This window comes from Streptomyces flavusporus, assembly GCF_046267975.1.
Lineage (GTDB): Bacteria > Actinomycetota > Actinomycetes > Streptomycetales > Streptomycetaceae > Streptomyces > Streptomyces flavusporus.
The window spans coordinates 449,482-558,247 of record NZ_CP176503.1 but is presented as its reverse complement, the minus strand read 5'-3'; the positions used below and the strand labels follow the sequence as shown (position 1 = coordinate 558,247).

The 108,766-nt window shown below is 71.1% G+C and carries 108 protein-coding genes and 11 pseudogenes (2 of these 119 running past the window's edge); 50 read left to right on the top strand and 69 right to left on the bottom strand.

Annotated elements, in window-relative coordinates; all coding sequences use genetic code 11:
* Together ACKTSN_RS02900 and ACKTSN_RS02895 are read left to right on the top strand one after the other, a co-directional pair.
* On the top strand, positions 1-1,656 hold the 3' portion of the coding sequence (locus ACKTSN_RS02900) for an MBL fold metallo-hydrolase (protein ID WP_409467625.1). The gene continues 18 nt to the left of window position 1, outside the view; only the last 1,656 of its 1,674 coding nucleotides appear in the window; its start codon lies off the left edge, out of view; its stop codon occupies positions 1,654-1,656.
* Positions 1,653-2,398, top strand: a pseudogene (locus ACKTSN_RS02895) (sulfite exporter TauE/SafE family protein). The gene ACKTSN_RS02900 and the pseudogene ACKTSN_RS02895 overlap by 4 nt, the downstream one beginning before the upstream one ends.
* A gap of 15 nt (positions 2,399-2,413) precedes the next feature.
* On the opposite strand, the gene ACKTSN_RS02890 reads toward ACKTSN_RS02895, so the two are convergent.
* Positions 2,414-2,701: a metal-sensitive transcriptional regulator gene (locus ACKTSN_RS02890; RefSeq protein WP_129803368.1), complete on the bottom strand. Its 288-nt coding sequence runs from the start codon at positions 2,699-2,701 to the stop codon at positions 2,414-2,416.
* A 93-nt stretch (positions 2,702-2,794) separates the two neighbouring features.
* Between ACKTSN_RS02890 and ACKTSN_RS02885 the strand changes: the two genes are divergently transcribed.
* The 4 genes and pseudogenes from ACKTSN_RS02885 (at position 2,795) to ACKTSN_RS02870 (ending at position 5,544) form a co-directional block, all read left to right on the top strand.
* Positions 2,795-3,361: a rhodanese-like domain-containing protein gene (locus ACKTSN_RS02885; protein WP_409467624.1), complete on the top strand. Its 567-nt coding sequence runs from the start codon at positions 2,795-2,797 to the stop codon at positions 3,359-3,361.
* Between the two features lie 62 nt (positions 3,362-3,423).
* Positions 3,424-3,720: pseudogene (locus ACKTSN_RS02880) on the top strand (DUF4180 domain-containing protein); the annotation flags it as partial.
* Between the two features lie 84 nt (positions 3,721-3,804).
* Positions 3,805-4,719: an SDR family oxidoreductase gene (locus tag ACKTSN_RS02875; RefSeq protein WP_409467623.1), complete on the top strand. Its 915-nt coding sequence runs from the start codon at positions 3,805-3,807 to the stop codon at positions 4,717-4,719.
* 129 nt (positions 4,720-4,848) lie between these two features.
* Positions 4,849-5,544, top strand: coding sequence for a L,D-transpeptidase family protein (locus ACKTSN_RS02870; RefSeq protein WP_409467622.1), 696 nt, complete (start codon positions 4,849-4,851; stop codon positions 5,542-5,544).
* Positions 5,545-5,569: 25 nt separating this feature from the next.
* Here ACKTSN_RS02870 and ACKTSN_RS02865 read toward each other — a convergent pair whose 3' ends face one another.
* The 4 genes from ACKTSN_RS02865 to ACKTSN_RS02850 are packed head-to-tail and all read right to left on the bottom strand — an operon-like array spanning position 5,570 to position 10,006.
* Positions 5,570-6,772 (bottom strand): Gfo/Idh/MocA family protein, encoded by a 1,203-nt coding sequence (locus tag ACKTSN_RS02865; protein WP_409474719.1) that lies wholly within the window; start codon positions 6,770-6,772, stop codon positions 5,570-5,572.
* Between the two features lie 14 nt (positions 6,773-6,786).
* Positions 6,787-8,130 (bottom strand): ABC transporter substrate-binding protein, encoded by a 1,344-nt coding sequence (locus tag ACKTSN_RS02860; RefSeq protein WP_409467621.1) that lies wholly within the window; start codon positions 8,128-8,130, stop codon positions 6,787-6,789.
* Positions 8,131-8,140: 10 nt separating this feature from the next.
* Entirely contained in the window at positions 8,141-9,091 is a 951-nt protein-coding gene (locus ACKTSN_RS02855) for a carbohydrate ABC transporter permease (RefSeq protein WP_409467620.1), read from the bottom strand.
* 18 nt (positions 9,092-9,109) lie between these two features.
* Positions 9,110-10,006 (bottom strand): carbohydrate ABC transporter permease, encoded by an 897-nt coding sequence (locus ACKTSN_RS02850; RefSeq protein WP_224736263.1) that lies wholly within the window; start codon positions 10,004-10,006, stop codon positions 9,110-9,112.
* Positions 10,007-10,171: 165 nt separating this feature from the next.
* Here ACKTSN_RS02850 and ACKTSN_RS02845 point away from each other — a divergent pair, with 165 nt between their 5' ends.
* Positions 10,172-11,332 carry an ROK family protein gene (locus ACKTSN_RS02845; RefSeq protein WP_409467619.1) on the top strand — a complete coding sequence of 387 codons (1,161 nt, stop codon included), beginning with the start codon at positions 10,172-10,174 and terminating at the stop codon, positions 11,330-11,332.
* Positions 11,333-11,431: 99 nt separating this feature from the next.
* Complete coding sequence (locus ACKTSN_RS02840; protein ID WP_409467618.1) at positions 11,432-11,617, top strand: hypothetical protein; 186 nt, start codon at positions 11,432-11,434, stop codon at positions 11,615-11,617.
* An 81-nt stretch (positions 11,618-11,698) separates the two neighbouring features.
* Here ACKTSN_RS02840 and ACKTSN_RS02835 read toward each other — a convergent pair whose 3' ends face one another.
* The gene (locus tag ACKTSN_RS02835; RefSeq protein ID WP_409467617.1) at positions 11,699-13,063 is read right to left on the bottom strand and encodes a S1 family peptidase; all 1,365 of its coding nucleotides are present in this window, start codon (positions 13,061-13,063) and stop codon (positions 11,699-11,701) included.
* 206 nt (positions 13,064-13,269) lie between these two features.
* Here ACKTSN_RS02835 and ACKTSN_RS02830 point away from each other — a divergent pair, with 206 nt between their 5' ends.
* The gene (locus ACKTSN_RS02830; RefSeq protein WP_409467616.1) at positions 13,270-14,448 is read left to right on the top strand and encodes a MalY/PatB family protein; all 1,179 of its coding nucleotides are present in this window, start codon (positions 13,270-13,272) and stop codon (positions 14,446-14,448) included.
* Between the two features lie 25 nt (positions 14,449-14,473).
* On the top strand, positions 14,474-14,860 hold the full coding sequence (locus tag ACKTSN_RS02825) for a PPOX class F420-dependent oxidoreductase (protein ID WP_409467615.1): 387 nt from the start codon (positions 14,474-14,476) through the stop codon (positions 14,858-14,860).
* An 11-nt stretch (positions 14,861-14,871) separates the two neighbouring features.
* Here the strand turns inward: ACKTSN_RS02825 and ACKTSN_RS02820 are convergent, their stop codons facing one another.
* The 3 genes from ACKTSN_RS02820 to ACKTSN_RS02810 form a co-directional block, all read right to left on the bottom strand.
* Positions 14,872-15,285: a Zn-ribbon domain-containing OB-fold protein gene (locus ACKTSN_RS02820; RefSeq protein ID WP_224736269.1), complete on the bottom strand. Its 414-nt coding sequence runs from the start codon at positions 15,283-15,285 to the stop codon at positions 14,872-14,874.
* Between the two features lie 162 nt (positions 15,286-15,447).
* Entirely contained in the window at positions 15,448-16,182 is a 735-nt protein-coding gene (locus ACKTSN_RS02815) for a TetR family transcriptional regulator (RefSeq protein WP_409467614.1), read from the bottom strand.
* 86 nt (positions 16,183-16,268) lie between these two features.
* Positions 16,269-16,991 carry an ANTAR domain-containing protein gene (locus ACKTSN_RS02810; RefSeq protein WP_409467613.1) on the bottom strand — a complete coding sequence of 241 codons (723 nt, stop codon included), beginning with the start codon at positions 16,989-16,991 and terminating at the stop codon, positions 16,269-16,271.
* A 131-nt stretch (positions 16,992-17,122) separates the two neighbouring features.
* Between ACKTSN_RS02810 and ACKTSN_RS02805 the strand changes: the two genes are divergently transcribed.
* Entirely contained in the window at positions 17,123-17,473 is a 351-nt protein-coding gene (locus ACKTSN_RS02805) for a MarR family transcriptional regulator (protein ID WP_409467612.1), read from the top strand.
* 59 nt (positions 17,474-17,532) lie between these two features.
* Here ACKTSN_RS02805 and ACKTSN_RS02800 read toward each other — a convergent pair whose 3' ends face one another.
* The 3 genes from ACKTSN_RS02800 to ACKTSN_RS02790 form a co-directional block, all read right to left on the bottom strand.
* Positions 17,533-17,913 (bottom strand): hypothetical protein, encoded by a 381-nt coding sequence (locus ACKTSN_RS02800; RefSeq protein ID WP_224736273.1) that lies wholly within the window; start codon positions 17,911-17,913, stop codon positions 17,533-17,535.
* A 209-nt stretch (positions 17,914-18,122) separates the two neighbouring features.
* Positions 18,123-19,046 carry a MurR/RpiR family transcriptional regulator gene (locus ACKTSN_RS02795; protein WP_409467611.1) on the bottom strand — a complete coding sequence of 308 codons (924 nt, stop codon included), beginning with the start codon at positions 19,044-19,046 and terminating at the stop codon, positions 18,123-18,125.
* 91 nt (positions 19,047-19,137) lie between these two features.
* On the bottom strand, positions 19,138-20,742 hold the full coding sequence (locus ACKTSN_RS02790) for a glycosyltransferase family 39 protein (RefSeq protein ID WP_409474718.1): 1,605 nt from the start codon (positions 20,740-20,742) through the stop codon (positions 19,138-19,140).
* A gap of 165 nt (positions 20,743-20,907) precedes the next feature.
* Here ACKTSN_RS02790 and ACKTSN_RS02785 point away from each other — a divergent pair.
* Positions 20,908-21,657, top strand: a pseudogene (locus tag ACKTSN_RS02785) (hypothetical protein); the annotation flags it as partial.
* Between the two features lie 73 nt (positions 21,658-21,730).
* Here ACKTSN_RS02785 and ACKTSN_RS02780 read toward each other — a convergent pair.
* Complete coding sequence (locus ACKTSN_RS02780) at positions 21,731-22,366, bottom strand: nucleoside/nucleotide kinase family protein (RefSeq protein ID WP_409467610.1); 636 nt, start codon at positions 22,364-22,366, stop codon at positions 21,731-21,733.
* Between the two features lie 89 nt (positions 22,367-22,455).
* Here ACKTSN_RS02780 and ACKTSN_RS02775 point away from each other — a divergent pair, with 89 nt between their 5' ends.
* The 6 genes and pseudogenes from ACKTSN_RS02775 to ACKTSN_RS02750 all read left to right on the top strand — a co-directional run.
* Entirely contained in the window at positions 22,456-22,851 is a 396-nt protein-coding gene (locus tag ACKTSN_RS02775) for a YybH family protein (RefSeq protein ID WP_409467609.1), read from the top strand.
* 28 nt (positions 22,852-22,879) lie between these two features.
* Positions 22,880-23,629: an HAD family hydrolase gene (locus ACKTSN_RS02770; protein ID WP_409467608.1), complete on the top strand. Its 750-nt coding sequence runs from the start codon at positions 22,880-22,882 to the stop codon at positions 23,627-23,629.
* 141 nt (positions 23,630-23,770) lie between these two features.
* The gene (locus ACKTSN_RS02765; RefSeq protein WP_409467607.1) at positions 23,771-23,977 is read left to right on the top strand and encodes a hypothetical protein; all 207 of its coding nucleotides are present in this window, start codon (positions 23,771-23,773) and stop codon (positions 23,975-23,977) included.
* The gene (locus ACKTSN_RS02760; protein WP_409467606.1) at positions 23,974-24,915 is read left to right on the top strand and encodes a lysylphosphatidylglycerol synthase domain-containing protein; all 942 of its coding nucleotides are present in this window, start codon (positions 23,974-23,976) and stop codon (positions 24,913-24,915) included. The genes ACKTSN_RS02765 and ACKTSN_RS02760 overlap by 4 nt, the downstream gene beginning before the upstream one ends.
* 74 nt (positions 24,916-24,989) lie before the next feature.
* Entirely contained in the window at positions 24,990-25,844 is an 855-nt protein-coding gene (gene prcB / locus ACKTSN_RS02755) for a proteasome subunit beta (RefSeq protein WP_409467605.1), read from the top strand.
* A gap of 139 nt (positions 25,845-25,983) precedes the next feature.
* Positions 25,984-26,100: pseudogene (locus ACKTSN_RS02750) on the top strand (DUF5709 domain-containing protein); the annotation flags it as partial.
* A gap of 11 nt (positions 26,101-26,111) precedes the next feature.
* On the opposite strand, the gene sthA reads toward ACKTSN_RS02750, so the two are convergent.
* From sthA to ACKTSN_RS02730, 4 genes are all read right to left on the bottom strand, one after another.
* Positions 26,112-27,515: a Si-specific NAD(P)(+) transhydrogenase gene (gene sthA, locus ACKTSN_RS02745; RefSeq protein WP_409467604.1), complete on the bottom strand. Its 1,404-nt coding sequence runs from the start codon at positions 27,513-27,515 to the stop codon at positions 26,112-26,114.
* A 142-nt stretch (positions 27,516-27,657) separates the two neighbouring features.
* Complete coding sequence (locus tag ACKTSN_RS02740) at positions 27,658-27,864, bottom strand: hypothetical protein (RefSeq protein ID WP_409467603.1); 207 nt, start codon at positions 27,862-27,864, stop codon at positions 27,658-27,660.
* Between the two features lie 113 nt (positions 27,865-27,977).
* Complete coding sequence (locus tag ACKTSN_RS02735; protein WP_409467602.1) at positions 27,978-29,087, bottom strand: PP2C family protein-serine/threonine phosphatase; 1,110 nt, start codon at positions 29,085-29,087, stop codon at positions 27,978-27,980.
* A gap of 61 nt (positions 29,088-29,148) precedes the next feature.
* Positions 29,149-30,030, bottom strand: coding sequence for a Gfo/Idh/MocA family protein (locus ACKTSN_RS02730; RefSeq protein ID WP_409467601.1), 882 nt, complete (start codon positions 30,028-30,030; stop codon positions 29,149-29,151).
* 311 nt (positions 30,031-30,341) lie between these two features.
* Between ACKTSN_RS02730 and ACKTSN_RS02725 the strand changes: the two genes are divergently transcribed.
* Positions 30,342-31,199 (top strand): aldo/keto reductase, encoded by an 858-nt coding sequence (locus ACKTSN_RS02725; RefSeq protein ID WP_409467600.1) that lies wholly within the window; start codon positions 30,342-30,344, stop codon positions 31,197-31,199.
* A 169-nt stretch (positions 31,200-31,368) separates the two neighbouring features.
* On the top strand, positions 31,369-32,187 hold the full coding sequence (locus tag ACKTSN_RS02720) for an SAM-dependent methyltransferase (RefSeq protein WP_409467599.1): 819 nt from the start codon (positions 31,369-31,371) through the stop codon (positions 32,185-32,187).
* 22 nt (positions 32,188-32,209) lie between these two features.
* Here ACKTSN_RS02720 and ACKTSN_RS02715 read toward each other — a convergent pair whose 3' ends face one another.
* Both ACKTSN_RS02715 and ACKTSN_RS02710 read right to left on the bottom strand, forming a co-directional pair.
* Entirely contained in the window at positions 32,210-33,130 is a 921-nt protein-coding gene (locus ACKTSN_RS02715; RefSeq protein WP_409467598.1) for a helix-turn-helix domain-containing protein, read from the bottom strand.
* A gap of 74 nt (positions 33,131-33,204) precedes the next feature.
* Positions 33,205-33,426 (bottom strand): DUF397 domain-containing protein, encoded by a 222-nt coding sequence (locus ACKTSN_RS02710; protein WP_409467597.1) that lies wholly within the window; start codon positions 33,424-33,426, stop codon positions 33,205-33,207.
* A gap of 218 nt (positions 33,427-33,644) precedes the next feature.
* Here ACKTSN_RS02710 and ACKTSN_RS02705 point away from each other — a divergent pair, with 218 nt between their 5' ends.
* The 3 genes from ACKTSN_RS02705 (at position 33,645) to ACKTSN_RS02695 (ending at position 36,490) form a co-directional block, all read left to right on the top strand.
* On the top strand, positions 33,645-34,190 hold the full coding sequence (locus ACKTSN_RS02705; RefSeq protein ID WP_409474717.1) for a hypothetical protein: 546 nt from the start codon (positions 33,645-33,647) through the stop codon (positions 34,188-34,190).
* 152 nt (positions 34,191-34,342) lie between these two features.
* The gene (locus ACKTSN_RS02700; RefSeq protein ID WP_409467596.1) at positions 34,343-36,112 is read left to right on the top strand and encodes an ABC transporter ATP-binding protein; all 1,770 of its coding nucleotides are present in this window, start codon (positions 34,343-34,345) and stop codon (positions 36,110-36,112) included.
* 135 nt (positions 36,113-36,247) lie between these two features.
* A complete protein-coding gene (locus tag ACKTSN_RS02695) occupies positions 36,248-36,490 on the top strand; it encodes a DUF5133 domain-containing protein (protein WP_409467595.1) in 243 nt (80 codons plus the stop codon).
* 27 nt (positions 36,491-36,517) lie between these two features.
* On the opposite strand, the gene tgmB is transcribed toward ACKTSN_RS02695, so the two are convergent.
* From tgmB to ACKTSN_RS02675, 4 genes are all read right to left on the bottom strand, one after another.
* A complete protein-coding gene (gene tgmB, locus ACKTSN_RS02690) occupies positions 36,518-37,501 on the bottom strand; it encodes an ATP-grasp ribosomal peptide maturase (RefSeq protein ID WP_409467594.1) in 984 nt (327 codons plus the stop codon).
* A gap of 16 nt (positions 37,502-37,517) precedes the next feature.
* Positions 37,518-37,709 carry a putative ATP-grasp-modified RiPP gene (gene tgmA, locus ACKTSN_RS02685; RefSeq protein WP_409467593.1) on the bottom strand — a complete coding sequence of 64 codons (192 nt, stop codon included), beginning with the start codon at positions 37,707-37,709 and terminating at the stop codon, positions 37,518-37,520.
* A 323-nt stretch (positions 37,710-38,032) separates the two neighbouring features.
* A complete protein-coding gene (locus ACKTSN_RS02680) occupies positions 38,033-38,344 on the bottom strand; it encodes a hypothetical protein (protein WP_409467592.1) in 312 nt (103 codons plus the stop codon).
* Between the two features lie 152 nt (positions 38,345-38,496).
* Positions 38,497-39,627: a hypothetical protein gene (locus ACKTSN_RS02675; RefSeq protein ID WP_409467591.1), complete on the bottom strand. Its 1,131-nt coding sequence runs from the start codon at positions 39,625-39,627 to the stop codon at positions 38,497-38,499.
* Between the two features lie 187 nt (positions 39,628-39,814).
* On the opposite strand from ACKTSN_RS02675, the gene ACKTSN_RS02670 reads away from it, so the two are divergent.
* Positions 39,815-40,609 (top strand): SDR family NAD(P)-dependent oxidoreductase, encoded by a 795-nt coding sequence (locus tag ACKTSN_RS02670; RefSeq protein WP_409474716.1) that lies wholly within the window; start codon positions 39,815-39,817, stop codon positions 40,607-40,609.
* A 15-nt stretch (positions 40,610-40,624) separates the two neighbouring features.
* On the opposite strand, the gene ACKTSN_RS02665 is transcribed toward ACKTSN_RS02670, so the two are convergent.
* On the bottom strand, positions 40,625-41,986 hold the full coding sequence (locus ACKTSN_RS02665; protein ID WP_409467590.1) for a hypothetical protein: 1,362 nt from the start codon (positions 41,984-41,986) through the stop codon (positions 40,625-40,627).
* A 113-nt stretch (positions 41,987-42,099) separates the two neighbouring features.
* Here ACKTSN_RS02665 and ACKTSN_RS02660 point away from each other — a divergent pair, with 113 nt between their 5' ends.
* On the top strand, positions 42,100-43,326 hold the full coding sequence (locus ACKTSN_RS02660) for a molybdopterin-dependent oxidoreductase (protein WP_409467589.1): 1,227 nt from the start codon (positions 42,100-42,102) through the stop codon (positions 43,324-43,326).
* A gap of 331 nt (positions 43,327-43,657) precedes the next feature.
* Here ACKTSN_RS02660 and ACKTSN_RS02655 read toward each other — a convergent pair whose 3' ends face one another.
* The 5 genes from ACKTSN_RS02655 to ACKTSN_RS02635 form a co-directional block, all read right to left on the bottom strand.
* Positions 43,658-44,440 carry a class I SAM-dependent methyltransferase gene (locus tag ACKTSN_RS02655; RefSeq protein WP_409467588.1) on the bottom strand — a complete coding sequence of 261 codons (783 nt, stop codon included), beginning with the start codon at positions 44,438-44,440 and terminating at the stop codon, positions 43,658-43,660.
* Positions 44,437-45,054, bottom strand: coding sequence for a TIGR04282 family arsenosugar biosynthesis glycosyltransferase (locus ACKTSN_RS02650; RefSeq protein ID WP_409467587.1), 618 nt, complete (start codon positions 45,052-45,054; stop codon positions 44,437-44,439). The genes ACKTSN_RS02655 and ACKTSN_RS02650 overlap by 4 nt, the downstream gene beginning before the upstream one ends.
* On the bottom strand, positions 45,051-45,785 hold the full coding sequence (locus tag ACKTSN_RS02645) for a glycosyltransferase family 2 protein (RefSeq protein ID WP_409467586.1): 735 nt from the start codon (positions 45,783-45,785) through the stop codon (positions 45,051-45,053). Before ACKTSN_RS02645 ends, ACKTSN_RS02650 begins: the two co-directional genes overlap by 4 nt.
* Before the next feature lie 81 nt (positions 45,786-45,866).
* Positions 45,867-46,868, bottom strand: coding sequence for an NAD-dependent epimerase/dehydratase family protein (locus ACKTSN_RS02640; RefSeq protein ID WP_409467585.1), 1,002 nt, complete (start codon positions 46,866-46,868; stop codon positions 45,867-45,869).
* 139 nt (positions 46,869-47,007) lie between these two features.
* Positions 47,008-48,372, bottom strand: coding sequence for an FAD-dependent oxidoreductase (locus ACKTSN_RS02635; protein ID WP_409467584.1), 1,365 nt, complete (start codon positions 48,370-48,372; stop codon positions 47,008-47,010).
* Positions 48,373-48,595: 223 nt separating this feature from the next.
* Here ACKTSN_RS02635 and ACKTSN_RS02630 point away from each other — a divergent pair, with 223 nt between their 5' ends.
* Entirely contained in the window at positions 48,596-49,501 is a 906-nt protein-coding gene (locus tag ACKTSN_RS02630) for a LysR family transcriptional regulator (protein WP_409467583.1), read from the top strand.
* 3 nt (positions 49,502-49,504) lie between these two features.
* On the opposite strand, the gene ACKTSN_RS02625 is transcribed toward ACKTSN_RS02630, so the two are convergent.
* Together ACKTSN_RS02625 and ACKTSN_RS02620 are read right to left on the bottom strand one after the other, a co-directional pair.
* Positions 49,505-50,548: a medium chain dehydrogenase/reductase family protein gene (locus ACKTSN_RS02625; protein WP_409467582.1), complete on the bottom strand. Its 1,044-nt coding sequence runs from the start codon at positions 50,546-50,548 to the stop codon at positions 49,505-49,507.
* A gap of 104 nt (positions 50,549-50,652) precedes the next feature.
* A complete protein-coding gene (locus ACKTSN_RS02620) occupies positions 50,653-51,216 on the bottom strand; it encodes a TetR/AcrR family transcriptional regulator (protein ID WP_409467581.1) in 564 nt (187 codons plus the stop codon).
* Between the two features lie 135 nt (positions 51,217-51,351).
* Between ACKTSN_RS02620 and ACKTSN_RS02615 the strand changes: the two genes are divergently transcribed.
* Entirely contained in the window at positions 51,352-52,053 is a 702-nt protein-coding gene (locus ACKTSN_RS02615; RefSeq protein ID WP_409467580.1) for a type 1 glutamine amidotransferase domain-containing protein, read from the top strand.
* A gap of 29 nt (positions 52,054-52,082) precedes the next feature.
* Here ACKTSN_RS02615 and ACKTSN_RS02610 read toward each other — a convergent pair whose 3' ends face one another.
* Positions 52,083-52,979, bottom strand: coding sequence for an arginase family protein (locus tag ACKTSN_RS02610; RefSeq protein WP_409467579.1), 897 nt, complete (start codon positions 52,977-52,979; stop codon positions 52,083-52,085).
* A gap of 397 nt (positions 52,980-53,376) precedes the next feature.
* Between ACKTSN_RS02610 and ACKTSN_RS02605 the strand changes: the two genes are divergently transcribed.
* A complete protein-coding gene (locus ACKTSN_RS02605) occupies positions 53,377-53,832 on the top strand; it encodes a flavodoxin family protein (RefSeq protein ID WP_409467578.1) in 456 nt (151 codons plus the stop codon).
* A 26-nt stretch (positions 53,833-53,858) separates the two neighbouring features.
* Here the strand turns inward: ACKTSN_RS02605 and ACKTSN_RS02600 are convergent, their stop codons facing one another.
* Positions 53,859-55,115 carry a hypothetical protein gene (locus tag ACKTSN_RS02600; protein ID WP_409467577.1) on the bottom strand — a complete coding sequence of 419 codons (1,257 nt, stop codon included), beginning with the start codon at positions 55,113-55,115 and terminating at the stop codon, positions 53,859-53,861.
* A gap of 260 nt (positions 55,116-55,375) precedes the next feature.
* On the opposite strand from ACKTSN_RS02600, the gene ACKTSN_RS02595 reads away from it, so the two are divergent.
* Positions 55,376-55,903, top strand: coding sequence for a hypothetical protein (locus ACKTSN_RS02595; protein WP_409467576.1), 528 nt, complete (start codon positions 55,376-55,378; stop codon positions 55,901-55,903).
* A gap of 157 nt (positions 55,904-56,060) precedes the next feature.
* Here ACKTSN_RS02595 and ACKTSN_RS02590 read toward each other — a convergent pair whose 3' ends face one another.
* From ACKTSN_RS02590 to ACKTSN_RS02580, 3 genes are all read right to left on the bottom strand, one after another.
* Entirely contained in the window at positions 56,061-56,624 is a 564-nt protein-coding gene (locus tag ACKTSN_RS02590; RefSeq protein WP_409474715.1) for a hemerythrin domain-containing protein, read from the bottom strand.
* Positions 56,625-56,723: 99 nt separating this feature from the next.
* On the bottom strand, positions 56,724-57,437 hold the full coding sequence (locus ACKTSN_RS02585; RefSeq protein WP_409467575.1) for a response regulator: 714 nt from the start codon (positions 57,435-57,437) through the stop codon (positions 56,724-56,726).
* Positions 57,434-59,083 carry a sensor histidine kinase gene (locus ACKTSN_RS02580; protein ID WP_409474714.1) on the bottom strand — a complete coding sequence of 550 codons (1,650 nt, stop codon included), beginning with the start codon at positions 59,081-59,083 and terminating at the stop codon, positions 57,434-57,436. Before ACKTSN_RS02580 ends, ACKTSN_RS02585 begins: the two co-directional genes overlap by 4 nt.
* Positions 59,084-59,320: 237 nt before the next feature.
* Between ACKTSN_RS02580 and ACKTSN_RS02575 the strand changes: the two genes are divergently transcribed.
* From ACKTSN_RS02575 to ACKTSN_RS02565, 3 genes are read left to right on the top strand one after another with little or no spacing between them, the layout of a single operon-like run.
* A complete protein-coding gene (locus ACKTSN_RS02575) occupies positions 59,321-60,304 on the top strand; it encodes a Bug family tripartite tricarboxylate transporter substrate binding protein (protein ID WP_409474713.1) in 984 nt (327 codons plus the stop codon).
* On the top strand, positions 60,301-60,840 hold the full coding sequence (locus tag ACKTSN_RS02570; RefSeq protein ID WP_409467574.1) for a tripartite tricarboxylate transporter TctB family protein: 540 nt from the start codon (positions 60,301-60,303) through the stop codon (positions 60,838-60,840). The genes ACKTSN_RS02575 and ACKTSN_RS02570 overlap by 4 nt, the downstream gene beginning before the upstream one ends.
* 1 nt (position 60,841) lies before the next feature.
* Complete coding sequence (locus tag ACKTSN_RS02565; RefSeq protein WP_409467573.1) at positions 60,842-62,332, top strand: tripartite tricarboxylate transporter permease; 1,491 nt, start codon at positions 60,842-60,844, stop codon at positions 62,330-62,332.
* Between the two features lie 64 nt (positions 62,333-62,396).
* Here ACKTSN_RS02565 and ACKTSN_RS02560 read toward each other — a convergent pair whose 3' ends face one another.
* Both ACKTSN_RS02560 and ACKTSN_RS02555 read right to left on the bottom strand, forming a co-directional pair.
* On the bottom strand, positions 62,397-63,440 hold the full coding sequence (locus ACKTSN_RS02560; protein ID WP_409467572.1) for a YihY/virulence factor BrkB family protein: 1,044 nt from the start codon (positions 63,438-63,440) through the stop codon (positions 62,397-62,399).
* A gap of 207 nt (positions 63,441-63,647) precedes the next feature.
* Entirely contained in the window at positions 63,648-64,340 is a 693-nt protein-coding gene (locus tag ACKTSN_RS02555) for a GAF and ANTAR domain-containing protein (RefSeq protein ID WP_409467571.1), read from the bottom strand.
* A gap of 287 nt (positions 64,341-64,627) precedes the next feature.
* On the opposite strand from ACKTSN_RS02555, the gene ACKTSN_RS02550 reads away from it, so the two are divergent.
* Positions 64,628-65,704, top strand: coding sequence for an NAD(P)H-dependent amine dehydrogenase family protein (locus ACKTSN_RS02550; RefSeq protein ID WP_409467570.1), 1,077 nt, complete (start codon positions 64,628-64,630; stop codon positions 65,702-65,704).
* 63 nt (positions 65,705-65,767) lie between these two features.
* Positions 65,768-66,193, top strand: coding sequence for a carboxymuconolactone decarboxylase family protein (locus tag ACKTSN_RS02545; protein ID WP_409474712.1), 426 nt, complete (start codon positions 65,768-65,770; stop codon positions 66,191-66,193).
* Between the two features lie 45 nt (positions 66,194-66,238).
* On the opposite strand, the gene ACKTSN_RS02540 is transcribed toward ACKTSN_RS02545, so the two are convergent.
* A complete protein-coding gene (locus ACKTSN_RS02540; protein WP_409467569.1) occupies positions 66,239-67,891 on the bottom strand; it encodes a GMC oxidoreductase in 1,653 nt (550 codons plus the stop codon).
* Positions 67,892-68,079: 188 nt separating this feature from the next.
* Here ACKTSN_RS02540 and ACKTSN_RS02535 point away from each other — a divergent pair, with 188 nt between their 5' ends.
* Both ACKTSN_RS02535 and ACKTSN_RS02530 read left to right on the top strand, forming a co-directional pair.
* The gene (locus tag ACKTSN_RS02535) at positions 68,080-69,297 is read left to right on the top strand and encodes an alginate lyase family protein (RefSeq protein ID WP_409467568.1); all 1,218 of its coding nucleotides are present in this window, start codon (positions 68,080-68,082) and stop codon (positions 69,295-69,297) included.
* A gap of 24 nt (positions 69,298-69,321) precedes the next feature.
* Entirely contained in the window at positions 69,322-70,449 is a 1,128-nt protein-coding gene (locus ACKTSN_RS02530) for a glycoside hydrolase family 88/105 protein (RefSeq protein WP_409467567.1), read from the top strand.
* A 78-nt stretch (positions 70,450-70,527) separates the two neighbouring features.
* Here ACKTSN_RS02530 and ACKTSN_RS02525 read toward each other — a convergent pair whose 3' ends face one another.
* The 3 genes from ACKTSN_RS02525 to ACKTSN_RS02515 form a co-directional block, all read right to left on the bottom strand.
* A complete protein-coding gene (locus ACKTSN_RS02525; RefSeq protein ID WP_409467566.1) occupies positions 70,528-71,280 on the bottom strand; it encodes a carbonic anhydrase in 753 nt (250 codons plus the stop codon).
* A gap of 201 nt (positions 71,281-71,481) precedes the next feature.
* The gene (locus ACKTSN_RS02520; protein ID WP_409467565.1) at positions 71,482-72,849 is read right to left on the bottom strand and encodes a cytochrome P450; all 1,368 of its coding nucleotides are present in this window, start codon (positions 72,847-72,849) and stop codon (positions 71,482-71,484) included.
* Between the two features lie 101 nt (positions 72,850-72,950).
* Positions 72,951-73,358: a RidA family protein gene (locus ACKTSN_RS02515; RefSeq protein WP_409467564.1), complete on the bottom strand. Its 408-nt coding sequence runs from the start codon at positions 73,356-73,358 to the stop codon at positions 72,951-72,953.
* 288 nt (positions 73,359-73,646) lie between these two features.
* Between ACKTSN_RS02515 and ACKTSN_RS02510 the strand changes: the two genes are divergently transcribed.
* The 7 genes and pseudogenes from ACKTSN_RS02510 (at position 73,647) to ACKTSN_RS02480 (ending at position 79,343) form a co-directional block, all read left to right on the top strand.
* Positions 73,647-73,964: a small secreted hydrophilic protein gene (locus tag ACKTSN_RS02510; protein ID WP_409467563.1), complete on the top strand. Its 318-nt coding sequence runs from the start codon at positions 73,647-73,649 to the stop codon at positions 73,962-73,964.
* A gap of 58 nt (positions 73,965-74,022) precedes the next feature.
* Positions 74,023-75,387 carry a sensor histidine kinase gene (locus ACKTSN_RS02505; RefSeq protein WP_409474711.1) on the top strand — a complete coding sequence of 455 codons (1,365 nt, stop codon included), beginning with the start codon at positions 74,023-74,025 and terminating at the stop codon, positions 75,385-75,387.
* Between the two features lie 31 nt (positions 75,388-75,418).
* Positions 75,419-76,081 carry a response regulator transcription factor gene (locus tag ACKTSN_RS02500; protein WP_409467562.1) on the top strand — a complete coding sequence of 221 codons (663 nt, stop codon included), beginning with the start codon at positions 75,419-75,421 and terminating at the stop codon, positions 76,079-76,081.
* A 74-nt stretch (positions 76,082-76,155) separates the two neighbouring features.
* Complete coding sequence (locus ACKTSN_RS02495; RefSeq protein WP_409467561.1) at positions 76,156-77,571, top strand: SLC13 family permease; 1,416 nt, start codon at positions 76,156-76,158, stop codon at positions 77,569-77,571.
* An 11-nt stretch (positions 77,572-77,582) separates the two neighbouring features.
* Entirely contained in the window at positions 77,583-78,776 is a 1,194-nt protein-coding gene (locus ACKTSN_RS02490; protein ID WP_409467560.1) for a glycerate kinase family protein, read from the top strand.
* A 102-nt stretch (positions 78,777-78,878) separates the two neighbouring features.
* On the top strand, positions 78,879-79,130 hold the full coding sequence (locus ACKTSN_RS02485; protein ID WP_409467559.1) for a DUF6400 family protein: 252 nt from the start codon (positions 78,879-78,881) through the stop codon (positions 79,128-79,130).
* Positions 79,114-79,343 (top strand): annotated as a pseudogene (locus ACKTSN_RS02480) (hypothetical protein). Before ACKTSN_RS02485 ends, ACKTSN_RS02480 begins: the two are co-directional and overlap by 17 nt.
* A gap of 37 nt (positions 79,344-79,380) precedes the next feature.
* On the opposite strand, the gene hypE reads toward ACKTSN_RS02480, so the two are convergent.
* The 10 genes and pseudogenes from hypE to ACKTSN_RS02430 form a co-directional block, all read right to left on the bottom strand.
* On the bottom strand, positions 79,381-80,421 hold the full coding sequence (hypE, locus tag ACKTSN_RS02475; RefSeq protein WP_409474710.1) for a hydrogenase expression/formation protein HypE: 1,041 nt from the start codon (positions 80,419-80,421) through the stop codon (positions 79,381-79,383).
* Between the two features lie 19 nt (positions 80,422-80,440).
* Complete coding sequence (gene hypD / locus ACKTSN_RS02470) at positions 80,441-81,640, bottom strand: hydrogenase formation protein HypD (RefSeq protein WP_409467558.1); 1,200 nt, start codon at positions 81,638-81,640, stop codon at positions 80,441-80,443.
* A complete protein-coding gene (locus tag ACKTSN_RS02465; protein ID WP_409467557.1) occupies positions 81,637-81,936 on the bottom strand; it encodes a HypC/HybG/HupF family hydrogenase formation chaperone in 300 nt (99 codons plus the stop codon). The genes hypD and ACKTSN_RS02465 overlap by 4 nt, the downstream gene beginning before the upstream one ends.
* Before the next feature lie 10 nt (positions 81,937-81,946).
* On the bottom strand, positions 81,947-84,355 hold the full coding sequence (gene hypF, locus ACKTSN_RS02460) for a carbamoyltransferase HypF (protein WP_409474709.1): 2,409 nt from the start codon (positions 84,353-84,355) through the stop codon (positions 81,947-81,949).
* Between the two features lie 20 nt (positions 84,356-84,375).
* Entirely contained in the window at positions 84,376-85,071 is a 696-nt protein-coding gene (gene hypB, locus ACKTSN_RS02455) for a hydrogenase nickel incorporation protein HypB (protein WP_409467556.1), read from the bottom strand.
* A gap of 2 nt (positions 85,072-85,073) precedes the next feature.
* Positions 85,074-85,469, bottom strand: a complete 396-nt coding sequence (gene hypA, locus ACKTSN_RS02450; RefSeq protein WP_409467555.1) for a hydrogenase maturation nickel metallochaperone HypA — start codon at positions 85,467-85,469, stop codon at positions 85,074-85,076.
* Positions 85,470-85,604: 135 nt separating this feature from the next.
* Positions 85,605-85,721: a DUF6893 family small protein gene (locus ACKTSN_RS02445; RefSeq protein ID WP_409467554.1), complete on the bottom strand. Its 117-nt coding sequence runs from the start codon at positions 85,719-85,721 to the stop codon at positions 85,605-85,607.
* Positions 85,722-85,775: 54 nt separating this feature from the next.
* Positions 85,776-86,288 carry a hydrogenase maturation protease gene (locus ACKTSN_RS02440; protein WP_409467553.1) on the bottom strand — a complete coding sequence of 171 codons (513 nt, stop codon included), beginning with the start codon at positions 86,286-86,288 and terminating at the stop codon, positions 85,776-85,778.
* Positions 86,285-86,497, bottom strand: a pseudogene (locus ACKTSN_RS02435) (hypothetical protein); the annotation flags it as partial. The gene ACKTSN_RS02440 and the pseudogene ACKTSN_RS02435, both read right to left, overlap by 4 nt.
* Positions 86,498-86,870: 373 nt before the next feature.
* Positions 86,871-87,342: pseudogene (locus tag ACKTSN_RS02430) on the bottom strand (nickel-dependent hydrogenase large subunit); the annotation flags it as partial.
* Between the two features lie 605 nt (positions 87,343-87,947).
* On the opposite strand from ACKTSN_RS02430, the gene ACKTSN_RS02425 reads away from it, so the two are divergent.
* From ACKTSN_RS02425 to ACKTSN_RS02415, 3 genes and pseudogenes are all read left to right on the top strand, one after another.
* Positions 87,948-88,085, top strand: coding sequence for a nuclear transport factor 2 family protein (locus ACKTSN_RS02425; RefSeq protein ID WP_409467552.1), 138 nt, complete (start codon positions 87,948-87,950; stop codon positions 88,083-88,085).
* A pseudogene (locus ACKTSN_RS02420) lies at positions 88,085-88,956 on the top strand (NmrA family NAD(P)-binding protein). The gene ACKTSN_RS02425 and the pseudogene ACKTSN_RS02420 overlap by 1 nt, the downstream one beginning before the upstream one ends.
* Before the next feature lie 27 nt (positions 88,957-88,983).
* Complete coding sequence (locus ACKTSN_RS02415; protein WP_409467551.1) at positions 88,984-89,457, top strand: SRPBCC domain-containing protein; 474 nt, start codon at positions 88,984-88,986, stop codon at positions 89,455-89,457.
* A 21-nt stretch (positions 89,458-89,478) separates the two neighbouring features.
* Here the strand turns inward: ACKTSN_RS02415 and ACKTSN_RS02410 are convergent, their stop codons facing one another.
* A complete protein-coding gene (locus ACKTSN_RS02410) occupies positions 89,479-90,060 on the bottom strand; it encodes an AMIN-like domain-containing (lipo)protein (protein ID WP_431197141.1) in 582 nt (193 codons plus the stop codon).
* A gap of 164 nt (positions 90,061-90,224) precedes the next feature.
* On the opposite strand from ACKTSN_RS02410, the gene ACKTSN_RS02405 reads away from it, so the two are divergent.
* Positions 90,225-90,758, top strand: a complete 534-nt coding sequence (locus ACKTSN_RS02405) for a hypothetical protein (RefSeq protein WP_409467549.1) — start codon at positions 90,225-90,227, stop codon at positions 90,756-90,758.
* A 115-nt stretch (positions 90,759-90,873) separates the two neighbouring features.
* On the opposite strand, the gene ACKTSN_RS02400 is transcribed toward ACKTSN_RS02405, so the two are convergent.
* From ACKTSN_RS02400 to ACKTSN_RS02385, 4 genes and pseudogenes are all read right to left on the bottom strand, one after another.
* Positions 90,874-91,338, bottom strand: a complete 465-nt coding sequence (locus tag ACKTSN_RS02400) for an SRPBCC family protein (RefSeq protein ID WP_409467548.1) — start codon at positions 91,336-91,338, stop codon at positions 90,874-90,876.
* Positions 91,339-91,512: 174 nt separating this feature from the next.
* A pseudogene (locus ACKTSN_RS02395) lies at positions 91,513-91,869 on the bottom strand (DUF742 domain-containing protein); the annotation flags it as partial.
* A gap of 177 nt (positions 91,870-92,046) precedes the next feature.
* The gene (locus tag ACKTSN_RS02390; protein WP_409467547.1) at positions 92,047-92,415 is read right to left on the bottom strand and encodes a hypothetical protein; all 369 of its coding nucleotides are present in this window, start codon (positions 92,413-92,415) and stop codon (positions 92,047-92,049) included.
* A 304-nt stretch (positions 92,416-92,719) separates the two neighbouring features.
* Positions 92,720-93,982 carry an IS701 family transposase gene (locus tag ACKTSN_RS02385; protein ID WP_409467247.1) on the bottom strand — a complete coding sequence of 421 codons (1,263 nt, stop codon included), beginning with the start codon at positions 93,980-93,982 and terminating at the stop codon, positions 92,720-92,722.
* Between the two features lie 307 nt (positions 93,983-94,289).
* Between ACKTSN_RS02385 and ACKTSN_RS02380 the strand changes: the two genes are divergently transcribed.
* Positions 94,290-96,086 (top strand): enoyl-CoA hydratase-related protein, encoded by a 1,797-nt coding sequence (locus tag ACKTSN_RS02380; protein ID WP_409467546.1) that lies wholly within the window; start codon positions 94,290-94,292, stop codon positions 96,084-96,086.
* A gap of 468 nt (positions 96,087-96,554) precedes the next feature.
* Here ACKTSN_RS02380 and ACKTSN_RS02375 read toward each other — a convergent pair.
* The 9 genes and pseudogenes from ACKTSN_RS02375 to ACKTSN_RS02335 form a co-directional block, all read right to left on the bottom strand.
* Positions 96,555-96,735: pseudogene (locus tag ACKTSN_RS02375) on the bottom strand (hydrogenase/urease maturation nickel metallochaperone HypA); the annotation flags it as partial.
* Positions 96,728-96,892, bottom strand: coding sequence for a hypothetical protein (locus tag ACKTSN_RS02370; protein ID WP_224737588.1), 165 nt, complete (start codon positions 96,890-96,892; stop codon positions 96,728-96,730). The gene ACKTSN_RS02370 and the pseudogene ACKTSN_RS02375, both read right to left, overlap by 8 nt.
* 50 nt (positions 96,893-96,942) lie before the next feature.
* The gene (locus tag ACKTSN_RS02365) at positions 96,943-97,149 is read right to left on the bottom strand and encodes a hypothetical protein (RefSeq protein ID WP_224737589.1); all 207 of its coding nucleotides are present in this window, start codon (positions 97,147-97,149) and stop codon (positions 96,943-96,945) included.
* A gap of 63 nt (positions 97,150-97,212) precedes the next feature.
* Positions 97,213-97,809, bottom strand: a complete 597-nt coding sequence (locus tag ACKTSN_RS02360; RefSeq protein ID WP_409467545.1) for a DUF5947 family protein — start codon at positions 97,807-97,809, stop codon at positions 97,213-97,215.
* Positions 97,806-98,414 carry a NifU family protein gene (locus tag ACKTSN_RS02355; protein WP_409467544.1) on the bottom strand — a complete coding sequence of 203 codons (609 nt, stop codon included), beginning with the start codon at positions 98,412-98,414 and terminating at the stop codon, positions 97,806-97,808. The genes ACKTSN_RS02360 and ACKTSN_RS02355 overlap by 4 nt, the downstream gene beginning before the upstream one ends.
* Positions 98,407-100,206: a nickel-dependent hydrogenase large subunit gene (locus tag ACKTSN_RS02350; protein WP_409467543.1), complete on the bottom strand. Its 1,800-nt coding sequence runs from the start codon at positions 100,204-100,206 to the stop codon at positions 98,407-98,409. Before ACKTSN_RS02350 ends, ACKTSN_RS02355 begins: the two co-directional genes overlap by 8 nt.
* Positions 100,207-100,294: 88 nt before the next feature.
* Positions 100,295-101,383, bottom strand: coding sequence for a hydrogenase expression protein HypE (locus ACKTSN_RS02345; RefSeq protein ID WP_409467542.1), 1,089 nt, complete (start codon positions 101,381-101,383; stop codon positions 100,295-100,297).
* Positions 101,380-101,643 (bottom strand): hypothetical protein, encoded by a 264-nt coding sequence (locus ACKTSN_RS02340; RefSeq protein ID WP_409467541.1) that lies wholly within the window; start codon positions 101,641-101,643, stop codon positions 101,380-101,382. Before ACKTSN_RS02340 ends, ACKTSN_RS02345 begins: the two co-directional genes overlap by 4 nt.
* 1 nt (position 101,644) lies before the next feature.
* A complete protein-coding gene (locus tag ACKTSN_RS02335) occupies positions 101,645-103,309 on the bottom strand; it encodes a hypothetical protein (protein WP_409467540.1) in 1,665 nt (554 codons plus the stop codon).
* Between the two features lie 564 nt (positions 103,310-103,873).
* On the opposite strand from ACKTSN_RS02335, the gene ACKTSN_RS02330 reads away from it, so the two are divergent.
* Both ACKTSN_RS02330 and ACKTSN_RS02325 read left to right on the top strand, forming a co-directional pair.
* Entirely contained in the window at positions 103,874-104,521 is a 648-nt protein-coding gene (locus ACKTSN_RS02330; RefSeq protein WP_409467539.1) for an ArsR/SmtB family transcription factor, read from the top strand.
* A pseudogene (locus ACKTSN_RS02325) lies at positions 104,518-105,864 on the top strand (MFS transporter). The gene ACKTSN_RS02330 and the pseudogene ACKTSN_RS02325 overlap by 4 nt, the downstream one beginning before the upstream one ends.
* 3 nt (positions 105,865-105,867) lie before the next feature.
* Here ACKTSN_RS02325 and ACKTSN_RS02320 read toward each other — a convergent pair.
* The 3 genes from ACKTSN_RS02320 to ACKTSN_RS02310 form a co-directional block, all read right to left on the bottom strand.
* Entirely contained in the window at positions 105,868-107,388 is a 1,521-nt protein-coding gene (locus ACKTSN_RS02320; protein WP_409474708.1) for a PLP-dependent aminotransferase family protein, read from the bottom strand.
* Positions 107,389-107,452: 64 nt separating this feature from the next.
* Positions 107,453-108,181, bottom strand: coding sequence for a B3/B4 domain-containing protein (locus ACKTSN_RS02315; protein WP_409467538.1), 729 nt, complete (start codon positions 108,179-108,181; stop codon positions 107,453-107,455).
* A protein-coding gene (locus ACKTSN_RS02310; protein WP_409467537.1) for a LysE family translocator crosses the window boundary here: on the bottom strand, positions 108,178-108,766 show its 3' portion. It continues 17 nt past the right edge of the window; only the last 589 of its 606 coding nucleotides appear in the window; its start codon lies beyond the right edge, outside the window; the stop codon is at positions 108,178-108,180. The genes ACKTSN_RS02315 and ACKTSN_RS02310 overlap by 4 nt, the downstream gene beginning before the upstream one ends.

Genomic DNA, 108,766 nt, shown 5'->3' with positions numbered 1-108,766 from the left:
ATCGAAGTGCCGGGACTGGGCAACCGCGGCTATGTGGCGGGGGGTGCGCACAGCGCCGTCGTCGTCGATCCCCCGCGTGACGTCGATCGGGTGATCGCGGCCGCCGCCCGGCGGGGCGTGCGCATCACGCACGTCGTCGAGACCCACGTCCACAACGACTACGTCACCGGCGGCCTGGAGCTGGCCCGGGTGACCGGCGCCTCGTATCTCGTGCCGGCCGGAGCCCGGGTAGCGTACGAGCGCGTGCCGGTCGCCGACGGGGACCGGGCGGAGATCGAGACAGGGCTGGCGCTGCGCGCGCTGGCCACGCCCGGCCACACCCCGCACCACACGTCGTACGTCCTGGAGCACGACGGACGGGCGGTGGCCGTGTTCACCGGAGGCTCCCTGCTGATCGGCACGGTCGGGCGCCCCGATCTGGTCGAGCCGCGGCTGACCGAACAGCTGGCCCGAGCGCAGTACGACTCCGCACACCGCCTGGCCGCGGAGCTCCCGGACGCGACCGAGGTGCTGCCCACGCACGGCTTCGGCAGCTTCTGTTCCGCCGGGCAGAGCGACGCGGGCGCGGAGACGACGATCGGCCGGGAGCGCACCGCCAACGAGGCGCTCGTCAAGGATGTCGACACCTTTGTCGCCGACCTGCTGGCCGGCCTGGACGACGTACCCGCGTACTACGCCCACACGGGCCCGGCCAACACCGAGGGCCCGGCCCCCGTCGACCTCACCCCGCCCCGCCGCGCGGACGCCGAGGAGATCGCAGCCCGGCTGGCCGCCGGCGAATGGGTGGTGGACCTGCGCAACCGGGTCGCGTTCGCCGAGGGGCATGTCGCCGGGGCGTTGAACTTCGAGGCCGACGGGCAGCTCGCGACGTATCTGGCCTGGCTGCTGCCCTGGGGCAAGCCGGTCACGTTGCTCGCCGAGTCGGCCGCCCAGCTGGCCGACGCCCAGCGCGAGCTCGTCCGGGTCGGCATCGACCGGCCCGCCGCAGCGGCGACCGGCTCGCCCGGCGACTGGGTGCCGGCGGGAGAACGGCCCCGCGCGTTCCCGCGCGCCACCTTCGCGGAGCTCGGCGCCCAGGAGGCTGTCGTGGTCCTCGACGTGCGGCGCGACTCCGAGCGTACGACCGGGCACATCCCGGGATCGCTCCACATACCGCTGCACCGACTGCGGGACCGGCTCGCCGAGATTCCGGACGGCACCGTGTGGGTGCACTGCGCCGGGGGGATGCGGGCGGCCATCGCGGCGTCCCTCCTCGACGCGACGGGGCGTGCGGTCGTCGCCGTCGACGACCGCTTCGACGCAGCGCGCGAGGCCGGGTTGATCCCGGACCGCCTCACTCCGGCCGAGGCCGCCGACCGAACGCATGCGGACGCCGTACTCCTGGACGTCCGTGAACCGGCCGAGTGGGCCGCAGGACACGCCCCCGGCGCCGTGCCCGCCCCGCTGTCCGGCCTCGCGGCCGGGGGTGAACTGCCGCAGAGCGTGCAGGGCCGGCCGGTCGTCGTGATCTGCCGCTCCGGGCGGCGCTCCCGCGAGGCGGCGGACCTGCTCGCCGCGCGCGGCGTCCGCGTGGCAGACGTCGCGGGCGGTATGCGGGCGTGGGCCGAGGCGGGTCTGCCGGTCGTGCGCGACGAGCAGCGCACCTCGCCCGCGTGAGCGCGTTCGTCCTCGCCCTCGTCGCCGGGGCCCTCACCGGTCTCGCCCTGGGCGCCCTCGGGGGCGGTGGGAGCGTGCTGGCGGTGCCCGCACTGATCTACCTGCTCGGCCTCACCCCTGCCGCGGCGGCCACCGCGAGCCTGGTCGTCGTCACCGTCACGTCCGCCACCGCCCTGATCGGGCATGCCCGCGAGGGCACCGTACGGTGGAAGCACGGCCTCCTGTTCGCCCTCGCAGGACTCGGGCCCGCGGCGGTCGGCGGCGCGGTCTCGGCGCGGCTCCCGGCCGGAGTGCTGACCGGCGCCTTCGCCGTGATCGCCGCAGTCGCCGCGCTGCGGATGCTGCGGCCGTCGGCCTCCGCGCCCACCGAGGCGCCGGCCCGCGCGGTTCGGGTCGCCACGGCGGGGCGGGGCTCGGCGCGGTCACCGGGGTGCTGGGGGTGGGCGGCGGCTTTCTCGCCGTACCGGCGCTGGTGAACGTGGTGGGGCTGCGGATGCGGGCGGCCGTGGGAACGAGCCTGCTGGTCATCACGCTCAACTCGCTGGTCGCGCTGGCGGCCCGGGCGGGGGCGGACGTGAGCGTCGACTGGGCGCGTGTCGCGCCCTTCGCCGCCGCTGCGGTCCTCGCCGCATGGGACGGCAAACGCCTCGCGGCCCGGGTCTCCGCCGGTTCGCTCCAGCGGATCTTCGCCGGCGCCCTGCTGGCGGTGGCCGCGTTCATGCTGGCCGACGCCCTCCTGTGAGGGCGGGCGGCACGGTCAGGCCAAGGAGAGGAACAGCTTCTCCAGGCGGGCCTTCATCTCGTCCGTGGTCTCGCCGTTGCCGTCACCGTTGCCGGCGTCGGTCAGACACTGCTGGAGCCCGGTCGCGATGATCGCGAAACCGGCCCGGTCGAGGGCGCGCGAGGCGGCGGCGAGCTGTGTGACGACGTCCTCGCAGTCGCGTCCCTCCTCGATCATCTTGATCACTCCGGTGATCTGACCCTGCGCCCGGCGCAGCCGGTTCAGCACCGACTTCAGCTCATCACCCTCGAACCGCACATCCACGGCCACTCACTCCTCTGTATACCCTTGGGGGTATTTTACCTCCCCCGGGGTGTGTACCCCTCACCGCAATGCCAAGGAAGGATCGCACGCACCATGAACGCTCCCCGCACTCTCGACGCCGACGAGGCCCGGACCCGACTGCCCGAGCTCACCGTCATCGACGTCCGCACCCCGGGCGAGTACGCCACCGGCCACGTCCCCGGCGCCCTCAACATCCCCCTGGACCAGCTCCGCCGGACCCTGCCCACGCTCCGTCAGGGGAACGGCGAACTGCTTCTCGTGTGCGCCTCCGGGGCCCGCTCCGAGCAGGCCCGCACGGTCCTCGCCGCGGAGGGCATCGGCGCCATGACGCTGACCGGCGGAACCCAGGACTGGGCCCGGCGCGGTCATGAACTGGCCCGGCCGCAGCAGAGCACCCGCACGACCTGGTCCATGGAACGTCAGGTCCGGTTCACCGCGGGCAGCATCGTCCTGACCGGCCTCGGTCTCGGACTCCTGCACCCCGCCTGGCAGTTGCTCGCCGCCGGGATCGCGGGCGGACTGGTCTTCTCCGCCCTGACCAACACCTGCGGCATGGCCGTCGTCCTCGGCAAGCTGCCGCACAACCGGCCGCGCCTCGCCGACCTGGACGCCACTCTGGCGGCGCTCGCGGCCCGGTAGGCCGACCGTAAAACGGGCGGCCGTACGCCTGGGCTCCAACGTAGGGTCCGCCGCTCGACGGTGAGGGCGCGGCGCTCGACCTGATCGGTGACGCGATCGGGAACGAGGCCGAACTGGTCGCGGTGCCCGTCGAGCGGGTTGGCGAGGAGTTCTTCCGGCTGCGGTCCGGCGTGGTGGGCGCGGTGATGCAGAAGTTCGTCAACTACCGGCTGCGCCTCGCCGTCATTGGGGACGTCTCCCACCAGGTCGCCGAGAGCACGGCCCTGCGCGACTTCCTCCGGGAGACCAACCGCGGCGGTCACATCTGGTTCGTGCCGGCCTACGACGAGCTGGAGGCCAGGTTGTGCCCGGCGGAGTGACCGTCCGCGAAAGGCGACAGAAGACGTCCGGATTTTGCGGCACGCTCGTCGGTGACAGAGTCGAACGGGCACGGGAGGACGGACATGTCGGAAACCCTGAAGGGCAAGGTGGCGCTGGTCGCCGGTGCGACCCGCGGTGCGGGCCGCGGAATCGCGGTGGAACTCGGCGCGGCCGGCGCCACCGTCTACGTCACCGGCCGCAGCACCCGCGAGCGGCGCTCCGAGTACGACCGCCCCGAGACCATCGAGGACACCGCCGACCTGGTCACCGAGTCCGGCGGCCAGGGCATCGCCGTACCCACCGACCACCTCGATCCGGCCCAGGTCCGCACCCTCGTGGACCGCATCGCCGGCGAACAGGGCCGCCTCGACATCCTCGTCAACGACATCTGGGGCGGCGAGAAGCTCTTCGCTTGGGACAGCCCCGTCTGGGAGCACGATCTCGACGAGGGCCTGAGGCTGCTCCGGCTCGCGGTCGAGACCCACGCGATCACCAACCACCACGCTCTGCCCCTGCTCCTGCGCCACCCCGGCGGACTGGTGGTCGAGATGACCGACGGCACGGCGGACTACAACCGCGACCACTACCGGAACTCCTTCTTCTACGACCTCGCCAAGGCATCCGTCCTGCGCATGGCCTTCTCCCTCGGGCACGAACTCGGACCACGCGGCGCGACCGCCGTCGCGCTCACCCCGGGCTGGCTGCGCTCGGAGATGATGCTGGAGGCCTTCGGAGTGGGGGAGGACAACTGGCGGGACGCCCTCGCACGCATCCCGCACTTCGCCATCTCGGAGACCCCGCGCTATGTCGGCCGCGCCGTCGCCGCCCTCGCCGCCGACCCCGACGTGGCCCGCTTCAACGGCCGCTCCCTCTCCAGCGGTGGCCTCGCCCAGGAGTACGGCTTCACCGACCTCGACGGCAGCCGCCCCGATGCCTGGCGCTACCTCGTGGAGGTCCAGGACGCGGGCAAACCGGCGGACACGACCGGCTACCGGTGACGCGCCGGCGGCGAATATCACCGTTTGGTCGCAGTTGGTGCGCGCCTACAACCGATTCCCGTCGCTGTCGGTCTAGCTGGCAGAGATTGCGCGAGATCCGCGCATTCCAGGTGAAAGGCAAGGCCGGGCATGGGGGACGTACGCAGACGGGGAACCGTTGTCCTGGGGGCCACCGCGCTGGTGGCGCCGCTCACGCTCGCGCTGGGCGCCGGCACGGCGCAGGCGGCGAGCTGCACCACGCAGACAGGTCCGTATCAGAAGCAGGTGGAGAAGTTCCTCGGGCGGCCGGTGGACGGTGTGCAGTCCGCCGGGGACTGCAAGGCGATCCAGGCCTTCCAGACCAAGCACGGCATAAAGCCGAACGTCGGCTACGCGGGCCCTGTCACCTGGGGCGTGATGGACCTGATGCTCAAGCAGCGGGCCGTCGGGAACACGCCCAACAAGGACGGCAAGTGTCCCGTGAACAAGGGCCGTATCGCCTGTGTGAACCTGAGCCTCCAGCTGAGCTGGATCCAGGACGGCAAGAAGCTTGTCTACGGCCCCGTTCCGGTCCGCACCGGGCGCAACGGCTACGAGACCCGCACGGGCCTGAAGAAGATCTACTGGCGCAACATCGACCACGTGTCGACCATCTACAACGTGCCGATGCCGTACAGCCAGTTCTTCGACGGCGGCCAGGCCTTCCACTCCGTCGGCGTCAGCATGTGGAACCCGCCCGGCTCGCACGGCTGCGTCAACATGACCGGCACCGCCGCCAAGAAGTACTGGTCGCTGCTGAAGAAGGGCGACGACGTCTACGTGTACGGCCGCAAGCCGGGCACCTGACGATGCCCGGCCCACCCCGGACGCGTCACACCTGAGGCGCGTCCCCGAAGTCCGGGATCTCCAGCCGTACCCCGCCCTGCCGGGCGGACTCGTGGGCGATGATGCCCGGCAGGGTGTAGCGGGCCGCCACCCATGCGTTCACCGACGGCAGGGTGCGGGTGTTCACCGCGGTCACGAAGTCGTCCACCAGGAAGTGGTGGCTGCCCTCGTGGCCGTTGTGCAGGTGGTCGAACTCCCGCGGCAGGCGGGAGCGGTCGTGCACGGGCGCCGACCCGGAGGTGAAGGCGGCCCGGAGGTCCGGCGCGATGTGCTGGAGTGACGGATCGTCAGCGGACATGGTGGGCTTGGGCTCGAGCAGCTCGCTGATGTCCTTCACACCGTTCTTGTCCTGCCACAGGGCGACCGTGGCGAGCTGCTCCATGCTCCCTTCCGTCCCGAAGAACCGGAAACGCGACTCCCGTATGTGCGAGGGGTAGCCCACTCGCCGGAACTCGTTCGTACGGAACGACCCGCCGCCCGCCACCTCGAACAGCGCGGTGGCGTTGGAGACGTCGTTGTCGAACTGACTGACCGACCGGTCGAAGACCCCGTCGCCCCGCTCGTCGACGACACCGATCGCCGACACGCTCACCGCGTGCGTCTGCCAGGCGCCCAGCACCCCGCCCACCGAGTGCGTCGGGTACAGCAGCGGGGGATAGCTGGCGGTCGCCTTCCAGTTCTCGCCGCCGCTGTACCGGTAGGCCTCGTAGAACCCCAGATCCATGTCGTGGACGTAGTCGCCCTCGGCGTAGAAGATCCGCCCGAAGGCACCCTTCGCGATCTGGTTGCGGGCGTGCACGGTCGCCGGGTTGTACTGGCTGGTCTCGCCCATCATGTACGTCAGTCCGGTCGCCTTGACCGCGTCGATGATCGCCGCTGTCTCGTCCGTGCTGATCGCCATGGGGACGGCGGAGTAGACGTGCTTTCCGGCATTCAGCCCCTGGACGACCAACGGGCCGTGCGTCCAGCGCTGGGTGAAGATCGCGACCGCGTCGACCGCCTTCGACTCCAGCATGGCCTCATACGTCGGGAAGGTGCCCGTGAGGCCTTCGGCGGCGGCGAGTTGCTCGGCCCGTTCGGGGAGCAGGTCGGTGACGTAGACGTCGCTGACGCCGGGGTGGGCGAGGAACAGTTTGGCGAACTGCCCGGAGAACTGCCCGGCGCCGACGATGCCGAGGGAGAACGTCATGTAAGTGGTGCCCTTCACTGGTCGAGGGTCAGGTTGATCTGGTCGGTGGTCTGGTCGAGGCTGCTCACGGACTTGCCGTTGCCGTAGATGGCTTCCATCTCGGGTTGCATGAGGGCCGTGACGTCCGCCGCGTAGTTGGTGATCGGGTAGGAGAAGGTCCGGAAGTCCTTCTTGTCGTCCACGGGCTCCGTGAAGGCCGAGACCTCGATGCCCTTCTTCTTGTAGGCGGCAATGGCGGCCTCGGTGCCTGCTGGAGTGGCGGGGAAGACGACGCCGTAGTCGCCCACGACCTTCTGGCACTTGTCGGAGGCCAGGTAGGCCACCCATTTGCGGGCGCCCGCCTTGTTCTTGGAGGCCTTGCTGATGGAGTCGGCGAGGCCGTTCATCATCGTGGCGCGCTTGCCGGTCGGGCCGACGGGAGTGAGGGCGGTCCTGATGTCCCTGCCCTTGAAGCCGTTGTAGGTGGAGATCATCCAGGCGCCGTCGAAGACGGCGGCGGCCTTGCCCGCGGCGATCTGCGTGTTGCCCTGGTTGGACTGGACGTTGTAGTCGGAGAAGGGGGCCATGTATCCCTTCTCCGCCAGGCCGAAGTACCACTCGATGACGGACTTGAAGGTCTTGCTGTCGTACTGGTACTTCGTTCCCCAGCGAGCCTTCTCCGTGTAGCTCCACCCGGCGGATCCGGTGAAGGGACTCCACTGTGTCTGGCCGTCGCCGTAGCCGGCGCCCTGGGTGGCCAGCCCGTACACCTTGACGTTGTTCTTGTCGAAGCCGGGCTCGTCGCCCCGCTTGCCGTTTCTGTCGACGGTGAGGTGGGCGATGGCCTTCTCGAAGGTGCCGCCGTCCTTGGGGTTCCAGGAGAGGCCGCCCAGCTGCTCGGCGGTGAGCCCGGCGTCGTTCGCCATCTTCTCGTTGTAGAAGAGCGCGACGGTGTCCCAGTCCTTCGGGGCGCCGTAGCGGTGGCCGTCCTGGCCGATCCAGTTGGCGGCGAGGCCCGGCTGGTAGTCGGAGTCCTTGATGCCCAGGTCGTCCAGCGGCTCCAGCACCTGCAGATCGGCGAACTGGCCGAACTTCTGGATGTGGTCGGTGAACACGTCCGGCTGGGTGCCCGCGATGAACCCGGCGGTGAGCTTGGTCCAGTAGTCGCTCCAGCCCAACTGCGTGATCTTGACCTTGAGTCCGGGGTTCTCCTTCTCGAACCCCCTCGCGCAGGCCTGGTAGGCGGGCAGCTGATTGGCGTCCCACAGCCAGTAGGTCACGGTGTTCGCGGACGACCCCGTGGAGTCGCCCTTCGCGCATCCGGTCACCAGGGACAGCGTGAGCGCTCCGGCCAGCGCGGTCAGCGTACGAAGTCGCATCAGTGGTCCCTCACTTGATCCCGGTGAAGCCGATGGAGCTGACGATGCGACGGGCGAAGCAGGCGAAGAGCACCAGCATCGGCAGCGCGGCGATCAGCGTCGCCGCCGTGAGCCCGGACCAGTCGACGCCGGTCGCCGGGGTCTGCGCCCGGAAGATCGCCAGCGCCACGGTCAGCACGCGCGAGCTGTCGCTGTAGGAGACCATCAGCGGCCAGAAGTAGTCGTTCCAGGAGGTGATGTACGTCAGCACGGACAGCGTGAGGATCGGCGTGGACGCCATCGGCAGGACCACCCGGAAGAAGATCCTCACCTTGCCGGCGCCGTCGAGCAGTGCCGCCTCCTCGACCTCCTGGGGGATGTTCATGAAGAACTGCCGCAGGAAGAAGACGGCGAACGGGGTCATGAAGAGGCTGGGCAGCGCGATGCCGAGCAGTGTGTCCACCAGGCCGAGCTGCTTGATGAGCACGAAGTTCGGCAGCAGCGTGAAGACGGTCGGCACCATCAGCCCGGCCAGGAACAGACCGAACACCTTGTCCCGGCCGCACCAGCGCAGCCGCGAGAAGGCGTACGCGGCCATCGCGGAGAAGAAGATCTGACAGCCGGTGATGAGCGTCGAGACGATCACCGAGTTGAGCAGGTAGCGCCAGAAGTCGAGCCCGCCGCCCGCGCCGCCCTGGGCGACCGCCTCCTCGGCGGACTGCAGACCGAGGGCCCGCTCGAAGCCGCTGGTGGTGAGGCCCACAGGGAGGGGGTTTGTGGGGTCGGCGGCCAGGCCGGCGTTGGTGGAGAGCGCGGTGCGCAGGATCCAGTAGAACGGCAGCAGGGTGATGAGGACGATCAGGCCCAGCACGGTCCAGGCGGCGGCCCGGCCGAGGGAGAACCTGCGCTTCAGCGGTCGTATGCCGGTCGGTGTCGTAGTAGTCGTGGCGGTCACGGTGGTCACGGTGGTCACGGCGGCCATGTCGGTGTCTCCTTTCCGTCAGCCGAGGTCGGTCCGGCCGGCCCGGGTGAGCCGGTACTGCAGGACGGTGATCGCACTGAGCACGACCAGCAGGGCGACGGACATCGCCGAGGCATAGCCGAACTGGAAGCGGCCGAAGGCGGAGCCGTAGATGTAGAACTGGAGCACGTTGGTCGCGTTCGCCGGACCGCCCGCCGTGGTCACCGCCACGGTGTCGAAGACCTGGAACGAGCCGATCACCGTCATGATCAGCACGACCGCCAGCACCGGCCGCAGCAACGGCATGGTGATCCGCCAGAACATCCGCCACTCACTCGCGCCGTCGACCCTGGCCGCCTCGTACATGTCGTTCGGGATCGCCTGGAGACCCGCGAAGAGGAGCAGGGCGGTGTAGCCGACGTGCCGCCAGACGTTGATCAGGGCGATGGTGGGGATCGCCCAGGTCTCGTCGGCGAGGAAGGGGATGCGGTCGGCGCCGAGGGCACTGATGATCTCGTTGCCGATGCCGAGCTGGGTGTCCAGGATCCACAGCCACACCAGGCCGGCGACGACGTTCGACATCAGATACGGGGTGAGCACGATGCCCCGCAGTAGAGCCGACCGGGTCAGTCGCTGGAGCAGCACGGCGATGGCGAGTGCCGCCACCGTCTGTATGCCGATGTTGATGACGACGTACTCGACGGTGACCTTCAGCGAGTCCCAGAAGATCGGATCGTGGATCATCCGGTCGTAGTTGTCGAGCCCCACCCACTCCGCGGGCGTCAGGAGATTGAAGCGGGTGAAGCTCAGATAGACGCCCCGCAGCGTCGGCCACAGCAGGAAGACCAGGAAACCCAACAGGGCGGGAGCCAGGAACACGGCCGCGAGACGGCCGTCACCTCGGCGCGTCGGCGGACTGCTGGAGGCGATGCTCATCGGGAGACTCCTCGGCTACGGCGGCTCATCCTCGGGCCACTTACTTTTGAGGCGAAAGAATCCATGCGTCAAGAGGCGTGCAGACATCTTCCTGATCCGGTCTGTCCGGCCTAGTGTGGGGACCATTACTTCCGTGATAAAAAAATCTTGGGGAGTCGGGCCGTCATGACCGCAGGTACCGCCAGCTGGTTGCCGCTGAGTGCGGGGGAGCGCTCGGTGGCGATCGAGGTGCTCGTCCACGGCCCGCTGTCCCGCTCGGACCTCGCGCGCCGGCTGAGCCTCTCGCCCGGCAGCCTCACCCGGCTGACCAAGCCGCTGATCGAGTCCGGGCTGCTGATCGAGGTCCCCGACGGCGGCGCGCCGACCGAGGGGCGGCAGGGGCGTCCCTCACAGCCGCTGGACATCGTCGCCGAGTCCCGCTCCTTCCTCGGCTTCAAGGTCACCGAGGACATGGTGTACGGCGTCGTCACCACCTTGCGGAGCGAGATCGCCGCCCGCCATGACCGCCCGCTCACCACCCACGATCCCGGCGAAGTCGCCGATCTGCTGGCGGAGATGACCGCCGAGCTGGCCCATGCCCACCCCCGCCTCGCCGGCATCGGTATCGGTGTGGGCGGACTCGTCCAGGACCGGGCCGTGGTCGGGGAGTCGCCCTTCCTGCAGTGGCGCGACATCCCGCTCGCCGCCCTCGTCGAGGAGCGCATCGGGCTGCCCGTGGTCGTGGAGAACGACGTCGCGGCCTTCGTCGAGGCCGAGACCTGGTTCGGGGCGGGCCGCGGACTGGACCGTTTCGTCGTCCTCACCATCGGCGCAGGGATCGGCTACGGGCTGGTCCTGGGCGGCAGGCGCGTGCCGTCCGACGGTGAGGACCGGGATTTCGGTCGCCGCTGGATCCTGGACCCCAGCGGGCCCCTCACCCCCGACGGTGACCGCGGCAGTGCGGTCTCGCTGCTGGCCATTCCCAGCATCCGCTACCAGATGCGGGCCGCCACCGGGCGCGATCACAGCTACGAGGAGATCCTCGCCGGTGCCGCGGCCGGGGAGCCCATGCCCGCCCGAGTCGTCGACGAGGCCGCACGGGCCCTGGGCGCCCTCGTCGCCCACATCGCCAACTTCGCGATGCCGCAGAAGATCCTCCTCGCCGGTGAAGGGGTCGGCCTGATGGATGTGGCAAGGAACACGGTGGAGGAGACGATCCGTGCCCGCAGACATCCGCTGGCCACGCCGGTCGACCTGGAGACCAGGGTGTCCGACTTCCACGACTGGGCGCGCGGTGCGGCCGTTCTCGCCATCCAGGTGCTCGTGCTGGGCGCGGCGGACGGGTGAACTCCCCGGGGGGTTCGGAGAGATGACGTGATCAGTAACACTGCCCGATATGCCCGATTGGCTCGTGATTACTCACAACGCCTTCACGTCCGGCGCCGTATGCTTCACGCCATGTCCACCACTGTTGAAGCCGCCACCGAGCGATCGGCCGCGGAGGTCAACGAGGAGATCCGGGCGCTGTGGCGCCGGTCGGGCGGGACACTGAGCACCGAGCAGCGCGAGGAGTACCAGCGCCTCGTCATGGAGTGGGCCGCCGCGACGCCGCAATCGGCGCAGGCCGCCTGACCGGCATCCGGTGCCGTCGGCCCGGCCAGGGCCGCGCCGGCCGGGGCTCCGCGGCCTGACGGCGCCTCCCGGACCCCTTCGTCAACCCCACGTCGCCGAGTAATACCGCTGGTAGGCCTTGCGGTCCTGTTCCGTCCGGATCCACCGCGTGGCCACCAGCGCTATCAGGCTGCCCGCGATGATCAGCAGGCCCGGGCCGACGTTCTTGGGGTCCGTGAGCCGGGACAGCAGAGCCGAGACGTCCTCGCCGGACACCGGAGCCGACGCCCCGGGCTCCGCCGCGTCCGGAGGAGCGATCGCGCTCTGGGTTCCCGAAGCGGAGGGTGCGGGAGAGGCCCCCTGCTCCGGCGTGGAAGTGATCAGGCGTACGCCGAGCGCGGACAGCGCCTGCCCCACCGGCTGGAAGAACGTCGTGCCGCCGGCGTTGCAGTCCCCGCTGCCGCCCGAGGTCACCCCGAGCGCGATCCCCTCGGAGAACAACGGCCCGCCGCTGTCCCCGGGTTCGGCGCACACGTTCGTCTCGATGAGGCCGGTGACCGTGCCCTCGGGGTAGTTCACCGTGGCGTTGAGCCCGGTGACCTCACCGTCGCGCAGCCCGCTGGTGCTGCCGCTGCGGAACACCCGCTGCCCGACGGACGCCTCGCCCGTGCCCGTGATCCGTACTCCCTGCCCGTCGCCGATGGCCACGACGTCGGCGCCTTGTCCGGCCCGGCCGTTCGCGTACTGGACGAGGGAGTAGTCGTTGCCGGGGAAGCTCCCGGTCACGGTCTTGCCCACCTGCTCGTTCCCCTGGTTGTCGGCGAACCAGACGGAACCGTCGGGGCCGCAGTGACCGGCGGTGAGAATGAAGTCGGTCTCACCGTCGGTGACGTTGAAGCCCGCGGAACAGCGCCCAGCGGTGGAGAGCATGGCCTGCGCGCCGTTGAGGCGTGTCGTGAAGGTGCCCTCGGTGCGCTCCATGCGCACGAAGCCGCCGATGCCGTCCGCGACTTCGGTCAACTCGGACCAGTCGGCGGCGGAGACGGTGCTGTCACCCCGTACCACCACCTCGTTCGACCGGTAGTCCATCACCCATGCCGTGCCGGCCACCCGCGGTGCCGAACGCAGCGTCGCCGCCGCCGACTTCAGCTCACGCATGCTGTGCCGCACGACCTTCGCGGTCGCGCCCGCCCGCCGGACCTCGGCCACGGCGTCCTCGTCGGTGACCGCGACGACCGGTCGCCCGTCGGAGCCGATCCAGGTGCCTGCCGTACGGGCGGTGCCGAGCCGCTCCACAAGGTCCGCGCCGGTGCCCGCGGCCGACCGGACGGAGGCGTTCGGCACCCCCGGGGAGCCGGAGGGTTCGCTCGCCACGGCCTGGGTGACCATCCCTGCCCCGAGCAGAAGTCCGCCGACCGCCGCCAGCCGTGTCACTCGCCGGACGATCCGTCGTCGTGCGTGCCTCATGCATGGCTCCCGAACCCCGAACTCGCGGCTGCAACACCGCGGGGCACCCGGGTGGTTGAGCGCCCTCCCTCCATACGTGCCGGCGCCCGGCCGCGTTCACCCGGAGGGCGAACGGCTCAATTCCTGCGGTCGTGCGGGCCGCCCCTCGGCGGTCGGTCACCGGCCTCCCGATTCCCGGTCACACCACAGCCACCTATCTTGTGCCCATGACCAGGATCCTGCACGAACCGTCCGGTGAACCGAACCCGTTGCGCGCCCTGGGCCTCGAGCTCCTGCGACGCCGTACGAGCATGAAATGGCGCACCTATCCCGACGACGTGCTGCCGCTGTGGGTGGCCGAGATGGACGTGCCGCTCGCCGAACCCGTCGTGCGCGCCGTCACGGACGCGCTCGCCATCGGGGACACCGGCTATCCCGCGGGCACCGCCTACGCCGAGGCGCTGGCCGACTTCGCTCAGAAGCGGTGGGGGTGGGCCGGGCTCGCCGTGGAGCGCACGGCGATCGTGCCGGACGTGATGCTGGGTGTCTTGGAGATGATCAGGCTGGTGACGGGGCCCGGGGGCGCCGTGGTGGTCAATCCGCCCGTGTATCCGCCGTTCTTCCAGTTCGTGACGCACATGGACCGGCGGGTGGTCGAGGCTCCGCTCGGCCCAGACCTGCGGATCGACTTCGGCACGCTGGAGGAGACCTTCCGGCAGGCCGTGGCGGGCGGACGGCGGGCCGCGTTTCTGCTGTGCAGCCCGCACAACCCGACAGGCACCGTGCACACCGCCGCGGAACTGTCCGCCGTCGCCCGTCTCGCCGAGCGGTACGGCGTGCGCGTGGTCGCCGACGAGATCCATGCGCCGCTCGTCCTCGCCGGGGCCGACTTCGTGCCGTACCTGAGCGTCCCGGGCGGCGAGCGCGGCCTGTCGCTGATGTCGGCGTCCAAGGCGTGGAACCTCGCCGGGCTCAAGGCCGCCCTCGCCGTCGCGGGACCGGCGGCCGCCGCCGACCTCGCCCGGCTGCCCGAGGAGGTCAGCCACGGCCCCAGCCATTTTGGCGTCATCGCCCACACCGCGGCCCTGCGCGAGGGAACCGCCTGGCTGGACGCCGTGCTGGTGGGCCTCGACGACAACCGGCGTCTGCTCGCCGACCTGCTCGGCGAGCACCTGCCCGCGGTCGACTACCGACCCGGCGAGGCCACCTACCTCGCCTGGCTGGACTGCCGCGCGCTCGGCCTCGGCGACGACCCGGCGGACGTCTTCCTGCACCGCGGCCGCGTCGCTCTCAACTCCGGGATCCCCTTCGGCGCGGGGGGCGTCGGGCACGTACGGCTGAACCTGGCCACGTCACCGGAGATCATCACGGAGGCGGTACGGCGGATGGCCGCCGCGCCGGGGTGAGCGGGGCCTGCCTACACTTCCGGCCATGGACGACTCGTCACTGGACCGGCTCGGGGCCGGCAAGTATCTGCTGATCACCAGCTACCGCAGGAACGGCACCCCGGTCCCCACCCCTGTCTGGGTGGTCGCCGACGGTGACGCGCTCGGCGTCTGGACGGTCGCCGACTCCTGGAAGGTCAAGCGGATTCGGAACCGCTCGGACGTTCTCGTCGGCCCCTGCGACCTGCGCGGCAACCCCACCGGCGAGCAGGTCCCGGCCACCGCCGAGATCACCGACCCGGCGACCACGGCACGCTATCGGCAGCTCATCGCCCGCAAGTACGGCGTCGTGGGCCGCCTCACGCTGCTCGGCAGCCGGCTGAGGCGCGGACCGAACGGCACCGTGGGGATTCGCGTGACGCTGACCGGCTGAGGGACGGTCCGTCAGGTCCAGGCCCGGTACGGCTCGTCGAGCAGCTGGAACACCGGCTCGCCCCGCACCGGGTCCTTGGCCGTGGACAGCCGTACCCGGTCCCCGCTGTGGATGCCCACCGGCGGGCCCATGACGCGACCCCGCACCACGAACCCCTCGGACATCTCGATCAGGGACACATTGCGCGCCGCAGGCGTGTTGCGGTGCACGACCGTGCTGTGGCGGACCGTGCCGGTGCCCTCGCTGCGTTCCGTCCGCAGGTCACTGCCCTGGCAGACCGGACACAGCAGCCGGTGGTACATGGCGGTGCCGCACCATGTGCAGCGCTGGTAGAGCATCGCGTCCGTGTCCTGGGCCGTGGGGTCGAGGACGCCCGCCGCGGAGCCGGATGCCTGCTGAGTGACGCTTCCTGAGTGGTGGTACACGCTGGTCAACTCCCTGCGCTCGGCCGGAGATCCGCGTGCACGCCGCACCGTGCACGCGGGTGCGCGGTTCGCCGTGCCACCGTGCACGGCCACAGCGTATGGCACTGAGTGTCACTCGTAAAGACACTCCGTACCCTCAGTTTCTGCGACCCGTCGTCGGGATCAGTCGCGGGTCAGCGTGGATTCGATCTCCTGCACCACACGCCACAGCGGCGCCCCACGCCGGGAGACGACGACCACCACGTCCTCGGGCCGCTCGTCGGCCGGGGGCGGGGGAGCGGTGCCGAAGGCGGACTGGACCAGACCCAGTGCGTGGTCCATCGCGGCGGTCGCGTCGCCCTGCCCGTCCGAACGCAGCCAGGAACGCAGGGCGTTGTTGTGCGCCGCGACCACCGCGGCCGCGATCACGTCGGCCCGCAGGTTCCCGTCGCGCCGGCTCGCGAAGCGTGCGCGCAGATACTCGGCGAGGGCGCGCTCGTAGCGCCACACCACGGACAGTTCGTACGCGCGCAGGCCGGGCACCTTCTTGGTGAGCCGATAGCGCTGCACGGAGAAGGCCGGGTTCTCGGCGTACAGGCCCAGCACCAGGCGGGCAGCGTCGCAGACCCGCCCGACCGGCTCCTCGTCCCCGGTGCCGGCCGCGAGGAAGGCCGTCATGTCGGCCAGGCACCGTTCGTGGTCGGGGAAGACCACGTCCTCCTTGGAGGGGAAGTAGCGGAAGAAGGACCGCCGCCCGACTCCCGCGAGGGCCACGATGTCGTCGACGGTGGTCTGTTCGTAGCCTCGCTCCAGGAAGAGCTGGAACGCCGCCGCGACCAGGGCTTCCCGCATCGGCGGCTTGGCGTCGGCCGCCCGTGCCTTGGAGTCTCGGCCGGGGGACGTGCTGCTGGAGCTCATGGACGGAAACTAGCACCCGGGCTGCTGTGATGGCACTCAGTGCATCGATCTCAGGGAACTGAGTGCCGCGCGACCTCCCGGCGCCCTCAGTCGCCGGCCGACTCGCCCTCCTGGTCGGCGGACGCGGACAATCGCGCCACGGCCGCGGCGACCTCGTGCTGCACCGTTTCGGGCAGCGGATCCCCCTGTACGGCGGTCACCAGGTCCTCGGCCAGGCGATGGAGCTTGGTGTTCGTGTGCTGCGACACCGTCACCAGCACCTGCCAGGCGTCCTGCGGGCTCAGACCGAACGTGGCCATCAGAACCCCGCGGGCCAGATCGATGGTCGGCCGGGTCTGCATGGCCCGGCGGAGCTGGACGACTTCGACCCCGAGGGCGTGCTCGCCGTCTCCGTCGCCGTCGGAGTTCTCGGACCCGGGCATGAACAGCGGCAGAGTGCCCGTCAGGGTGAACAACCGCTCGGTGCCGGGTCCGACGGTGCGGATCGTCACCGTCTTGCCCTCCGCCACGGCCTGCTCGCGGACGCCGAGCAGGACGTTGAGCGCCGAGCAGTCGCAGAAACCGACACCGCTCAGGTCCAGGTCGATGCCCTCGGCCGCCGCCCCGAGGGCGTCGCGGAGGGCGGCCCGCAGTTCGTCGTCGACCTGCAGACCCAGCTCCCCGCGTACCACCACGACTGTGCGGGTGCCGTCGGGGTGGGTGTCGATCGACAGTGCCTGCGGCCGCAGCGTCGCGGAGATGCTGTCCGCCCTGGTGGGGGCGGAGAGTTCAGCTGTGGGGGGTTGCGGGGAGAACGGAGACTCCGGCATGGCCGACGCTCCCTCGGATTTCCTGCTTGCCGTCGTCTCCAGAGTCTTCGTCTACCTGGAGGACGTCAAGGGATACGTGAAATGAATTTCGCGTTTTGATATGCGGGAACGTTCGGTCGTATGGTTGGAGCATGGGTGGAGTGCCTGAGCCGCATACCGGATGGACGTTCCTCACCAATCACGCCCGTGTGCTGGCCGCCATCGCCGATGACCACAACGCCCGCGTGCGCGACATCGCGGCGCACTGCAGGCTGACCGAGCGCGCTGTGCAGAAGATCATCGCGGATCTGGAGCAGGCCGGATACCTGTCCCACACGCGTGCGGGGCGCAGCAACACGTACCGCATCGAGCCGAGCAAGGTGCTGCGTCACCCGGCCGAGGCGGGGCTGACCGTGGCCTCACTGCTCGCCCTGCTGGCCCGTGACGAGGCCCGCCGCGCCCGGGGTTCGGCGGACAGCGGGGCGACCGTCGGCGACGGTTGAGCGCGGATCGAGCATGGTGCCGCCGGGCAGCTCGACGGCGCTGAACCGGGATCCGCCCCTCAGCGCCCGGCGTTGTGCTCCACCAGCGCCTCGGTGACCGCCCGCACGCTGCGCGCGATGTGCTGGAGCTGGAGTACCTCGGCGGCGTACAGCTTGATCGTGTGCTCGATGACCGACTCCGGCATGCCGAGCCTCGGCAGGTCGGCCCGGGCGGTCTGCAGGGCGGTGCGGGCCACCCGGATCTCGTGCTGCACCTGGATCTGGGCGTGGCGGGCGAGCAGCACGGGGTGGCGGATCAGCGCCGGATAGCCGGCGTAGCGCGCCGGCACCAGCTCACGCAGCCACTTGGCCGCCGAGCGCTCCCAGTCGTAGCTGCCGGGGGTCTTGACCTGGCACGGCCAGTCCGGGCTGATGCGCGTGGACGTCAGGGGCATGATCATCGCTTCCGGTGTGCTGCGTCGCAGAGGGCGGCCCGACGGGTGGGGCGGCCCCGGTCTAGGGGAGTGACCGGGACCGCCCCGGGTGCGGATCCGCGAGCAGTATTTATATATGCCGATCGCTTTGCAAGGCGTATGAAAACATTCATGCGTGATTTGTTGTGGATGATCCGCTTGTGATGCCTTACGGCGTGGGTGAGCCGAGGGGCGGATCAGTCCCGCAGGAAGAACTGGTGCTGGTCCGAGACCTGTTCGTACGCCTCGAGCCGCGCCTGTGTCCGTTCCGGGTCGGCGTCGGTCATCGCCTGCAGCAGCGCGGCCGCCATCACGCCCGGCGCGGCATAGGAGTCGAACACCAGGCGCGAACCCGTCCCGGTGGCGAAGGTGACGTCCGCCTCGTCGGCCACCGGGCCGAGCGCCAGGTCGGTGATCAGGGCCACGTGCAGCCCGGCGCCGCGCGCCAGACGCACCGCGGCCAGTGTCTCCTGGGCGTGCCGGGGCAGGGAGAACGCCAGCACCCAGGTGCCGCCGGCCTCGCGGGACTGGAGCAGCGCGTCGTAGGCGACGCTGCCGCCCAGGGTCACCAGCCGCACGTCCGGATGGATGCGGCGCGCGGCGTAGGCGAAGTACTCGGCCAGCGAAGCGGAGATGCGCAGGCCCAGAACGGTCAGCGGGGTCGACTCCGACAGCTTGCGGCCGATCTCGATGACCTGGTCGGGGTCGGCGAAGTCGCGGCGGAGGTTCTCCAGGTTCTCGATCTCGGCGTCGACCGCCGCCTGGAGTTCGTTGCCACGCTCTTCCTCGGCCGCAGCGGGGCCGCCCGCGAGGGTGCCGAGGGCGATCGACTGGAGTTTCTCCCGTAGCGCGGGGTAACCACTGAAGCCCACCGCGGCGGCGAAACGCGTCACCGACGGCTGGCTGACGCCGACGCGGTCGGCGAGATCGGTGATCGAGAGGAACGCCGCTTCGGTGATGTGCTCGATCAGGTACTGGGCGATCCGCCGCTGACCCGGCGACAGTCGCGGCCGGTCGAACAGCGCCCTGAGCTGGGAAGTCGGGGCAGCCCCCGGCTCGGTGGCGGTCTTCCCCGAGGTGATCGCGGATGCCTGTGCGCGTGCCTGCTGCGGCGATGGCACCGGTGCGCCTCCTTTGCTTCCCACGGAGCTTCAACATAGCTCACGGACCGTGGCGATCAGGGGCGCACATTACTCGTCGGCGCCGGCCGTGTTACCGGCGGTACAGAGTGATCGAGTGCCCGACCTCGTCGACCGGCCGGCTGCTCGCGATCAGCTCGGCCAGCCGCCCGGTGGCCGTGGCGGCCGCCGAGTCGGACACGACCAGCAGCCCGTGCACTTCGTCGGCGGGCACCCGGCGCGGATCGGCCGCCTCGATGCCGTAGAACGAGGGCACCCCGCTGCCCTTGTGCACGAGCCAGATCCGCTCGCCCCCGTGGCGCTCGCGCAACCGGTCGGCGAGCCGGCCGAGGTCCTGTCCCCAGTCCACGTTGGAGTCGTGGAGCCGCAGACGGGTCTTCTCCGGTCCGCCGAACGCCTCGTTGGAGTACGGCAGGTAGTAGGGGTACGCACGTAAGGAACTGACGGCCACGAAGATCACCAGCGCCCCCGTCACCGCGGGGGTCCACCGCCGTCGCAGGAGGAGGACGCAGCCGGCTGCCACCGCGAGGAACATCGGCAGGAAGACGGCGTACCGGGTGCCGAAGTCCCGGGCGCCCTGCATGGCCGAGACCAGCAGTACGGCTGCGGGGGCGAGCAGATACGGCGCGGCCGGCCGCAGTCGCCGTACCGCCACCACCGTCACGGCCCCGGCCGCCCAGAGGACGAGCATGGCGAGCGGGGTCTTCACCAGCAGCGCGGCCGGCAGGTAGTACCGGAGCGAACCGGTGTACTGACGGCCGAACAGGAAGCCCCGCCACGGCTTGTTCTCCAGCCCGAACTGGATACGCATCCCGTCCCGGTACGCCTCGGGGAACGGAAGCAGGTCGACCAGGTGACCGCGCAGCCCGTGAACGGCCGGCACATGCTGCCGGGGCGTCCAGCGCAGCGACGGATCGACCGCGACGTACGCGGCCCATACGACGGCGACGGCGGCCAGCGTCATCAGCGCGGCGCCGAACAGGACAGCCCGCGGCCTCGGGCGCGTGCACCTGACCGACAGCACGGCCAGGACCAGCAGCGCCGGAACCGCCGGGAGCGCGCTCATCTTCGTCGCCAGGGCCGCCCCGAGCGCCGCGCCCGCAAGCGGCAGGTACCGCCACGGCCGATGTCTGGCCCGCCACAGCAGCCACACCGCCGTCAGCAGGAACCCGGCCGTCGGAACGTCCAGCGTGGCCAGCGAGCCGTGGGCGATGACGTCGGGGGAGAGGGCGTACAGGGCGAGCGCCGCCAACCCGCCCGCCCTGCCCGCAAGTTCACGTGCGAAGGCGAGCACCACGAGCCCGAACAGCAGCGTCAGCACGATCACCGGCAGCCGGGCGAACAGCATCAGCCGCCAGGGATCGTTGCCGGACTCGTACAGCAGATGCCGCCCGAGCGCGGCCTGGCCGCTCTCGAAGGAGGAGTCGAGGTGCGGATCGGCGAGGGCCGCCCCGACGCCGATGACCAGCTTGCCGAGCGGCGGATGCTCCGGGTTGTGGCGCAGTTCGTGCTCGCGCAGGTACACGGTGCCCGTGCCCACGTAGACGGGCTCGTCGATCGTCGGCGTCTGCTGCGCGGCGCCGGTCACCGTGGCGACGGCCATCTGGCCCAGCAACAGGGCCGCGACCAGCGGCGCCAGCCACCGCTTGCGGCTGATCCAGTGCCGGACGTGCGTCATCATCCGCCCCGCGGAAGTCGTACCGACAGACCGTCTGCCGTGCAGTGGGGTACGGCGCGCAGCGTGCCGGAGTTCAGCTCGAACCGGTCGGGGGAATGCCTGACGCGGTCAGCGTGTCCGCGTTTCGCGAGACGCTGGTCTCCCCGAGGAAAGGGGCGAACCGACGTGCATCTCCCTTATCAGCGAGGCCCGTTGCGCGATCTGCCGGACACACCGGAGGCCTACGACGCCGTTCTCGCGGACGTCGCCGAGCAGGCGCTGGCGCGGATCACGCGGGACGGCAGCCTCGAACACCCGGCGGCCGTTCTCGACGTCGGCGACACCTCCCTGGGTGTCACGTCCCTGCCCGCGCTCGCCCGGCAGCGCGGCAGGGACCCTCGGCTGTCGCCGGCCGTGCGTCGCAGCCTCGCCTTCCACCTGCGCGAACGGGTGTTCCGGGAGGACAACCCCGGCTATCCGAACCTCAGGATCCGCGACTCGGGTCTGCCGTACGCCCGTTACGTCCTCGAGCCGGGCGCCCACCCGCACGGCGACTGGCCGAGCACGGTGTGGGCGCTGCTCCAGGCGGTCGACGTGCTCGACACGGCCGGCGGACTCCTCGACGACGAACCACGCCTTCAACTGCTCGAGTTGGCGGTCGGATACTGGAGCTGGCTGACCGAGGCCACCTTCTTCAACCCGCAGGAGGCGGCCAACCAGGCGATCGGCTGCGTGGTCGCCGGCCTGATGCTGGCCCGTCATCTCCCGCCCGCACAGGCGGAGTCGGTCCGCGCACGCGCGATGCGTCTGTACACCGAGGAGATCCGCGTCCACCGCATCCGTGACCGGGGTGCGCTGCTGCCGCCCGAGCACGGCGGGGCGTACGACAACAACTACGGTCCCATCTCCCTGTCGTTCCTCGCCCAGGCCCACCGGAGCGGCCTGCCGGGACCCGGTGACCGGCTCACACGCCCGACCGGTTTCCGGCCGCCGAAGACCTCCGGGCACGCTAGCCGGTGGGCACGACCAGGTCCGCCCGGTCCCGTGTCGTCGCCACCAGGTCGGCATTGCGCTGGTCCGGGCCCAGTACCCACGCCCGCGCCTGATCGGGGCCCTTGCCGAACTCCTCGTGCCGGGCGATCAGACGGCGGATCCGCTCGGGCTCGGCCAGTTCGCAGAACCACACCTCGTCCAGCTGGGGTCGCACGCGCGCCCACGCCCCCGTGTCCAGCAGCAGGTAGTTGCCCTCGGTCACGATCAGCCGGGCGGTCGGCGGCACCGGGATCGTCCCCGCGATCGGCTGTTCCAGGACGCGTTCGAAACCGGGCGCGTACACGATGCCGTCATCGGCCTCGTCGTGCAGGCGCCGCAGCAGCGCGGCGTACCCGGCGGCGTCGAAGGTGTCGGGCGCGCCCTTGCGGTCCCGGCGGCCGAGCCGGTCCAGCTCGGCGTCGGCCAGGTGGAAGCCGTCCATGGGGACGTGGGCGACCCATGGCCGGCCGGTGCCGTTCAGGTCCCGCACCAGGCGCTCGGCGAGGGTCGTCTTGCCCGCGCCGGGGCTGCCGGCGATGCCGAGGACGGCCCGCCGGCCGGGCGCTGCGAGGGCCCGGGCACGGGCCAGGAGGTCATCGAAGGTCACCGGCACACAGCAGAGTGTGTCATCCGGGTGTGCGGCGATGAATTCCGGGACCGCGGGGAGTCGGACCAGAGTGAGGAGAAAGGAGTTGAAGGGTCATGACGGACGACGAACAGCAGATCCGCACCCTCGTCACCGGGTGGGCAGACGCCGTCCACCGCGGCGACCTCGACGCGGTCCTCGCCGACCACACCGAGGACATCGTCATGTTCGATGTGCCCCCGCCCCACGAGGGCATCCACGGACTCGCCGCGTACCGCGCCAGCTGGCCGCCGTTCTTCGAGTGGCAGGCCCAGGGCGCCTCCTTCGAGATCGAGTCCCTGGACGTCACCGCGGGCACCGACGTCGCCTACGCGCATGCGCTGCTGCGCTGCGGCACGCCCCAGGAACTCGCCGAACGGCCCACCCTGCGTCTGCGGCTCACGCTCGGCCTGCGCAAGGAGGACGGCCGCTGGCAGGTCGCGCACGAGCACCACTCGTTCCCGCACGACTGATCCCCCCGCGCGGGGAACCCCTTCCGGTATGACGGAGCTCGGTCTTCCCGAAGCAATCCTGGCCTGCCTGTTCGATCTCGACGGAGTCGTCACCAGGACGGCCGTCGTGCACGCGGCCGCCTGGAAGGAGACGTTCGACGCCTTCCTGCGCGACCGTGAGGGTGAGCATTTCCGGCCGTTCGACGCCGTCGCCGACTACGACGAGTACGTCGACGGCCGTCCCCGCGCGGACGGCGTCCGCACCTTCCTCGCCTCCCGCGGCATCCACCTGCCCGAGGGCCACCCGGACGACCCGCCGGACGCCCCGACGGTGCACGGCGTCGGCAACCGCAAGAACGACCTCCTCCTGGAGAAGATCCGCACCGGCGGCGTCGAGCCCTACGACAGCACCCTGCGCTACATCGAGGCGGCCCGCGCCCAGGGCCTGCGCACCGCGATCGTCTCCTCCAGCGCCAACTGCCGTGCCGTACTGCGTGCGATCGACGCCGAGGGCCTGTTCGACGTACGGATCGACGGCGTGGTCGCCGCCGAGCGCAAGCTGCCGGGGAAGCCGCGGCCGGACACCTTCCTGGCCGCCGCCCACGACCTCGGCGTCGAGGCCGGGCGGGCGGCCGTCTTCGAGGACGCGCTGGCCGGCATGGACGCGGGCCGCGCGGGCGGATTCGGGTATGTCGTCGGCGTCGACCGCGCCGGACAGGCCGACGCGCTCTACGCGCACGGCGCGGACATCGTGGTGAAGGATCTCGCCGAACTGGGGAGCACACCGAACGCCCGCTGAACCGGCGTGTGGCCGTATGCAGCGCTGCGCATCCCGTCCGCGTGGGTTAGTTTTTGCATGTTTTCCCTGATTTCCGCCCCCGCGTCCGCGGACTGCAGGAGGGCGTCAGCAACCCTGTGAGCCGTGGGGAGGGGCAGGACGATGGCCGACAGCGTGCGCGTCACCCGGGCCGGCGCGCTGCGTCCGGGTTCGCCCAGCGCCCCGGCGGCCGTGGCGCTGATCACGGTCGCCGTCCTCACCGCGCCGGACGGCTCCCCGCCGAAGTACGCCCGTTCCTGGACCGTCCACGGGGCCGAGGGGCTGCGGGTGCACGTCGCACCGGCGCCGTGTGGGGGCCCGGCCGCATGACGCCCGAGCAGTACGCCGTCCCCCTCACCCGCCGACGGGCCTTATGGCAGACCCTCCTCACCCTCGCCGTCCTGGTGGCCGTCGGCCTCCTCGCCCGGCGGCACTGGCCCGTGCTGGAGACCGGCGTCGGCCGGCTCGCCGTCGCCGACCCCGGCTGGCTGCTGGTGGGCGCGACGGCGGTGGCCGCGACCTGGCTGTGCTCCGCGCTCGCGCTGCAGGGCGCGGTGCCCCAGCCGCTGCCCGCGGGGCGGCTGGTCGCCGCCCAGTTCGCCGCCTCGGCGGCCAACCACGTGCTGCCCGCGGGCCTCGGGGCGGGCGCGGTGAACCTGCGCTTCCTGATGCGCTGCGGCCTTCCGGCAGCCCGATCGCTGACCGCGCTCGCAGTCAAGACCGCGGCGGGCGGGCTCGTGCGCGGCACCCTGATCGCCGTACTCGCCCTGGCCTGCCCGGGGTTGCTGCGGCTGCCGCACGTTCCCGGCGTGTTCGTGGCAGGGGTACTCGCCGCAGTCTGCCTCGCGGCGCTGCCGGCCGGCCGGCTCTGGCCCCGGTGCAGAAAGCTCCTGGCGACGGTGTCGGCGGACGTCCGGGCCGTGCACGCCCTGCCGCAGCGGGCGGCCGCCCTGTGGGGTGGCTCGCTGGCCTTCGCCGCGCTGCACGCCGTCGCTCTGGTCGCCGTCGCCCAGGCCGTCGACCTGTCCCTGCATCCCGCCCGGGTGGCCCTCGTGTACCTGGCCGCCAGCAGCGCCGCCGCCCTGCTGCCCACCCCGGGCGGCCTCGGCTCCCTCGACGCGGTCCTCGCCCTCGCCCTCACGGCCGCGGGAGCGCCGGGAGCGGCGGCGGCGTCCGCGGTCCTCGGCTACCGGCTGCTGACCGTGTGGCTGCCGCTGATCCCGGGCCTGCTGGTGCTGGCGGTACTCGTCCGGCGCAAGGCCCTGTGACGGCGACGGCGTTTCCCGTCCGCCCGCTTCAGGTAGGAGTCCGGTTGTCGACCCATGGACGAGGGGGAAGTGGTATGGCAGGACACGAGAGCGGCGGACGTCTGGGGGAGGAGTTCCTCACTCCCGGCAGCTCCTCCTTCACCGAGTTCCTCGCGGCGCACCGCCCGGCGCTGCTGCCCACTCGCCCGCCCTTCCCCGACGGCGTCCGGGCGGCACCGGAGCAGTTCCCGCACGGCACCACCGTCCTGGCGCTCGCCTACCGCGACGGGGTGATGGTCGCCGGGGACCGCAGGGCCACCATGGGCAACGTCATCGCCCAGCGCGACCTGGAGAAGGTGCACCCCGCGGACGACTACACCGCGGTGGCCTTCGCGGGCACCGTCGGGCTCGCGCTGGACATGGTGAAGCTCTATCAGGTCGAGCTGACCCACTTCGAGAAGATCGAGGGCATCCCGATGACCCTCAGCGCGAAGGCGACCCGGCTCGCCGGGATGATCCGGCAGAACCTCGGCCAGGCCATGCAGGGCCTCGCCGTCGTCCCCCTCATGGCCGGTTACGACGTCAGGGCCACCGAGGGCGAACGGGGCCGCATCTTCAGCTTCGACGTCGCCGGCGGCGCGTACGAGAAGCGGGACTTCCACGCCGAGGGCTCCGGTTCGCCGTACGCGCGAGGCGCGTTGAAGAAACTGTTCCACCCGGGCATGTCCCGGCGCGAGGCCGCCCTGGCCGCGCTCCAAGCGCTCTACGACGCGGCCGACGACGACTCCGCGACCGGCGGCCCGGACATCAGCCGCCGCATCTTCCCCATCGTGTCCGTCATCACCGAGGACGGGTTCGAGCGCATGCCCGCCGCGGAGACGGAGGAACTCAGCCGCGAGATGGTCGAACAGCGCCACAGCCGACCGGACGGGCCGACCGCGGCGCCGTGACCGGCCACGGGTCACACCTCGTGGGGAGCGAAGCCGACCGCTGTGCACTGCGAGCACTTCATGCCCATGCCCCGCACTGTAGGGCCGGCCGGGCGGGATGCGGGGGTCACTTCGTGCGGACTTCCAGCAGGTGACCAACGAAGGCCTGCGCCCCGACACCACGAAGGAAGCGGTCGCCGACGACAAGGGCGTCGACGCCGGCGCCGCGGGCGCCGAGGAGGCCGCCGTGCACGTCGTCGACGACGACACCACTTGACCGGTGTCCCCTCAGTCCGCGATCCGGTCGATCTGCCGGAGCTTGTTGGTGGCGTCCAGGGCGGCCACCTTGTAGGACTCCGCCAGCGTCGGATAGTTGAACACCGCATTGACCAGATAGTCGACCGTGCCGCCGCACCCCATCACGGACTGACCGATATGGATCAGCTCGGTCGCCCCGGAGCCGAAGCAGTGCACACCCAGCAGCGTGCGGTCCTCGGGGGAGACCAGCAGCTTCAGCATCCCGTGCGAGTCCCCGACGATCTGCCCCCGGGCCAGCTCCCGGTAGCGGGAGATCCCGACCTCGAACGGCACCCGGTCCTCGGTGAGCTGATCCTCCGTCCGCCCCACGAAGCTGATCTCCGGGATCGTGTAGATGCCGATCGGCTGGAGGTTGTGCATCCGACCCACGGGCTCCCCGCAGGCGTGGTACGCCGCCGCCCGCCCCTGCTCCATCGACGTGGCGGCCAGTGCCGGATAGCCGATGACGTCACCCACGGCGTAGATGTGCGGCACCTGGGTGCGGTAGTGCTCGTCGACCCTGATCCGGCCGCGCGCGTCCGCCGACAGGCCGGCCTTGCCGAGGTCGAGGTCGTCGGTCAGACCCTGCCGGCCCGCGGAGTACATCACCGCGTCGGCCGGGATCTTCTTGCCGCTCTCCAGCACGGTGAGGGCGCCCCGGGGATGACGCTCGACGGCGGCGACGGTCTCCCCGAACCGGAACGTCACCGCGAGGTCCCGCAGGTGGTACTTCAGCGACTCGACGACCTCCACGTCGCACATGTCGAGCATCCCGGCCCGCTTCTCGACCACCGTCACCCTGCTGCCGAGCGCGGCGAACATCGAGGCGTACTCCATGCCGATCACGCCCGCGCCGACGATGACCATGGAGCGCGGGACCCGTTCGAGGGCGAGGACATTGTCCGAGTCCATGATCGTCCGCCCGTCGAACTCGACGCTGCCGGGCCGGGCGGGCCGGGTGCCGGTGGCGATCACGATGTGCTCGGCGCCGATCAGCCGCTCATGGCCGGTGACCTCGCGCAGCGCCACGGTGTGCGGGTCGACGAAGCGGCCGGTGCCGGAGAACAGGGCGACGTGGTTGCGGGACAGCTGGCTGCGGACGACGTCGACCTCGCGGCCGACCACGTGCTGGGTGCGCGCGGTCAGATCCGCGACCGTGATGTCCTCCTTCAGGCGGTAACTCTGCCCGTAGAGGTCGCGCTGGGTGAGGCCGGTCAGATAGAGCACCGCCTCGCGCAGTGTCTTGGAGGGAATGGTGCCGGTGTGGATGGAGACCCCGCCGACCATGTCGGGGCGGTCGACGACGGCGACCCGGCGGCCCAGCTTGGCCGCGGCGATGGCGGCCTTCTGGCCACCCGGGCCGGATCCGAGGACGAGCATGTCGTAGTCGGGCACCCTCCGGAGTCTGACAGCCCGGACACCTCTTCGATAGGGTGAACGGTCAACCGGCGCTACGGTCAACTGCCCGAAGGCCCACACCAGTCGAGAGGCGTGCACGCATCGCCGGCAAACGCGTCCGAGGTCCCCCCGGAAGCCCCTAGGGCAGCAGCTTGTCGATGGCCGCCGGTCCCTCGCGGTCCAGCTTGCGCCGGGCCCATTCCAGGTTCTTCGGGGTGAGGTCCTTGCCCGAGGCAAGCACCACGTCCTCCGGCGACACGTCCGTGCCGGTGCGGATGTGGAGCAGGGCATCCGGGGTGACGCGGTCCGTGACCGGCTTGGACGCGTCGGGCTGTGGCGTCGACATGATCTCTGCTCCTCCGGTCCGGGGTTGTGCTGCGAACCCGGTGCGGTCATCGGGTCCACTAACACCATTCAACGTCGGAGCGCACACTGCATCCGGAGCGGGTGATGCCGAGGTCAGAGGGTCGGCGGCGGCCGAGGAGCGAGCACGAGCATCGTGACGTCGTCGCGTATGACCCGGCTGTGCCGCAGCAGGTCCGCCCACACCCGGTCCGTCAGGGCGGCGGGGTCGTGCTCGGCCAGGACGGTCAGCCGCTCGGTCAGCGGGTAGAAGGCGCCGGTCCGGTCACGGGCCTCGAGGACCCCGTCGGAGGCCAGGACCAGTGTGTCGCCGGGCTCCAGGAAGAGGGAGAGCGCGCCTTGCGGGGTGCCGTCGGCAAGGCCGAGACCGAGCGGCATCGACGGCTCGACCCCGATGTCCGTGGCCGTTCCCGCCCGCAGCAGCACCGGGGGCGGATGGCCGCACGTCACGATCCGCACCGAACGCGCGTCGCGGGAGAATTCGAGCAGCAGGGCGGTCGCGAACAGCTCGGCGTGCCGGGCGCTCGCCGAGTCCACCCGCAGCCGTCGGTCGAGGCGGCCGGCGACCGCCTCCAGATCCGGCTGATCGAGCACCGCCTCCCGGAAGGCGCCCAGCAGGGAGGCGACCGTGCCCACGGCCGCCAGACCATGCCCCTGGACGTCGCCCAGCACGGCGCGCACCCCGTACGGGCCGTCGCGCACGTCGTAGAAGTCACCGCCGACCAGCGTCCCGCGCTGCGCCGCCCGGTACAGGCCCCAGCAGCGCACCGGGCCGACCCCCTCGGGCAGCGGCGGCATCAGCGCCCGCTGTGCGGCCTCGGCGGTGGTGCGTTCGATGTCGAGCTGGGCGTCGCGGTGACTGCGGACGAAGGCCACGAACACGCTCATCGCGGAGACGAAGACGATGGTCCACAGGTCGGTGTCGCCGGGCCGGTTCAGCTGGAGGGCCGGAATGTGCAGCAGCGTGATCGTCAGCGCGCCGAGGACGGCGGTCCCCAGCGGTCCGTACGACAGGACGGCCAGCGGCGGGATGGCGCCCAGCAGGAAGCCGACGTCGAGGGCATCGTCGCTGAGACCCGTGGCCACGCCCACGCCCACGATCAGCGCGACCGGCAGCACCCGCACCCAGCGTGGCGGTGGCGCGCCCCTGAGCCAGCTCTGCCGGTCCCGGTGCCGGAGAGGTGACAGGACGGACGCCTTCTCCACACCACCACGCTGCTACGCCGGGTCGCGCGCCGCACGCCGAGCTGTGCCGGCGCCCCCACCGTCACACGGTGCCGAGCGATTCCTCGACCGAGGCGAGGACCTCGGTGACCCGCAGTCCGAACGCCGCGTCGCAGGGGTGCGGCCGGCCGGAGTCGGCGGCGGCGAGGAGGGCGTCGGCCGCGCGGGCGAACGCGGGAAGCGCCCCCTCGGAGCCCGCCGGAAGGGCCCTCACCCCCGCCGTGCCGCGCAGTTCTACGGCGGCCCCCGCCGCCGCGGGCGGAGCGGTGAGGCTGAGGGTCAGGGTGCTGGACGCGCCGGTGGCGTGGTTGAGGACCGCGTGAACGGTGTCCTCGGGACCGCGTGCCGCGGCCGCCACGCCGGTCACGTCTCCGAGGACCGGCAGCAGCACGGACAGGGCATGCGGACCGACGTCCCACAGGGCGCCCTTCTCCCGGCGCCACGGTGAGGCCGCGAACGGGCTGTCCCCGGAGAACACCGCGCCGAGCCACTGCGCCCGCGCCACGAACCAGCCGTCCCGTCCGGCCTGTTCGGTGATCCAGGCCTCGGGGGCGGACTGGAAGCGCGTGGTGAAGAACACGACCGAGGCGACACCGGCGCCGCGCGCCGCCTCGACCACGGCACGGCCGTCGTCGATCGTCGCGGCGACGGGCTTGTCCAGCAGCAGATGGCATCCCGCCCGGGCGGCACGCGCCGCGAGCTCCGCCTGTACCGCCGGCGGCAGCGCCACGGCGACGGCGTCCACCTCCGCGAGCAGGGCGTCGACGTCGTCGTAGGCGCGGGTGGAATGACGGTCGGCCAGTTCCTTCGCCGCCGCCGGACGGCGCCCCCACACGCCGACGAAGTCCAGTCCGTCGTGCGCGCCCAGGGCGGGGGCATGCACCATCTGCGCCCACGGGCCGGTGCCGAGCAGTCCGATACGCATACGGGTCGCCTCTCCAACGCTGCCGAACCTTGCGACGACCGGCGCCACGAGGCCGGCCGGGTGCGAGCCTGTCACACGAACGGCGGACACGAACACCAGGCCCGCCATCGACGGGCTCGAAGAGGCGCCCGGGCCGACCCGAGCCGCCACGGCTCCCCCCATTCAGCACTCCGGCCACTGAATCCGTTCGCTTTCCGCTATTGGACCGCCGGCCGCAAGCCCGGCCACGCTGGGACATCTCCCGTACGACCGCCCCCCGGCCGTACGGACTCCATCGGTTCTGCGCGACAGGCGAAAGAGGTCACGAACCCATGCACACTCGCCGCATCGGTGACGTCGAAGTCAGTGCGATCGGCCTGGGCGCCATGCCCATGTCGATCGAGGGCCGGCCGGACGAGGCACGTTCCCTCGCCACCGTCCACGCCGCCCTGGACGCCGGCGTGACGCTGATCGACACTGCCGACGCCTACCACCGGGACGCCGACGAGGTGGGTCACAACGAGACCCTGATCGCCAAGGCCCTCGCCACCCACGACCGGGGCAAGGACGTCCTGGTCGCCACCAAGGGCGGCCATCTGCGCCCCGGCGACGGCAGTTGGACGCTGGACGGCAGCCCCGCTCACCTCAAGGCGGCCTGCGAGGAGTCGCTGCGCCGGCTCGGCGTCGAGGCGATCGGCCTCTACCAGTTCCACCGCCCCGACCCCCGCGTGCCCTACGAGGAGTCCGTCGGCGCGATCCGCGACCTGCTGGACGAGGGCAAGATCCGTATGGCGGGCATCTCCAACGCGAACCCGGACCAGATCAGGCTGGCGGGCGACATCCTGGGCGGCCGACTGGTCTCCGTGCAGAACCAGTTCTCGCCCGCCTTCCGCTCCAGCGAGCCGGAGCTGCGTCTGTGCGACGAACTCGGCATCGCGTTCCTCCCCTGGAGTCCGCTCGGCGGTATCTCCCGGGCCGGCGAACTCGGCTCGGCCCACGCCCCGTTCGCGAGGATCGCCGACGCCCACGGGGTGAGCCCACAGCGCGTCTGCCTGGCCTGGATGCTCGCCAAGTCGCCGGTGGTCGTCCCCATTCCGGGGGCCAGCCGGCCGGAGACGATCCGCGACTCCGGCGCCGCACCCGGCCTCGTGCTCACCGCCGGGGAACTGGCGGAGCTGGACGCCGTCTGAGCTCCCTCCGGTGCGGGCCGGGCAGCCCATGCCGGGCCCGCACCGTGAACACCGGCCCTTCTTCCCCCGACGATTCGCGCATGGACTGGCACGGGGAGTCACGCACTCCCTAGGATGTATTACCTGTCAGGCCAGTCGAGTTGGCGCTCGGCACGAAGCAGGGGGATCGATGCACACCGGCAAGCCGCTGTCCACGGAGATCGACGCCAACGTGCCGACGGCCGCGCGCATGTACGACCACTACCTCGGCGGCAAGGACAACTACGCCGCGGACCGCGCGGCCTGCGAGGAACTCGACAAGGTCGTGCCCAGCACGCGCCGGCTCGCGGTGAACAACCGCCGTTTCCTCCAGCGCGTCGTCCGCACGCTCGCCGCGGAGTACGGCATCCGGCAGTTCCTCGACCACGGCTCCGGCCTGCCCACCCAGGACAACGTGCACCAGGTCGCGCAGCGCCACGACCCCACCGCGCACGTCGTCTATGTCGACAACGACCCCATGGTGCTGGTGCACGGCCGGGCCCTGCTGGAGCAGGACGAACGCACCTGCGTCATCCACGCCGACATGCGGGACACCGACGCGATCTTCTCGCACCCCGACACGCAGCGTCTGATCGACTTCTCGCAGCCGGTCGCCGTGCTGTTCAACTCGGTCTTCCACTGCATTCCCGACAGCGAGACCGACGGCCCGAAAGCGGTGGCCCGCCGGGTCGCCGAGCGGCTCGTACCGGGCAGCTACCTGGTGATGTGCCAGCTGGTCAGCGAGGACCCCGAGGTGCGTGCGTTCGTCACCGATTTCATGGACAAGGCGACGCAGGGGCACTGGGGCCGGGTGCGGCAGGAGAAGGACGTCGCGGAGTTGTTCGAGGGCCTGGAGATCCTCGAGCCGGGCCTGGTGGAGGTGTCCACCTGGCGCCCCGACTCCGAGGTGGTGCCCCGTCAGCTCACCCACGAGTGGATCGAGTTCGGCGGCGTCGGCCGCCTCCCGTAGTTCGTCCGGGGCATCCGGTGGCTCAGCCGACGGGGTAGCGACTCGCCATCGTCTCCCGGAGCAGTTCCAGGGAGGCGCGAGGCGTGAGCGCCTCGTCGGCCAGCCGGTCCAGGGCGACGCGGTACTCCTCCGTCTCGTCCCGGTCCTCGAGGAAGTTCGCGCTCCGGATGTGCTCCAGGTAGACGACGTCGGGCAGATCGAGGCCGTCGAAGCGGAGATAGGTGATCGGGATCGCCGGGGCCGACGCGTTGGTCACGTCCAACGGCACGATCTGCAGGCTGACATGGGGACGCTGGGCCATCTCGACCAGATGCTCGAGCTGCTCGCGCATCACCGCACGGCTGCCGAGCACGCGCAACAGCACGGACTCGTCGATGATCGCCCACAGTTGCGGAGCGTCCGCCCGGTGCAGCAACTGGGCCCGCCGGGTGCGCAGTTCGACCCGGCGCCGCACCTCGTGCGACGGCGCCACCGGCAGCCCGCGCTCCACGACCGCCCGGGTGTAGTCCGGGGTCTGCAGCAGGCCGGGCACGTACTGGATCTCGAACGTACGGATCGCGGCAGCCGCTTCCTGCAGCCCGACCAGCCGGTCGAACCACTCGGGCATCAGCCGCTTGTCGTAACGCTGCCACCAGCCGGGCTCCCCGGCCCGCCGGAGCAGCTGCAGCAGTACCGACGCCTCGTACTCCTCCGCGCCGTACAGCTTCAGCAGTGCGCGGACATCGCCCTCGGTCGGAGGCCTGCGGCCCTTGCCCGACTCGATGCGCGACAGCTTGGCGGGGCTGAATCCCAGGGCGCGCGCCGCCTGTTCCTGGGCCAGCCCGGCATCCTCGCGCAGGCCCGCCAGCTGGACGCCGACCAGCATCTTCAGCAGAGTCGGAGCGGGCTCCGCCCTGTCGAGATAGGGTCGGAGGCGGGACACGCGCTGTGGCTCGGCGGACATCCTGGCTCCCTGCAGACCGGCAGAAGTGACTATCACGCTATCGCACTTGGCCGGTCTGCAGCAGGCGGGACGGCTCACATCAGATGGTCGAACTCGCCTTCCTTGGCGCCGGCCAGGAACGCAGCCACCTCGGCTGTGGTGTACACGAGCGCAGGGCCGTCGGGATCACGGGAGTTGCGCATCGCGACGCCCCCGTCGCCCAGGGCGGCGACCTCGACGCAGTTGCCCTCGGCGTTGCTGTGCCGGCTCTTGATCCACCGGGCGTCCAACGAACTCGCCCGCACTCCGTTCGGCATCACTGGCACCGCGACCTCCCTCAGTTCACGTTGCTGACTCCCTACCCGGATTCTCGCGCAATTTCTCGTGCAATTGCACGGAGGTGGGGTAGGTGTGGATAATAGCTACGACGTCAACCCACATGGGGGCGCCCGATCATGACGCCGCATCAGGGAAAAGGCCAGGTCGTCGACCTGCCACCCGTACCGACATGACTGCCGCGGAAAGGCCCGACGCCATGCGCACCGCTTCGACGGGACAGCAGAGCACCGAGCGCACAGACCGCGAAACGCGGCCGGTGGGAGCTCCCCGCGCCACGCCCCTGAGAGCGCTGGGCGAGGTGCCGTGGCAGGAGATCCGGGACTCCACCGGCTGCGCGGCCGGCATCCCGCTGCTGCTCAACAAAATCGCCTGGGGCGGCGCCGACACCGCCGGGGCGGCACTCGACGAACTGCGCGACCGTGTCTGCCAGTACGGCTTCGTGGTGGAGCAGGCGACGGCCGCGACGGTCCCCTTCCTGTGGGAACTTGCCCAGCTTCCCCATGTGACCTGCCGCGCCCGGATCATCGAGCTGCTGAAGAACATCGCCGACGCCCGGCAGTGGGAGAACACCGCGACGGCGTATCCCAAGCTGCTCAACCACCGTGAGAACCACGTGGTCTGGGAGCGTGCCGCCCGTCAGGCCGTCCGTGCCCGGCGGGGCGTCGTCCGGCAGCTCCAGGCCGAGCAGGACGCCGAGATCGCCCGCGCGTCCACCGAACTCGCCCGGTCCCTCGGCGAGTAGCGGCCCCATCCATACGGCGTGTTGGCGCCGCTCGTCGGTCTCACGCTGCGGACGCTCCGACATTCCTGCCGTCACCTGGTGTACCCCTGGCCGAACGGGGCAGAAAGCGCTTCCTGCCTCCTTGACCCGGCTGACGGAGAGGACCACCGCGGATGGCGTCGTCGCATGAGAGACCGCTCGACCACCGCTACCGGGGCGAACACCCGATACGCACCCTCGCCTACCTGTTCCACACCGACCGATGGCGACTGGCCGCCGCGGTCGGCGTCTTCACGGTCAAGCACAGCCCGGTCTGGCTGCTGCCGCTGATCACCGCGTCCATCATCGACACCGTCGTCCAGCACCAGCCGATCAGCAGGCTCTGGACCAGCATCGGGATCATCATGTTCATCCTGGTGGTCAACTACCCGCTGCACGTGCTGTACGTCCGCCTCCTGTACGGCAGCGTGCGCCGCATGGGCACCGACCTGCGCTCCGCGCTCTGCACCCGGATGCAGCAGCTCTCCATCGGCTACCACTCCCGGGTCAGCGCCGGAGTGCTGCAGGCCAAGGTGGTGCGCGACGTCGAGACCGTCGAGCAGATGGTGCAACAGACCGCCGAAACGGGACTCGGCGCGATCACCGTCCTCACCGGAGGACTCGTCATCATCGCCATCCGCACCCCCGAGTTCGTCCCCGTCTTCCTCGTCGTCGTGCCCGCCGCCGCACTCCTCGTGGCCCGCCTCAGGGCCCGGCTGCGCACCCACAACGAGCACTTCCGCCACGAGGTCGAGACGCTCTCCTCGCGCGTGACGGAGATGACCCGCCTGATCCCGGTGACCCGCGCGCACGGCCTGGAGGGCAAGGCGCTGCGCCGCATGGACGGCACCCTGCGCCGGCTGCTGACCTCAGGGATGCGCCTGGACCTGGTCAACGGCCGGTTCGGCTCACTCGCCTGGGTGGTCCTCAACGTGGTCGGTGTCCTCGTTCTCGCCGGCGCCGCGCTGATCTCGTACTACGACGTGTGGGGCGTCACCGCCGGCGATGTCGTCATGCTCAGCGCCTTCCTGACCACCCTCACCAACTCCACGACGACACTCACCGGCCTGGCGCCGGTCATCACCAAGGGCCTCGAATCCGTCCGCTCGGTCGGTGAGGTGCTCCAGGCTCCCGAGCTCGAGGACAACGAGGGCAAGGCCGAACTCACCGCGCTGCGCGGCGCCGTCACCTTCGACGGCGTCTCTCACGCGTACGAGGACGGCGGACGGCCCGCCGTACGCGACTTCAGCCTCTCGGTGGCACCGGGCGAGACGATCGCCCTGGTGGGCGCGTCCGGCGCCGGCAAGTCCACCGTGCTCAACCTCGTCATCGGCTTCGTCCGCCCCACCGCGGGCCGGCTGCTGCTCGACGGGACCGACATGAACACCCTCGACCTGCGCACCTACCGGCGCTTCGTGTCGGTCGTGCCGCAGGAGTCGATCCTCTTCGACGGCACCGTCCGTGAGAACGTCGCCTACGGGATGGACGACGCCGACGAGGAGACGGTCCGGGCAGCGCTGCGGGACGCCAACGCGCTGGAGTTCGTCGACGGGCTGCCGCAGGGACTCGACACCCTGGTCGGCGAGCGCGGGGCGCGGCTGTCCGGCGGGCAGCGGCAGCGGCTGGCCATCGCCCGTGCCCTGATCAGGGATCCCAGGGTGCTGGTGCTGGACGAGGCGACCTCGGCGCTGGACACCCGTTCCGAGGCGCTCGTCCAGCAGGCCCTCGCCCGGCTGCTGCACGGACGCACCACGTTCGTGGTCGCGCACCGGCTGTCCACCGTGCGGGGCGCGGACCGGATCGTGGTGATGGCCGACGGCCGCATCCAGGAGATCGGCACGCACGAGGAACTGCTGCGCCGGGGCGGCGCCTACGCGGCACTGCACAGCGGCCAGGCCGCCTGACCGTCCGACGGAAGAGCCGGACACCTGTGCGGTGGGCGACGGTTTTGCGTCAAATGGGTGCCGGGCACCCAAGAAGACGAATGGTCCGGCTCCGTCCGGGCATACGGTGCGCAAAAGTCGAGAGAGGGGCGCCCCGTGCTTGTTCCGGACCCGAAGGTCGTCAGGAGGCTGCTGACCAGGTACGCATCGCTGCGCATCGCTCAGGCGGAGAGGGAGACGCCGACGAGGGCACGGGAGTTGGCGGACGTCAGTCACACCCTGTGCGTCCTGACGGGCACGACCGGCATCCACGAGGCGATCGCCCGGGCGGACGCCCTGCTGGCCGGCGGGAACGCGCCGGACCCGGACGGGGAGAGCGGTCTGTCGCTGGCCGGGTGACGCCGTCCGCGGGGTCGCTCGTAGCGGTCAAGGAACCCTGGTGCCCGTGCCGTTGACCCGGTTCGGCCGGTCCGCGGCGGGCCGGGCCAGCCACTCCGCGATGGTGCGGGCGATCGGCTGGCCCGTGTCCACCTCCACGAAGCCGAACTGTCCGGACTGGTTGCACTCCAGGAACCACCACGTCCCGTCGGTGTCCTCCACGAAGTCGAAGGCGCCGTAGGACAGTTCCGCGTCCCGGAGGTATGTACGGACGCCGTCCACGATCCGTGCGGGGACGTCGGAGGGGCGCCAGGGCCGGTCGTCCGTGGCGAAGCGGACGTCGACCTCGTCCGGGGCGGCGTCGGGGGCGGTCGCCTTGCGGGCGGCCAGCATCCGCTCGCCGACCACGGTGAGCCGGATGTCGGCCCGCTTGGCGATCCGCCGTTGCAGCAGGGTCGGGCCGAAGGCGACCGCGGCGAAGTCGGTGTCCGGTGCCACTCGGCTGGTCGGCACCGCCCTCGGCGGCTCCTGAGGATGCGCGCCGGAGACGGGTTTGACGACGAGGTCGGGGAAGCGTTCGGCGAAATCCCGGGCGGCCTGCGGGAAGGTCGTGATCAGTGTGGCCGGCACGGGCAGTCCGCTGCGCTGGGCGAGGCGGAGCTGCCAGGGCTTGTACCGGGCGCGGCGGGCCGCGTCCGGATGGTTCATCCAGCGGGCGGTGGAACTGCGCAGCATGCCGTACAGCGCCTGCGAGGACTCCTCGGTGAGCCACGCGGACGGCTCGGCCACCCGCGTGGCGGGAGTTCCCGGCCGGCGCACCCACACGGACCGCAGCCCGTCCATGCTCACCAGCCGGCCCGCGGACCACAGATGCCCGCGGAAGGCACCGTGCACATACTCGCCCGACAGTGCGGCGCCGCCGGTCAGGTCGGCGGGATCGAGGCGGACCACCGGGACTCCGGACGCGTTCAGGTGGACGACCACCATGTCCGCCGTCACATCCTGGTCACCGGTCAGGATCAGTACGGTCATCGTCGACGGTCCGTGTTCAGTCGTCGAAGTGCGTCTTCGAGCCCGCGGTGGACGTCGTGGTCCCCAGCTCTCTGAGCAACGCGAGATCGGTGGCGGCGATCCGGCCGTCGAACAGCACGTTCAACTGCAGGCCGGGATCGTAGGCGTACGGAGTGGCGACCTCCAACTCCGCCGTCGGGCGTGCGTAGTTGAGCGCGAACGGTTGCATCGTCTCTCCCTCTTCGGTGCTGCCTCGGCCAGGCGTCGGCCTGCCGTGTCGTCGCTTGGCCCGTGGATCTCCGGGGCTTTCCATGGACTTATACGAATCGAACGGGTGATTGGTTTCCTTACGCTCCGTAGTGGCGGGCGAGTTGGCCGCTCTGAACCTGAGACGGAGGACGGCGCCTTCCGGTTGACTGGTCGTGATGCACGGCACGGCGCACCTCGGGCGGCCGGGGGAGCACATGGGGGTGACGGCGGGCGCGGGCCAGGCGTCGCCCTGAGCGGCCGCAACGGGGCGTGGATCTGTCGTGGAACGCGGGCAGTTGGAGGTCAGGCGGGGTCGACCGGGCGTCGTGCCGGGACGGTGCGGTGGTCTCGTGCGGTCACGGGCGTGCGCAGTGTGCGCAGGGCCAGGAGCAGTGCGCCGACGTCGTCGAGGTACACCGGATCGGGCAGCAGGTCGGCCGGGAGCACGAAGTACAGGACGGCCCCCCAGAACACCCAGGGCGGCCCGGTCGGCAGCCCGGCGCGCCGCAGTCCGCGCCGGGCCCGGACCAGCCGCACCAGCAGCCCGACGGCCGCGGCGAGCACGACGGCGAGGATCACGGCGATGACGGCGAGCACTGCTGTGGTGGAATCCACGGGCCCTCCTCGGTCCGGTGCGCCGCCGGTGGACGCGCCCTTCCTTGAATTCCCGGATTCCGCCCTGATATTGCCTCCGTTATGCCGTTTGTGACCTATCGGCACACCCCGTACGACTATGCCGGTGACCGGAGTGAGCCTGTGACTGCTCCTCAGCCGTCAGAACCGCCCTCGGCACCGTCTGATTCCGCGGACGACGCCGGACGCCGGAACTTCGCGGTCGCCTTGAAACGTCCGAAAGAGCGCGTCAACTGCTGGAGCGGGGAACCGGAGGACACCTCCTGCGGCGGTTCCGGCAGCGCGGCGGACGACTCACGGTACACGGCCAGCGCCTCGTGGGCCCGCTCGGCGGCCTCCCGGTACAGGTCCCGGGACCTGGTCATCGCCTCCAGGGCCTCGGCGTACATGGCCACCAGCGCCCGCTCGCGGGCGAGCTCCTCCTCCAGGGTCAGCAGGTGCCAGTCCTCCCGCAGCGCGGTGAGGACGCCGTCGGCACCCTCCGGCAGCGGCCGCGGCGAGGCGACGTAACGGGTCAGCGCGTCGATGAGCTCGCTCGGTTCGCTGCCGTCCAGGAAGACGCTGCGCACGGAGCAGGCGTCGCTGTCGTAGTCGTCCGGGGCCGGCGAGCCGGGCAGCACCACGGCTCCGCCGCGCGGCACCTGCACACCGAACTCGCGCAGGGCCCAGTTCACGGCCCGCAGCTGGTGCGGCGCGGCGCGGTGCTCCACCACACGGTGCCGCAGACCCGGCGGCAGCAGCCGGGCCAGCGGCAGACGTCCCAGCGCGTCGGGCGTCATGGCCTCGTGGACGACGACGTGGACCGACCACGCGCTGCGCGCGGCTGCCCTGAGCACGCGCCGCAGGTCCTTGTCGTCCGGGGGCAGCGGGTTGATGTCCCGCAGGCGCAGATCGGCGTCGGCCTCGTGGTCCCAGGCGGCGTCGGGATCGTCCGGCCAGAACATGGTCGTGGGGGACGGCCACCGCAGGTCCCACGGACGCTCCGCCTCCGCCGCCAGCACCCACTCCTGCCCGGCGGCCGAGCCGTGGGCGAGGGCCAGCCTGGCCCGCACGGTCACCGTCCCGTCCACCTCCCAGCGGGCCTCGAAGACGCGTTCGAGGGTGCCCTCGGGCTCGGGCAGCTCCAGATGGTCGCGGATGACGCCGCGATCCTTGAGGTGCTGGAGGTTGGGTCGGAGGACGTCTTCCGCGGCGGGGCCGACGTGGCGGCCGCGAGCCAGCCAGACCGTGGGGGGAGTCATGGGGCGGACGGTGGTGGAGGGCATGGGTCCATCTGTGAACGGGGGCGTGGTGCGACTGCCAGTATCGTCGCTGCAGGTGGCCGGGATCATCCCGGGGGTCACCAGGAACGGCCGTGTCGAGGACGGCGGCCGTCCGCCTGCGGCCGGGTGCGTCGTCGGCGATCGTGGGCAGGAGGACATCGGCCGACCGTACTGCGACAAGGAGTGGCCCGTGAACGTGGACCTCGGTGGGCGAACCGCGCTGGTGACCGGCTCCTCCCAGGGCATCGGAGCGGCGATCGCCGTGGGACTGGCCCGCGCCGGAGCGCGCGTGGGCGTCAACGGACGCAACGCCGAACGCCTCGAACGGAGCATCGAGAAACTGCGGGCCGAGGCGCCGGAGGGAGACTTCGTGCCCGTCGCGGCGGACCTGGGCACCGAGGCGGGCGCCGCGCGTGCGGTGGAGACGCTGCCCGACGTGGACATCCTGGTCAACAACCTCGGCATCTTCGGGTCGACGCCAGCCCTGGACATCACCGACGACGAGTGGCGCCGCTACTTCGAGATCAACGTGCTGTCGGGTGTCCGGCTGACCCGCTCGTACCTCCCACGGATGATGCGGCAGGGGTGGGGCCGGGTGCTGAACATCGCGAGCGACTCGGCCGTCGTGATCCCCGCCGAGATGATCCACTACGGGATGTCGAAGACCGCCCTGCTCGCGGTGAGCCGCGGTTTCGCGAAGGAGGCGGCCGGCAGCGGTGTCACGGTGAACTCCGTCATCGCCGGTCCCACCCACACCGAGGGCGTCGAGGACTTCGTCTACCAGCTGGTGGACCGCGACCTGCCCTGGGAGGAGGCGCAGCGCGCGTTCATGCGGGACCACCGCCCGCAGTCACTGCTCCAGCGCCTCATCGAGCCCGAGGAGATCGCGAACCTCGTGGTGTATCTGAGCTCCCCGCTGGCGTCCGCCACGACCGGTGCCGCCGTGCGTGTCGACGGAGGATACGTCGACTCGATCCTGCCGTAGACACGGACAGGCCGCTCACCAGCCGGTCCACAGCAGGTGGTTGACGAGCAACGCGACCACGGCCTGGGCCGCCAGCCAGATGCGGGGGCGGGGCAGGAACGCGCAGGCGGCGAGGAGCCAGAGGGCGAAGGGCAGCCAGATACGCTCCGTCTCCGCCTTGCTCATCCCGGAAAGGTCGGCGGCGAGCAGGGCGAGAAAGGCGCCGAGCAGAAGCACCGCCAGGCGACCCTCGGCGACCGGCTCCTCCGCGTCACCCGGCCGGCTCAGCAGACGGCGGCGCTGCCCGACGAGCGTGCCGCCCGCCCGTGACAGCCCCGCCACCGTCGCGAGGCCCACGACGAGGACGGTGCACGCCGGGTTGGCCCACACCCAGTACCCGTACGGCCGTACGCCCCCGGCACCCTGGTTGTAGCGCTCGACCAGCAGGTGGTACGCCTCCCAGTAGTTGAACCCCGCAAGGGTGAAGACCAGCGGGAACACGGCCAGCCCGGCCAGGAGCGGCAGCAGTACCGCGCGCCGGTTCCGGCCGAGGACGAGCACCCCCAGACCGATGATCCCGATCAGTGTGAGCCCGTACGACAGATAGCAGGTCAGCCCGAACAGCAGTCCCGCCCCGCCCGCCGCGATCCGCGACCGAGCCCCCGGCCGCCTCGTCACCGCAAGCGCCAGCAGCGCCACCGACCAGGCGGCGACCGCGGTGAAGTACCCGTCGGCCGACGTGCCCATCCACACCGCGCCCGGCGCCAGCACCACAAACGGCGCCGCCCGCCGCGCCAGCTCCTCCCCGGTCAGCACCCGCACCGTCACCAGCACGGCCGTCACCGCCGTGGCCCCGACGGTGATGCACCAGACCCCGGCCCAGGCCCCGCCGCCGAGGCCGATCCGGTCGAGCAGGACGAAGGTGAGCGTGGCCGCCGGAGGGTGCCCGGCGATGTGCGCGGGCCAGTGGTCGGGGCCCTGGATCACGATGTACTCGGTGAAGTCCCGCACAGTGGCGGGGATGTCCTGGAAGCGGTCGATGACCTGGAGATACTCGTACCGCGTGGTGAGCCGCTGCGCGACACCCCGGTGCCAGCCGTCGATCAGGGCCAGCGACCAGGTCCAGGCCATGGCGGTGCCGCAGGTCACGGCCAGGAGCGCACGCCACGGCAGCCGCGCGGCGAGCCCCGGCCCGTACGCCACCACGGCGATCGCCACCACGACCGCGGCCGGGGTGCCCGGGCCCACGTGCGGGCCCCAGAAGGCGAGCAGCGGAGGCCAGTTGACGAACAGCGTGCCGTCGGTGTCCTCGATGTGGCGGCCGATCAGGATCGCCGCGACGACGAGCAGGACAGCGGCCAGGGCGGCTCCCAGGTCACGGAGAGGAGAGCGGATCACACGCAGGACGCTAGGCCGCCGACGCACCCACCAGGGCGTCCTGCGCCCTGATGTCAGCGTTTCGTCATGGGTTGCGCGGTGTCTTCGGGCGGGCCGCGACCTACCGTCGAATCATGCGCGACCAACGGCTTCCCTCGTCGCCCGGCTTCTGGCGCAGCCCCCTGCGCGGCCCCCGGTTCACCGCCGTCTTCGGCGTCGTGCTGCTGGTCGGCATCACCCTGCTGTTCGTGACCGGCCTGCTGTCGTACGCCGCCTACAACCCCGACCTGTCGCCGGTCAACGACCAGACGCCGGACAAGGGGATCCTCGGTTTCTACCTCTTCTCCTGGCCGACAGACCCGCCCTGGCTGTACCGGCTCACCCAGGGCGTCCACGTCACCCTGGGGCTCACCCTCATCCCCGTCCTGCTCGCCAAGCTGTGGTCGGTCGTGCCCAGGCTGTTCGCGCTGCCGCCGGCCCGTTCGGTGGCGCACGCACTGGAGCGGATCTCGCTGATCCTGCTGGTCGGGGGCGCCCTGTTCCAGTTCACGACCGGCGTGCTCAACGTCCAGGTGGACTACGTCTTCCCCGGCTCGTTCTACACGCTGCACTTCTACGGCGCCTGGGTGTTCTTCGCCGCGTTCGTCGTGCACGCCGCCCTGAAGCTCCCCACGGCCGTGCGCAATCTGCGCCGGCTGCGCGCGGAGGAGGGCGATCTGGTGTCCCCGCGGCCGGCCGAGCCGACCGTGACCCGCCGTGGCGCCTTCGGTCTGGTCGGAGGAGCCTCGCTGCTGATGTTCGCGACGACGGCGGGCCGCAGCTTCGACGGGCCGCTGCGCGAGACCGCCGTCCTCGCACCGCGCGGGGGACCCCAACCGGGCAGCGGCCCCGGGGGCTTCCAGATCAACAAGACGGCCGCGTACGCCGGAATCGATCGCCGGGAGACGGGTGACGAGGCGTGGCGGCTGGTCGTCACCGGCCGCTCCGGCGTCGTCCGGCTGAGCCGGGGCGAGCTGCTGGGTCTCCCGCTGCACAGCGCCGCGCTGCCGATCGCCTGTGTGGAGGGCTGGTCGACCTCCGACCAGTGGTGGCGCGGCGTACGGCTGCGGGACCTCGCGGCCCTCGTCGGCCACGACGAGCCGACCGACGTGCTGGTGGAGTCCCTCCAACGGCACGGCGCCTTCCGCCGGGCCGCGATGCGCGCCAACCAGGTGGCCGACCCGCGCTCCCTGCTCGCCCTGGACGTCAACGGCGAGCCGCTGACCCTCGACCACGGCTACCCGGCCCGGATCATCGTGCCCGCCGCGCCGGGCGTGCTGAACACCAAGTGGGTGGCACGGCTGACGTTCGGAGACCTGTGATGCGCCGCCCCACCCTCGTCCGCCCGCACCTCGACCTCGGCAGCCCGCTGCAACTGCTGCTGCTCGCCGCTTCGTTCGCGCTCGCCGGATACGCGGGTGTGCGGCTGCTCGCGGGCGACTGGTTGCGGGTGGCGCTGTGGTTCGTGGGCGCGGCCCTCGTCCACGACCTGCTGCTCCTGCCGCTGTACGCGGCCGCGGACCGGGCGGTCACCGGCGCGCTCGGCGCGATGCGGCGCCGGGAGTGGATCCCGTACGTCCGTGTCCCGGCCGCCCTGTCCGGGATGCTGTTGCTGGTGTGGTTCCCGCTGATCAGCGGTCGGGTCGACGAGCGTTACCGGCTGGTCTCCGGGCTGTCGGCGGACGGCTTCCTGGCCCGCTGGCTGCTGATCACCGCCGTTCTGTTCGGCGGTTCGGCACTGCTGCTGGTGCTCCGGCTGCGCAGGGCGACGAAGCAGCGTCCGCCGGCCGCCCACTGACCCTCCACGTCGAGCCGCAGCGCGCGGGCGTACCGCAGCAGGGCCGGGGTGCCCAGCCGGGCCCACGGGAAGGGGACGCCGACGGTGCCCCGCCCGTCGGTGACATGGACCTGGACCCGCTCGTCCACGTCCGCGGGAACCGTCTCGGCGATCACCAGACCGCCCGGGGCGAGGAGCCGGGACACCCGGTCCAGCAGCGCGGGCGGGTCGCCGCCGATGCCGACGTTGCCGTCCATCAGCAGCGCGGTACCCCAGCGCCGCTCCGAGGGCAGCGGCTGGAAGACCGACCGCCGCAGGGCCCGGCCGCCCAGCCGCGCGGTGTGCGCGACCGCGGCCTCGCTGACGTCGATGCCGAGCGCGGTCCGGCCCCGGGCGGCGAGTTCCGCGACCAGCCGGCCCGGGCCGCAGCCCACGTCCAGCACGGCACCCTCGCAGCGGTCCAGGACGGTCAGATCCGCGTCGTCCGGGCGCGCACACCACCGCTCCACGTCCAGCGGGAGCAGCCAGCCGTCGGTGCGGCGCAGGAACAGCGGTCCGCGGCCGGTGCGCAGGGCGTGCACATAAGGATCGGCCGACCAGGGGAGCAAGGCGGGCTGTTCGGTGTCGTCGGGCCGGGCGATCTCGTACGGGGCGGTCATCGGCCGGTGGCCGCATGCAGTCGGGCCAGCTCCGCGGCGAACCGGCCGTGCGGCGCCAGCGCGGCCACCGCTTCGGCGTCGGCTGCCGTGTCGACGTCCCGCAGCAGGGGCAGATCCCGCACCCGGAGCCCGGCGGCGACGAGCCGGTCGCGCTGTACGGCGCCGGTGGCCGACGTCGACATCGGGACACCGCGCAGCAGCTCCGGGGCCGGCTCGGCGAGGCCGAGCGCCCAGAAGCCCCCGTCCTCCGCCGGACCGAAGTACGCGTCGCTGTCGGCGAAGTCCACGGTCAGCAGCTGCGGCGTCACCTGTGGCGTATCCATCCCGATCAGCAGGGCAGGGCCCTCGCACCCGGCGAAGGCGTCCGCGAGCCGCTCGTCCAGCCCGCCCGCACACTGCGGTACGACGTCGAAGCCGGACGGCAGCCAGGCGCCGGGGGTCCCGTCGAGCACCAGGACCCGCCGCCGGGCCGGCGCGGAGGCCACCGCACGCAGGGTGTCCACCAGGGCCGCCTCGGCCAGCACGGCCGCCTGAGCGGGGGTGAACGGGGGCGTCAGCCGCGTCTTGACCCGTCCGGGCCGCGGCTCCTTGGCGATGACGAGCAGCGTGGTCAACGGGCGCTCCCTCCCTGCGTGGACGGGGTGGTGCGCCCCTGTGTCGCGGGGGGTTCGGCCAGGACGCGGCGCATGTCCCGTACCGCCTGCCAGGTGCCCCGCCAGGTGCCCGTGACCTTGGACTCCCCGGTGCGGGGCAGATAGGGCACGTCGTGCTCGGCGATGCGCCAGCCCGCGTCGGCGGCGCGCACCACCATCTGGAGCGGATAGCCGCTGCGCCGGTCGGTGAGCCGGAGGCCGAGCAGCGCCTCGCGCCGGGCGGCGCGCAGCGGGCCCAGGTCGTGCAGCCGCAGGCCCGTGCGGCGGCGCAGCATCAGCGCCAGCGCGATGTTTCCCGCCCGGGCGTGCACCGGCCAGGCGCCCCGGCCCTGTGGCCGGCGCCGGCCCAGCACCAGGTCGGCCGCACCGCCGTGCACCTCGCGTACGAACGGGACGAGGAGCGAGGGATCGAGCGAGGCGTCGCAGTCGCAGAAGCACACGATGTCGGCACCGGCGGCGGTCAGTCCCGCGTGGCACGCCGCCCCGAACCCGCGCCGCGGTTCGTGGACGACGGTCGCGCCGAGCGCGCGGGCGAGGTCCGCCGAGCCGTCGGTGGAGCCGTTGTCCACGACGAGGGCACGCCATCCGGCAGGGATGCGCTCCAGGACCCAGGGCAGTGCGTCGGCCTCGTCGAGGCAGGGGAGGACCACGTCGACGGTCGGTGAGGGGGGAGGGGTCGTCACGGCTTTCACCCTACGAAGAGAAAACGGGCATATCGGGCTTCTGTTTCTTACGAAACGCGGACCTCAGGTCGCTGCCGCGGGGCGGGCCGCTCACTGGCCGCGCAGCCCGGACCGCGCGAACTCCCGCATGCCGTCCGCGAATCCGACCTCGGGCTTCCAACCGAGCTCGGACCGCAGTCGCGAGGAGTCCGCGGTGATGTGGCGGACGTCCCCCAGCCGGTACTCCCCGGTCACCACGGGCTCGGGCCCGCCGTACGCCGCGGCCAGCGCCCGCGCCATCTCCCCGACCGTGTGCGGTTCTCCGCTGCCGGTGTTGTACGCCACGAGCGCGCCCGGCGGGCAAGCCGCCTGAAGCGCCGCCACGTTGGCCGCCGCCACGTCCCGGACGTGGACGAAGTCCCGCCGCTGGCGGCCGTCCTCGAACACGCCCGGGGCCTCGCCCCGGGCGAGCGCCGAGCGGAAGAAGGCGGCGACCCCGGCGTACGGCGTGTCGCGGGGCATCCGGGGCCCGTACACGTTGTGGTACCGCAGGGACACCGCCGACCCGCCCGTGACCCGCGCCCACGCCGCCGCCAGATGTTCCTGGGCGAGCTTCGTCGTCGCGTAGACATTGCGCGGATCGACCGGCGCGTCCTCGCCGACCAGCCCGGGCGACAACTCCGCACCGCACGCGGGGCACCGGGGTTCGAAGCGTCCCGCCGTCAGATCGGCGACCGCCCGGGGCCCGGGCCGCACCACTCCGTGCCGGGCGCAGTCGTACCGTCCCTCGCCGTACACCACCATCGATCCCGCCAGGACGATCCGCGGGACGCCCGCGTCGGCCATGGCCGTCAGCAGTACGGCCGTACCGAGGTCGTTGCGCGAGACGTACTCCACGGCGTCGGCGAACCCGGACCCCAGCCCGACCATCGCGGCCTGATGGCTCACGGCGTCGACACCGGACAGGGCGCGGCGTACCGCATCGAGGTCCCGCACGTCCGAACCGGGGTCCGTACGCACGTCGTACACGACGGGTTCGTGCCCGCCCGCCGCCAGTGCCTCGACCACATGGGACCCGATGAACCCGGCACCGCCGGTGACCAGTACTCGCATGGTCACACGCTAGGTCGGCAGGACCCCCGCCCAGTCGCTCCGCGCCCGGCACGTCACAGGTCCGTAAGGCCGACAGCAGACGTGAGGGGCCCGGCGCCACAATCGCGCCGGGCCCCTCACCACCAGGTTCGCTGCGCGCTTACGCGCCGCTCTCCCGCAGCATGTCCTCACGCTCGACGATCTTCACGCGCTCCCGGCCCTGCGGCTCGCCCAGGGCCTTCTCCGCGGCGTCCAGCTTGTGCCAGCCCTCCCACGTCGTGAAGCGGACATTGCGCTCCGTGAGGAACGCGTCCACGGCCTCGGGAGCCGGCGCCGACGGGGTGTGCAGACGGCTGTTGGCGAAGTCGTCCAGGAGGTTGGACACCGTCTCGTTGGCGTCGCCCTTGGTGTGGCCGATGAGGCCGACCGGGCCGCGCCGGATCCAGCCGGTCACGTACACCGACTGCAGATGCGAGCCGCTCTCCTCGATGACCCGGCCGCCCTCGTCCGGGACCGTGCCCGAGTCGATGTCCCAGGGCAGCTTGGGCAGCTTGTCCGACAGGTAGCCGACCGCGCGGTAGACCGCGGTGACATCCCAGTCGGTGAACTTGCCGGTGCCCTTGACGTTGCCGGTGCCGTCCAGCTCGGTGCGCTCCGTGCGCAGGCCGACGACCTTGCCGTCCTCGCCCAGGACCTCCGTCGGCGACTCGAAGAAGTGCAGGAAGAGCTTGTGCGGCCGGTCGCCGACGTCGCGGATCGCCCAGTTCTCCAGGGTCTTGGCGACCATGTCGGCCTGCTTGTTGCCGCGCCGCGTCTCGATCGAGCCCTCGTCGTAGTCGATGTCCTCGGGATCGACGATGACCTCGATGTTGGGGGAGTGGTTCAGCTCGCGCAGTTCCATCGGGCTGAACTTGGCCTGCGCCGGGCCGCGGCGGCCGAAGACGTGGATCTCCTTGGCCGGGTTGGCCTTGAGGCCGTCGTAGACGTTCGCCGGTATCTCGGTGGGCAGCAGCTCGTCCGCGGTCTTGGCGAGGATGCGCGCGATGTCGAGGGCCACGTTGCCGACGCCCAGCACGGCGACCTTCTCCGCCTGAAGCGGCCAGGTGCGCGGCACGTCCGGGTGACCGTCGTACCAGGAGACGAAGTCCGCGGCGCCGTAGGAGCCGTCCAGCTCGATGCCCGGGATGGGCAGGGCCCGGTCGGCTGTGGCGCCGGTGGAGAAGATCACGGCATCGTAGAACGAGCGCAGGTCGTCCAGGTTGATGTCGGTCGGGTAGTCGACGTTGCCGAAGAGACGGATCTGCGGCTTGTCGAGCACCTGGTGGAGGGCGGTGACGATGCCCTTGATTCTGGGGTGGTCGGGGGCGACGCCGTAACGGATCAGACCGAACGGCGCGGGCATCCGCTCGAAGAGGTCGATGGACACACCGGGTTCGGCGGCCACGTCGGACTTGAGCAGTGCGTCGGCGGCGTAGATCCCGGCGGGGCCGGCTCCGACAATGGCTACCCGCAGAGGGCGGGGCATGATCAGGTTCCCTTCGAGCGGTGACGTGCGACTCGAGGGGAAGCCTAAGCTGAGGCAAGCCTAACCTGGTACGCGGGTCCGTTCTATGAGCTCATAAGCTGACCTTATGGGTCTCATAAGGTCTCCTCGGGGGGCCGTCGAGGCGCCCCCGCGCCGCCGGTCCGCGCCGACCCACCGTAGTGTTTTGCTTCTGCCTGTGGTGGTGAAGGAGAGCCGCGGTGGCATGCCGCATCTTGATCTGTTGTCGACGTTCCTGGAGATCTACCGGGCGGGATCGCTGTCCGCGGCGGCTCAGCGGCTCGGGGTGACCCAGCCGGCCGTCACCGGTCAGCTCGCCCGGCTCGAGGAGCAGATCGGTGAGCCCCTGTTCGTCCGTACGCACAAGGGCGTCACCCCGACCCAGCGGGCAGCCGCGCTGGCGTCCCGCATCGGCGTGCACGTGGACGGGCTGCGCGAGGCCCTGCACCCGGCCGATGCCGAACCGCCCCTGCGGGGCACCGTGCGGATCGGCGGAGCGGCCGAGGTGATGACGCTGCGCGTGCTGCCGGTGCTGGCCGGGCTGGCCCGCCGCGGTGTGACTGTCCACGTGACCCTCGGGCTGGCCGACGACCTGCTCTCCCAGCTGGTCAACGACCGGCTCGACCTGGTCGTCTCGGCGGTACGGCCCTCTCGTGCGGCGGTGCTCGCGGTTCCGCTCGTGGACGAGGAGTTCGTCCTGGTCGCCCCGCCCGCGATGGCCCACACGATCGACGCCGGCCGCCTGAGAACGGAGCCGGTGGCCGCACTGGCGCATCTGCCGCTGGTCGCGTACGCCGAGGAACTGCCCATCGTGCGCCGCTACTGGCGCAGCGAGTTCGGGCGGCGGCCGCCGAATCCCGTGGCCATGGTCGTCGCCGATCTCAGGGCCGTTCTCGCGGCAGTGGTCGCGGGTGCCGGAATCTCCGTGCTGCCGCGGTACATCGCCGCACCGGCGCTCGCTGCCGGGGAGGTCGTGCAGCTGCACCACCCGGAGGTGGCGCCGCTCAACACCCTGTACCTGGCGGTACGGCGGGGCGCTCCGGCGGGCCCCGCCGTCACCGTGCTGCGCGACCATCTCCAGCAGGCCGCGCGCCAGTGGAACACCCTGTGACCGCTACTCGGCCACGCCGCCCGGGGTGAGCACGACCTTGCCGACGACGGTGCCGGACTCGGCGTGCCGCAGCGCGGCGGCCGCCTGCCGGAGCGGGTAGACCCGGTCGATCCTGGCCTCGATCGCCCCGGACCTGAGCAGGTCGAAGATCTGCGTGAGGTCTTCGCGCAGCTCCGCCCGGTACTGCCGCGGATGCCGCGCCTTGCCGGCCCACAGGTTGAAGAAGTGCGCGCTGCGGCCGTTGGGCAGCGCGTTCCACACCGCGAGCCGGGCGACGAGCTTCAGAACCGTGATCGTCCCGTTGCCGGCCTGGTCGCGGGTCGAGGCACTGCCGTAGGAGACGAGGGTGCCGCCGGGGGCGAGCATCCGCCAGGAGTCCTCGATGCCCTTGCCGCCCACGTGGTCGAAGACGGCGGCCACGCCGTCGGACGCCAGCTCGCGGACGCGGGCGGGGATGTCGCCGCGGTAGTCCACCGGGAGCGCACCCATGCCGGCGACGGCCTGCTGGTTACGGGCCGAGGCAGTGCCGATGACGGTGATGCCGTTGCTGCGGGCCAGCTGCACCAGCACGCTGCCGACGCCGCCGTTGGCCCCGTGCACCACGATGGTGTCGCCCGGGCGGACCTTCGCCGTGCGGTAGAGCATGCGCCACGCGGTCGCGCCGTTGGTGACCAGTGTCTCGGCCTCCGCCGCGGTCACCCCGTCGGGGACCGGCACCAGATCCGCCGCGTCCAGCAGGACGTGGTCGGCCCATCCGCCGGTCTTGGTGAGAGCGGCGACCCGCTGCCCGACGGACAGCCCGGGCTGGTCGGGCACCGGCGGGCCCAGCTGCTCGACGACGCCGACCAGGTCGTAGCCGGGCACGAAGGGGAACTTCGGCATGTCGTAGTACTTGCCGCGTCGCATCTGCTGCTCGGCGAAGGTCACACCGCTGGCTTCCATCCGGACCACGGCCTGGCCGGGGCCGGGCTGGGGCAGCTCGCGCACACGGACTTCGAGGCTCTCGGGTTCTCCGACGCCGGGCAGGACGACTTCGGTGGCTTGCATGACTGGCTCCTTCTGTAGATGTGTGGTCAACCACTCACTAGTGAGGCCTGGGAAAGGGCGGCTGTCGGTCCGCAGAGACCGGACGGCCGCCCGGGCGGGGTCGGTCAGTAGTGCGTGATGCCCGCCGCCAGGGTGCGGGTCCAGGGCGCGTCGACGGACTCGGCGTCGATGGAGACGATCAGATGGCAGAGCATGCCGGTGGCGAAGAACTGCTGGATCTGCTCCTCGCTGCCACCGGACGCGCCACGGACGTACTCGACCGCGCGGGCGTACCCGGCCCTGACCGCCTCCCTGACGGCGGGCTCGGAGATGGCCGCCGCCTGGGCGTGCAGCTGCACCAGCAGCAGGTCGTTGTTGCTGATGAGGCGGGCGTAGGCGTCACCCATCGACTCGAGCACGGCCTCGGGAGCGCTGCTGCGGGCCTCGGCCGCTCCGCCTTCGAGGGCTGCGCGCACCTGGGCGAAGCAGTGCTCGACGACCGCGGTGAACAACGCCTCCTTGTTCGGGAAGAGCCGGTAGACGTAGGCCTGCGAGATGCCCGCCGCCTTGGCCACTTCCGTGGTGGTGGTGCCGAAGTAGCCGCGGGCCGCGAACGCGCCGATGGCGGTGCGCAGGACCGTCTCGCGGCGTTCCTCGGCGGTGGAGAGTCGGCGCTGTTCCGTCTTCATGTGAGTACTTAATCACTCACACTTTGGGGTGTCAACGCCCTTAGTCACTCATCTTTCTCGGGGCAAGACGGAGGACATAACTTTCCTAATGCCTTTCGCGTGCAGTTTAAAGTCCTCTGATGGACCATGTTCCGCATGTCGAAGATTCTGATGGTCATTTCGAGCGCGAACAGCATGCAGCTGGCCGACGGCTCCACCCACCCCACCGGTTACTGGGCAGAGGAGGTCGCCGCCTCCCACGAGGTGCTCACCGCCGCCGGTGCCGAGGTTTCGATCGCCACGCCGGGCGGCGACCGGCCGACGGTCGACGCCCTCAGCCTGGACGAGCGCGGCGGGGTGGCGGAGGCCGACGCGCAGCGGTTCCGTGCCTACCTCGACGGCATCGCCGAGCAGCTGTCCGCGCCGCTCTCCCTCGCCGAGGTGCGGGCCGGCGACTACGACGCGATCTACATCCCCGGCGGCCACGCCCCCATGGCCGACCTCGCCACGGACGCCGACCTCGGCCGGCTGCTCGACGAGGCCGACGCCTCGGGCCGGACGGTGGCGGCCCTGTGCCACGGCGTGGCCGCGCTGCTCAGCGCCGACCGGCCGGACGGCGGCTTCACGTTCGCCGGCCGCACCCTGACCTCGTTCACCGACGAGGAGGAGCGCCAGGGCGGTCTGGGCGACAACACGCCCTACTACGTGGAGAGCAGGCTGCGTGAGCGCGGTGCCGTGGTCGAGGCCGGACCCGCGTGGAGCAACACGGTGGTGCAGGACGGCAACCTGATCACCGGTCAGAACCCCCAGTCCAGCAGGGCCACGGCCGAGGCCGTACTGAAGACCCTCGCCGACTGACCGCCGGGCCGCGCCCGCTCGGGCGCGGTTCAGCCCTGCTCCGGCGTTCGGGCCGACAGCTCTCGGTTCAGGCACTGGGCCAGACGGGCCGCGATGCTTCCGTCGGGATCGAGGCGGGGGTTGAAGATCGTGACGTCGAGTCCGGCGGCCCGTTCGTCGGCCAGGGCCGTGTGCAGCACCTGCTCCAGCTCCGCCCAGCTCAGCCCGCCGGGCAGGCGGTAGTCGACGGCAGGCATGACCGCGTCGTCCAGGACGTCGACGTCGAGGTGGATCCAGTAGCCGGGTCCCGGTATGCCGGTGAGCCGGTCGACGGCCTCGCGAGCGGCCGTGGCAGCGCCCACCGCACGCACGCCGTCGAGGTCGATCGCGTGCAGCGCGGGCGGCAGCGGCTGCATTCCGAACACGGCGGCCTCGGCGGCGTCGCGGAAGCCGAGGGCGACGACGTCCTCGTCCTGCACCAGGGGTCGGCGGCCTTCGAGGTCGGTGAGCGGCCGGGGCCCGTGACCCGTGGCCAGGGCGAGGTCCATCGAGGCCGCCTCGCCCACCGGTTCCGCTTCCGGCTGGTAGAAGTCGCTGTGGCCGTCGAGGAACAGCAGCCCGGGGCGTCCGCGCCGCTTGAGGGCGAGGAGCGCGCCGAGCAGGATGCTGCAGTCGCCGCCGAGGACGACGGGGAAGCGGCCGGCGTCGAGGACACCGGCGATCGCGTCGGCGAGCCGGACGGAGTACTCCGCGATTGCGGAGCTGTTGATGACTCCGGTGTCGGGATCCCGTCCGGGGACATAGGCCGGCGGTTCGACCCGGCCGGCCCGCACCGCCCCGAGGTGGTCCAGCAGCCCGGCGTCGAGCAGGGCCGCCGGCAGCTCCTGCACGCCGGTCGGCCGCAGTCCCAGCACGGACGGCGCCTCGATGATCGCCAGTTCCTGCACGTCACAGCCCCTTCGCCGATGGACGGCGGCCCCACACCCATCGTCCCGCAGAACGCGGCCCACGCCCAGCCGACCGGCGTCAGCCGGCCTCCCCGTCACGTCGGCAGTACAGGAACAACTGGGGCTCCGGCATGGCATCGGGGTGAGCGGGAGTGAACAGCGCCTCGTCCTGCCGGAGCACCCTCAGGCCCGCCTCGTACGCAGCCCCGATCGCGTCGAACACGGCAGCGCGCGCGGCCGGTGGTCCCCGTCGGTCACGATGCTTCCCTTCGCCACGCGTGCGGCCGGTGTCGCGCATCGTTCCACCCATGACCTGTGGTGACAACGGGGGTTACGGCAGTCCCGGGGCCGTGCGCGGCTTGCGGCCGTAGCCGGGGTCACGGCAGGGTTCGGTGGCGTGACCACCTTGCTGATCGTGCATCACACGCCGTCGCCCAACTGTCAGGCGATGCTCGAGGCCGTCATCTCCGGTGCGACGACCCCGGAGATCGAGAACGTCCGGGTCGAGCGACGGGCGGCACTGTCCGCGACGGCGTCCGACGTGCTGTCCGCCGACGGGTATCTGCTGGGCACACCGGCGAACCTCGGCTACATGTCCGGCGCCCTCAAGCACTTCTTCGACCAGGTCTACTACCCCTGCCTCGACGAGACACGGGGGAGGCCCTTCGGCTACTACGTGCACGGCGGCAGCGATGTCACCGGAGCGGTGCGCGGCATCGAGTCGATCACGACCGGCCTGGGCTGGCGGCGTACCGCCGACGCGGTGACCGTGACGGGCGAGCCGGACCGGGCCGACATCCAGGCGTGCTGGGAACTGGGGGCGACGGTGGCCGCCGGACTCATGGAGCCGTGACGATCGGCCACCCGTCAGCCGCCAGGTCATTCCGTGACCCGACTCGCCTCGGCCACCGGTCGCGGCGCCGGGTACCGGTCCGCCACCTGCACCATCAACAGCAGGAGCAGCGCGGCGAGCGAGGCCAGCGACGCGCACATCGCGGTGAGGCCGGCGCTCCAGGGCGGCGCCAGTGTGATGTGCAGGGCCCGGGACAGCCCGGCCGAGTGGATCCTGCCCTCGAGCAGCCCGGCCGCCGCCAGCGTCGCAGGCAGGGTCACACCCGCCATCAGCATCGGCACCGTGGTCCGAAGAGCCAGCAGGACGGCCAGCACCACGCACGCGCCGGACGCCCCGAGTGTGGCGACGTAGATGCTGGAGGTCGTGCCCTGACGGTGCAGCGGGAAGCACGCGGCGCCGCACACGACGAGGGCTGCAGCGGCCAGCCAACTCGGCCAGAAGACAGGTCGCTTGGGCGGGGCAGGGGGACGGTCGCGCCGTATTCGGACGGTTCGCCTTCCGCGAAGCCCGAGGGTGAGTTTGCCGTCCGCCGCCGGGAACACCTCGGGGGCGGGCGCGAGGGCGGCGCTCGCCATCGCGTCCTGTGCGGCGGACCCGGATATCTGCTCCGGCTGAACCCCGTACGGTTCCCGCACCTGTTGCTGGGCCAGCCGTCCGATGAGCTCCACGAGTTCCTCGACCGGCCGGCCCGTGGCGGCCGCCCGCACCGCTGCCTGTCCGCAGTGCGGCTCCAACGGCGTCTGGTGCAGCAACGCCATCAGACGTGTGACGTCCTCGACGCACCGGCCCTCGACCGCCGCGCGGATGGTTTCGTCCGCGCTGTCGGCCTCACGCGGCGGCCGGGTCAGTTCGGCGACCAGCCGGGCGACGTCGTCCACCGAGCGGGTCACCGCGACGGCCCTCAGAACGGCGACGACCGTCTGTGCGTACTCGGGTGACTCCTCCATCAGCGTGACGAGCCGGACGACTTCCTCCAGCGGCCGAGCGCTGACGGCGGCACGGACGAGGTCGAGGACCGGATCGCCGTACGCCCCTGTGCCCACGTCGCCCTCCTCGGCCTGGGGTGCCGTGGGGAGTCGGGGAGGGCCAGCGTCGGAGGGCCGTGTGGGACCGGCGGGCCCGGTGCTCTCCTCGGGGCCCGGGCCGACGGCCGAGGCCGGGCCGAACGCAGAGGCCGGCCCGATTGCCGGGGTGGTTCCGGACAGCGGTGCCGCCGAGGGGATCGCCTCGGTGAAGGCTATGGCGGGCTGATTCGACTGGGATGGTGAAGAGCGGGTGGTCATCCTGGGCTCCATGGGAGAGGGGCGGCCGCTCCTGCGCTGCCGAAGCGCGACGCGCGTTGTTCCGTCCCATTCCTAAGGGCCCGTCGACTGCCTCGCCACTCGGGTGCGGCGACCGTGTGACGCCCCGTCGTCGGATGCCTGTGTGGCCGGATCTGTGGCCGAAGCCACGCCGCCGAAGAGGTCCAGGCCATGTCGTGCCGACCTGGACGCGGGCTACCGTTGCAGAACCCCTGCTCGCAATCACTTCGGACGGCCCGGCAGTGCTCGTAGACCTCTCCCCGCTCATCGCGGCGACCACCCAGTGGCTGACCGGCGCCTACCCGGCGTCCGGCGGTGCCCTCGCCTCCGCTCTGTGCGAGGTGCAGGCACGGCAGGCCGTGACCGTCGCGGCGTGGCTGCGGTATCCGACGCAGATGGACGCCGCGCTGGTCGGGATGGCCGGGCCCGGAGGCTCCGCGCGGCTCGACTGGATCACCGGTGCGGACACGGACGGGGGCGAGGACCCGGCGGGCGACGCCTGGCGGACCTGGGTGGACGAGGTCGTGGCGAGCTGGGCGGCCTGCCTGCTCACGGACACCGAGCTGGCCGGCCTTGCGGTGGCCGCGCTCGCCGACGGCGGACACACCGCGGGCACGCCGGTCGAGTTCCGGCGCCTGGTCGCGCCCGACGAGAAGGACCGCCAGGCGGCGGCCCTTCTCCGACACCCCGACCTACTCGCGCCCGTGGCCGAGCTTCACCAGACCCTCCTGCTGGACCGCCTGGGACCGGGACAGGCACTCACCGCCTGAGGCCGGCCTGGCGGTGACGCCTTGTGCGGTCGGCCGGGGCAGGCAGCTCGGCGTCTGAGCCGCCCCTGGTGGTGAGGCCGTGTGTGGGTCGGCCGGGAGCAGGGCACCGTCGGACGCACACCCCGTGATGACGACGCCTGTGAGGCGACCCGCGTCGTCAGTCCGGCTTGCCGCGTCCGGTCAGTGCGTCACGTACCCGGTCGACCAGTCCGGCCCCCGGCGCCAGCAGCTTGTTCAGCGGAGGCTTGTCCGGGGCCATCGGATGCGGACGGGTCGGCGCCAGCATCTTCGCCTGGCGGACCTTGTCGCCCAGGTCGTCGAGCGCCTGCGGCGGACACGCGGCGCGCAGCTTGGGGAACAGGTTCTGTTCCTCGTCGGCCACGTGCGCGCGGATCTCGCTCATCAGCAGGCCGATGATGCGGTTGAACTCCGGATCGTCTGCCTCGCAGCTCTCCAGGTCCTTCATCAGCTGCTCGGCCCTGGAATGGTCCTCGATCTCCTTGTCGGCCAGGGCGTCCCCGTCGGGTACGTGCTCCCGGACCGCGGGGTAGAGATACGCCTCCTCGGCCACCGAGTGCCGTACCAGCTCCATCGTGACCTGGTCGGCGTGGAGCTTGCGGTCCTTGTCGCCGGGCGGCAGCCCCTCGATCTGGCCGAAGAGCTCCTCGACCTCCCGGTGATCGGTCACCAGCTCGTCGATGACGTTTCCCTCATGTGGCATGTCCATCGCCTCCAGCGTGGCTTCGGCGGTTCCGGATGACTCCCGCCACGGCCTCCGAGTGCCCTGCACCCGGGGGGGCCAACCCGCTCGGTCCGCGCCTCACGCCCGCCAGCTGTACCGCCGCTCGGGCCGCCCTGCCACCCCGTACCGCAGCGACACCTCGGCGTTGCCGGTCGTGTGGAAGTACTCCAGATAACGGCGCGCGCTCACCCGGGAGACGCCGGTCAGGGAGGCGCACTCGGTGGCCGAGAGCGTGCCGTCGGCGGAGCGCAGGGCGCGTTCGACCAGGTCGGCGGTCTCGACGCTCATCCCCTTGGGCAGCGCACCGCCGGCCGGCGCCGGCGCGCTCGCCCCGGCCAGGACCCGGTCGACATCGGCCTGACCGCGTACGACGGTGGCCAGCAGGCGCCCGCGCTGGGCGACGTAGCGCTCCAGGCGGGCCCGCAGGTCCTCGAACTCGAAGGGCTTGAGGAGGTAGTCGACCACGCCGTGCCGTACGGCGCCGCGCACTGTGTCCGCCTCCCGCGCGGCGCTGATGACCATGACGTCGCAGTCGTGGCCGGCGGTGCGCAGCCGTGGGATGACGTCCAGGCCGAAGATGTCCGGCAAATACAGGTCGAGCAGCACGAGGTCGGGGCGCAGTTCGTCCACGGCGTCGATGGCCTGCTCGCCGCTGCTGGCGACGCCGACGACCCGGAACGGCGGGACCCGTTCGACGAAGGTGCGATGGACCCGGGCCACCATGAAGTCGTCGTCGACGACGAGGACGTCGATCGCGTCCCCCGTACCGGACGGTTCCGTCGTGCTGGTCATCGGCCCGCTCCTTCCGCCACCGCGTCGGTGAGGTGGCTGACGGTCATGCGTGCGGTGAACAGGGCACCGTCGGGGGTGTTGGTCACCGAGATCTCGCCGCCGTGCCGCTCGCAGACCAGCCGGGTCAGCGCCAGGCCGATGCCGCGCTCGCCCTTCTGGGCGGCCTTGGTGGTGAAACCGTGCGAGAACACCTCCCGCGCGAGGTCGGGCGCAACACCGGGTCCGGAGTCCCGTACCGCGATCTCGACGGTGGAGGCGTCCTGCCGCAGTTCGACCTCGACCCAGGCCCCGCGGTCACCGCCGTCGCCCGCTGCGGCCGCGTCCACGGCGTTGTCGACGAGATTGCCGACCACCGTGGCCACATCGGCGGCGTCCTCCGGGGCGAGCCGGCCGAGTGCGGTGTCGTCCGAGATCCGCAGGCGGACCTTGCGTTCGGCGGCCTGGGAGAACTTGGCCATGAGCAGGGCGGCCACGGCCGTGTCGCGTACGCGGCGGCTGAGCGTGACGTCCAGCGACTGGCGGCGCTGGTTCAGCGCGCGGATGTAGCGCACCACCTCGTCCTGTTCCCCGATCTGGATCAGCCCGGAGATGGTGTGCAGCTGGTTGGCGAACTCGTGCGCCTGCGCGCGCAGCAACTCCGAGGAACTGCGGAAGGAGCCGATCTCCCGCTCCAGCCGGGCCAGTTCGGTGCGGTCCCGCAGCGTGGTGACCGAGCCGAGGAGCCGGCCGTCCTTGGTCACCGTCATCCGGTTCATCACCAGGACCCGGTCGTGCCGGATGACGACCTCGTCGCGCTTGTCGGCCGGGCCCTGAAGGTCTCCGGCCAGCACGTCCCGCAGCCGCCCCTCGACGCCCAGGTCGGCCAGGCTCCGGCCCACGCAGTCCTCGGGCAGGTCGAGCAGGCGCCGGCCCATCTCGTTCACCAGGGTGAGCCGGTGCTGCGGGTCCAGGGCGATGACGCCCTCGGCGATCCCGTACAGCATCGCCTCACGATGCTCGGCCAGTCCGGTGATCTCGCGCGGCTCCAGGCCGAGGGTCTGCCGTTTGACCCGCCGGGCCAGCAACAGGGAGCCGGCCAGACCGAGACCGCTGGCGACGCCCAGGTAGGCGAGCAGATAGGAGGAGGCACCGCTGAGCCGCTGCCACACCGTCGGAGAGGCCTCGCCGATCATCACCGTGCCCAGCTGCCGCCCGAGGTTCTCCCGCGCGGCCCCGAGCACCGGCACCTGCGCCACGAGTTCCCGTACGCCGTCCACCTCCAGCTCCCCGGACCAGCCGCGCCCCGCGACGGCGCCCTCGCCCAGCGGCAGCGCGTCGCCGATCACGGTGGGATTCGTGGAGCTGACGATCCGGCCGTCCGCGTCGGCCACCGTCACCGAGGTCACCCCGGACTGGGACTGCGTGGAGTTGACCAGTGGCGCCAGGGCCTCCCGCGGCAGCGGCGCCACGAGCTGGCTGCGCACCAGGGGATTGGCGGCCAACTGCTCGGCCAGCGCGCTCACCCGGCGACCCTCGACCCGGTTGAAGGTCGCCTCCGACTGGGCGAGCGAGACCGCGGCGACCGCCAGCAGCACCACCACGACGATGGCGAGCTGAAGCACCAGCATCTCGCCTGCAAGGGTCTGGCGACGGAAAGTGGCGACCACGACGGACTCGATCTCTGACAGCGGAGGGCTCACGGACGGGGCTGCCTCATCATGGCGTCCACCTGCGCCGGAGGAAAGAGATCGGTCGGCAACCCGGGCGCTGACACAAAGACCAAAACCTCCGTTGGTTCCGGAAGCGAGACAGGCCGTCGACACGCAGGCACCATGTGGCCCGCATCACCCTCCCCCACAGGGCCTTCCCGAACCGCATCCACGAACCGACAGGTGGTGGCACCAGTGCGCCTGCGCACCCCCCTCGCCCTGCTCGGGGCCGCCGTACTCCTGCTCCTGGGACCGCCCCTGCTGAGCACCGGCAGCGGCGCCGAAACCGGCACACAGATCCCGGGACTGCGCTTCATGGTCCCCAACACGCCCGGCGGCGGCTACGACATCACGGCCCGCACGGCCGCGAAGAACGCCGAGGACGCCGGTCTCACACCCAACGTCGAGGTGTTCAACCTGCCCGGCGCCGGCGGCACCGTCGGCCTGACCCGCCTGGTGAGCGAGCACGGCAACGGCAAGCTCGCGATGTCGATGGGGCTCGGCGTCGTCGGCGCCGTCCGCTCCAACCACGCGCCCAAGACCCTCGCCGACACCACCCCGATCGCCCGGCTCACCGAGGAGCAGGACGTCGTCGTGGTCGCCAAGGACTCCCCGTACAAGACGATCGACGACCTCGTCGACGCCTGGAAGGCCGACCCCGGCAAGCTCCCCGTCGGTGGCGGATCCTCGCCGGGCGGACCCGACCATCTCGCGCCGATGCTGATGGCGCGGGCCGCCGGCATCGCCCCGAAGGAGGTCAACTACATCCCCTTCGACGGCGGCGGTGAACTGCTCGCCTCGATCCTCGGCAACAAGGTCGCTTTCGGCGTCTCCGGCGTCGGCGAGTACCTCGACCAGATCAAGGCGGGGGAGCTGCGGCTGCTCGCGGTCACCGGCCCCGAGCGCGTCGACGGCCTCGACGCGCCCACACTCCAGGAGGCGGGCTACGACGTGAACTTCACCAACTGGCGCGGCATCGTCGCGCCGCCCGGTCTCTCCGACGCCGAGCGCGACAAGCTCGTCCGACTGATCGAGGAACTCCACGACTCACCCGAGTGGCAGAAGTCCCTGAAGCAGAACGGCTGGGACGACGCCTTCCTCACCGGCGAGAAGTTCGGCGCGTTCCTGGACGCCCAGGACCAGCGCGTGGTCTCGGTACTGAAGGAGCTCGGACTGTGACGACGCAGACCACCGACACTCCTCCGGCGCCCGCGCCGACGCACCGCTCCTGGCTGCGCGAGCACTCCGAACTCGGCGTCTGCGTCCTGCTGCTGGCCCTCGGCGTGCTCGTCCTGACCGACGCCCTCACCATGGACGTCGACATCGCCCAGCGCGGACCCGTCGGACCGAAGACCGTACCGATCGTCGTGGGCGCCGGACTGCTGCTCATCGCCGCCCTGCTCGCCGTGGACGTCCTGCGCGGCGGCCGCGGCCAGGCCGAGACCGGCGAGGACATCGACCTGTCCGAACCCGCCGACTGGCGCACCGTGCTGCTGCTCGCCGGAGTCTTCCTGGGCACCGCCGTCCTGATCGAACCCCTCGGTTTCCCCATCGCGGGCGCCCTCCTCTTCTGGGGAGCCGCTTTCGCGCTCGGCAGCCGCCACACCGACCGTGACCCGCTCATCGCGGCCGGCCTCTCCCTCGTCACCTACGTCGTGTTCAACAACCTGCTCGGAGTGCCGCTGCCCGGCGGCCCCCTGATGGGAGTGCTCTGAGATGGACGCCCTCAACTCCCTTCTGGACGGCTTCGGTACGGCACTGACCCCGCTCAACCTCCTCTGGGCCGCCCTCGGCGTGCTCCTCGGCACCGCGATCGGCGTGCTGCCCGGCATCGGACCGGCCATGGCGGTGGCGCTGCTGCTCCCCGTGACGTACGGGCTGGATCCCATCGGCGCGTTCATCATGTTCGCGGGCATCTACTACGGCGCCATGTTCGGCGGTTCGACGACCTCGATCCTGCTCAACACCCCCGGAGAGAGCGCCGCCGTGGTCGCCGCCATGGAAGGCAACCCGATGGCCAAGGCAGGGCGCGGCGCACAGGCGCTGGCGGCCGCCGCCATCGGCCACTTCGCCGGCGGCATGGCCGGCACGATCCTGCTGGTCGCGCTCGCCCCCACGGTCGCCGAACTCGCCGTCGACATCGGCGCCCCCGACTACTTCGCCATCATGGTCCTCGCCTTCATCGCGGTGACCTCCGTGCTCGGTTCCTCCCGCATCCGCGGGCTCGCCTCTCTGCTGATCGGCCTCACCCTCGGCCTGGTCGGTCTGGACCAGATGACCGGGCAGCAGCGGCTCACCTTCGGATCGCTCCAACTCGCCGACGGCATCGACGTCGTGATCGTCGCGGTAGGCCTCTTCGCCATCGGCGAGGCCCTGTGGGTCGCCGCCCACCTGCGGCGCAGGCCCGGCGAGGCGATCCCGGTCGGCCGCCCCTGGCTGGGACGGGGCGATGTGCAGCGGACCTGGAAGTCCTGGCTGCGCGGCCCGTTCATCGGCTTCCCCTTCGGGGCGATCCCGGCGGGCGGTGCGGAGATTCCCACCTTCCTGTCGTACGTCACGGAGAAGCGCCTGTCGAAGCACAAGGACGAGTGGGGCAAGGGCGCGATCGAGGGCGTCGCCGGACCGGAGTCCGCCGCGTCGGCCTCGGCGGCGGGCACGCTGGTGTCGATGCTGACGCTGGGCCTGCCCACCACCGCGGTCGCGGCGGTCATGCTCGCCGCGTTCCAGCAGTACGGCATCCAGCCCGGCCCGCTGCTGTTCGAACGCGAACCCGAGCTGGTGTGGGGCCTGATCGCCTCCCTGTTCGTCGGCATGGTGCTGCTGCTCGCCCTGAACCTGCCGCTCGCGCCGGTCTGGGCGAAACTGCTGCGTATTCCGCGGCCGTACCTCTACGCGGGGATCCTGTTCTTCGCCGCGGTCGGCGCCTACGCGGTGGGCGGCGAGGTCGTCGACCTGGTGATCCTGCTGATCATCGGCCTGATCGGATTCGGTATGCGTCGCTACGGCCTGCCCGTACTGCCCGCCGTCATCGGGGTCATCCTCGGCCCGAACGCCGAGCAGCAGCTCCGCCGCGCCCTGCAGATCAGCGACGGCAGCGTCTCCGGTCTGGTCGACACGCCGTTCGCGGTGACGGTGTACGCGGTGATCGTCGTACTGCTGGCCTGGCCGCTGCTGAAGCGCTTCGTGCGCCGTCCGGGCACGTCCTGAGGCACACCGGGGGCCGCGCGGATGCGCCGCGCGGCCCCCGGGCACCGCCGAAAGGCACGGCCGATCACGTGTCGTCCGCCCGGCGCCGGTCGGCCTCGTCCCAGGCCCGGGTGTCGCGTGGCTCGATGTAGGGCTCGGCCTCGGGCGGATGCCCGCCGACGATGGCCCGCTGGCGTGCGATCTCGGCATCGAACTCCAGGCCCAGCAGGATCGCCAGATTGGAGATCCACAGCCAGATCAGGAAGACGATGACGCCGGCCATGGTCCCGTACGTCTTGTTGTACGAGCCGAAGTTGGCGACGTAGAACGCGAAGCCGGCGGAGGCGATCAGCCAGATCACGAGGGCGAGGAAGCTGCCCGGGGTGATCCACCGCCAGCCCTTCACCTTGGCGTTGGGGCTCGCCCAGTACAGGATCGCGATCATGAACGTGACCAGGAAGACCAGCACGGGCCACTTGGCGATCGACCACACCGTCAAGGCGGTGTCCCCGAGGCCGATGATGTCCCCGGCCCGGCGGGCCAGACCGCCGGTGAAGACCACGATCAGCGAGCTGATCATGGTCAGTACCATCAGTACGACGGTCAGTGTCACGCGGATGGGCAGGACCTTCCACGCCGGACGTCCCTCGGGAATGTCGTAGACGGCGTTCGCGGCGCGCATGAAAGCCGCCACATAGCCCGACGCGGACCACACCGCCAGCACCAGGCCGACGACGGCCACGATCGTGCCGGTGCTGGCGGTGTTCTGCAGTTGCTCCACGGCCCGGACGATGATGTCCCGGGCCGGGCCCGGCGCGAGCTGCCGGACGTTGTCCAGCACCTTGTCCGTGACCGACGGACCGGCGATGCCCAGCAGTGACACCAGCACCAGCAGCGCCGGGAACAGCGACAGCACGCCGTAGTAGGTCAGCGCCGCCGCGCGGTCGGTCAGCTCGTCGTCCTTGAACTCCCGCAGGCTTCCCTTCAGCACCGCACCCCACGACCGCTTCGGCAGGTGCGTCGGCGCATCCGGTGCCGCCCGGTCCACCTCCGGCCCCGGCCCGGCCTCCTTCGGCGCCGGACTCCGGTCGCCGTGATCCTTTCGCCCGGGAAGATGGAGTTTCGTCATGCGTGCCGAGTAACCCTCGGCCCCGTACTTCAGTCGGCCGTCACGTGGGCCGCGGAGAGTGACGGACGATGGCGGGCCGTGGCGTCGGCGCGCCGAGCGGTGCCGTGGCTCTGGTCCGAACCACGACACCTCACGAAGCCGAATCCGCGGCGCCGGCTTCGTGTGCCCTCCGCGTACCCCCGATGAAAGGTCGCCGATCGGCCTCGGTCAGCTTTCCGGGACGGCCTTGGCGCGGATGGACTGGGCCACGTCGCGGAGCTTGATGTTGTGCGTCTGGGAGATGCGGCGCAGCACGTCGAAGGCTTCTTCCTCGCTGAGGTGATGGCGCTCCCGCAGGATGCCCATCGCCTCGCCGATCGCGTGACGGGTGTCCAGGGCGTGCTCCAGCTGGTCCACCGCGCGGGCACTGGCCAGGGCGACGGCGGCATGGGAGGCGAGCAGCCAGCCGGCCGTCTCGCTCTCCGGACCGAACGCTCCCGGGCGGGAGGAGTAGAAGTTCAGGGCGCCGAAGTCCTCCTCCAGCGTGTAGAGCAGGAAGCCCATCATGCTGCCCACGCCCAGCTCCCGGGCCGCCGACGCGAAACGCGGCCAGTGCGGCTGCGGCCTCGTCATGTCGGTGATGCGGAACAACCGCTCGCCGTCGGTACGCCGGGCGGCGTCAAAACAGGGGCCCTCACCCAGTTCGCCCTGCAACCGGTCGGACTCCTTCCCCATCTCCCCGCACGAGGAGAGGGTCACCGCGCACCCCTTGCGCAGGGCGAGGACACCCGCCGCCTCGCATCCCTCGATCAGCTCGACGGCACTCGAGGCGATCTCGTCCAGCGTGTCCTGCGGGGAGTTCTGCGCCAGCAGGTGCCGGGCGAGCCCCGCCATCTGTTCGGCGAACTCACGCCACTCCATCGCGCCCACCTTCCGCTCCTCGTACCTTCGCTGCGGAAGGAGCCGAACGTCGATCGTCGGGACCGGCCCGTCGGGCCCGGCCACCGGAACCCAACTGCTCACGCCGGCCAGAGCGCCGACCCGGCCGCCCTAGCCGCAGCGTACCGCTCGGCCGCGGCCCTGTTCGGTACGGCGATCATGACCACCGCGTACGATCGCTCCCGTTTCTGCGGGCGTGGCGCGGAAGGCCCGGACGGAATCCGTGCACGACTCTGGGAACCTTTGCGCCGTCTCGTTACCCTCCGCCCATGATTTCCACGGTTGTGTGGGGTACGGGGAATGTCGGCCGTGCGGCCATCCGCGCGGTCGACGCGCATCCGGCGCTGGATCTTGCGGCCGTGCTGGTGGCCGACCCCGCCAAGGTCGGCCGGGACGCGGGCGATCTGGGCGGGCTGGGGCGGCGCCTTGGGGTGTCGGCGACCGATGACGTGACGTCGGTTCTCGCGGCCGGGCCGCGCGCCGTGGTGTACGCGGCGTCGGGTGACATACGGCCGGACGGGGCGCTGGCGGACATCGGTCGAGCCGTTCGGGCCGGGGCGGTGGTCGTCACTGCGTCGGTGTACGGGATGTACGACGTGCGCAACGCCCCGCCCGAGATCAGGGACCCGCTGCTGGAGGCCGTCTCGGCCGGCGGCGGGTCGCTGTTCGTGTCCGGGGTGGACCCCGGCTGGGCGAACGACACCTTGCCCCTGCTGATCAGCGGACTCGGCTCGCGCATCGACGCGGTCCGCTGCCAGGAGATCTTCGACTACTCCACCTACGAACAAGAGGAATCCGTACGGAATCTGGTGGGCATGGGCCGCCCGATGGACTACCAGCCGCTCATGCTCGCCGAGAGCGTGCCGACGACGGTGTGGGGTGGGCAGATCCGCATGATGGCCAAGGCGCTCGGCGTCGAACTCGACGAGATGCGCGAGACGCTGGAGCGACGCGCGCTCGAAACCACCGTCACCACCCCGACGATGGGGGAGTTCGAGGCCGGTACCCAGGGCGCGGTGCGCTTCGAGGTGCAGGGCATCGTCGACGGCCGGCCCTGTATCGTCATCGAACACGTCACACGCATCCACGCGTCCTGTGCCCCGGACTGGCCCGCACCCCCCGACGGCGGTGCGGGAGCACACCGGGTGATCATCGAGGGCCGCCCCCGCATCGAGGTCACCGTCACGGCGACCGACGAGGGCGAGAACCGGTCGGCGGGCGGCAACGCCACCGCCGTCGGCCGGCTGGTGAACGCCATCGACTGGCTCACCGAGGCCGAGCCCGGCCTCTATGACGCGCTCGACGTCCCGCTGCGCCCGGCAGCCGGCCGACTGGGAAGGACCTGAGCGGTGACCCTGCGCATCGACATCCCCGACGAAGCTGACCCCATCCCGTACGTGTGGGGGGAGATGGTCCCCGAAATCGGCATGGCCGCATCGAACTTCTCGCTGGCCGTGTACGCCCACACGACCCTGGGCCTGAACGAGTTCGAGGCCGCGCGGCTGCGCGTCGCGCAGATCAACGGCTGCGCCTTCTGCCTGGACTGGCGCACCGAGCGGGACGGACGGAAGGTCGGCGAGGACTTCGCCGACGCCGTCGCCTCCTGGCGCACCACGGACGCCTTCGACGAACGGACCCGGCTGGCCGCCGAGTACGCCGAACGCTACGCCTTGGACCATCACCACCTCGACGAGGAGTTCTGGAGCCGGATGACGGCGCACTACAGCCAGGCCGAGATCGTGGAGTTGAGCATGAGCATCGGGTCGTGGCTGGCGTTCGGCCGACTCAACCACGTGCTCGGGCTCGACACGGTCTGCGTCCTGCCCCGGCCGTGAGGCGGGCCGAGGCCACGGGGCCCCGGCCCGCCGGAGGGCGGACGATCACAGATCAGCGGCGATGATCTCTTCGATGTTCCGTTCGGCGAGCGCCGTGATGGTGACGAAGGGATTGACGCTCGTGTTGCCGGGGATCAGCGAACCGTCGATGACGTAGAGACCCGAATGGCCGTGCAGGCGGCCGTAGTTGTCCGTCGCCCTGCTGAGCACCGCACCGCCCAGAGGGTGGTACGTGAGGTGGTCGCCCCAGATCTTGTACGCGCCGAAGAGATCGGTCCGGTAGATCGTCCCCTCTTTGGCGTTGATCCGGTCGAATATGGACTTGGCCATGTCGATGGACGGCTGTTTCCAGGCCGTCTGCCAGTTCAGTTCCACTTTCCCGCTCGCCGCGTTCCAGGAGAACTGGGCGCGGTGCGGGTTCTTGGTGATCGACAGATAGAACGAGGCGTAGGTCTCGATTCCCGTGGGCAGCGGGGCGACTTCCGCGAATGCTCCGCCCCCGGCCCAGTTGTCGATTCCGGCGGTGGGAATGGCGGACTGCAGGGCGCCGGTCGGATCCCACATGTGGTTGGCGCGCCCGCACATGACATTGCCGTTGTCGCCCCAGCCCTTGCCGACCTCGCCGTTCAGCCCGGGCAGCGCACCGGTTGCTTTCAGCCGGACCAGCAGTTTGCTGGTTCCCACGCTGCCGGCGGCGAAGAACACGCGGTCCGCGGTCACCGTCTTCGTCGCCGTGACGGCGCCGGCGGTGTCGAGTTGCTCGATACCGACCCGGTAGCCGCCGGTGGCCGCGGGAGTGACCGTCGTGACGCGGTGCAGGGGCGAGACGGTGACCCTTCCCGTGGCTCCGGCCTGGGAGAGATAGGTCTTCTGCAGGGTTTTCTTCCCGTGGTTGTTGCCGTACAGGATCTCTCCGGCCAGCGCCGACCTGGGGACCGTACCGGCGGCCTCCTGCTTCATGTAGTCCCAGTCGTAGACGTCGGGTACGAAGAGGAACGGGAAACCGGAACGTTCGGCGTGCTTTCGGCCGACGCGGGCGTACTGGTAGCACGCGGCGGTCTCGAACCACGCCGGGTCGATGGTGCTGACGCCGAGGCCGGTGTTGGCGCGCGGGTAGTACACGTCGTACATCTCGTCGGCGTCGACCGAGGGCAGGACGGCACCGAAGTTCTCCCGTTTCGGCGTGACGGCCATGCCGCCGTTGACCAGTGACCCGCCGCCGACACCGCGTCCCTGATAGACGATGATCCCGCCCATGTCCTCGGCGTCCAGGATTCCGGTGTAGCGGGGTACGTCCTTGTCGAGCGGATAGCCCAGGAAGTTGCTCAGGGGTTGTCTGGTGCGGGTGCGCAGCCAGAAGGACCGGTAGTCGGGGCTGGTCGTGTTGGCGAAGATCTTGCCGTCCGGGCCCGGGGTGTCCCAGGCCATTCCCATCTCGACGATGTGGACGTCGACGCCCGCCTGAGCGAGTCGCAGCGCGGCGACCGAGCCGCCGTATCCGCTGCCGATCACCAGGGCGGGAACGCGGGCATCCGGTTCGATGACGGCGCTGCCGCTTCGGGGCGCAGCCGCCGAGGCGGGAGTGGGGGTGTTGCTGCTCCCGATCGCAGCCGCACCAAGAACAGAACTGGCTCCAACGATGAATCGACGGCGGGAACTCCCTCTGTGATGGCCTCTGTTCTGGAGGTCAGCGCTCATGCAGCACTCCTCTGCTTCGAGTGGTCGAAGCGGGTTTTACTGCCACTTGCGCGATAAGTCACGACACACCCGGAAGTAACTTGCCCTCTTTCTCCACCCCTTGACGAAATCTTGGTCCGTACCTATGGTCTCGGCCAGCGCGCGTGTTCAGCCCCCCACCTGTCGTTCACATAGAAGAACGGACTCGCATGTCACACGCCCCCGTCCGACACCGCCGCAAGTCCCGTGCATCCCTCCTCACCCTGGGAGCCACCACCACCGCCCTCGTCGCGGGACTGCTCACCTGGCCCGGCGCACCCCACGCCGACGCCGCCCCGGCCACCTTCGTTCACCCCGGAGTGACCGTCTCCCGGAGCCAGTTGGACTTCACCCGAAACAAAGTCAACTCCGGCGCCCAGCCCTGGAAGGGCGCCTTCGACCGGATGACGGCGAGCAAGTACGCCGACCTGAACCGCACACCCAAACCCCGCGCGATCGTCGAGTGCGGCTCGTACTCCAACCCCAACAACGGCTGCACCGACGAGCGCGAGGACGCGATCGCCGCCTACACCCACGCGCTCGCCTGGTACATCACCCGCGACGAGCGGCACGCGAAGAAGGCCATCGAGCTGATGGACGCCTGGTCGGCCGTGATCCAGGACCACACCAACAGCAACGCACCCCTGCAGACCGGCTGGGCCGGCTCCTCCTGGCCGAAGGCCGCCGAGATCATCAAGTACACGTACACCGGCACCTGGGCCAACTCCGGCCGCTTCGCCACCATGCTCCGCACCGTCTACCTGCCCGAGGTCATCAACGGCTCCAACTCCAACGGGAACTGGGAACTGTCGATGATGGAGGCCGCGATCGGCATCTCCGTCTTCCTCGAGGACAAGGCGTCGTACGACAAGGCGATGGCGAAGTTCCGCACCCGCACGGCCGCCTACGTCTACCTCTCCTCCGACGGGGAACTGCCGAAGACCGTCCCCAGCCAGAACCTCAACACCCGCGAGAAAATCGTCAACTACTGGCAGGGCCAGTCCACCTTCGTCACCGGCCTCACCCAGGAGACCTGCCGGGACTTCACCCATGCGGGATACGGCATCTCCGCGATCTCGCACGTCGCCGAGACCAGCCGGATCCAGGGTCAGGACCTCTACGGCACCGACGTCGGCGAACGGCTGCGCCACGCGCTCGGCTTCCAGGCCAAGTACGAGCTGGGCGCAGCCGTCCCGGCCTGGCTGTGCGGCGGTTCCCTGCACCTCGGACTCGGCCCGGTGACCGAGGTCGGCTACAACGCGATGCACAACCGGCTCGGCCACGCCATGACCAACACCCAGGCACTGACCGAGCGAAACCGCCCGGCCGGCAGCAACAACCTGTTCGTGGCCTGGGAGACGCTCACACACGGCGACAACCCCAACTGATCAGCGGCAGAAAGGAGTTGCCTCATGAACCGGCGCCGCTTACTCACCGGCGCCACCGCACTCGCCACCGGCTCCGCACTCCCGGCCGCCGCACCCGCCGCCGCCCGCACGACGAGCCTGCCGTCGAGGACCGACGTCATCGCCGTCCTCCGCCGCGTGGCCGACCACTGGATCGCCGCGCACCAGGATCCCGGCGACAACGGCTGGGCCAACGCCACCTTCTTCAGCGGACTGCTCGCCCTGCACCGACTCACCGGCAGCCCCCGCTACCTGACGTACGCAAGGAACTGGGCGGAGAAGCACGCCTACGGCCTCAAGGGCGGGGTCACCACCCGCCACGCGGACAACCACAACGCCGGGCAGGCCTACCTCGACCTGTACGAGATCGAGCCGGAGGAAGGCAAACTCGCCGCCATCGAGGCGTCGTTGCACCGCATGGTGTACACGGGCCGCCCGGAGAAGAACGACGACTGGTGGTGGGACGACGCCCTGCACATGGCCATGCCGCCGTTCGCCCGCATCGGCGCTCTCCGCGGCGACCCGCGGTACTGGGACAAGCTGTACGCCCTCTACCACCACACCAAGCGCACCGAGGGCGGCCCGGGTCTCCACGACAAGGCGACCGGCCTGTGGTACCGCGACAAGCGGTTCCTGCCCGGAGGGATCCTCTCACCGACCGGCAAGCCGGTGCTGTGGTCCCGCGGCAACGGCTGGGTGACCGCCGGCCACACCAAGACCCTCAAGGCCCTCCCACCGGGACAACCGCACACCGCCGAATACCGGCAGACCCTCGTGCACCTCGTGTCGGCCGTGTCCCGGGTCCAGCGCCAGGACGGCTTCTGGAACGTCAACCTCGCCGACCCGGACCACCTGCCCGGCCCCGAGACCAGCGGCACCTCCTTCTTCCTCCACGGCACCGCGTACGCGATCCGAGCCGGTCTCGTCCCCCGGAGCACGTACCTCCCGGTCGTCGCCCGGGCCTGGCAGGGCCTCGTCACCACGGCGGTCCACCCCGACGGTTTCCTCGGCCACGTCCAGAACGTCGGCGACCGTCCCGAGTCCAGCCAGCCCGTCACCTACGACACCACGGCCGACTTCGGGGTGGGCGCATTCCTGCTCGCCGGCACCGAGTTGGCCCGGCTGGACCCCTGAGGAGACCGTCCGGGCGAGTGGGGCGCCTCAGGTCGGGGCGCGCGGCCACATGTTCCCGCGCGCCCCGGCGTCCGAACGTCAGGCGATGCGGTGCACGACCTGGCTGGTCAGCTCGTAACGGGCGCCGACGATGGCGAGTTGGCCGACGCTCACCTTGGCGGCGAGGTCGGGCTCGGCCGCGAGTCGCGAACGGACGAGCCGTACGTTCGCGTCGATCGCCGCGTCGACGCGGGCGTCGCCCTCCTTGGTGTGGTCTATGGCCGGTGCTATCTGGTCGGCAAGGTACTGGATGTGGGCGGGCAGTGGCTCCCCGGACTCGTCGGCGTCCACGGCGGCCCGCACGGCACCGCACGACTGGTGCCCGAGCACCAGGACCAGCGGTATCCCCAGTTCGAGCACCCCGTACGCGACGCTGCCGAGCACCGCCTCGTCCAGCACCTCACCGGCCGTGCGCACGGTGAGCAGATCCCCGAGCCCCTGGTCGAAGACCAGCTCCGGCGGAACACGGGAGTCGACACAGCCGAGCACCACCGCGAAGGGATGCTGACCCGACGTCAGCGCCTGACGGACGGCAGGCGTCTCGTCCGGGTGCTGCTCACGATAGGTGCGCCACCGCACATTGCCCGCCGCCAGCTCCCGCAGGGCCTGGCCGGGAGTACTGGGACGCGGTCGCGCGGCCGAGGAGGCGGCGGACGCGGGGAATGCGGATGCGGGGGAGGCGACGGCGAAGCCTGTACCGAGGGCGGCGGCACCGGTCAGTGCGGTGCGCAGGAGAGCGCGGCGGGCGGGAGTCACCGCGGCGGCTCTTTGGGGAGTGGAATCGGAGTTCACGGTGCAGAACGTATGCCCGAGTCCGTAGCCCGCTCGTTCACGCTACTGAATCATGAACCGGCATGGAGATTTCTTGGCCGCGGGTTGGTCTGTGTTTGGTGGGGTGCAGGGGTTGTCTTGTAACTCGGGCGATCAGAGAGCCCGGGTGTTGCCGCGTCGAGCGGGCGGCAACACCCGGGTGTGGTGCGAACGCCGTTCCTGTCAGGCCCCAGGGAGCGCGGCGTCCCGGCGGGACCGCACGGTCATCAGCAAGGTCCGGGGCCGTACTGTGGCGCGGGCGATGGGGCGCACCGTCTGGCCCGGTGCGAGTTCGAGGCGTACCCGCCGGACGATCGTCGCGATGGCGGTGATCAGCTCGGTGAGCGCGAACCTGTCCCCGATGCACTTGTGCTTGCCTGCACCGAAGGGCAGGAACGCCCCGGGCGGCAGCGTCTGTTCGTCGTCCAGCCACCGGTCGGGGTCGAAGGCGAGGGGGTCGGGGAAGAACGCCGGATCGCGGTGCAAAGCGTGCTGGCAGTAGGCCAGTTCGGTTCCTGCGGGCACTGTCCAGGGCCCGAGACGGGTTTCGGTGAGGGTGCGCCGTGTGACGAGCCATCCGGTGTGGTGCAGCCGCAGGGCTTCCTTGATGACCCGGTCCAAGTACGGAAGCCGGGTGACGGCGTCGAAGGTCACGGGCTCGTCGCCCAGCACGTCGTCCAGTTCGTCCAGGACGCGTGCCTCGATGTCGGGATGGCGCGCGAGCTCGTACAGCACCCAGGACAGCACCGAAGCCGTGGTCTCCGTGCCCGCCACCGCCAAGGTGAGGACCTCGGAACAGATCTGGCTACCAGTCAGCTGCTGCCCGGTCTCCTCGTCTCGTGCGCTCAACAGCAGGGAGAGCATGTCCCCGGAGTCGTGTCCGGATGCCTGCAGTTCGGCCACCGCCCGATCGATGGTTGCCCGTACGGCATCGCGTGCCTCGGTGAAGCGGCGGTTGAACGGCAGCGGCAGTCGCTCGACCCAGTCGGGCAGCATGATGCGCGCGCCGACGCCGTTCATCACCACAGACAGGTCCTGGCGCAGCCGACGGAACGTCTGCTCGTCAAGGCTGCCCGAGAAGACGGTCTTGGCGAGCATGTCGAGCGAGAGCTTGACCATCGCCTCGCGCACATCGAGGGTTTGGCCCGGCGTCCAGGTGTCGACGGCGGTGATCGTCTCGCCGCGCATGATGTCGACGTAGCGGGCGATCTCGGGACGGGCGAAGGCCGGCTGCAGCTGCCGTCGTTTGTGAACGTGTTCCTGCCCGGCGGCGGTGACCACGGAGTCGCCCAGCAGTTGGCCCATCTTCTCGAAGAAGCGGCCCTTGTCGAGGGCGGGTCCGAGGTCGACGAGCATGGTGCGGATGAGCTCGGGGTCCTGCACGATCAGCGTGCGGGTTCCTGGCTGGAGGGTGATCTCGACGAGCGGGCCGTAGTTCTCTCGGAGCGAGGCGACGAAGGCGAGATTGTCGCGCATGAGCTGTACCGCATGACCCAGCAGCGGCAACGATCCTGCCGCTTTGGGTATGGGGGGAGGCGCTACGAGCGTCACGGGTCGTGCTCCCTTCGAAATGATCACGGGTGCCCGTATCACTTCCCTGATCACTACCCTGCGCAATCCGCATCATCGCGTGTCCTCCGCCGCGCGGCCTCTCAGTCGATGACCGCGGTCGCTTCGACCTCGACCAAATGGTCGGGTACGTCCAGTGCTGCGACGCCTATCAGCGTGGCAGGCGGGACCGGGGTGACCCCCAGCCTTGCGGCCGCCCGGGAGATGCCCTCCAGGAGCGGGGGCATCTTGTCGGGGGTCCAGTCGACGACGTAGAAGGTCAGTTTCGCCACGTCGTCGAAGGAAGCACCGACCTCGGCCAGGGCGGTGCCGATGTTGAGGTAGCACTGCTCGACCTGAGCGGCGAGGTCACCTTCGCCGACCGTGGCCCCCTCGGCGTTCCAGGAGACCTGTCCGGCGATGAAGATCAGCTTCGATCCGGATGCGATCGACACCTGCCGGTAGACATCGATTTTCGGCAATCCGTTGGGGTTCACGAGGGTGATGGCCATGCTGTCTGCCTCCTTGTCATGAGAGCCCGTGGGCTCGCTTCCACCGATCCAGGAAGCATGTGCTCTCTTGTGGTTACTCAGGAACCGTAGGAGAGTTGCCGTTGACATGGAAGAACGCACTTTTCAGTGACTGGGGAACCGGATGGTGACCAAGCACGGAGGCAGCAGGGCCGCGGTGGCCGGAGGGGTGGAGATGTTGATGAGGTGCCGGTGCGGTCAGGTGTGGATGAAGAATTCCTCATCCGGCGCTCATCCTGCCCGCCCGGTGCCGGCCGCAGGATCGGGTGCATGGTCTTCTCTCGTCGGTTGGCGGCCCTCGCCGCGGTTGTGGTGATTCCCGTCGGTGTCGCCGCGACCAGTTTCGCTCTCGCAGACAGTCCGCGCCCTCCGGAGGTTCCCTCCCAGGTGGACCTGGACAGTGGTTCCCCCATGGCCACTCCCACGCCCACGCGGCCCGGGCCGACCCCGAGTGACGAGGCGGTCCCGAGGCCCGAAGTGACCGACAGCCCCGCGGATGACGACGATGACGATGACGACCGCAGCCGACCCTCCACAGACCACCCGGCCGGGGACGACGGAAGCGACGACGGAGCCGACGACGGCTGACGGACGGCGCCGGCGGGTCTCCGCCCGTGTCCGGATCGTGCTGTGGCTGTTGCTCGTCATGGCGGTCGCGCTGGCCTCGGTCGCCACGACCACGCGCTCGATCCTGCTGCGGGACGCACACCACCGGATCAACGGTCTGCTGGCGCAGGAGGCGGGCGAGTTCACCAACTTCGTGGACCGGGGCGTCGATCCGGCGACCGGCCGCCCGTTCAGCGATCCGGCCCGGCTGCTGCGGGTCTTCCTGGAGCGGCAGAACGCCGACCCCGACGAGGAACTGATCGGGCTGGTGGGCCGGTCGGACCGCGGTCCCGCGCAGATCTTCCAGCCGCGTGACATTCCCGTCGCCGTACCCCTGTACGAGGACGCCGGCGCCCGGCGCCGTATCTTCGAGGCGCCCGGCTCCACCGGCACCCTGCACCGGGCGTCGGGCGAGATCCGCTGGGCCAAGGTCGCCGTCGCCCGGCACGGCAGCGAACCGGACGCCGCGTTCGTCGTCGCCTTCCATCCCGAGCGCGAACGGCAGCGCGCGAACGCGGTGTTCCGCATACTGCTCGCGATCTCCGGAGTCGCCCTCGTGCTGACCACCGGCATCGGCTGGGTCGTCGCCGGACGGATCCTGAAGCCCGTACGACTGGTACGTACGGCTGCCGCGCAGCTCACCGAGCAGGACCTCACCCGGCGCATCCCGGTGCGCGGCCGGGACGACGTGGCCGCGCTCGCCGAGACGTTCAACGCGATGCTCGACCGGCTGGAGCGCGCCTTCGCGGCCCAGCGCGAATTCGTCGACGACGCCGGGCACGAGCTGCGCACGCCGATCACCATCGTGCGCGGGCACCTGGAACTGATGGGCGACGACCCGGCCGAGCGTGAGGAGACCCTGCGTCTGGTCACCGACGAGCTGGACCGGATGAGCCGCATCGTGGAGGACCTGCTGCTCCTCGCCAAGGCCGAGCGCCCCGACTTCGTCACACCCGAGCCGGTCCAGCTGGCCGAGCTCACCGCCGACGTCTACGTCAAGGCCCGCACGCTCGGCGACCGCGACTGGCAGCTCGCCGAAGTCGCCGACCGCGAGGCCGAACTGGACCCCCAGCGCATCACACAGGCGATGGTGCAGCTCGCGCAGAACGCCGTGCAGCACACCGCGCCCGGTCAGACCATCCGCATCGGCTCGCGCAGCGACGGCTCGCGCACGGAGCTGTATGTCGCCGACTCCGGACCCGGCGTCCAGTCGCAGGACACCGAGGTCATCTTCGAACGGTTCCGGCGCGGCACCGCCCGCCGCGGCGCCCGCGGCTCCGGTGCCGGGCTCGGACTGTCCATCGTCCGCGCGATCGCCGAGGCGCACGGCGGCCGCGTGCGCCTGCACGCCACCGAGGGCGGCGGCGCCACCTTCGTACTCACCCTGGAAGAGGCACGCCCGTGAACGGCACCCGGAAAGCAGCAGAGGCACCCACGTGAACCGCATTCTCATCGTCGAGGACGAGGAACGCATCGCCTCCTTCGTCGAGAAGGGCCTGCGCGCAGGCGGCTTCACCACCACCGTCGTCGGGGACGGCGACACGGCCTACGAGTACGCCCTGACCGGCGGCTTCGACCTGGTCGTCCTCGACATCGGCCTGCCCGGCCGGGACGGCTTCACCGTCCTGCGCGAGCTGCGCGAAGCCCGGGTGACGGTGCCGGTGATCGTGCTGACCGCGCGGGACTCCGTACGTGACACCGTGGCCGGTCTGGAGGGCGGCGCCGACGACTGGATGACCAAGCCGTTCCGCTTCGAGGAGCTGCTCGCACGGGTGCGGCTCAGGCTGCGTACGGCGGCCAGGGCACCTGAGGTGACGGTGCTGCGCTCGGGCTCGCTCACCCTGGACCTGCGTACCCGCCGGGCCCGGGCGGGGGAGCGGACCGTCGATCTGACGGCCCGTGAATTCGTGCTGCTGGAGCTGTTCCTGAGGCATCCGGGGCAGGTCCTGTCCCGCGAGCAGATCCTGTCCCACGTGTGGGGGTACGACTTCGATCCCGGGTCCAACATCGTGGACGTGTACGTGCGGGCGCTGCGCAAGAAGCTGGGTGCGCAAGCGGTGGAGACGGTCCGCGGGATGGGGTACCGACTGCCGGCGTGAGGCCGACGTGTGCGTGAGGTTTCCTTCATCCGAGGCTCATTGCTCACTCACCGGCCGCGTGAATTCTCGATGACGTGACCCTGAACCTCCGTCCGACCGCAGCACTGTGCGTGGCGCTGTCCCTGTGCGCGCTGCTCGCGGTCCCCGACAACTTCCCCGGCATGAGCGGGCAGGCCCGCCTCACCCTCGCCGTTTTCGCCCTGGCGACCTGCGCCTGGATCGGTACGCCGGTCGACGACACATACATCGCGCTGGGTGCCGGGCTCGCGCTGACGGTGACCGGGGTGATCAGCAGCGACACGCTGTTCGGCACGCTCGGTGACCCGACCGTGTGGCTGCTGATCTGTGCCTTCGTCCTGGCCGCCGCGGTGACCCGGACCGGGATCGCGGGGCGGGCGGCGGCGTTCCTGGTGGGCGGGGCGCGCACCGTGCGCCAGTTGGTGCACCTGACGACGGCGGCGCTGGTCGTCACGGCGTTCGCGGTGCCGGCCACATCGGGCCGGGCCGCGCTCGCCCTGCCGGTGTTCCTCGCCCTCGCCAAGGCGCTCGCCGACCGCAGGCGCCTGGTCGTGATGCTGGCGTTGCTGTTCCCCACGGTGATCCTGCTGTCGGCGGTGGCGACGCTGATCGGTGCCGGAGCACACCTGATCACCGTGTCGGTGCTGTGGCAGGCGGCCGGCGAGCGGATCGGCTTCACCCAGTGGCTGCTGCTCGGGCTGCCCCTGGCCGTGGCCTCCTCCCACCTGGCCGCCGAAGCCGTCCTGCTGACCACCACGCGGCGTGCGGACCGCAGGGCTGCCGTGCACATCACCGCCGAGGAGATCCAGGAGCACAGCAAGAGCCCGGTCACCGGCCCCTGGACACAGGCCGAGAAGCGCTGTGCCCTGCTGCTGGGCACGGTGGTCGTCCTGTGGTGCAGCGAACCGCTGCACCAAGTGCCGCCCGCGGTCGTCGCGTTGATCGGCGCGATCGTGGCGTCCTCGCCCGCCCTCGGCACCGTACGGCTGAAGGACGCTCTGAAGACGGTGCCCTGGTCACTGCTGCTGTTCATGGCCGCGACCATGGCCATGGGCGTGGCGCTCGCCGACTCGGGCGCGGCGCAGTGGGTGGTCTCCGGGCTGCCCGCGGACGTCACCCCGGTGGTGTTCCTGACCCTCGTGGTCGTGGTCAGCACGGCGGCCCATCTGGTGCTGCAGTCCCGCTCCGCCCGCTCCTCGGTGCTGGTTCCGCTGGTGGTGGCGGCCGCCGTCGGCGCCGGAGTCAACCCGGTCACGGCCGCGCTCGCCTCCACCGCAGCCGCCGGCTTCTGCCACACGCTTCCGGCCTCCGCGAAGCCGGTCACCCTCTTCGCCGACATCCCCGGCACCCCCACCTACACCCCACGCGACCTGCTGCGCCTGTCCGCCGTCCTGGCACCGCTGACCGCCGCGCTCGTCCTGCTCTTCGCCGTCGCGGTGTGGCCGCTGCTCGGCGTCCCCGTCGTCCGTTAGGAGCTGGTCCCATGCTGACCCGTGTCGTCGTTGCCCCCAGCGGCTTCAAGGAGTCCCTGTCCGCCGAGGCCGCCGCCGACGCCATCGCGGCAGGCGTGCGCCGGGTCCTGCCGGACGCCTGGATCGACCGGATTCCCCTGGTCGACGGCGGCGAGGGCACGGCCGCCGCCCTGTCGGCCGCGACCGGTGGACGGCTCGTCGCACTGCCCGCCACGGGCCCGGTCGGCGAGCCGGTCGACACGCACTTCGCGCTGCTCGGATCCCGGGACACGGCGGTCGTGGAGATGGCCGCGGTCGCCGGCCTGAGCCTCGTCCCTCTGGCCCGCCGCGATCCCGGTGCCACCACGACGTACGGCGTCGGCGAGCTGATCCGCGCCGCACTCGACACCGGCGTACGGCGGATCCTCATCGGCTGCGGCGACTCCGGGACGTCCGACGGGGGCGCGGGCGCGCTGCAGGCGCTCGGCGCCCGGCTGCTGGACGCCGACGGCTGCGAACTCCCATGCGGGGGCCTGGAGTTGAAGCGGCTGAGCCGTATCGACCCGTCCGGACTGGACCCCCGCGTGCGAGAGGTGGAGCTCCTCGTCGCCTGCAACCCGTACAACGTGCTGTGCGGTGAGCGGGGCGTGGCCCGTGTCTTCGGACCGCAGAAAGGGGCGACGCCCGCGCAGGTCGAGCACCTGTCGGCCGGCCTGGAGAACTGGGCGGACGTCCTCACCCGCGACCTCGCCGTCACCACCACCGACCTCCACCACGGCCCCGGCACCGGCGCCTCGGGCGGCCTGGGCGCCGGCCTCGCCGCACTCGGCGCCCGGCTGCTGCCCCGCTTCGACGTGCTGCTGGACCACCTCGACCTGGACGCCCGCCTCGCCCGCGCCGACCTGGTCGTCACCGCCGAGGGCGCCCTGGACCACCAGACGCCCCGCGGCAAGGTCCCCGCCGAGGTGGCGCGCCGCGCCAAACTGCACGGGCGTCCGGTGCTCGCCCTGGCGGGAACCCTCGGCGAGGGCGCCGACGACGTGCCCGGCGTGGACGCCTGCAGCGCGATCCTCCCGGCACCGATGCCACTCGCCGAGGCACTGGCAAGGGCCTCGGAACTCCTCACAGACGCCACCGATCGCGCCCTGCGGATGATCCTGCTGGGGGCCCGGCTACCGGTGCACACGCGAGCGTCCGGGGCCGATCTCACGCTGCAGGTGCGCTAGCTGCCCACCCTCCGATGACGTCAGTCACATTCCCTTCACGCGCGGCGATCCGCTCTGGTAGACGTGGCTCGGCCAGCACGTTCCCCGCGAAAGCACCGCCCCATGAATGACCGCTCCGACCCCGACCTCCTGACCTTCACGTTGGACCTCACCCTGGAGGAGGCCCGGCGGCGGGCGGAGGTGGTGGCGGCGCTCGGGCCCGACTGGGATCCCGTCGCCGCGCTGCGGTCGGAGGAGGCGGCCCGTTCCCTGCTGTACTCCGGTCTGGACGCCGACCAGGAGCGGACGTACGCCATGCTCGCGGAGGCCGGCGTGCTGCCGGGACGGGACACGGGCGATGCGACTTCCGATTGACCCGCAGGCGGACCGGGCCCGGCGTGCCTGGGTGCCCTGTCCCGGCTGTGACGACGCGCGCGACTGCGCCCCGTGCGCCGAGGGCCGCAACTGCCCGGTGCACTGGCGCTACCTCATAGCGAACGAGGGAGCGCTGGTGCACCTCCAGTGCCCGGCTGCACGCACACCTGGACCCTGGACACCCGCCCCGGCAGGCGCGGCCGAACCCGCTGAACCCGAATGCGGAGGGTTCCGGATCGCGCGGGGCCGGTCAGCAGATCCTCGGAAGCTGCTCGCCGAGCGGCATGTCCACCACCCGAGTGCCGCCGAGCCCGGTCCGCGCCACGACCATGCCCGGATGGTCCTCGACCACCTCGCCGATGACCACCGCCTCGGCCCCCAGCTCGTGCGCGCGCATGGCGGCGAGGACGGCATCGGCGTGCTCGCGGGGGACGAAGGCGACGAGCTTGCCCTCGTTGGCGACGTACATCGGGTCGAGACCCAGCATCGCGCAGGCACTGGCCACCGGAGGCGGTACCGGCACGGAACGTTCCCGTACGACGATCCCGGTTCCCGACGCGGCGGCGATCTCGTTGAGGGAGGCGGCCAGACCGCCCCGCGTCGGGTCGCGCAGTACATGCAGGTCCGGGGTGACGGCGAGCATCGTCTCGACGAGTCCGCCGAGCGCCGCGCAGTCGCTCTCGATCTCGATGCCGAACCGCAGGTTCTCGCGCTCGCTCAGGATGGCCACACCGTGGACGCCGATTGCGCCGCTGACGATGACGACGTCGCCGGGGACGACCCGCTCCGGCCGAAGATCGACTCCGGACGGGATGAGCCCGATGCCCGAGGTGTTGATGTACACGCCGTCGCCGTGTCCGGCCTCCACCACCTTGGTGTCGCCCGTCACCACCCGCACGCCGGCGGTACGGGCGGCGGCACCGAGCGCCTCGGCCACCCTGGTGACGGTGTCGAGCTCGACGCCCTCCTCCAGGATGACGCCGCACGAGAGGTAGGCCGCTCGGGCACCGCTCATGGCGAGGTCGTTGACGGTGCCGTTGACGGCGAGGTCGCCGATGCTGCCGCCGGGAAAGAACAGCGGCCGCACCACGAACGAGTCGGTGGAGAACGCGATGCGCGCTCCGCCCAGCTCGACGGCGGCGGAATCGGTCAACGCGGCCGGCGCCCGGCCGCCGAGCGCGGGAAGGAAGACCTGTTCGACGAGCTCGGCGGACATGGCGCCGCCACCGCCGTGGCCCATCACCACGCGCGGCCGGTCGCGCAAAGGCGTGGGACAGGTCCAGGACAGCATGTCCGGCGCTGCGGTGGAGTCAGACAACGGAGCTGTCCTCCAGGCTGGGGGTCGTCACGGCCGCCGTGGGATCCGGGGCCGTCGTGGAGGTGGCCGGCGTCCGGCCGGTGGCCGCGTCCGGGCGGGCCGGCAGGTCGAGCCGCCGGTACAGGAAGTAGGCGGCGCAGGCGCCCTCGCTGGACACCATGGTGGCCCCGAGCGGCGTGCGCGGGGTGCACGTCGTGCCGAAGGCCTCGCACTCGTGCGGCTTCAGCAGCCCTTGCAGCACCTCACCGCTGCGGCACTCGGCGGGCTCCCGCGTGCTGATGTCCCCGACCTGGAACCGGTGCTCGGCGTCGTGGTCGCGATAGCGCGCGGACAGGCGCCAGCCGCTCTCGGGAATGACGCCGATTCCGCGCCAGGCACGGTCGGTGACCTCGAAGACGTCGTCCAGCATCGCCCGCGCCGCCGGATTGCCCTCGGCCCGGACGGCACGCGGATAGGCGTTGTCCACCGTGTGCTCGCCCCGCTCCAGTTGCCGCACGGTGCGCCGCACGCCCTCGAGGATGTCCAGCGGTTCGAACCCGGTGACCACGATGGGCACATGGAACCGCTCGGCGAGCCGCGGGTACTCCGCCGTCCCCATCACGCTGCACACGTGCCCGGCCGCAAGGAAGCCCTGGACACGGCAGTCGGGCGACTGCATGATCGCCTCGATCGCGGGCGGGACCCGGACGTGCGACACCAGCAGGCTGAAGTTGCGGACGCCCCGCTTGCGGGCCTGGTACACGGTCATCGCGTTGGGCGGGGCCGTCGTCTCGAAGCCGATGCCGAAGAACACGACCTCCCGGTCCGGGTTGTCCTCCGCGATCCGCAGCGCGTCGAGCGGGGAGTACACCACCCGCACATCACCGCCCTCGCCGCGCACCTGGAAGAGGTCACGGCCGGTGCCCGGAACCCGGAGCATGTCACCGAAGGAGCAGAAGATCACCTCGGGCCGCGAGGCGATCTCCAGCGCCTTGTCGATCACCTCGAGCGGGGTCACACACACCGGACAGCCCGGCCCGTGGATCAACTCGACCTCGTCCGGGAGGAGTTGGTCGATGCCGTGCCGGATGATGGTGTGCGTCTGCCCGCCACACACCTCCATCAGCGCCCAGGGCCGGGTCACCGTGGCCCTGATGTCGTCGAGCAGCCGCGCCGCCAGCTCCGGGTCCTGGAACTCGTCGACGTACCTCACCGCAGCACCTCCCCGGCCGGGCCGGCGTCGGCCTGAGCGGCCTGTTCCCAGGGGTCGCCGAACTCCTCCTGGAGCATGCCGAGGCTCTCGAACAGCTCCAGCGTCCTGCGTGCCGACTCCTGGTCCAACCGTTGCAGGGCGAATCCGACATGGACGATGGCGTACTCACCGACCTTGAGGTCCGGCAGGTATTCCAGGCACACCTCCTTGACCACACCGCCGAAATCGACCGTGGCCATCCGGGTGCCGTCCCGTTCCTCGATGCCCAGCACTCGGCCGGGTACCGCCAGGCACATGCGTGTCTCCTCACTCTCGCGGGGCGGACCCGCGCCCGTCATCCACTCCGGCCGCCGCCCGGGCGGCCACGACGAGCTGGCCGAGGGCCAGCCCTCCGTCGTTGGGTGGGATCCTCTGGTGGCGCAGCACGGTGAAGCCGTCCGCGCGCAGACCGCGGGCGCAGGCCGAGGACAGCAGCACATTGGCGAACACGCCGCCCGTGAGGGCGACCGTGTCCAAGCCGGCCGCCTCATGCGCCGCGGCACACACCGTCCGCACCAGCCGTGCTACGGCCAGGTGGAAGCGGGCGGCGACGACCGCGGCGGGAACGCCGAGCCGCACGTCGTCGACGACGGCGGCCAGCAGCGGCGCCGGATCGGCAGCCAGCGGCGCGGCGTCCGGCCGTTCGCACCCGGTCAGGCGGAAGGCGTACCGAGGGTCCTCGTCCTCGACACCGGAGGACACCGCCGCTGCCTCCAGCTCGATCGCGGCCTGCGCCTCGTATCCCGCGTGGTGGCAGACGCCGGTCAAGGACGAGACGGCGTCGAAGAGCCGGCCCATGCTGGAGGTGGGCACGCAGTTCAGGCCACGGTCCAACTGCCTCAGTAGCAGCGGAAGTTCATCGGGCGGGCAGGCGGCGGTGCACGGCAGGTCCTGGTCGGCGGTGACGCCCGCGGCGCGCAGGTGTGCCAGCGCCATGCGATACGGCCGCCGCACGGCAGCGTCGCCTCCGGGAAGCGGTACGTAGGCCAGGTGCGCGAACCGGGAGAAGCCGTCGTAGTCCGCGAGCAGGAACTCACCGCCCCACACGGCACCGTCGCCGCCGTGCCCGGTGCCGTCGAAGGCGACGCCGATCACCCGGCGGCCGTCCTCGACGCCGTGCTCGGCCAGGACGGCGGCGATGTGCGCGTGATGGTGCTGGACCCGGGCGACGGGACGTCCGTCGGCGTCCCGCCGCGCCCATGCGCCCGACCGGTACGCCGGGTGCGTGTCGGTGACGAGCAGGCCCGGTCGCACCCCCGTGATGGATTCGAGCTGCCGCTCGGCGCGGCCGAACGCGCGCTGGGTGGCGAGGTCGTCCATGTCCCCGATGTGGGCGGACAGCCAGGCCTTGTCGCCCTGCGCGAGGCAGAAGACGTTCTTGAGGTCGCCTCCGACGGCGAGCGCGGGGACCACCGGGAACGGCAGGGTGACCGGCAGCGGGGCGTAGCCGCGCGAGCGGCGCAGCACGAGCGCTCTGCTGTCGCAGACGCGCACGACGGAGTCGTCGCACGGCATGTGAATGGGCCGATCGTGCAGCAGCCACGCGTCCGCCAGCCCGGCCAGCCGGTCGAGGGCTTCGTCGTCGTCGGTGACGATCGGCTCGCCGGAGACGTTGCCGCTGGTCATCACCAGCAGGCGGGGCGCCGCCGGTCGCGTCCCACGGTGGGCCGTCCCGAGCAGCAGATGGTGCACGGGCGTGTACGGCAGCATGACCCCGAGATCAGGGCTGCCCGGCGCCACGGCGTCGGCGGGCGCGAGCCTGCCCGGTCCGCGGCGGACAGCGTGGCGTCGCCGCAGCAGGACGATGGGGCGTACCCGGCCGGTGAGCAGCTCCCGTTCGACGGGGCCGACGTGCACGAGGTGCTCGATGCCGGCCACGTCCCCGGCCATCAGCGCGAACGGCTTGTCGCCGCGGGCCTTGCGGCGGCGCAGCTCGGCGACCGCCTCCGGCTGCGTGGCGTCACAGGCGAGGTGGTAGCCACCGATGCCCTTGACGGCGAGGATCGCCCCGGCGGCGAGCAGCGAGCGTGCCGCGTCGACCGGGTCCTCCTCGATGCCGGCGCCGGTGTCCGTCACGACGAGCCGCAGCCGCGGGCCGCAGAAGGGGCAGGCGATGGGCTGTGCGTGGAAGCGGCGGTCGGCGGGGTCGTGGTACTCGCGCGCGCACTCGGGACACAGGGGGAAGCCGGCCATCGTCGTGTGCTCGCGGTCGTACGGCAGACCGGTGACGATGGTGAAGCGCGGCCCGCAGTGCGTGCAGGTGATGAAGGGATGGCGGTGGCGCCGGTCGGCCGGGTTCGCGAGTTCGGCGAGGCAGTCGCCACAGGTGGCGGTGTCGGGGGCGACCAGGGTCTGGACGGGGCCGGCGGTGTCCGACGGGACGATGGTGAAACCGCTGCCACCCGTGGCGGGCAGGTCGATGGTGTTCACCGACTCCACATGGGCGAGCGGCGGCGCGTCCGGCACGATGCGGGCACAGAACCGGTCGACGGCTTCCGGCTCGCCCTCGACCTCCACGACGACGCCGTCGCCCGTGTTGGTCACCTGGCCGGCCAGCCCGAGGTCCGTGGCGAGGCCGTACAGGTACGGCCGGAATCCCACCCCTTGCACCACGCCCCGGACCATGACGCGAGTGCGCCGCACCGGTGCGGCGAGCTCCGTGCCGGCCCGCTGCATGCTCACGTCCGGGGTGGTGCTCACGCCTCGACCCGGGCCATCACCGGCGTATGGACGCGACGCCCGTCGGCCGCCGCCAGCGCCCGGTTGAGCAGCAGCCCGACGCCCCTTGAGCTGCGTGCGGAAGTCAGGCGCACCTCGACGCCCGGGTTGACCTGCTGGACGTTCGCGCGGAAGGCGGCCTCGTCGAAAGCGGCTGGGCCGGCCAGATCGATCTTGGTGACGAGCACGAGCTGCGCCAGGCCGAATGCGGTGGGGTACTTGAGCGGTTTGTCCTCGCCCTCCGTGACCGAGGCGAGGACGACCCGCAACGACTCGCCGAGGTCGTAGGAGGCCGGGCAGACGAGGTTGCCCACGTTCTCCACGAAGAGCAGGCGGGTGTCCTCGGGAAGCCAGTCGTGCAGGTGGCCGGCGAGCATGTCGGCCTCCAGGTGGCACAGTCCGTCGGTGAGCACCTGCTTCACGGGAACGCCCGAACGGGCCAGGCGGGAGGCGTCGTTCTCGGTAGCGAGGTCCGCGGTGAGGGCGGCGACGGGAATGCCGCGCTCCCGGGCCAGCAGCAACTCCCGTTCCAGCAGCGCCGTCTTGCCACTGCCGGGACTCGAGAAGAGGTTGACCACCGTCGTGCCCCGGGCCGTCAGTTCGGTGCGCAGGACGTCCGCCGCCATCGCGTTCTTGGCGAGCACCGCCTGCTGGAGGTCGACTACGCGGCACATGGTCAGGTCTCCTCGACGTTCGTTGCGGGGGCGCACTCGGGCGTGTCGTCCTCGGCGGCCCAACGCACCTCGGCGATCCGCAGTTCGCGGCCCGACACCAACGCGGTGGCGGCCCGGGAGCATTGGGAGCAGATCAGGTCCGGCGGCATGCCGGTGTGCCAGCTCCGCCCGCACGGCGCGCAGCGCGCCCGGGCCGGGACGGACCGGGTGACCAGGTCGGCGCCTTCCAGGACGGTCCCGGCACAGGCGAGTTCGAAGCAGAAGTCGAGCGCGTCGGGGACCACTCCGGCCAGCTCGCCGACCTCGACGTGCACGTGCTGCACACCGTGTGCTCCGCGGGACCGGGCCGCTCGCTCGACCTGGTCGACGACCGCCAGGGCGAGGGACATCTCGTGCATCGGTCTCCGTCCTGGGCGCGCGGGTGTCTCTCCGCCGCCCATTACACGGCGGGGGCCGACGGCGCTGAGGCGGGCGCGCCGCGATCACACGCCTGCCTAGCCCGTTCGGTGCACGCGAGTACGTGCCGGGGGATGTCACATCCTGCGGATGTGCAGGTAGCGGCGGATGTCGGGCAGGACGTGCCCGACGAACGCCGCGAGTGCGGTGGCGGTGGCGGCGGCCGTCGTACGGCCGATGAGGCGTTTGTTCATGGTGCTCCGTGGGGGTGGGTGCCCGGACGTGGCGCCGGGGCCGTCCTCGCCATGTCATACGACGGCTTGGTCGCGGACCAGTTCGGTGACCAGGCGCACCGCCTCGGTCACCGCGGCGGCCACCGGCGGACTGAGGCCGATCCCTTCCTCGACGGCGGCGGGTTCGCAGCCGACGACCAGCGTGCGCCGGGGAGGCGTCGCGCCGGTGTGCGCGCACAGGGTGTCCAGCAGGGCCAGGACGGCGTCGGGCGTCATCCGGTGGCCGTCGATCGGGGTGTTCCCGGGTGCCCGGAGGCTGTCGGGTTCCGCCGCGTCGATGACGTAGAGGGTGCCCGGTTCGCCTCCCCGCGCCGTCGCGTCGAGGAGGACGAGTGTGTCGTACCCGTCGAGGAGCCGGTAGGCCAGGTGGACCCCGCGGATGCCGATGTCGGCGACCTCGACGCCGGCCGGCAGTTCCCGGTCGGCCAGCATGCGTGCCGTCTCCACGCCGAATCCGTCGTCGCCGAGGAAGATGTTGCCCGCCCCGGCAACCAGCGTGCGCGGGCGGGGCGTTGCGTCGGTGCTCAAGCGTCCTCCAGGGCGGGGTCGGCCTCGTCGGGCTGGAAGTAGAGGTAACGGCCCTGCTCGCGGCGGATGTCGGCGCCGGGGTCGTCCTCGATGGTGACCGCGATGTGCACGCCCCCGTCGACGTCGTGCAGGACCGCCTCCACCTGGGCGGTCCGGCCGTCGAGGAACAGGTCCTGGGCGTCGGTGTGCCTCAGCCGGGGCCGCACGACCCGCCCGGTGATGTCGACCGAGGGCCGGGTGAAGGGCACGACGGTGCCGGCCTCCGTCAGCTCGTCCACGGGCACGGCGAACCGCATCGTCTCCTGGTGCCTCTCGTCCCAGGGGACCAGCACCCGGTCGTCCAGGGGCAGTTCGGGTACGGTCTCGAAGCCGCCGTCCGGACGGGCCCGCTGCACGGTGCGCCGCTGGGCGTGCAGGAAGCGGACCTCGACGGCGAGCACGGCTCCCCGCCGGGGTTTCATCAGCAGCTCGGTGTGCTGGAAGTCGTGCTCCTCGGCGTCCGCGACCTGCCGTGCGACGGCCAGCCGGGCCTTGGTGTCGGGGGCGAAGGTCGTCGTGGTCATGGGGTCCTCTCCCCGGCCGACTCCACTGCGGGATCTTCCACTCGAAGGTGGTCTCCGGCTTGGTGAGCGTGCGAAGCAGGTTGATGACGACACCGTGGCCGGTGGCCTTGACGTAGCCGCTGTCCACAGGCCGTTCAGGGCGGTGGACCACAGGCGGGCGACGGGGCCGCCGCCGGTGTCCAGCGGCAGGTACTCCTTGCCGTCGGACCAGCGGGGCGACATCACCCAGCGGTTGATCTCCGTGAGGTCGTTGGTGACGAGCGTGCCGTCCACGATGATGCCGGGGTGACGAACATGCGCCGGCGGCCGCCCTGCTCGTAGCCGGGCAGCGCCTCGTGGAAAAAGTCGAACAGGCCGTCGTGGAGCGGCACGGCCCGCTTCATGAACTCCACGTAGTGCATGGGCCGTGTCATGTGGTCCGTGAGGAGCTGGACCGACGCGATCGTGCCGACACCGCCCGGGTACAGCGTGGAGGGGGGCACGTGGCGGCCTGGTGAACGTCGCCATGACCCACACGGGACCGGCGTTCAGCTCCTCGTCGGCCTGGAGCACGGTGACGCTCCACTCGTCGACGTCCTCGTGGAGGGCAATGAGCAGAATGCGCATGGCGACCCTTCCGCGGATGCTCGGGCCGGTCGATGGCGCGGCGACCGGCCGCTTGCGATGGTCGGGCACAAGCCCCCGCGGATGTCAGCACGAATCTCGTACGTCACCTGTATGAGTTGCGGTTCCCGCCACATGGTCGGGGCTGGGGGAGGAGTGTCGCGGCCTGGGGCTGGGACTGGCTCACGCTCGGGGATCGTTGATATGGCCGGATCGCTGTGAACCGGATTGCTGTGAAGCGGGATGATTTCTGTCGTCCGGGCACCGACAGCGTTCCTTCCCCCGGCAGCGGGACGAAGGACGACTCCGCCTTCACCGGGGCCGACCCCGACGACTCCGCGACCAAGCAGCGCCCGGGCTGACCGCCGCCCACACCGACGCCGGCGCGTCACTGACCCCTGGGCCCGGATCTCGCGACTTCCCCCATGTCGAGACGCACCTGACCACCGACCCGGAAACCATCGTGGTCGAGATGCGGGGAGTGGGCCGACTCATGACCAACGACAGCCCCTTCGACATGTCGTACGTCGCCGTCGTCACCGTCAGGAACGGCCTCATCATCCGCTATCGCGACTACTGGAGTCCGCTTGCTGTTCAGGACCCCGCCACCCGCTTCGCCGGGAGCAACTGATGCCCGCAGCGCAGGAGTCCATCCTTGCCGTCGGCGCGACCGGCACCACCACCGGCAGTCGCATCGCCGCCCGCCCGGCCGCCGAGGGCAGAGACGTCAGGGCCGCCGGCCGGCGTGCCACCACGGTCGTCGGCTGCGGGGCCGTGCGGTTCGACTGGCATGCCCCCGCGTCCTTCGAGGCGGCCCTCGACGGCGTGACCCGGGTCTACCTCGTTCCGCCGCCCGGTTCCCCGGACCCGGCGGCAGTCATGCTGCCCTTCCTCCGGCAGGCCAGAATCGCGGGAGTGCGGCGCGCGGTGCTGCTCAGTTCGTCAGCGATCCCCGCCGGTGGTCCGGCCGTCGGGCAGGTTCACCGGATGCTGCCGGCCCTGTTTCCGAGTGGGCGGTCCTGCGGCCCTCCTGGTTCATGCAGAACCTCACCGGCGACCATGTACACGCCCGGACCATCCGGGAGGACGGGACCATCCGGACGGCAGCCGGTGAGGGCCGCATCGGATTCGTCGACGCCGACGACATCGCCGCCGTCGTCGTCCACGCACTGACGGACGAGCGCGCCCTGAACACCGACCTCACCATCACCGGACCCGAGGCATTGAGCTACGCGGACATCGCCGCGATCCTCACCGAGGTCACCGGCCGACGCGTGACCCACTGCCCCTTGACCCACGAGCAGATGCGCGACCGCCTGGCAGCCGACATGCCCGCCGAGTTCGCCGCCCTGCTCGCCGACCTGGACCGTGCCATCGCCGACGGCGCCGAGGACCGCACCAGCGACACGGTCCAACGCCTCACGGGCCAATCTCCGCACAGCTTCCGCGCATTCGCTGAACGGGAGCTGACGCCGCGCGGATCCGCGGTGGGCGAGGCCTGACCGCCGGTCGGCGTCTATGTTGGGGCCATGTACTCGACCCGGGTCTCGTGGCATGTGAACGCCTCGCGTGCGGCCGTGTATCGGGCGCTCGTGGACGCTGACGCAATCGCCCAGTGGCGGGTGCCGGACGGAATGAGCAGTCAGGTGCACGAGTTCGACGCCCGCGAAGGCGGAGCGTTCCGCATCTCGCTCACGTACGACATGCCGGTCGGCGCGGGCAAGACGGACCCGCACACCGACACTTACCACGGCCACTTCGCCAGGCTCGTGCCCGACGAGCAGGTGGTCGAGGTCATGGAGTTCGAGACCGCGGCCCCCGCACTGCGCGGCACGATGACGTTGACCACCACGCTCACCGACGCGGACGGCGGGACGGACGTCCTCGTGGTGCACGAGGGTATTCCCGATGCCGTACCGGCCGCGGACAACGAGACGGGCACCCGCATGGCCCTGGCACGACTCGCCCGGCTCGTGGAGCCGGGTGAGCGTCGTCCGGGCTGAGCCTCCGTGGCCAGGGAACTTTCAGGGCGTGCCGGTCCAGTTGTGAGCCACGTCCACCACGACGCGATCGTTCAGCACCAGCACCCGGAAGGGCAGCCGCGCACGCACCCCGAGCCCGATCTGCGTCTCGCCCTCGAAGCTGCCGGCGAACCGTGCGTCCCTGAAAGTGCGGTACCCGGTGAGATCCACGCCGGGCAGCGGGCGCCCCGCCCGGCCGGGATACGCCGGTGCGCCGGTTTCGGGATCGTAGCTGGGCGCGGCCACCCGCACCTCGAGCACGGCTTGGCCTCCGACGGGTATGGGGCGGCCTGATCCGTCCTGGTGAAGGCGGTCGACGTACCTGACTGTGTAGCCGAGAGCGCTGCTGCCCGCACCCGGAACATCGACGACCATACGGTCGTAGCAGGCCTGGCGGCCGGTCCTGACGTTCGTGACCGGCGCTGTCGTGGTGGAGGCGCGAGTCTTTTCCAGGCTGCCCCATCCGGTGGGGCACGCCGTGGCCGGTGCGGTGACGGCCGGGGCGGCTGCGATCGGAGCCGCCGCCACCACCGACGTGGCGCCCATGAGCGCGAGTGTTACCCATGCTGTCGTTGTTCGCGCCATTGTGTCCCCCAAGGTGCGCATATGACTGTTATCAGATACGACACCCGAGATAGTCGAATGGTTGCGCCTCCTTGGGCGCGCCCTCGATCGCAGGAATGCGCGAACGATCGTCTCGTCTAGTCATACGATCACGCGCTGTCAAGTCCCGGAGGGATGGAGTGAGCGTGACCGACCTGTCCAGCGCGTCCAAGACCGTCCGCGTTCTCGAATTGTTGGCACATCTGGACCCCCGGCTGTGGGAGATCGTCAATCCACGCCAGCCCCTGTTCAGCGGCACCGTAGGTGTCGGCTCGGCGGGAGCCGGCCGGCTGAGCCTCAACCCGCAGCCGCTGCCGCCCCGCGAGGCCATGCTGTTCGCCATCCGTGACATGTCCTTGGCGGCGGCGGAAGCCACCATCGCCGCCAGTATGGCCGGCGGCGACCCTTCCGAAATTCTCAAGGAGGTGGGGGACGACCTGTGCCCCGATCCGCCCAGGATTCCCTGGCCGAGGAAGTGGCCGGTGCCGGTTCAGATGCAGGGGCCGTTCCCCATCGACGCGACTCGTGTCAGGCCCGTGGTCCAGGCCACGGCTGCCCTGGTCTTCCAGACCTACGCCGACCGCACCACGGACGAGGTACTGAGCACCTCTTTTGCCCGGCTGGCCGACCGTCTGCTGGAGACTGCCGTGAAGGCAGCACCACCGACCCCGACACCGTGACCTGACACAGCCGAATGATGCGAGCCGGGCAGGCAGACGTAAGTCCCCTCACGCTGGTCCAACGGCCGGCAGTCAAGGGCCGTACGCCCAGCCGGATCGGCGTCGGCGGTCCGGGTCAGGAGGGTCCGGGCTTGATGCGTCCGCGCCAGACTCCCGATTCACTTCCGCGGTGCTCGATGTAGTCCTTGAAGCGCCGCATGTCTCCCTTGATGCGGCGATCGATCACTCCGGTCCTGTCCGCGGCCTTCTCGGCGGCTCCGCTGGGTTCGACATCCATCACCAGCTCCACGCGGGTGTGCGTGTCGTCGAGGCGCTGGAAGCGGACGCTGCCCTTCTGCTTGGTGTCGCCGCTTGTGGTACGCCAGGTGATCCGATCGTCGGGTACCTGGTCGACGATTTCGGTGTCGAACTCTCGCCGTACGCCACCGATCTTGGTGATCCAGTGGTTGTGGCGGTCATCGAGCTGCCTGACCTCCTCCACTCCCTCCATGAAGTTGGGGAACTCCTCGAACTGGGTCCACTGGTTGTAGGCAGTGCTGAGGGGGACCTCGACCTCGACAGATTCCTTGACGGCGCTCATCTCGTGCCTCCTTGGCAACTGATGGCGGCAGGCTGCCGAAGCCCGCCGCGCAGATCTCGGCGCAGCATGCGAGTACCCGAGGATCACGGCTTCACCGCAGTACGGTCGGCAGAATGAGCGCCTGGTGCCGGACGGTCCGTCGGCCGCCCGCCTTCCAGCGAGGATCACGCTTCCCTAGAGGGCGCGAAGCCCGCTGAGCACTCGCTCGAGCAGCGTGACGTCGGGCCCGCCGTCGCCGGACTGCGTACCGCCGGGCTGGTGGACAGCCACGAGTCCGGCCTCGGCCAGGTCCGCGACGAGAACGCGGGCGACACCGAGAGGAACGGGCAGCAGCGCGGAGATCTCCGCGACGGACCGCACCTCCCGGCACAGCTGGCAGATCCTGCGATGCTCGGGCAGCTGGTCGTTGAGCTGCGCAGGTTCCGCAGTGGTGTGCACCAGGGCCTCGATGGCCAGTTCATAGCGAGTCCGGGTCCGGCCGCGGGTCATGGCGTACGGGCGCACCAAGGGGCTGCGTCCGTGGCCCGCCGGGTTTCCCCGACTGGACGGGGCGGGGTGGGACGCGTGGCCGCCGGCCCAGTCGTCGTGGTGTGGCGACGTCATCCTGCTCTCTCCATCCGGACCGCTTCCCGTCCGACGCTCGCTTGCCGGCGCCACCCGGCAGCAGCCACCCGCCGATCCCTCGCCCTCGAAAGGGACCGGACTGCCTCATGCACGGTTCAGCCGCGCAGCGATCCCGTGGCCGATCAGCAAATACATGGCGGCCGGCAGACCGTAATTGAGGATGGTACGCAGACCTTCTGTGTCCATTGTGAAAATATCCTGTGACCACCACGCCAGCCAATCGGCCGTTCCGTGCACAAACTCGACGAAGACATTGGATTGGTTGGCGTCGAGCAGATAGAGCAGGATCCACAGGAGCAGGAATCCGGCGGCGATATCGACGATGGTGCAGACGGCCAGGGCCACCCGCCGTGAGGTGACCTCGCCCTGGTCGGAGCGGGTTGAGCCGCTCTGCTGCTGGTCGTAGGTCCGGTATCCGGAAACCGGGTCAGTACTGCGCACAAGAAGTCCCATCCGACGTATTGCTGGGGGAAAACGCCCGTACCGACACGATGTCCCACTTGCAGAGACACGCGATCGGTCGTCGGGCGGACGGGCCGTTTGCCCGCCCCCGTATGTCTGCGCCATGCCGGTGCCGCCGTGTTACTCGCCCGCCGGGATATCCCAATTATGGGTACCTATTCCGGCACTTCCCTAATAGGGCTTTGTTAGGTCCTGTGGTGGGGTTCGGGTGCTGGTGCGGGTTGGCCGCATATCGAGCAGGCGCCGGTCCAGGTGGCCAGGAGGGCCTGGAGTTCGCGGAGGACCGCGTAGAGGGTCAGGCCGGCGCAGGGGCTTTTGGGTCGAGCCTGAGCATGGTGCAGAAGGCCTGGGCGAGGGACGCGAGGGTGACGTGGCGGTGCCAGCCGAGGTAGTTGCGGCCCTCGAAGTGGTCCAGGCCCAGACCGTCCTTGAGCTCGCGGTAGTCGTGCTCAACTCGCCATCGGATCTTGGCGATTCGTACCAGTTCGCGCAGTGGGGTGTCGGCGGGAAGCGTCGAGAGCCAGTAGTCGGTTGGCTCGGCGGAGTCGGGTGGCCACTCGACGAGCAGCCAGCAGTCGGGCAGGGAGCCGTCGGCGGCGCGGCGGATGGTGCGGTTGGCCGGTCGGACCCGCAGGGCCAGGAACTGCGAGCGCATCTCGGCGTTCGGGTTGCGTCTGGTGGCCTTGCTGCCCTGGCGCCAGGTGACGGTGCGGGTGGCCGCTCGGCCGACGGCCAGGGCCAGGGCGCGCAGGGTGGTGTGCGGTTGGGGGTAGGCGGACACGGGAGGGCGGCCCTGCCCGGAGTACGGCGGGCGTTGGGGTGTGGCATTGCCGGGGTGCGCGGTCGTGGTGGCTTTGACCGCGACCGCGTAGGTCAGGCCGCGCTCGGTCAGGCCCTCGCGAAAGCCGGTGGCGTCGCCGTATCCGGCGTCGGCGGCGACCGGAAGGTCGGGCAACTCCCAGTTGTCGCGCACCTCGTCGAGCATGTCCAGCGCCAGGCGCCACTTCTCCCGGTGCCGCTCGGTGTCCGGGATTCCCGCCTTGGCGCGGCGGCGCCGGATCGCCTCGGCCATCAGCGCGTCCTCGCCGTACTTGGTGTCGTCCCAGCTCTCGGGCAGGAACAGGCGCCAGTCGACAGCCGATGACGCACGGTCACTGACCAGGTTCACACTGACGCCGACCTGGCAGTTGCCGCGCTTACCCAGGGCGCCGCAGTACATCCGCGCCACCCCCGGTGAGTCGTAGCCGTCCTTGGGGAAGCCGACATCATCGATCGCGTACGCCTCGGGAGAAATGTGCGCGGCAGCCCAACGGGCCAGCCGCTCACGGACCTTGGAGTAGTCCCAGGTGGACGATGAGACGAACTGCTGCAGCTGCTGGTGGTCCACGCCCAGGCGCTCGGCCATCGGCTGCATGGACTTGCGCTTGCCGTCCAGCATCAGCCCGCGCAGATACAGCTCGCCCTTGGCCCGCTGGTCCCGACGCGCCAGCGAACCGAGCATCTCCGCCGCGAACGCCTCCAGGCGCGGGCGGACCGTCTCCATCTCCTCAGGTGTCACACCTGACAGAACATCACAATCTACCTGACGATGATCAATCGGGGTACCTAACAAAGCCCTACTAAATGCTTGTTCCCGTTGTCAATTTTGCGGATGGCTGTTGCCGGTGGTCGACCATTGCCGGGAAGCCGGAAGTCGACGTTCCTGCGCCGTGCGGCCGGCCGGGCAGGCAGCAGCAGCGGCGACAGATGGGTGGCTCCCGGCGGGCAGCAGAGGGCGACCGGATGGAGGAACAGCCCGGGCGGAGGCGGAGAAACGCCGCGAGGATCCTTCCGGGCATCGACCGAACTGGCGACACTGCCCCGTCATGGACATTCTCCTCGTCGCGAGCGCGTTCAACAGCCTGTCCCAGCGCGTGTACGCCGAACTGTCCGACCTGGGGCACCGGGTGGACGCCGTACTCGCCTCCCACGGCGCGGCCGCGATCCGCACTGCGGTAGGCGAGGTACGCCCGGAGCTGATCATTGCGCCGATGCTCAAGACGGCACTGCCCGAGGACGTCTGGCGCGAGCACAGCTGCCTCATCGTGCACCCGGGGCCGCCCGGGGACCGCGGTCCGTCATCCTTGGACTGGGCCATCGCCGAGGACGCGCCGCGGTGGGGGGTAACGGTTTTGCAGGCCGAGGCGGCGATGGACGCGGGCCCGGTCTGGGCGGCGGTGCCGTTCGAGGTGCCGCCGGTGGGCAAGAGCGACCTGTACCGCAACGAGGTCTCCGATGCCGCCGTCACTGCGCTCCTGCTGGCCGTGCGGCGGTACGGCGACAGCTCGTTCAAACCGCAGCCGCAGAGCGACCCCTCGGTCCACGTGGTCTGGCGCGACCCCTTCCGCCAGGAACTGCGGCGGATCGACTGGGAGGGCGACAGCACCGAGACAGTGCTGCGCAAGCTGCGCGGGGCCGACTCGCAGCCGGGGGTGCTCGACGAACTCCTCGGCCAGGAGATGTTCCTGCACGGCGGGTACATCGAGGACGAACTGCGCGGACGCCCCGGAGAACTGCTCGCCACACGCGCGGGTGCGGTGTGCCGGGCCACTCGGGACGGCGCGGTCTGGATTCCCGAGCTCAGACCGCGCAAGGCCTCCGGTGATCCGGCACCCTTCCGGCGCCCGGCGGCCTCCGTGCTCGCCTCGATCGCGGTTCTGTCCCACCCACAGGGCGGCATGTACGGCGTCCGGTCGCCGGAGGACGGCCCCCTCCGGCACGCCGGTGACCGGCCGCCGTGGCTTCCGGAGGTGGCGGCCCCGCTCGAGCCCGCCCCCGGACGGCGGACCTGGACCGACATCCGCTACCGGCAGCGCGGCGACATCGGGTTCCTGGCCTTCTCGTTCCCCGGCGGGGCCATGAGCACCGACCAGTGCCGCAGGCTGCTCGCCGCGTACCGGTACGCGCTCGCCCGCCCCACCTCGGTGCTGGTGCTCGGGGGTACCCGCGACGTCTTCTCCAACGGCATCCACCTGAACGTCATCGAGGCATCCGCCGACCCGGCCGCGGAGTCCTGGACCAACCTCATCGCCATGAACGACCTGGTCGAGGCGGTGCTACACACCACCGACCGGCTGGTGGTCGCGGCGCTCGGCGGCAACGCGGCCGCGGGTGGTGCCATGCTCGCCCTCGCCGCCGACGAGGTGTGGTGCCGCACCGGCGCAGTCCTCAATCCGCACTACCGGCGGATGGGCTTGTACGGGTCGGAGTTCTGGACGTACACGCTGCCGCGCCGGGTGGGCCCCGAGACGGCCGAGCAGCTGACGACCCAGGCCCTACCGGTGAGCGCCGCGACGGCCGCCGACATCGGACTGGTGGACCGTCTGGTGCCGGTCCCCGCGCAGGACTTCACCGCCGAGGTGGACCGGCTGGCGACCGCGCTCGCCGCCGCCCCGGACCTCGGACGGCGGATCGCGGCCAAGGAGGCGGCACGTCGACGCGACGAGGCGGCACAGCCGCTCGCGGAGTACCAGCAGGAGGAACTGGCCCGTATGCGCGGCATCTTCTTCGATCCCGCCGCCCCTTACCACGCGTTGCGCTCCGCCTTCGTCCGCAAGACGCCGAGCGGCTTGGCCCGGCCGCTGGCTCTGGTCGGCGAACCGGTCAACGGAGGCAGCCGGTAAGCCCTCCCCCCGGCCCGGCTCCTGGTGGCGGGCGTGGGCAACGCCGTGCACGGCCGGTCTCCCCCGGGGCGGTCGGCGGGACGCAGCATCGGTAGCGGTCCGCGGCCAGACCGTACCGGTCCGCTCCGAACCGCCCGGCCCGTCTGCGGTCGGGGCCACGCCCACCGACCGCCGCTATCGGCACCCGTACGTCACCTGCACCCACCGTGGTCCCCGCTTCACCATCGCCATGGCCATGCCGTACGACCGGGCCGCCACGACCATGGCGGACTTCCCGAAGTGTCCCGCCTGCCGGGGGAGCACGCCGCCCCTGGCGACCGGTGTTTCCACGCCCGACTGCGGGCCCGGCTGCGCCTGGTGCCCGCGGCCGCTACCGACGTCCGCTCGGCGTGGGAGCGGATGCACTGGCGGCGGCCCGCGGGTTGTCGGCCGCCGGGCGGGTCGTCGCCGTCAAGGGCGTCGGCGGAGCTCGACGACGGGCCGGGCCGCGGCGAGGGCGGTGCCGTCACGGGCCACCTCGAAGGCGAAGTCGAGGGCCTCGGGCACCACACCCGCCAGCTCGCCGACCCGTACGGTGACAGCCGAGACGGACTCCGCCCCGTCCGCCCGCCAGTTCCACGATCGCGGTCCTGATCGACAGCTCATGCACGCTTGGCTCGGAGGGGGTTGCCGGGGCCGGGGCGGAAGCCGGCCATGCGCCACAGCCGGACCTCCCGCACGATTCCCGGGAACTCCGCGATCAGCAGCGCCAGGGCCGCTCCGCCCAGCACCGCCGCCTCCGCCATCAGAATCCGTTTGGCGTTCATCGCCGCTCCCTGCTCGCTCGTGTTCCTCGTGCCGTGCCCGTCCGCCGGGATCAGCCCGGGGAGATGCTCGGCATGCTCTCCATGACCCTGTTGTGCCGCTTCCAGTGGATCCCGGTGGAGCGGCGCGCGTCGGCGGTACCGTCCGGGTGATGCCCGGTCTGGTGGTGACGTGGACCCCTGTTGCCCTGGTGGAGGCCCCTGACGTGAGTGGGCGTGGTGGGTTTCGCCTGGGGCCTGCCGACCTTGATCGTGCCCATGCCGTGCTCCTTTCCCTTGGTGCTCTACCGCGGGGCCGCGGTGGCGGCCCCGGTCGCCGCCGGTCACGGCCGTTCGGCCAGCCCGGCGAAGAACTCCTCGACGGCGGGCCAGACCCGGCCGCCACCGGACAGCCCCCGCCACTCCCGGCGGACGAGAGCGACCAGCCGGAAGCACTCGTCGACCGGCACGATCCAGTGGTGTCGCAGGTCTCGGGCGGTGTTCACCAACAGTGCCTCGACCCCGGGTACCACGCCTGCGAGATCCGGACACCGCGCCACCGCCTCCTGCCATGCCGAGGCATCCACCTCCCACCGGGTAGCCCCCGCCGGGCTCGGGTAGTGCGCGACGACCGTGCCGTCCTCGCGGGGCACGAAGAACGCCAGCCCGACGGGCACTCCGAGTGGCCCGGTCTCGATCGGCGGCAGCTTCCGCCGCCGCTGCGGGATCAGCCGGTACTGGCTGTCACCCGCTCCGTTCTCCGCGAACAGCAACGAGCACGCCGGGCAGGTGCACACCGCCTCCTCGCGGCCGGTGTCGTACAGATGCCGGTGGTCGTCCGCGAGCGGCGCGGCGCACAGCTCGCACCGCTCCTCGGGGCCACCTGTCCGCCGGTCGGCGGAGGAGCGGATGAGCGCGGCCAGGGCGCCGCCGGCGCTCATGTCGCCGCCTGTGGCCGGGCGGTCCGACGCAGCAGCGAGTCGACGGGGACGAACGCGGGTGGCCGGGACTCCGTCTCCGGCACTGTTTCGACCGCCGTCAGCTCCGGCGCCGCGGCGAGCACGGCCTCCCGGACGGCTTCCTCGACCCCGGAGGAGGCCGAGCCGCATCCGGAGCCGCATCCGGCGGTGCGCAGCCGCACGCGGGCGATAGGTCCCTCGACAGCGTCCAGTGCCACGTCACCGCCGCGCTCCTGCACGACGGGCCGCAGCCGCTCGACGGCGCGGGCGGCGCGGCGCTCGGGTGGCTCGGGGTGCAGGTCGTGCAGCACCAGCAGGTGGTCGAGGAGTTCGTCCTCGGCCAGGCGCCCGGCCAGGGCGGCGTCCGCGTGGTCCAGGACCCGGGCCAGCGCCTCGCCGTAGACCTCGGTGAGCACACGGACAGCCTCGACGGCCGCCTGCGCCATGGGCCCGGGCGCGATCTGCACCTTCTCCAGCAGTTCGTCGATGCGGGCGATCCGCGCCGCCACCTCGCCGTCGTCCAGCCGGGGGGCCGGACCGGCGCCATCACGCGGTTCCGCGACCGCCGCGCGGCCGGGCTCAGCCATGGGACGCCCCATAGGTGGGGGAGTGCATCGTGGTGAGCGTCTTCCCCTTGCCCAGGTACATGTGAACACCGCAGGGCAGGCAGGGATCGAAGCTGCGCACGGTGCGCATGATGTCGACGCCCTTGAAGTCCTCCGGCCCGTTTTCCTCGAAGATGGGCTGGCCCTGGACGGCGTCCTCGTATGGGCCGGGGGTGCCGTAGCTGTCGCGCGGGCTGGCGTTCCAGGGGGTCGGCGGGTACGGGTGGTAGTTGGCGATCTTCTTGTCCTTGATCACCAGATGGTGCGAGAGGACCCCGCGCACCGCCTCGTGGAAGCCGACGCCGATGGCCTCGTCGGGCACCTCGAAGTCCTGGAACACCTTCGTCTCGCCGGCTCGCATCATCTGCATCGCCTCCTCCAGGAACTGGAGGGCCATGGCCGCGGCGTAGGCGACGAAGTAGGGCCGGGCGCGGTCCCGTTCGATGGTGTTGCTCCACTTCGGGATGTGCCACTCCAGTGTCGTCTCCGGCAGCTTCTCGCTCTTCGGCAGCGAGATCCGCACGCTGTGCCCGGTGGCCTTCACGTACGGGGTGTCGACCAGGCCGCTCAGGGCCGTGGACCACAGCCGGGCGAGCGGGCCGCCGCCGGTGTCGAGGGGGAGGTGGGAGTCGCTGTCCTGGTGGTACCAGCGCGGGCTCATCACCCAGCTGTACTTGGCGTCGAAGTCGCGCTTCTGGGGCACCGGCACGGTGGTCTGGTTCCACGGGTGGCGCATGTCGACCGGGTTGCCGAGCGGGTCGTGGGTGACGAAGGGCTCCTGGCCCTCCCAGTCCTCGTAGTAGGAGCTGCCCAGCAGGATGCGCAAGCCGAGGTTGATGTCGACGAGGTTGTTGGTGACCAGTTCGCCGTCGAGGATGATGCCGGGGGTGACGTACATGGCCTTGCCCCAGTCGTTCATGTTCTCGTAGCGGTAGTCGACGACGGCCGGATCCTGCCAGGCGCCCCAGCAGCCGAGCATGATGCGGCGGCGGCCCACCTCCTCGTAGCCGGGCAGCGCCTCGTAGAAGAAGTCGAAGACGTCGTCGTTCAGCGCCACAGCCTCCTTGACGAAGTCGATGACTTTCGTCAGGCGCGACAGGTAGTCGGTGAAGGTGTTCGGCTGCGGCATCGTGCCGACGCCGGCGGGGTACATCGTCGACGGATGGACATGGCGCCCCTCCATCAGACAGAACATCTCGCGGGTGATGCGGCTGACTTTCAGGGCCTCCCTGTACACCTCACCCTCGAAGGGGTTGAAGGCGCGCATGATGTCGGCGATGGTCCGGTAGCCGTGGATGTCCCCGCGGGGTGCCGCGGTCCGTTCGGCGCGGGCCAGCACGCTCGGGTTGGTGGCCTTGACCATCGCTTCGCAGAAGTCGACGAAGACGAGGTTGTCCTGGAAGATCGTGTGGTCGAACATGTACTCGGCGGCCTCGCCGAGGTTCATGATGTGTTCCGCCAGCGGCGGCGTCTTCACGCCGTAGGCCATCTGCTGGGCGTAGTTGGAGCACGTGGTGTGATTGTCGCCGCAGATGCCGCAGATGCGAGAGGTGATGAAGCCCGCGTCGCGCGGATCCTTGCCCTTCATGAACACCGAGTAGCCGCGGAAGAGGGACGAGGTGCTGTGGCACTCCACCACTTCCTGGTTGGCGAAGTCGATCTTCGTGTAGATGCCGAGGTTGCCGATGATCCGGGTGATCGGGTCCCAGGACATGTCCACGATCTGCGGAGGTTTGCGCTCGGCGGCCCGGCTCCGGTCCTCGGTTGTGGTCATGTGCGTTCCTGTTCTCGCTGCTCGATGCGTTGGACGGGGATGAGTGCTGCGGGGGATGCGGCCCGGCATGGGGGTGCCGGGCCACAGGTCACGGGCGCCAGTAGGGGTTGTAGCCGGAGGTGAGCACCGGCTTGTTGTGGTGCCACTTCGGCTCGCGGTTGACGACGGCGTTGGTGATGCCGCGCATCCGTCGGATGAAAGCCCCGTAGGGCTTGACCATGAGGGAGGAGAAGCTGCCGCCGGGCGGCTCGTCCATGAACGGCATGAACGCGTCGGGGAAGCCGGGCATGGTGCAGCCGATGCAGATGCCGCCGACGTTCGGGCATCCGCCGATCCCCGCCATCCAGCCGCGCTTGGGCACGTTGCAGTTGACGACGGGTCCCCAGCAGCCCACCTTCACCTGACATTTGGGGGAGTTGTAGTCCCGGGCGAAGTCGGCCTGCTCGTAGTACGCCGCGCGGTCGCAGCCCTCGTGCACGGTTTTCCCGAACAGCCACTGCGGGCGCAGCATCTGGTCCAGCGGGGGCGGCGGGGCGGCCCCGGCCGCGTGGTAGAGGACCCAGACCAGGGTCTCCATGAAGTTCTCCGGCTGGATCGGGCAGCCGGGGACGTTGACGATCGGCAGGCCGCTCTGCGCCAGAAAGTCCCAGCCGAGGTAGTCGGCCAGGCCCATGCTGCCGGTGGGGTTGCCCGCCATCGCGTGGATGCCGCCGTACGTCGCGCAGGTGCCTGCGGCGACCACCGCCCACGCCTTCGGGGCCAGCCGGTCGATCCACCAGTTGAGGGTCAGCGGTTCACCGGTCTCCGGGTCGTTGCCGAACGACGTCCAGTACCCGTCGCCCTCGATGATGTTCTGGTTGGGGATCGAGCCCTCGATGACCAGGATGAACGGCGAGATCTCGCCGCGGATCGCCGCGCGGTACGGAGCGAGGAAGTCCTCACCGCCGAGGCTCGGTGAGAGCACCTTGTTGTGCAGGTTCACCTTCGGCAGGCCCGGGATGAGTCCCAGGACCAGGTCCTCGATCGCGGGCTGGCCGGCCGCGGTGAACGACACCGAGTCGCCGTCGCAGCTCATCCCCTCGGAAATCCAGAGGATGGTGATCTCTTCGAAGCCTTTGCGCGCCTCGGCGCGGCTCGGCTCGGTGGCAACGTCGTGCGTGCCGCTGTCGATGGTCATGTCGTGGGCCTCCGGTGCAGTCGGTCCCCGAGTCGGTTGTGCGCCGCGGTCACCGGCCCGGCGAGCGCGGGCGGACGGTCCTGGGCGTAAGGGTGCGGCCGGGCCGGTGCGGTCCGTCCGCCGAGGCGGTCGTCGGTCAACTCCGCACCGTCGGGCAGCAGCTGCGCGGCGACCGGGTGGGTCATCCGCTCTGCCGGCGTCGCGCCCTCGGACAGCCCGGGGAACAGCCGGTCGACCATCCGTTGGTCCAGTGCCGGCATCTCAGGCCCGTTCATCGGACCGTCCGGTCCCCCGGCCCGCCGGCCGGCTGGTCGGCCGCTCTTGCGGCGGCCGGGACGGCTCGAGCGGCTCTGCCCGACCCACGGCGTTGGGGGACACCAGGGGCTCCAGGGGCTCGAGTTCGTCGGGCCGGAAGTAGTGGAAGCGGCCGTACCAGCTGTTCAGTTCGGCCGCGGGATCGTCGTCCAGCGTCACGGCGAGGTGCACGCTGCCGCCCACGTCGTGGAAGACGGCCGTGACCCGTGCGCTCCGCCCGGCCAGGAACATGTCCTGGGCGTCGGCACCCCGGCCCCGCGGGCGGAGCCGTACCCGGCTGCCGCCGCCCACCGGTACGCCGTCGATCGGCACCGTGTCGGTCGTAGGGGACAGACCGTCGTCGGCGCCCTCCTGCCACCATGCGGGCCGGTCGGCCGTGGGGGCGGACGCGGGCCCGGGTGAAGTCGTGGGTGCGGCGGTCGACGAGAGCGGGGCGGGGTCCGGCGGCGTGGCAGGGGTCAGCGATCGGATGGTGCCGTGCAGTCGGGCGAAGACCTCCGGCGGCATGGTCTCCACCCGGTCCAGGATCTGGGCGGCACGCGGGTCGGTGGCCCGCGCCTCGCGCTTCTCCTGGTCGGTCAGCAACAGCGTGCGCAGCGTCAGGATCTCGTCGATCTCCGCGGCGTCGTGCAGGTCGCCCGGGCTCTCGGGTGCCACCTGCGGGTTGTCGGGCAGGATGATCGGCGAGGAGATGAGGGTGGGGCCGCAGGCTCCGCCCCGGGCGCCGGTGGAGGTGTGTTCACCCGGGGCGTCCTCGGACGGTGGTCCGCCGAGGACGGGGAACGTAAACGCGTTGTGGCACGCTCGGGCGGGTCCGAGCAGATCCGCCGGCGGGTCGATCAGCGAGATGAACTCCACGCCGTCGCCGCCGACGAGCGTGTGCGTCGCGATGAGCGCGCCATGCAGCGCCTCGTCGCGAACGGCCCGCGGGTCCGGTGCCGGTCCCGTGTTCTCGGTACGGATCCGAAGACGGCAGACGTCGTCCCCGAGCTGCTCGGCGACGACGGCTGTGCTCGCGCGCACGGTGGCGCGCCGCCGTACCACGCGCCCGGCGCCCCCGGGGAGCTCTTCCATCTCCTCTCCGGCGGGCGCGCCGACCGGAAAGGCGGGCTCCTGCCCGAGCAGGTCCTCCAGGCGTACGACGAGGTCCGTCTCGCGCGGTACCGCCTCGTCGAAGGTCAGGTGCACCGTGCTGTCGTCCATGCGCAGCGACTCGACCGGACGGTGCCTCCCGTCCCGGCCGGCCTCCTCCACCTGCTTGTGCTGCAACTGCAGGTACCGCACCCGCACGCGCACCACAGCCTCCGGCTGCCGGACCCGCAGCAGGCACTCGGTCTGCTGGTACCACGAGTCGGCAGACCCCGAGATCCCGGGAGTGACGGGGCCCTCCCGCTCCACCCAGTCACGGGGGAAAAGCACGCCGAACTGCCAGCGCACCCGGTTCTTGGACGACGAACGGCGGTAGGGGTAGAGCAGGTAGCCCTCGTACAGGACGGCCTCGGCGACCGCGCTCAACTGATCGAAGTCACGCCCTGGGCACTGTGGGGGCACGGCCGTACTCGCTGCTGCGACAGCGCACGCGACGTCATCGTCGACTTCGGCCTGCGGCATTCCGCCTCCTCCGATCCGCATATCTGCCTAACTCTTCCCACACCATGACATTCCTCACGCATGCATACCCGGCCAGCGCGGCGGAATTGGGCTCATCAGGGGGACAGAGGGCACCCAGGCGCGGGCAGCGACCGGGAACGCTTAGGGAGAGGTGGCTGGGCCGGGCCTATCGGCCCGCGCCGTCATCCTCGTCGTCGACCGCGTCGGCCGTGCGGATGGCGACCGCGGGTTCAGGAGCGAGGCGCCCGGCCACCACGCCATAGAGCACGTGGTCGAGCGCGACAACCGACCGCCACAGCATGCGCCGCTGCGCCGGATGCTGCGGTGCCGCCGAGCGCCGGGGTGACACGGCGCGTCTGAGCGCATCACCATGAGGGATTTCGGGGCACTCTGATCAACCCAAGCGCTTCACCCTCGCCGGGGCCATGCAGGACCTGCTCTCCCGCATGCGCTGAAGTTGTTGGCGAGTTGATGAACGGTCACGCCGCACGGCCCCACAACCGCAAAGAAATCTTCGCGAAGAAGTCTGTGCGAAGAACTCTTTGCGGTCTAGTGTGCGTGGGTGTGACGGAACCAAGTGAGTGGCCCCAGGTCACAACCCCCGATGCGGACACGGTTGTTCTGGATGCCAAAGGGCTGCGTGCCCTCGCGCACCCGGTACGGGTGCAGTTGGTCGGACTGCTGCGCAAGCACGGCCCGTCGACGGCCACCCGGCTTGCGGAGCGGCTGGGCGTCAATTCCGGCACGGCCAGTTACCACCTGCGTCAACTGGGGGCGGCCGGTCTCGTCGAGGAGGACTCGGAACGCGGCAACGCGCGAGAGCGCTGGTGGCGTTCGGTGCATCGGAGGACCTGGTTCAACGACCACGACCTGGCCGAACGGGAGCCTGAGGCCGCCCTGGCCTACCTGCAGTCCGTCGCTGCCACCTACACCGTTCGCACGCAGCGGGCGCTGAACGAACTCCAGACGATGCCTCGCGCATGGCGGGACACCTTCGACATGAGCGACTGGGCTCTGCGCCTGACCCCCGAGGAGGCTTCAGCGCTGTACGAGGAACTGCGGGCAGTCATCACCCGCTACCGTCAGGACACGCCGGAGGGGGCGGCGCAGGCGCCCGAGGGTGCCGAGCGGTTCTCCGTGATCACCCATCTCCTGCCCGAGCCGGACGCGTCCGTCCCGTCGGCGACTCCGCCCAGAATGGAGAGCCCGTGACGGAAGCCGCCCCCGGTGCGGACGGCATAGCTGGTGCGCGCAGCTTACGGCCGCTCGGCGGCGTTCTCGCGGCCATGGCGGTGTCGCTGACCGGCACGCGGATCTCCGGCATCGCGCTGCCCTGGTTCGTGCTGGTCACCACCGGTAGCGCCACCCAGACGGGACTGGTTGCTTTTTGCGAGATGACCCCGTATGTCGTGGTCAAGGCGCTCACTGGGCCGTTGGTGGACCGGGTGGGCCCGCGCGTTGTCTCCTGGACCACCGACCTGGGCAGCGCGACGGCCGCCGCCGTCGTTCCCCTGCTCCACGGCCTGAGCCTGCTGTCCTTTCCGCTGCTCCTCGTCCTTGTCGCTCTGATCGGCGCGGCGCGCGGCCCCGGCGACCTCGCGAAAGAGGTCATGGTGCCGGAGGCGGCCGACCGCAGTCGGGTGCCGCTGGAGCGTGCCACAGGCCTGTCCGGTGTGATCGAGCGGCTTGCTTCCACCGTCGGCCCGGTGGCCGGTGGCTCCTTGGCGGCGGTGCTCGGTCCTTTGACGGGTTTGGTTGTCAACGCGGTCTGCTTTGCGAGCGGATCGTTGATAATCGCACTGGCGCTGCCCAGGGACATGGGACAGGTACTCGCGCCGTCCTCATTGCCGGACGGGGAGACGGAGGAGCCGGGCTAATGGCGACGATTCGGCGAGGGCTTTACTTTCCTGCGGGGCGACCCGCTGCTCCTCGCCCTCATCGTCATGGTCGGGATCACCAACCTGCTGGACGCGGCTTTCAGCACGGTGCTCATCCCTGTCTGGGCCGAAGAGTCCGGCAAGGGGCCGGCAGCCATTGGCCTGATGGGCAGCATGGCGGGAGCCGCAGCGATCGGTGGGAGCCTGCTGGCGGCAGCGGTTGCGCACCGGATTCGGCGTCGGGCGGTGTTCTTCATCGGGTTCTTGTTCGCAGGGGCGCCAAGGTTTCTGGTCCTCGCCTCCGAGGCGCCGATGGGCGTTGTGCTGGCCGTGTTCGCCGTCAGCGGGCTCGGCGCAGGCTTCCTCAACCCGATCATCGGGGCCGTCCTCTTCGAGCGGGTGCCGCGCCCGATGCTGGGTCGGGTCAACGCGCTCGGCGATTCGCTGGCCTGGTCCGGTATCCCGCTCGGCGGTCTGATCGCCGGGGCAGCCGTAGCAGCCGTCGGGCTGGTACCGGTCCTGCTGGCCGGCGGGGTCACGTACTTCCTCACCACGAACCTGACCGGGCTGCGCCCGGAATGGCGTGAGATGGACCGCAGGCGGGGGCGAGACTCCCGACACCGCAGGCCGAGAACGGAAGCACTCGGTCAGCCCGCAGGAACCGTTCCTAGAGACTGACGTTCAGGCCAGCTCATGCAGCGCCTCGCCGATCGCCGCCACTCCTTCGGCGATGCTGCCCGTCGGGCTCGCGGCATAGCCGAGGACGAGGCCGGGGCGGCCGGGCTGTTGCCGGTGCCATGACAGCGGCTGGCATTTCACGCCCCGGGCCAGGGCCGCGGCGGCGAGTTCGGTGTCGGGGACCTCGGGCGCATAAGTAATGGTCAGGTGGAGGCCGGCCGCCGCGCCGTGCACATGTGCGCCCGGCAGGTGTGCGGTGATGGCGTCGATCATTGCGTCCCGGCGGCGGCGGTGCCGGCCGCGCAGCAGCCGCAGGTGCCTGTCGAGGGCGCCGGACTCCATCAGGTGGGCGAGAACGAGCTGCGGCAGCACGGCGTTGCCCAGGTCGGCGAAGCGTTTCGCGTCGGTGAGAGCGTCGCGGTAGCGGGGCGGCGGCACCATCCAGCCGATCCGCAGGGCGGGCGCGAGCAGCTTGGACACGCTGCCCATGTAGCAGACCTGGTCGGCCAGCAGTGCGCGCAGCGCGGGCACCGGCGGCCGGTCGTAGCGGTGTTCCGCGTCGTAGTCGTCCTCCAGGATCAGTCCGCCGTCCTGCGCCCAGTGCAGCAGCTCGCGGCGCCGTTCGCCGCTGGTGACCACACCGGTGGGGAACTGGTGGGCGGGGGTGAGCAGGACGGCGCGCGCTGCGCTCGCGTGCAGCGCGTCGACGCGGACGCCGTCGTCGTCCACCGGTACCGGTGGGGTGGCCAGGCCTCCGTTCTGCAGGTGTTGGCGGGTGCCGAGCGAGCCCGGGTCCTCCACCGCCACGCCGTCGATGCCGTCTGCGCGCAGTACGGGGTGGAGCAGGGTGAGCGCCTGTGCGGTGCCGGCGACGATCAGCACCTCGTCCGGCTCCACTCGGATGCCGCGGCTGTGTGCCAGCCAGTCGGCGACGGCGCGGCGCAGCCGCGGGGCGCCGCGCGGGTCGCCGTAGCCGAGGCGGTCGACGGACAACTCGGCCAGTACGGCCCGTTCGGCACGCACCCAGGCCGCGCGGGGGAAGGCGGCAAGGTCGGGCTGGCCGGGGGTGAAGTCGACACGGGCGTGGGCGGCGCGCAGCGCGTCGAAGACGTCAGCACCGGGCGTGCGGGCGAACAGCGTGCCCGCCGGGGCGCTCCGCTCGCCGCCGCCGTCGCGGAGCGGGCCGGGTGTGCCGGGCGGCCTCGTCCGTGCGGGTGTTGCTGGTGGCGCGAGGGGGGCGGCCACCACGACCGTGCCGCCGCGGCGGCGCCCCTCGACATGGCCGTCCTCCGTCAGTTGCCGGTACGCCTCGGTGACCGCGCCGCGCGACAGGCGCAGTTCGGCGGCGAGGACCCGGGTGGGCGGCAGCCTGCTGCCCACCGCCAGCCGGCCGTCCGCTATCGCCTGCCGCAGCCGCCCCGCCAGCCAGTCCGCCTTGCCGCCTGCGGGCGCCTCTCGCGCGTCCAGCTGCAGGAAGTCGGAGCCGTACACGGCAGACCTGTCGTCCGCCGGCACCTCTGCCATCCCGCTGCCCTCTCCGGTCCCGTTCCTGCTGCTCACTTGGCCCATCGTGGCATCGGCCGCGGTCTCACCCGAGCGTCGGCCGGACCCGGTCACCGAACGTGAATTCCGGTGTGAGCGGGGTCAGGACGGCCGTGACGGGGTCGACGGGCCAGTGTGCGGCGAGTTCCTCGGCGAGCGTCTTCAGCAGCTCCGGTACGGCCTGCGCGCCGCCCTCGTGCATCGCCTCGGCCACCACGAGGATCCGGCTGGTGTGCTCACCGACCGCCGAGTGGCCGCTCTGCCGGTTGGTCCAGCGGCGGGCGTGGGCCCGTCCGGCGGAGTCGGCGAAGGTCACCTCGCCGGGCGCGGGATGCTCGGTTCCGCCGCCGAAGGCCGTGTAGTGCTCGTCACCGACGGCGTAGCGGACCTCGAGCAGCGGTCCCGCGATGCGGTCGGCGTCCAGGACCGCCACCGGGACGGCATACGCCACCGAGATGGCGTTGCACAGGTCGACCACCGGGTGGATGCGTGGCAGTGCTCCCTCCTTGCGCAGCCGCCGCAGCAGCGCCTCCGCGGCGCACCGGTACTGCGTCGGCCTGAGCCCCATCCTGGCGAACGCCCGCCGCCAGGCGAGCACTTCGGGGAAGGCGCCCTCGGTGGCGTCGGCCAGCCGGTCCGCGGCGCGGGCCGTCCACGCAGCCACCCGCTCGCCGACGTCCGCGGCGGGCCCGACGCCGATGGCGCACAGTGCGCCGGCGGTGAGTTCGGGATAGTCGCGCCAGATGGCATCCGCGTGCCGGAAACGCATGCTCATGCCACCGCCAGCCGCGCGCTCAGGCCCACGAAACAGGCGGCGAACACCCCGCGGATTCCCCTTCTCAGCGTCGGCCGGGCCAGAACATGATTGCGCACGGCGGCGGCGCACATCCCGTACGCGGCGAAGACGACGAAGGTGAGCAGCATGAACACTGTGCTGAGCCGGAGCATCACTCCCAGGGAGCCTGGTTCGCCCGCGGGGACGAACTGCGGCAGAAACGCCACGAAGAACATCGTCAGCTTCGGGTTGAGCAGGTTGACCAGCACCCCGGAGGCGATCACGCGGCCCGCCGAACGCGGCTCGGCCCCCGCTTCGACGACCAGCGCATCGTCATCGCGCAGTGTCGCCCACGCCATGTACAGCAGGTAGCCGACCCCGAGGTATTTCACCACCTCGAAGGCGACGGCGCTGGCATGCAGCAGTGCGGCGAGACCGGTGATCGTCGCCACCAGATGCGGCACGACGCCCAGAGTGCAGCCGAACGCGGCGATCACACTCGCCCGCCGGCCGTGGGACAGCCCGGCAGCGAGGGTGTACACCACGCCGGTGCCGGGGGTGACCACCACCACGAGGGTGGTCAGC

Excerpts from the sequence above, each read along its gene's own strand:
- ACKTSN_RS02875 (WP_409467623.1), top strand. The coding sequence starts at position 3,805 with ATGTCGGAAACCCTGAAGGGCAAGGTGGCGCTGGTCGCCGGTGCGACC.
- ACKTSN_RS02465 (WP_409467557.1), bottom strand. The coding sequence starts at position 81,936 with ATGTGCCTGGCGGTACCCGGCCGAGTGCTGGGCATCGAGGAACGGGAC.
- ACKTSN_RS02840 (WP_409467618.1), top strand. The coding sequence starts at position 11,432 with ATGCTTCACGCCATGTCCACCACTGTTGAAGCCGCCACCGAGCGATCG.
- ACKTSN_RS02360 (WP_409467545.1), bottom strand. The coding sequence starts at position 97,809 with ATGAGCGCCGGCGGCGCCCTGGCCGCGCTCATCCGCTCCTCCGCCGAC.
- tgmB (WP_409467594.1), bottom strand. The coding sequence starts at position 37,501 with ATGACCGTACTGATCCTGACCGGTGACCAGGATGTGACGGCGGACATG.
- hypB (WP_409467556.1), bottom strand. The coding sequence starts at position 85,071 with ATGTGCCGCGTAGTCGACCTCCAGCAGGCGGTGCTCGCCAAGAACGCG.
- ACKTSN_RS02535 (WP_409467568.1), top strand. The coding sequence starts at position 68,080 with ATGTCACACGCCCCCGTCCGACACCGCCGCAAGTCCCGTGCATCCCTC.
- ACKTSN_RS02445 (WP_409467554.1), bottom strand. The coding sequence starts at position 85,721 with ATGAACAAACGCCTCATCGGCCGTACGACGGCCGCCGCCACCGCCACC.
- ACKTSN_RS02590 (WP_409474715.1), bottom strand. The coding sequence starts at position 56,624 with ATGCCACATGAGGGAAACGTCATCGACGAGCTGGTGACCGATCACCGG.
- ACKTSN_RS02350 (WP_409467543.1), bottom strand. The coding sequence starts at position 100,206 with ATGACCACAACCGAGGACCGGAGCCGGGCCGCCGAGCGCAAACCTCCG.
- ACKTSN_RS02340 (WP_409467541.1), bottom strand. The coding sequence starts at position 101,643 with ATGCCGGCACTGGACCAACGGATGGTCGACCGGCTGTTCCCCGGGCTG.
- ACKTSN_RS02600 (WP_409467577.1), bottom strand. The coding sequence starts at position 55,115 with ATGACCACCCGCTCTTCACCATCCCAGTCGAATCAGCCCGCCATAGCC.
- ACKTSN_RS02655 (WP_409467588.1), bottom strand. The coding sequence starts at position 44,440 with ATGACCGCCCCGTACGAGATCGCCCGGCCCGACGACACCGAACAGCCC.
- ACKTSN_RS02675 (WP_409467591.1), bottom strand. The coding sequence starts at position 39,627 with ATGCCCTCCACCACCGTCCGCCCCATGACTCCCCCCACGGTCTGGCTG.
- ACKTSN_RS02660 (WP_409467589.1), top strand. The coding sequence starts at position 42,100 with ATGCGCGACCAACGGCTTCCCTCGTCGCCCGGCTTCTGGCGCAGCCCC.
- ACKTSN_RS02790 (WP_409474718.1), bottom strand. The coding sequence starts at position 20,742 with ATGACGCACGTCCGGCACTGGATCAGCCGCAAGCGGTGGCTGGCGCCG.
- ACKTSN_RS02800 (WP_224736273.1), bottom strand. The coding sequence starts at position 17,913 with ATGATCATGCCCCTGACGTCCACGCGCATCAGCCCGGACTGGCCGTGC.
- hypE (WP_409474710.1), bottom strand. The coding sequence starts at position 80,421 with ATGCTGTCCTGGACCTGTCCCACGCCTTTGCGCGACCGGCCGCGCGTG.
- ACKTSN_RS02775 (WP_409467609.1), top strand. The coding sequence starts at position 22,456 with ATGACGGACGACGAACAGCAGATCCGCACCCTCGTCACCGGGTGGGCA.
- ACKTSN_RS02490 (WP_409467560.1), top strand. The coding sequence starts at position 77,583 with ATGCTGACCCGTGTCGTCGTTGCCCCCAGCGGCTTCAAGGAGTCCCTG.
- ACKTSN_RS02700 (WP_409467596.1), top strand. The coding sequence starts at position 34,343 with ATGGCGTCGTCGCATGAGAGACCGCTCGACCACCGCTACCGGGGCGAA.
- ACKTSN_RS02555 (WP_409467571.1), bottom strand. The coding sequence starts at position 64,340 with ATGGAGTGGCGTGAGTTCGCCGAACAGATGGCGGGGCTCGCCCGGCAC.
- ACKTSN_RS02510 (WP_409467563.1), top strand. The coding sequence starts at position 73,647 with ATGGTCTTCTCTCGTCGGTTGGCGGCCCTCGCCGCGGTTGTGGTGATT.
- ACKTSN_RS02620 (WP_409467581.1), bottom strand. The coding sequence starts at position 51,216 with ATGAAGACGGAACAGCGCCGACTCTCCACCGCCGAGGAACGCCGCGAG.
- ACKTSN_RS02355 (WP_409467544.1), bottom strand. The coding sequence starts at position 98,414 with ATGGCTGAGCCCGGCCGCGCGGCGGTCGCGGAACCGCGTGATGGCGCC.
- ACKTSN_RS02845 (WP_409467619.1), top strand. The coding sequence starts at position 10,172 with ATGACCGCAGGTACCGCCAGCTGGTTGCCGCTGAGTGCGGGGGAGCGC.
- ACKTSN_RS02825 (WP_409467615.1), top strand. The coding sequence starts at position 14,474 with ATGGACGACTCGTCACTGGACCGGCTCGGGGCCGGCAAGTATCTGCTG.
- ACKTSN_RS02855 (WP_409467620.1), bottom strand. The coding sequence starts at position 9,091 with ATGGCCGCCGTGACCACCGTGACCACCGTGACCGCCACGACTACTACG.
- ACKTSN_RS02400 (WP_409467548.1), bottom strand. The coding sequence starts at position 91,338 with ATGAGCGCCGTCAAGGAATCTGTCGAGGTCGAGGTCCCCCTCAGCACT.
- ACKTSN_RS02625 (WP_409467582.1), bottom strand. The coding sequence starts at position 50,548 with ATGCAAGCCACCGAAGTCGTCCTGCCCGGCGTCGGAGAACCCGAGAGC.
- ACKTSN_RS02485 (WP_409467559.1), top strand. The coding sequence starts at position 78,879 with ATGAATGACCGCTCCGACCCCGACCTCCTGACCTTCACGTTGGACCTC.
- ACKTSN_RS02730 (WP_409467601.1), bottom strand. The coding sequence starts at position 30,030 with ATGCGTATCGGACTGCTCGGCACCGGCCCGTGGGCGCAGATGGTGCAT.
- ACKTSN_RS02835 (WP_409467617.1), bottom strand. The coding sequence starts at position 13,063 with ATGAGGCACGCACGACGACGGATCGTCCGGCGAGTGACACGGCTGGCG.
- ACKTSN_RS02770 (WP_409467608.1), top strand. The coding sequence starts at position 22,880 with ATGACGGAGCTCGGTCTTCCCGAAGCAATCCTGGCCTGCCTGTTCGAT.
- ACKTSN_RS02315 (WP_409467538.1), bottom strand. The coding sequence starts at position 108,181 with ATGAGCATGCGTTTCCGGCACGCGGATGCCATCTGGCGCGACTATCCC.
- ACKTSN_RS02640 (WP_409467585.1), bottom strand. The coding sequence starts at position 46,868 with ATGCGAGTACTGGTCACCGGCGGTGCCGGGTTCATCGGGTCCCATGTG.
- ACKTSN_RS02530 (WP_409467567.1), top strand. The coding sequence starts at position 69,322 with ATGAACCGGCGCCGCTTACTCACCGGCGCCACCGCACTCGCCACCGGC.
- ACKTSN_RS02885 (WP_409467624.1), top strand. The coding sequence starts at position 2,795 with ATGAACGCTCCCCGCACTCTCGACGCCGACGAGGCCCGGACCCGACTG.
- ACKTSN_RS02615 (WP_409467580.1), top strand. The coding sequence starts at position 51,352 with ATGTCGAAGATTCTGATGGTCATTTCGAGCGCGAACAGCATGCAGCTG.
- ACKTSN_RS02365 (WP_224737589.1), bottom strand. The coding sequence starts at position 97,149 with ATGGGCACGATCAAGGTCGGCAGGCCCCAGGCGAAACCCACCACGCCC.
- ACKTSN_RS02630 (WP_409467583.1), top strand. The coding sequence starts at position 48,596 with ATGCCGCATCTTGATCTGTTGTCGACGTTCCTGGAGATCTACCGGGCG.
- ACKTSN_RS02320 (WP_409474708.1), bottom strand. The coding sequence starts at position 107,388 with ATGGCAGAGGTGCCGGCGGACGACAGGTCTGCCGTGTACGGCTCCGAC.
- ACKTSN_RS02725 (WP_409467600.1), top strand. The coding sequence starts at position 30,342 with ATGCACACTCGCCGCATCGGTGACGTCGAAGTCAGTGCGATCGGCCTG.
- ACKTSN_RS02815 (WP_409467614.1), bottom strand. The coding sequence starts at position 16,182 with ATGAGCTCCAGCAGCACGTCCCCCGGCCGAGACTCCAAGGCACGGGCG.
- ACKTSN_RS02760 (WP_409467606.1), top strand. The coding sequence starts at position 23,974 with ATGACGCCCGAGCAGTACGCCGTCCCCCTCACCCGCCGACGGGCCTTA.
- hypA (WP_409467555.1), bottom strand. The coding sequence starts at position 85,469 with ATGCACGAGATGTCCCTCGCCCTGGCGGTCGTCGACCAGGTCGAGCGA.
- ACKTSN_RS02370 (WP_224737588.1), bottom strand. The coding sequence starts at position 96,892 with ATGAACGCCAAACGGATTCTGATGGCGGAGGCGGCGGTGCTGGGCGGA.
- ACKTSN_RS02390 (WP_409467547.1), bottom strand. The coding sequence starts at position 92,415 with ATGGGACTTCTTGTGCGCAGTACTGACCCGGTTTCCGGATACCGGACC.
- ACKTSN_RS02810 (WP_409467613.1), bottom strand. The coding sequence starts at position 16,991 with ATGCCGGAGTCTCCGTTCTCCCCGCAACCCCCCACAGCTGAACTCTCC.
- ACKTSN_RS02505 (WP_409474711.1), top strand. The coding sequence starts at position 74,023 with ATGGCGGTCGCGCTGGCCTCGGTCGCCACGACCACGCGCTCGATCCTG.
- ACKTSN_RS02415 (WP_409467551.1), top strand. The coding sequence starts at position 88,984 with ATGTACTCGACCCGGGTCTCGTGGCATGTGAACGCCTCGCGTGCGGCC.
- ACKTSN_RS02515 (WP_409467564.1), bottom strand. The coding sequence starts at position 73,358 with ATGGCCATCACCCTCGTGAACCCCAACGGATTGCCGAAAATCGATGTC.
- ACKTSN_RS02870 (WP_409467622.1), top strand. The coding sequence starts at position 4,849 with ATGGGGGACGTACGCAGACGGGGAACCGTTGTCCTGGGGGCCACCGCG.
- ACKTSN_RS02550 (WP_409467570.1), top strand. The coding sequence starts at position 64,628 with ATGATTTCCACGGTTGTGTGGGGTACGGGGAATGTCGGCCGTGCGGCC.
- ACKTSN_RS02705 (WP_409474717.1), top strand. The coding sequence starts at position 33,645 with ATGCGCACCGCTTCGACGGGACAGCAGAGCACCGAGCGCACAGACCGC.
- ACKTSN_RS02545 (WP_409474712.1), top strand. The coding sequence starts at position 65,768 with ATGGTCCCCGAAATCGGCATGGCCGCATCGAACTTCTCGCTGGCCGTG.
- ACKTSN_RS02765 (WP_409467607.1), top strand. The coding sequence starts at position 23,771 with ATGGCCGACAGCGTGCGCGTCACCCGGGCCGGCGCGCTGCGTCCGGGT.
- ACKTSN_RS02740 (WP_409467603.1), bottom strand. The coding sequence starts at position 27,864 with ATGTCGACGCCACAGCCCGACGCGTCCAAGCCGGTCACGGACCGCGTC.
- ACKTSN_RS02720 (WP_409467599.1), top strand. The coding sequence starts at position 31,369 with ATGCACACCGGCAAGCCGCTGTCCACGGAGATCGACGCCAACGTGCCG.
- ACKTSN_RS02715 (WP_409467598.1), bottom strand. The coding sequence starts at position 33,130 with ATGTCCGCCGAGCCACAGCGCGTGTCCCGCCTCCGACCCTATCTCGAC.
- prcB (WP_409467605.1), top strand. The coding sequence starts at position 24,990 with ATGGCAGGACACGAGAGCGGCGGACGTCTGGGGGAGGAGTTCCTCACT.
- ACKTSN_RS02335 (WP_409467540.1), bottom strand. The coding sequence starts at position 103,309 with ATGCCGCAGGCCGAAGTCGACGATGACGTCGCGTGCGCTGTCGCAGCA.
- ACKTSN_RS02380 (WP_409467546.1), top strand. The coding sequence starts at position 94,290 with ATGGACATTCTCCTCGTCGCGAGCGCGTTCAACAGCCTGTCCCAGCGC.
- hypF (WP_409474709.1), bottom strand. The coding sequence starts at position 84,355 with ATGCAGCGGGCCGGCACGGAGCTCGCCGCACCGGTGCGGCGCACTCGC.
- ACKTSN_RS02710 (WP_409467597.1), bottom strand. The coding sequence starts at position 33,426 with ATGCCGAACGGAGTGCGGGCGAGTTCGTTGGACGCCCGGTGGATCAAG.
- ACKTSN_RS02560 (WP_409467572.1), bottom strand. The coding sequence starts at position 63,440 with ATGACGAAACTCCATCTTCCCGGGCGAAAGGATCACGGCGACCGGAGT.
- ACKTSN_RS02565 (WP_409467573.1), top strand. The coding sequence starts at position 60,842 with ATGGACGCCCTCAACTCCCTTCTGGACGGCTTCGGTACGGCACTGACC.
- ACKTSN_RS02850 (WP_224736263.1), bottom strand. The coding sequence starts at position 10,006 with ATGAGCATCGCCTCCAGCAGTCCGCCGACGCGCCGAGGTGACGGCCGT.
- ACKTSN_RS02345 (WP_409467542.1), bottom strand. The coding sequence starts at position 101,383 with ATGACCATCGACAGCGGCACGCACGACGTTGCCACCGAGCCGAGCCGC.
- ACKTSN_RS02585 (WP_409467575.1), bottom strand. The coding sequence starts at position 57,437 with ATGACCAGCACGACGGAACCGTCCGGTACGGGGGACGCGATCGACGTC.
- ACKTSN_RS02410 (WP_431197141.1), bottom strand. The coding sequence starts at position 90,060 with ATGGCGCGAACAACGACAGCATGGGTAACACTCGCGCTCATGGGCGCC.
- ACKTSN_RS02830 (WP_409467616.1), top strand. The coding sequence starts at position 13,270 with ATGACCAGGATCCTGCACGAACCGTCCGGTGAACCGAACCCGTTGCGC.
- ACKTSN_RS02635 (WP_409467584.1), bottom strand. The coding sequence starts at position 48,372 with ATGCCCCGCCCTCTGCGGGTAGCCATTGTCGGAGCCGGCCCCGCCGGG.
- ACKTSN_RS02425 (WP_409467552.1), top strand. The coding sequence starts at position 87,948 with ATGACCAACGACAGCCCCTTCGACATGTCGTACGTCGCCGTCGTCACC.
- ACKTSN_RS02865 (WP_409474719.1), bottom strand. The coding sequence starts at position 6,772 with ATGACGTTCTCCCTCGGCATCGTCGGCGCCGGGCAGTTCTCCGGGCAG.
- ACKTSN_RS02860 (WP_409467621.1), bottom strand. The coding sequence starts at position 8,130 with ATGCGACTTCGTACGCTGACCGCGCTGGCCGGAGCGCTCACGCTGTCC.
- ACKTSN_RS02540 (WP_409467569.1), bottom strand. The coding sequence starts at position 67,891 with ATGAGCGCTGACCTCCAGAACAGAGGCCATCACAGAGGGAGTTCCCGC.
- tgmA (WP_409467593.1), bottom strand. The coding sequence starts at position 37,709 with ATGCAACCGTTCGCGCTCAACTACGCACGCCCGACGGCGGAGTTGGAG.
- ACKTSN_RS02805 (WP_409467612.1), top strand. The coding sequence starts at position 17,123 with ATGGGTGGAGTGCCTGAGCCGCATACCGGATGGACGTTCCTCACCAAT.